The organism is Streptomyces sp. NBC_00080, assembly GCF_045041255.1.
Classification (GTDB): domain Bacteria; phylum Actinomycetota; class Actinomycetes; order Streptomycetales; family Streptomycetaceae; genus Streptomyces; species Streptomyces coriariae.
Genome location: NZ_CP108235.1, coordinates 115,344 through 227,500, shown reverse-complemented (window position 1 = coordinate 227,500; position 112,157 = coordinate 115,344). Strand labels below are relative to the sequence as shown.

107 protein-coding genes and 7 pseudogenes (2 of these 114 cut by a window edge) are annotated in these 112,157 nt (G+C 70.7%); 65 read left to right on the top strand and 49 right to left on the bottom strand.

What is annotated here, in order from left to right:
• Positions 1-458: the 3' portion of an alpha/beta fold hydrolase gene (locus OHU34_RS01085; RefSeq protein WP_405772110.1), read on the top strand. It extends 418 nt beyond the left edge of the window; the window shows 458 of its 876 coding nt (coding positions 419-876); the start codon falls outside the window, past its left edge; the stop codon is at positions 456-458.
• 275 nt (positions 459-733) lie between these two features.
• On the opposite strand, the gene OHU34_RS01080 is transcribed toward OHU34_RS01085, so the two are convergent.
• The gene (locus OHU34_RS01080; protein WP_142270849.1) at positions 734-1,072 is read right to left on the bottom strand and encodes a helix-turn-helix domain-containing protein; all 339 of its coding nucleotides are present in this window, start codon (positions 1,070-1,072) and stop codon (positions 734-736) included.
• A gap of 63 nt (positions 1,073-1,135) precedes the next feature.
• Between OHU34_RS01080 and OHU34_RS01075 the strand changes: the two genes are divergently transcribed.
• The gene (locus OHU34_RS01075; protein ID WP_142270848.1) at positions 1,136-2,002 is read left to right on the top strand and encodes an SDR family oxidoreductase; all 867 of its coding nucleotides are present in this window, start codon (positions 1,136-1,138) and stop codon (positions 2,000-2,002) included.
• Positions 2,003-2,171: 169 nt separating this feature from the next.
• Here the strand turns inward: OHU34_RS01075 and OHU34_RS01070 are convergent, their stop codons facing one another.
• Positions 2,172-2,480 (bottom strand): hypothetical protein, encoded by a 309-nt coding sequence (locus OHU34_RS01070; RefSeq protein ID WP_405764120.1) that lies wholly within the window; start codon positions 2,478-2,480, stop codon positions 2,172-2,174.
• A gap of 539 nt (positions 2,481-3,019) precedes the next feature.
• Between OHU34_RS01070 and OHU34_RS01065 the strand changes: the two are divergent.
• Positions 3,020-3,268: pseudogene (locus OHU34_RS01065) on the top strand (ATP-binding protein); the annotation flags it as partial.
• 87 nt (positions 3,269-3,355) lie between these two features.
• On the opposite strand, the gene OHU34_RS01060 reads toward OHU34_RS01065, so the two are convergent.
• The 4 genes from OHU34_RS01060 to OHU34_RS01045 form a co-directional block, all read right to left on the bottom strand.
• Complete coding sequence (locus OHU34_RS01060; RefSeq protein WP_142270182.1) at positions 3,356-3,994, bottom strand: IS630 family transposase; 639 nt, start codon at positions 3,992-3,994, stop codon at positions 3,356-3,358.
• A complete protein-coding gene (locus tag OHU34_RS01055) occupies positions 3,880-4,434 on the bottom strand; it encodes a helix-turn-helix domain-containing protein (protein WP_235034776.1) in 555 nt (184 codons plus the stop codon). Before OHU34_RS01055 ends, OHU34_RS01060 begins: the two co-directional genes overlap by 115 nt.
• 237 nt (positions 4,435-4,671) lie before the next feature.
• Positions 4,672-5,922: an IS701 family transposase gene (locus OHU34_RS01050; RefSeq protein WP_405772108.1), complete on the bottom strand. Its 1,251-nt coding sequence runs from the start codon at positions 5,920-5,922 to the stop codon at positions 4,672-4,674.
• A gap of 80 nt (positions 5,923-6,002) precedes the next feature.
• A complete protein-coding gene (locus tag OHU34_RS01045) occupies positions 6,003-6,395 on the bottom strand; it encodes a hypothetical protein (RefSeq protein ID WP_405772553.1) in 393 nt (130 codons plus the stop codon).
• Positions 6,396-6,459: 64 nt separating this feature from the next.
• Here OHU34_RS01045 and OHU34_RS01040 point away from each other — a divergent pair, with 64 nt between their 5' ends.
• The 4 genes and pseudogenes from OHU34_RS01040 to OHU34_RS01025 all read left to right on the top strand — a co-directional run bounded on the left by OHU34_RS01040 (position 6,460) and on the right by OHU34_RS01025 (position 9,353).
• Positions 6,460-7,017, top strand: a complete 558-nt coding sequence (locus OHU34_RS01040) for a GNAT family N-acetyltransferase (RefSeq protein ID WP_405764117.1) — start codon at positions 6,460-6,462, stop codon at positions 7,015-7,017.
• An 86-nt stretch (positions 7,018-7,103) separates the two neighbouring features.
• Positions 7,104-7,256, top strand: a pseudogene (locus OHU34_RS01035) (IS5/IS1182 family transposase); the annotation flags it as partial.
• A 61-nt stretch (positions 7,257-7,317) separates the two neighbouring features.
• Entirely contained in the window at positions 7,318-7,803 is a 486-nt protein-coding gene (locus OHU34_RS01030) for a hypothetical protein (protein WP_142270813.1), read from the top strand.
• Positions 7,804-8,435: 632 nt separating this feature from the next.
• A complete protein-coding gene (locus OHU34_RS01025; protein ID WP_405764115.1) occupies positions 8,436-9,353 on the top strand; it encodes a hypothetical protein in 918 nt (305 codons plus the stop codon).
• A gap of 473 nt (positions 9,354-9,826) precedes the next feature.
• Here OHU34_RS01025 and OHU34_RS01020 read toward each other — a convergent pair whose 3' ends face one another.
• Positions 9,827-12,652 (bottom strand): FtsX-like permease family protein, encoded by a 2,826-nt coding sequence (locus tag OHU34_RS01020; RefSeq protein WP_405764113.1) that lies wholly within the window; start codon positions 12,650-12,652, stop codon positions 9,827-9,829.
• A gap of 5 nt (positions 12,653-12,657) precedes the next feature.
• The gene (locus tag OHU34_RS01015; protein WP_230195870.1) at positions 12,658-13,362 is read right to left on the bottom strand and encodes an ABC transporter ATP-binding protein; all 705 of its coding nucleotides are present in this window, start codon (positions 13,360-13,362) and stop codon (positions 12,658-12,660) included.
• An 82-nt stretch (positions 13,363-13,444) separates the two neighbouring features.
• On the opposite strand from OHU34_RS01015, the gene OHU34_RS01010 reads away from it, so the two are divergent.
• Entirely contained in the window at positions 13,445-14,074 is a 630-nt protein-coding gene (locus OHU34_RS01010) for a PadR family transcriptional regulator (RefSeq protein WP_405764111.1), read from the top strand.
• 858 nt (positions 14,075-14,932) lie between these two features.
• Here OHU34_RS01010 and OHU34_RS01005 read toward each other — a convergent pair.
• The 6 genes from OHU34_RS01005 to OHU34_RS00980 form a co-directional block, all read right to left on the bottom strand.
• Positions 14,933-15,991 carry a threonine aldolase family protein gene (locus tag OHU34_RS01005; RefSeq protein WP_405764109.1) on the bottom strand — a complete coding sequence of 353 codons (1,059 nt, stop codon included), beginning with the start codon at positions 15,989-15,991 and terminating at the stop codon, positions 14,933-14,935.
• Positions 15,992-16,007: 16 nt separating this feature from the next.
• Positions 16,008-16,583: a helix-turn-helix domain-containing protein gene (locus OHU34_RS01000; RefSeq protein WP_142270807.1), complete on the bottom strand. Its 576-nt coding sequence runs from the start codon at positions 16,581-16,583 to the stop codon at positions 16,008-16,010.
• Entirely contained in the window at positions 16,583-17,308 is a 726-nt protein-coding gene (locus tag OHU34_RS00995; RefSeq protein WP_235034851.1) for a metal-dependent hydrolase, read from the bottom strand. The genes OHU34_RS01000 and OHU34_RS00995 overlap by 1 nt, the downstream gene beginning before the upstream one ends.
• A gap of 94 nt (positions 17,309-17,402) precedes the next feature.
• Entirely contained in the window at positions 17,403-18,020 is a 618-nt protein-coding gene (locus OHU34_RS00990) for a DNA polymerase thumb domain-containing protein (protein WP_405764106.1), read from the bottom strand.
• Between the two features lie 28 nt (positions 18,021-18,048).
• On the bottom strand, positions 18,049-18,312 hold the full coding sequence (locus OHU34_RS00985) for an SHOCT domain-containing protein (protein WP_200840151.1): 264 nt from the start codon (positions 18,310-18,312) through the stop codon (positions 18,049-18,051).
• Positions 18,313-18,378: 66 nt separating this feature from the next.
• Positions 18,379-18,897, bottom strand: a complete 519-nt coding sequence (locus tag OHU34_RS00980) for a potassium channel family protein (RefSeq protein ID WP_405772105.1) — start codon at positions 18,895-18,897, stop codon at positions 18,379-18,381.
• Positions 18,898-20,156: 1,259 nt separating this feature from the next.
• Between OHU34_RS00980 and OHU34_RS00975 the strand changes: the two genes are divergently transcribed.
• A complete protein-coding gene (locus tag OHU34_RS00975) occupies positions 20,157-21,386 on the top strand; it encodes an FAD-dependent oxidoreductase (RefSeq protein WP_405764104.1) in 1,230 nt (409 codons plus the stop codon).
• 57 nt (positions 21,387-21,443) lie between these two features.
• Positions 21,444-21,641 carry a hypothetical protein gene (locus OHU34_RS00970; RefSeq protein ID WP_142270803.1) on the top strand — a complete coding sequence of 66 codons (198 nt, stop codon included), beginning with the start codon at positions 21,444-21,446 and terminating at the stop codon, positions 21,639-21,641.
• 136 nt (positions 21,642-21,777) lie between these two features.
• Here OHU34_RS00970 and OHU34_RS00965 read toward each other — a convergent pair whose 3' ends face one another.
• Genes OHU34_RS00965 through OHU34_RS00955 form a run of 3 tightly spaced genes read right to left on the bottom strand, consistent with a single transcriptional unit; the run spans position 21,778 to position 23,877 of the window.
• Positions 21,778-22,251, bottom strand: coding sequence for a DsrE/DsrF/DrsH-like family protein (locus OHU34_RS00965; RefSeq protein ID WP_142270802.1), 474 nt, complete (start codon positions 22,249-22,251; stop codon positions 21,778-21,780).
• Positions 22,252-22,291: 40 nt separating this feature from the next.
• Positions 22,292-22,609 (bottom strand): TusE/DsrC/DsvC family sulfur relay protein, encoded by a 318-nt coding sequence (locus tag OHU34_RS00960; protein ID WP_142270801.1) that lies wholly within the window; start codon positions 22,607-22,609, stop codon positions 22,292-22,294.
• 26 nt (positions 22,610-22,635) lie between these two features.
• Complete coding sequence (locus OHU34_RS00955) at positions 22,636-23,877, bottom strand: NAD(P)/FAD-dependent oxidoreductase (protein WP_142270800.1); 1,242 nt, start codon at positions 23,875-23,877, stop codon at positions 22,636-22,638.
• 277 nt (positions 23,878-24,154) lie between these two features.
• On the opposite strand from OHU34_RS00955, the gene OHU34_RS00950 reads away from it, so the two are divergent.
• Positions 24,155-24,607: an OsmC family protein gene (locus OHU34_RS00950; protein ID WP_142270799.1), complete on the top strand. Its 453-nt coding sequence runs from the start codon at positions 24,155-24,157 to the stop codon at positions 24,605-24,607.
• Between the two features lie 495 nt (positions 24,608-25,102).
• Positions 25,103-27,544 carry a SpoIIE family protein phosphatase gene (locus OHU34_RS00945; protein WP_405764102.1) on the top strand — a complete coding sequence of 814 codons (2,442 nt, stop codon included), beginning with the start codon at positions 25,103-25,105 and terminating at the stop codon, positions 27,542-27,544.
• Positions 27,545-27,776: 232 nt separating this feature from the next.
• Here OHU34_RS00945 and OHU34_RS00940 read toward each other — a convergent pair whose 3' ends face one another.
• On the bottom strand, positions 27,777-28,442 hold the full coding sequence (locus OHU34_RS00940) for a metalloregulator ArsR/SmtB family transcription factor (RefSeq protein WP_230195878.1): 666 nt from the start codon (positions 28,440-28,442) through the stop codon (positions 27,777-27,779).
• Positions 28,443-28,489: 47 nt separating this feature from the next.
• Between OHU34_RS00940 and OHU34_RS00935 the strand changes: the two genes are divergently transcribed.
• From OHU34_RS00935 to OHU34_RS00875, 13 genes are all read left to right on the top strand, one after another.
• The gene (locus OHU34_RS00935) at positions 28,490-28,747 is read left to right on the top strand and encodes a hypothetical protein (protein ID WP_230195879.1); all 258 of its coding nucleotides are present in this window, start codon (positions 28,490-28,492) and stop codon (positions 28,745-28,747) included.
• Positions 28,744-30,147: an MFS transporter gene (locus tag OHU34_RS00930; protein ID WP_405764099.1), complete on the top strand. Its 1,404-nt coding sequence runs from the start codon at positions 28,744-28,746 to the stop codon at positions 30,145-30,147. Before OHU34_RS00935 ends, OHU34_RS00930 begins: the two co-directional genes overlap by 4 nt.
• Positions 30,148-30,393: 246 nt before the next feature.
• Complete coding sequence (gene trxA / locus OHU34_RS00925; protein ID WP_405764097.1) at positions 30,394-30,762, top strand: thioredoxin; 369 nt, start codon at positions 30,394-30,396, stop codon at positions 30,760-30,762.
• A gap of 259 nt (positions 30,763-31,021) precedes the next feature.
• Entirely contained in the window at positions 31,022-31,309 is a 288-nt protein-coding gene (locus OHU34_RS00920) for a metal-sensitive transcriptional regulator (RefSeq protein WP_142270793.1), read from the top strand.
• 541 nt (positions 31,310-31,850) lie between these two features.
• A complete protein-coding gene (locus OHU34_RS00915; RefSeq protein WP_142270792.1) occupies positions 31,851-32,255 on the top strand; it encodes a DUF302 domain-containing protein in 405 nt (134 codons plus the stop codon).
• A gap of 345 nt (positions 32,256-32,600) precedes the next feature.
• Positions 32,601-33,491: a prolipoprotein diacylglyceryl transferase gene (gene lgt, locus OHU34_RS00910; RefSeq protein WP_405764095.1), complete on the top strand. Its 891-nt coding sequence runs from the start codon at positions 32,601-32,603 to the stop codon at positions 33,489-33,491.
• 1,315 nt (positions 33,492-34,806) lie between these two features.
• Positions 34,807-36,168 carry a rhodanese-like domain-containing protein gene (locus OHU34_RS00905; RefSeq protein WP_405764093.1) on the top strand — a complete coding sequence of 454 codons (1,362 nt, stop codon included), beginning with the start codon at positions 34,807-34,809 and terminating at the stop codon, positions 36,166-36,168.
• A gap of 48 nt (positions 36,169-36,216) precedes the next feature.
• Positions 36,217-36,582, top strand: a complete 366-nt coding sequence (locus tag OHU34_RS00900) for a rhodanese-like domain-containing protein (RefSeq protein ID WP_200840149.1) — start codon at positions 36,217-36,219, stop codon at positions 36,580-36,582.
• Positions 36,579-37,322: a sulfite exporter TauE/SafE family protein gene (locus OHU34_RS00895; protein ID WP_142270788.1), complete on the top strand. Its 744-nt coding sequence runs from the start codon at positions 36,579-36,581 to the stop codon at positions 37,320-37,322. The genes OHU34_RS00900 and OHU34_RS00895 overlap by 4 nt, the downstream gene beginning before the upstream one ends.
• A gap of 105 nt (positions 37,323-37,427) precedes the next feature.
• On the top strand, positions 37,428-38,003 hold the full coding sequence (locus tag OHU34_RS00890) for a rhodanese-like domain-containing protein (RefSeq protein WP_405764091.1): 576 nt from the start codon (positions 37,428-37,430) through the stop codon (positions 38,001-38,003).
• A 1,157-nt stretch (positions 38,004-39,160) separates the two neighbouring features.
• Complete coding sequence (locus OHU34_RS00885) at positions 39,161-39,487, top strand: rhodanese-like domain-containing protein (RefSeq protein ID WP_142270786.1); 327 nt, start codon at positions 39,161-39,163, stop codon at positions 39,485-39,487.
• A 99-nt stretch (positions 39,488-39,586) separates the two neighbouring features.
• Entirely contained in the window at positions 39,587-40,975 is a 1,389-nt protein-coding gene (locus OHU34_RS00880; protein ID WP_142270785.1) for an MBL fold metallo-hydrolase, read from the top strand.
• Between the two features lie 177 nt (positions 40,976-41,152).
• The gene (locus tag OHU34_RS00875) at positions 41,153-41,737 is read left to right on the top strand and encodes a rhodanese-like domain-containing protein (protein WP_142270784.1); all 585 of its coding nucleotides are present in this window, start codon (positions 41,153-41,155) and stop codon (positions 41,735-41,737) included.
• A 186-nt stretch (positions 41,738-41,923) separates the two neighbouring features.
• On the opposite strand, the gene OHU34_RS00870 is transcribed toward OHU34_RS00875, so the two are convergent.
• The 8 genes and pseudogenes from OHU34_RS00870 to OHU34_RS00835 form a co-directional block, all read right to left on the bottom strand.
• The gene (locus OHU34_RS00870; protein ID WP_142270783.1) at positions 41,924-42,391 is read right to left on the bottom strand and encodes a cupin domain-containing protein; all 468 of its coding nucleotides are present in this window, start codon (positions 42,389-42,391) and stop codon (positions 41,924-41,926) included.
• A 356-nt stretch (positions 42,392-42,747) separates the two neighbouring features.
• Positions 42,748-43,662, bottom strand: a complete 915-nt coding sequence (locus tag OHU34_RS00865; protein ID WP_405764088.1) for an NADP-dependent oxidoreductase — start codon at positions 43,660-43,662, stop codon at positions 42,748-42,750.
• 474 nt (positions 43,663-44,136) lie between these two features.
• Entirely contained in the window at positions 44,137-45,102 is a 966-nt protein-coding gene (locus OHU34_RS00860; protein WP_405764086.1) for an SRPBCC family protein, read from the bottom strand.
• Positions 45,050-45,304, bottom strand: a pseudogene (locus OHU34_RS00855) (hypothetical protein); the annotation flags it as partial. The pseudogene OHU34_RS00855 and the gene OHU34_RS00860, both read right to left, overlap by 53 nt.
• A 57-nt stretch (positions 45,305-45,361) precedes the next feature.
• A complete protein-coding gene (locus tag OHU34_RS00850) occupies positions 45,362-46,312 on the bottom strand; it encodes an alpha/beta hydrolase (protein WP_405764084.1) in 951 nt (316 codons plus the stop codon).
• Positions 46,313-46,465: 153 nt separating this feature from the next.
• Positions 46,466-47,407: an NADP-dependent oxidoreductase gene (locus OHU34_RS00845; protein WP_405764083.1), complete on the bottom strand. Its 942-nt coding sequence runs from the start codon at positions 47,405-47,407 to the stop codon at positions 46,466-46,468.
• Between the two features lie 113 nt (positions 47,408-47,520).
• Positions 47,521-48,342 carry a helix-turn-helix transcriptional regulator gene (locus tag OHU34_RS00840; RefSeq protein WP_142270779.1) on the bottom strand — a complete coding sequence of 274 codons (822 nt, stop codon included), beginning with the start codon at positions 48,340-48,342 and terminating at the stop codon, positions 47,521-47,523.
• 108 nt (positions 48,343-48,450) lie between these two features.
• Positions 48,451-48,699 (bottom strand): annotated as a pseudogene (locus OHU34_RS00835) (transposase family protein); the annotation flags it as partial.
• Between the two features lie 259 nt (positions 48,700-48,958).
• Here OHU34_RS00835 and OHU34_RS00830 point away from each other — a divergent pair.
• Complete coding sequence (locus OHU34_RS00830) at positions 48,959-49,240, top strand: DUF6417 family protein (RefSeq protein WP_405764082.1); 282 nt, start codon at positions 48,959-48,961, stop codon at positions 49,238-49,240.
• Here OHU34_RS00830 and OHU34_RS00825 read toward each other — a convergent pair.
• A complete protein-coding gene (locus OHU34_RS00825; RefSeq protein WP_142270778.1) occupies positions 49,186-49,680 on the bottom strand; it encodes a DUF1877 family protein in 495 nt (164 codons plus the stop codon). The genes OHU34_RS00830 and OHU34_RS00825 overlap by 55 nt on opposite strands.
• Before the next feature lie 336 nt (positions 49,681-50,016).
• Between OHU34_RS00825 and OHU34_RS00820 the strand changes: the two genes are divergently transcribed.
• Positions 50,017-50,649: an RNA polymerase sigma factor gene (locus tag OHU34_RS00820; protein ID WP_372481756.1), complete on the top strand. Its 633-nt coding sequence runs from the start codon at positions 50,017-50,019 to the stop codon at positions 50,647-50,649.
• A gap of 360 nt (positions 50,650-51,009) precedes the next feature.
• Positions 51,010-51,498, top strand: coding sequence for a hypothetical protein (locus OHU34_RS00815; RefSeq protein ID WP_405764080.1), 489 nt, complete (start codon positions 51,010-51,012; stop codon positions 51,496-51,498).
• An 812-nt stretch (positions 51,499-52,310) separates the two neighbouring features.
• Here the strand turns inward: OHU34_RS00815 and OHU34_RS00810 are convergent.
• The gene (locus OHU34_RS00810; protein ID WP_405764079.1) at positions 52,311-54,071 is read right to left on the bottom strand and encodes a S8 family peptidase; all 1,761 of its coding nucleotides are present in this window, start codon (positions 54,069-54,071) and stop codon (positions 52,311-52,313) included.
• Positions 54,072-54,548: 477 nt separating this feature from the next.
• Between OHU34_RS00810 and OHU34_RS00805 the strand changes: the two are divergent.
• From OHU34_RS00805 to OHU34_RS00770, 8 genes and pseudogenes are all read left to right on the top strand, one after another.
• A pseudogene (locus tag OHU34_RS00805) lies at positions 54,549-54,885 on the top strand (AAA family ATPase); the annotation flags it as partial.
• The gene (locus OHU34_RS00800; protein WP_405772102.1) at positions 54,859-55,827 is read left to right on the top strand and encodes a hypothetical protein; all 969 of its coding nucleotides are present in this window, start codon (positions 54,859-54,861) and stop codon (positions 55,825-55,827) included. The pseudogene OHU34_RS00805 and the gene OHU34_RS00800, both read left to right, overlap by 27 nt.
• 39 nt (positions 55,828-55,866) lie before the next feature.
• Entirely contained in the window at positions 55,867-56,742 is an 876-nt protein-coding gene (locus OHU34_RS00795) for a CBS domain-containing protein (RefSeq protein ID WP_405764077.1), read from the top strand.
• 239 nt (positions 56,743-56,981) lie between these two features.
• Positions 56,982-57,542 carry a hypothetical protein gene (locus tag OHU34_RS00790; RefSeq protein WP_405764075.1) on the top strand — a complete coding sequence of 187 codons (561 nt, stop codon included), beginning with the start codon at positions 56,982-56,984 and terminating at the stop codon, positions 57,540-57,542.
• 65 nt (positions 57,543-57,607) lie between these two features.
• Positions 57,608-58,492: a universal stress protein gene (locus OHU34_RS00785; protein ID WP_405764074.1), complete on the top strand. Its 885-nt coding sequence runs from the start codon at positions 57,608-57,610 to the stop codon at positions 58,490-58,492.
• Between the two features lie 285 nt (positions 58,493-58,777).
• On the top strand, positions 58,778-58,939 hold the full coding sequence (locus OHU34_RS00780) for a hypothetical protein (RefSeq protein WP_160160094.1): 162 nt from the start codon (positions 58,778-58,780) through the stop codon (positions 58,937-58,939).
• A gap of 536 nt (positions 58,940-59,475) precedes the next feature.
• The gene (locus OHU34_RS00775) at positions 59,476-60,297 is read left to right on the top strand and encodes a universal stress protein (RefSeq protein ID WP_160160093.1); all 822 of its coding nucleotides are present in this window, start codon (positions 59,476-59,478) and stop codon (positions 60,295-60,297) included.
• 318 nt (positions 60,298-60,615) lie between these two features.
• Entirely contained in the window at positions 60,616-61,518 is a 903-nt protein-coding gene (locus tag OHU34_RS00770) for a universal stress protein (RefSeq protein WP_405764073.1), read from the top strand.
• A 271-nt stretch (positions 61,519-61,789) separates the two neighbouring features.
• Here OHU34_RS00770 and OHU34_RS00765 read toward each other — a convergent pair whose 3' ends face one another.
• The gene (locus OHU34_RS00765; protein WP_327488718.1) at positions 61,790-61,951 is read right to left on the bottom strand and encodes a CBS domain-containing protein; all 162 of its coding nucleotides are present in this window, start codon (positions 61,949-61,951) and stop codon (positions 61,790-61,792) included.
• A gap of 143 nt (positions 61,952-62,094) precedes the next feature.
• On the opposite strand from OHU34_RS00765, the gene OHU34_RS00760 reads away from it, so the two are divergent.
• Entirely contained in the window at positions 62,095-63,423 is a 1,329-nt protein-coding gene (locus OHU34_RS00760) for a phosphoribosyltransferase family protein (RefSeq protein WP_405764072.1), read from the top strand.
• Positions 63,424-63,815: 392 nt separating this feature from the next.
• Here OHU34_RS00760 and OHU34_RS00755 read toward each other — a convergent pair whose 3' ends face one another.
• The 5 genes and pseudogenes from OHU34_RS00755 to OHU34_RS00735 all read right to left on the bottom strand — a co-directional run bounded on the left by OHU34_RS00755 (position 63,816) and on the right by OHU34_RS00735 (position 66,813).
• Positions 63,816-64,025, bottom strand: coding sequence for a hypothetical protein (locus tag OHU34_RS00755; RefSeq protein ID WP_142270768.1), 210 nt, complete (start codon positions 64,023-64,025; stop codon positions 63,816-63,818).
• Positions 64,026-64,932: 907 nt separating this feature from the next.
• The gene (locus tag OHU34_RS00750; protein WP_230195897.1) at positions 64,933-65,166 is read right to left on the bottom strand and encodes a hypothetical protein; all 234 of its coding nucleotides are present in this window, start codon (positions 65,164-65,166) and stop codon (positions 64,933-64,935) included.
• A gap of 69 nt (positions 65,167-65,235) precedes the next feature.
• Positions 65,236-65,316 (bottom strand): annotated as a pseudogene (locus tag OHU34_RS00745) (AAA family ATPase); the annotation flags it as partial.
• A 66-nt stretch (positions 65,317-65,382) separates the two neighbouring features.
• On the bottom strand, positions 65,383-66,252 hold the full coding sequence (locus tag OHU34_RS00740) for an endonuclease/exonuclease/phosphatase family protein (protein ID WP_405764069.1): 870 nt from the start codon (positions 66,250-66,252) through the stop codon (positions 65,383-65,385).
• Positions 66,253-66,684: 432 nt separating this feature from the next.
• Entirely contained in the window at positions 66,685-66,813 is a 129-nt protein-coding gene (locus OHU34_RS00735; protein ID WP_405764067.1) for a hypothetical protein, read from the bottom strand.
• A gap of 726 nt (positions 66,814-67,539) precedes the next feature.
• Between OHU34_RS00735 and OHU34_RS00730 the strand changes: the two genes are divergently transcribed.
• Entirely contained in the window at positions 67,540-67,890 is a 351-nt protein-coding gene (locus OHU34_RS00730; protein ID WP_405764066.1) for an ANTAR domain-containing protein, read from the top strand.
• A gap of 16 nt (positions 67,891-67,906) precedes the next feature.
• On the opposite strand, the gene OHU34_RS00725 is transcribed toward OHU34_RS00730, so the two are convergent.
• The 3 genes from OHU34_RS00725 to OHU34_RS00715 all read right to left on the bottom strand — a co-directional run bounded on the left by OHU34_RS00725 (position 67,907) and on the right by OHU34_RS00715 (position 70,852).
• Positions 67,907-68,800, bottom strand: coding sequence for an RNA polymerase sigma-70 factor (locus OHU34_RS00725; RefSeq protein WP_230195900.1), 894 nt, complete (start codon positions 68,798-68,800; stop codon positions 67,907-67,909).
• Between the two features lie 71 nt (positions 68,801-68,871).
• Positions 68,872-70,050, bottom strand: a complete 1,179-nt coding sequence (locus OHU34_RS00720; RefSeq protein WP_405764064.1) for an NAD(P)/FAD-dependent oxidoreductase — start codon at positions 70,048-70,050, stop codon at positions 68,872-68,874.
• Positions 70,051-70,483: 433 nt separating this feature from the next.
• Complete coding sequence (locus tag OHU34_RS00715) at positions 70,484-70,852, bottom strand: VOC family protein (RefSeq protein ID WP_405764062.1); 369 nt, start codon at positions 70,850-70,852, stop codon at positions 70,484-70,486.
• Positions 70,853-70,915: 63 nt separating this feature from the next.
• On the opposite strand from OHU34_RS00715, the gene OHU34_RS00710 reads away from it, so the two are divergent.
• On the top strand, positions 70,916-71,368 hold the full coding sequence (locus OHU34_RS00710; RefSeq protein WP_230195902.1) for a MarR family winged helix-turn-helix transcriptional regulator: 453 nt from the start codon (positions 70,916-70,918) through the stop codon (positions 71,366-71,368).
• A gap of 370 nt (positions 71,369-71,738) precedes the next feature.
• Complete coding sequence (locus OHU34_RS00705) at positions 71,739-72,137, top strand: hypothetical protein (RefSeq protein ID WP_142270760.1); 399 nt, start codon at positions 71,739-71,741, stop codon at positions 72,135-72,137.
• 197 nt (positions 72,138-72,334) lie between these two features.
• On the opposite strand, the gene OHU34_RS00700 is transcribed toward OHU34_RS00705, so the two are convergent.
• The gene (locus OHU34_RS00700; protein ID WP_028807025.1) at positions 72,335-72,775 is read right to left on the bottom strand and encodes a hypothetical protein; all 441 of its coding nucleotides are present in this window, start codon (positions 72,773-72,775) and stop codon (positions 72,335-72,337) included.
• Positions 72,776-72,959: 184 nt separating this feature from the next.
• Positions 72,960-73,355, bottom strand: a complete 396-nt coding sequence (locus OHU34_RS00695; protein WP_142270758.1) for a helix-turn-helix domain-containing protein — start codon at positions 73,353-73,355, stop codon at positions 72,960-72,962.
• A 157-nt stretch (positions 73,356-73,512) separates the two neighbouring features.
• On the opposite strand from OHU34_RS00695, the gene OHU34_RS00690 reads away from it, so the two are divergent.
• The 5 genes from OHU34_RS00690 to OHU34_RS00670 all read left to right on the top strand — a co-directional run bounded on the left by OHU34_RS00690 (position 73,513) and on the right by OHU34_RS00670 (position 78,810).
• The gene (locus OHU34_RS00690; RefSeq protein WP_230195903.1) at positions 73,513-74,244 is read left to right on the top strand and encodes an alpha/beta fold hydrolase; all 732 of its coding nucleotides are present in this window, start codon (positions 73,513-73,515) and stop codon (positions 74,242-74,244) included.
• 291 nt (positions 74,245-74,535) lie between these two features.
• Entirely contained in the window at positions 74,536-75,351 is an 816-nt protein-coding gene (locus tag OHU34_RS00685) for an oxidoreductase (RefSeq protein WP_142270756.1), read from the top strand.
• A gap of 130 nt (positions 75,352-75,481) precedes the next feature.
• Positions 75,482-76,069 carry a TetR/AcrR family transcriptional regulator gene (locus tag OHU34_RS00680; protein WP_142270755.1) on the top strand — a complete coding sequence of 196 codons (588 nt, stop codon included), beginning with the start codon at positions 75,482-75,484 and terminating at the stop codon, positions 76,067-76,069.
• A gap of 150 nt (positions 76,070-76,219) precedes the next feature.
• Positions 76,220-76,438 carry a hypothetical protein gene (locus OHU34_RS00675; protein ID WP_230195905.1) on the top strand — a complete coding sequence of 73 codons (219 nt, stop codon included), beginning with the start codon at positions 76,220-76,222 and terminating at the stop codon, positions 76,436-76,438.
• 452 nt (positions 76,439-76,890) lie between these two features.
• The gene (locus tag OHU34_RS00670; protein WP_405764059.1) at positions 76,891-78,810 is read left to right on the top strand and encodes a hypothetical protein; all 1,920 of its coding nucleotides are present in this window, start codon (positions 76,891-76,893) and stop codon (positions 78,808-78,810) included.
• A 100-nt stretch (positions 78,811-78,910) separates the two neighbouring features.
• On the opposite strand, the gene OHU34_RS00665 is transcribed toward OHU34_RS00670, so the two are convergent.
• From OHU34_RS00665 to OHU34_RS00645, 5 genes are all read right to left on the bottom strand, one after another.
• A complete protein-coding gene (locus tag OHU34_RS00665) occupies positions 78,911-79,468 on the bottom strand; it encodes a DUF3291 domain-containing protein (RefSeq protein WP_405764057.1) in 558 nt (185 codons plus the stop codon).
• 805 nt (positions 79,469-80,273) lie between these two features.
• Positions 80,274-80,612, bottom strand: coding sequence for a nuclear transport factor 2 family protein (locus OHU34_RS00660; protein WP_142270751.1), 339 nt, complete (start codon positions 80,610-80,612; stop codon positions 80,274-80,276).
• Between the two features lie 607 nt (positions 80,613-81,219).
• On the bottom strand, positions 81,220-81,660 hold the full coding sequence (locus OHU34_RS00655) for a nuclear transport factor 2 family protein (RefSeq protein WP_405764055.1): 441 nt from the start codon (positions 81,658-81,660) through the stop codon (positions 81,220-81,222).
• Positions 81,651-82,457, bottom strand: a complete 807-nt coding sequence (locus OHU34_RS00650; RefSeq protein WP_405764054.1) for an MBL fold metallo-hydrolase — start codon at positions 82,455-82,457, stop codon at positions 81,651-81,653. Before OHU34_RS00650 ends, OHU34_RS00655 begins: the two co-directional genes overlap by 10 nt.
• A 630-nt stretch (positions 82,458-83,087) precedes the next feature.
• Positions 83,088-83,582 (bottom strand): MarR family winged helix-turn-helix transcriptional regulator, encoded by a 495-nt coding sequence (locus tag OHU34_RS00645; protein ID WP_405764052.1) that lies wholly within the window; start codon positions 83,580-83,582, stop codon positions 83,088-83,090.
• A 244-nt stretch (positions 83,583-83,826) separates the two neighbouring features.
• Between OHU34_RS00645 and OHU34_RS00640 the strand changes: the two genes are divergently transcribed.
• The 3 genes from OHU34_RS00640 to OHU34_RS00630 all read left to right on the top strand — a co-directional run bounded on the left by OHU34_RS00640 (position 83,827) and on the right by OHU34_RS00630 (position 86,519).
• Positions 83,827-85,272: a hypothetical protein gene (locus OHU34_RS00640; RefSeq protein ID WP_405764050.1), complete on the top strand. Its 1,446-nt coding sequence runs from the start codon at positions 83,827-83,829 to the stop codon at positions 85,270-85,272.
• The gene (locus OHU34_RS00635) at positions 85,241-85,369 is read left to right on the top strand and encodes a hypothetical protein (RefSeq protein ID WP_268267500.1); all 129 of its coding nucleotides are present in this window, start codon (positions 85,241-85,243) and stop codon (positions 85,367-85,369) included. The genes OHU34_RS00640 and OHU34_RS00635 overlap by 32 nt, the downstream gene beginning before the upstream one ends.
• A 253-nt stretch (positions 85,370-85,622) precedes the next feature.
• Entirely contained in the window at positions 85,623-86,519 is an 897-nt protein-coding gene (locus OHU34_RS00630) for an SCO6745 family protein (RefSeq protein WP_405764048.1), read from the top strand.
• Positions 86,520-86,572: 53 nt separating this feature from the next.
• On the opposite strand, the pseudogene OHU34_RS00625 reads toward OHU34_RS00630, so the two are convergent.
• A pseudogene (locus tag OHU34_RS00625) lies at positions 86,573-86,752 on the bottom strand (ABC transporter substrate-binding protein); the annotation flags it as partial.
• A gap of 107 nt (positions 86,753-86,859) precedes the next feature.
• Positions 86,860-87,216 carry a CAP domain-containing protein gene (locus OHU34_RS00620; RefSeq protein WP_308285924.1) on the bottom strand — a complete coding sequence of 119 codons (357 nt, stop codon included), beginning with the start codon at positions 87,214-87,216 and terminating at the stop codon, positions 86,860-86,862.
• Position 87,217: 1 nt separating this feature from the next.
• Between OHU34_RS00620 and OHU34_RS00615 the strand changes: the two genes are divergently transcribed.
• From OHU34_RS00615 to OHU34_RS00605, 3 genes are all read left to right on the top strand, one after another.
• On the top strand, positions 87,218-87,694 hold the full coding sequence (locus OHU34_RS00615; protein WP_405764046.1) for a hypothetical protein: 477 nt from the start codon (positions 87,218-87,220) through the stop codon (positions 87,692-87,694).
• Between the two features lie 409 nt (positions 87,695-88,103).
• Entirely contained in the window at positions 88,104-88,892 is a 789-nt protein-coding gene (locus OHU34_RS00610; protein ID WP_405772099.1) for an FAD-dependent monooxygenase, read from the top strand.
• A complete protein-coding gene (locus OHU34_RS00605) occupies positions 88,889-90,490 on the top strand; it encodes an FAD-dependent monooxygenase (protein WP_405772096.1) in 1,602 nt (533 codons plus the stop codon). The genes OHU34_RS00610 and OHU34_RS00605 overlap by 4 nt, the downstream gene beginning before the upstream one ends.
• A 481-nt stretch (positions 90,491-90,971) precedes the next feature.
• Here the strand turns inward: OHU34_RS00605 and OHU34_RS00600 are convergent, their stop codons facing one another.
• The gene (locus OHU34_RS00600; RefSeq protein ID WP_037736916.1) at positions 90,972-91,640 is read right to left on the bottom strand and encodes a ScbR family autoregulator-binding transcription factor; all 669 of its coding nucleotides are present in this window, start codon (positions 91,638-91,640) and stop codon (positions 90,972-90,974) included.
• A 225-nt stretch (positions 91,641-91,865) separates the two neighbouring features.
• Here OHU34_RS00600 and OHU34_RS00595 point away from each other — a divergent pair, with 225 nt between their 5' ends.
• On the top strand, positions 91,866-92,828 hold the full coding sequence (locus OHU34_RS00595; RefSeq protein WP_405764044.1) for an NAD(P)H-binding protein: 963 nt from the start codon (positions 91,866-91,868) through the stop codon (positions 92,826-92,828).
• Positions 92,829-93,101: 273 nt separating this feature from the next.
• On the top strand, positions 93,102-94,316 hold the full coding sequence (locus tag OHU34_RS00590; RefSeq protein ID WP_405764042.1) for an RNA-guided endonuclease InsQ/TnpB family protein: 1,215 nt from the start codon (positions 93,102-93,104) through the stop codon (positions 94,314-94,316).
• A 12-nt stretch (positions 94,317-94,328) separates the two neighbouring features.
• Here the strand turns inward: OHU34_RS00590 and OHU34_RS00585 are convergent, their stop codons facing one another.
• Positions 94,329-95,327: a ScbA/BarX family gamma-butyrolactone biosynthesis protein gene (locus OHU34_RS00585; RefSeq protein ID WP_142270728.1), complete on the bottom strand. Its 999-nt coding sequence runs from the start codon at positions 95,325-95,327 to the stop codon at positions 94,329-94,331.
• A 525-nt stretch (positions 95,328-95,852) separates the two neighbouring features.
• On the opposite strand from OHU34_RS00585, the gene OHU34_RS00580 reads away from it, so the two are divergent.
• Complete coding sequence (locus OHU34_RS00580; protein ID WP_327488668.1) at positions 95,853-96,323, top strand: carboxymuconolactone decarboxylase family protein; 471 nt, start codon at positions 95,853-95,855, stop codon at positions 96,321-96,323.
• Positions 96,324-97,208: 885 nt separating this feature from the next.
• On the opposite strand, the gene OHU34_RS00575 is transcribed toward OHU34_RS00580, so the two are convergent.
• Positions 97,209-98,687, bottom strand: a complete 1,479-nt coding sequence (locus OHU34_RS00575; protein ID WP_142270727.1) for an FAD-dependent monooxygenase — start codon at positions 98,685-98,687, stop codon at positions 97,209-97,211.
• Positions 98,688-99,368: 681 nt separating this feature from the next.
• Here OHU34_RS00575 and OHU34_RS00570 point away from each other — a divergent pair.
• From OHU34_RS00570 to OHU34_RS00520, 11 genes are all read left to right on the top strand, one after another.
• The gene (locus tag OHU34_RS00570) at positions 99,369-100,202 is read left to right on the top strand and encodes an AfsR/SARP family transcriptional regulator (RefSeq protein WP_142270749.1); all 834 of its coding nucleotides are present in this window, start codon (positions 99,369-99,371) and stop codon (positions 100,200-100,202) included.
• Positions 100,203-100,734: 532 nt separating this feature from the next.
• Entirely contained in the window at positions 100,735-101,727 is a 993-nt protein-coding gene (locus tag OHU34_RS00565) for a BTAD domain-containing putative transcriptional regulator (protein WP_142270726.1), read from the top strand.
• A 402-nt stretch (positions 101,728-102,129) separates the two neighbouring features.
• Positions 102,130-103,554, top strand: a complete 1,425-nt coding sequence (locus OHU34_RS00560; RefSeq protein WP_142270725.1) for a condensation domain-containing protein — start codon at positions 102,130-102,132, stop codon at positions 103,552-103,554.
• A gap of 886 nt (positions 103,555-104,440) precedes the next feature.
• Complete coding sequence (locus tag OHU34_RS00555; protein WP_160160091.1) at positions 104,441-105,460, top strand: type III polyketide synthase; 1,020 nt, start codon at positions 104,441-104,443, stop codon at positions 105,458-105,460.
• Between the two features lie 36 nt (positions 105,461-105,496).
• Positions 105,497-106,063: a cupin domain-containing protein gene (locus OHU34_RS00550; protein WP_142270723.1), complete on the top strand. Its 567-nt coding sequence runs from the start codon at positions 105,497-105,499 to the stop codon at positions 106,061-106,063.
• Between the two features lie 16 nt (positions 106,064-106,079).
• A complete protein-coding gene (locus tag OHU34_RS00545) occupies positions 106,080-107,237 on the top strand; it encodes a DegT/DnrJ/EryC1/StrS aminotransferase family protein (RefSeq protein WP_142270722.1) in 1,158 nt (385 codons plus the stop codon).
• Positions 107,234-108,229, top strand: a complete 996-nt coding sequence (locus OHU34_RS00540) for a class I SAM-dependent methyltransferase (RefSeq protein WP_142270721.1) — start codon at positions 107,234-107,236, stop codon at positions 108,227-108,229. The genes OHU34_RS00545 and OHU34_RS00540 overlap by 4 nt, the downstream gene beginning before the upstream one ends.
• A 121-nt stretch (positions 108,230-108,350) precedes the next feature.
• Positions 108,351-109,253 carry an aromatic prenyltransferase gene (locus OHU34_RS00535; RefSeq protein WP_142270720.1) on the top strand — a complete coding sequence of 301 codons (903 nt, stop codon included), beginning with the start codon at positions 108,351-108,353 and terminating at the stop codon, positions 109,251-109,253.
• Positions 109,254-109,290: 37 nt separating this feature from the next.
• Positions 109,291-109,905: an NAD(P)H:quinone oxidoreductase gene (wrbA, locus tag OHU34_RS00530; RefSeq protein WP_200840146.1), complete on the top strand. Its 615-nt coding sequence runs from the start codon at positions 109,291-109,293 to the stop codon at positions 109,903-109,905.
• Between the two features lie 577 nt (positions 109,906-110,482).
• Entirely contained in the window at positions 110,483-112,069 is a 1,587-nt protein-coding gene (locus OHU34_RS00525; protein ID WP_142270718.1) for a class I adenylate-forming enzyme family protein, read from the top strand.
• Positions 112,070-112,128: 59 nt separating this feature from the next.
• Positions 112,129-112,157, top strand: partial view of a methyltransferase gene (locus OHU34_RS00520; protein WP_235034845.1) — the start only. It continues 1,045 nt past the right edge of the window; only the first 29 of its 1,074 coding nucleotides appear in the window; the start codon lies at positions 112,129-112,131; its stop codon lies beyond the right edge, outside the window.

Below are 112,157 nucleotides of genomic sequence, written 5' to 3'. Positions count from 1 at the left end.
CGTACGACTTCCGCGGCGGGATCGCCCGCTCCAGCTTCCTCGCCCGCGTGGTGATCAGCGGCGTCCTCGCGCCCGGCGTGGGCCCGGTGATCGCCGGGGTGGAGCCCAAGTCTGCCCTCAGCAAGATCCTTCAGGGCGGCCTCGGCGACAAGAGCGCGCTGCGCGAGGACTACGTGGACGAGCTGCTCCAGGTGGGCGGTCGCCCCGGCTACCCCACCGTCGCCCGGGGCGTGTACCAGGCCCTGCCCAGTCTCATCGCGGCCCGCTCGCGCTACCCCGAGGTCAAGGCCCCCGTCCACCTCGTCTACGGCGAGAAGGACTGGTCCCGGTACTCGGACCGGGAGGCCAACAAGCAACTGCTGCCGGCCGCCGGCTTCACGCAGGTGCCGAAGGCCGGCCACTTCATCGCCCTGGAACGGCCCGACGTGGTGGCGGACCTGCTGAACGCGGTGGCGTAAGCGTCCCGAGACGGCCGTGGTCCCTCCTGATCGGGGGCGTCGCGCGGGTGGAGATCCGATCAACCATGTCTCGCGAAGGCGTCGTGGCAGGCAAAGGAGCAGCACCTGACGGAGACCCAGATCGAGTTCGACGTACCCACGGAGATGTGTGACGGCACGGTGCTGCGCGCGGACGTCTGCCAAGCACCTCGTGGAGCCTGGTCGGCCAGCATCGCCTTCCGGGCCGGGCACGGCATCTCTCTCGGGTCCTCGATCCGGCAGCGCCGCTTCGACGGTCAGGCGGTGACTGTGGGCTCGCCGTCGGGGACTGTCACGGCCCAGGCGGCCATGGTGTCGAGGACGGCGCGTAGTCCTTCGCCGAGGGGCGTGAGCCGGTACTCGACCCGCGGAGGGATCTCCGCGTAGGCGGTGCGGGTGACGATGCCGTGCCTCTCGAACTGGCGGAGCCGGCTGGTCAGGGTGTGCGGGCTGATGCCGGGAAGGGCGTCGCGCAGCTGTGTGAAGCGGTGGGGCCCGTGCAGGAGTTCGCGCACGATGAGGGTGGCCCACGGCCCGTCGAGCAGCGTGATGAACCGGGCGACGCCGCACTCGGGGAGGCTGGATTCGGCGGACATTTTTCGATGGTAGCCCATTAGTGCAGTTGATGTAACCGGTGCAACATATGCACTAATGGCTCCATGACCTACATGATTCATGGCGCCACCGGCGCCCAGGGAGCCCCTGTCGTCGCAGCCCTCACCGCCGCGGGCAAGCCGGTGACCGCACTGACCCGTAATGCGGGCACTGTCGTGGACGGTGCGCGCGTGCTGGCCGTCGACTACTCCTCCACCGCGGACCTGACCGGTGCCTACCGTGGCGCCGAGGGGGTGTTCGTCCATCTGCCGGTAGCCCCGGAGGAGGAGCGCCTGGCCTTCGCGCGCAACATCGTGGCCGCCGTCCGCGAGGCCCGTCCCGCCCGCGTGGTGGCCTCCACCAGCGGCGGCCTCGTGAGCACCGACGGCGACAAGGGGCGGGGCGACTCGACCGAGAGCGCCGTCTCGGTGCTTGCCGCCGGGCTGGCGGACAGCGGTGTCTCCCACGCGGTGATAGAGCCCCGGTTCTACTTGGAGAACCTGCTGCTGCCGAACGTGATCGCGAGTGTCCGCGAGGAGGGCGTGCTGCGCTACTCGCTGCCCAGCGGCTTCCGCGCCTCGTGGGCCTCACACCTGGACATCGCCGACGCCGTCACAGTGTTGTTCGAACGCAGGAATGTCACCGGTGCGGTCTCCGTCGGGCAGTACCCGGCGATCAGCGGAGAGGATCTGGCCGAGGCGTTCAGCACCCGGCTCGGACGGACCGTGACCTACGAAGCGACCGACCCCCACATCTTCTTCGCGCCGCTCGCACCCATGCTGGGCGAGGAGGCCACCACCGCCATCGCCGACATGTACCGGGCGGTCGGCACGCAGCCGGACCACTCGATCACAGCCGAGCGCTCAGCCCAGAAGCTCCTCGGCATGACTCCCCGGACGGCGAGCCAGTGGCTGGCCGGCCTCGATCTCTGACGACCTCCTGCTGGAGGGGCTCAGCGCCGGGCACAGCGCATCCGGACAAGAAGAGGTGCGCCTCCCGGGCTCGTCTCCGACCGGGCGCCCGATCCTCACCCGGACGACGTCGGCAGGATCACGCGGGACACCGCGCCGCTGTCGTGGCGGACGGTGTGCAGGCAAGGCCTCAACTCGTTTCCGGTACCGGGTAGTTCACTGGTCCCTCGTTGCATGCGTACCGCGGATGACAGGCGTCGGCGATCAGCAGACGCATCTGGTGTCCGGCCTTGACCTCGTGCGCGCAGGAGTTCAGCCGCACGCGAGCGGCGGCGGCCGCCGAAGCCCCGGAGCGCCTGAGGCCGCCGAGGCCGGCGCCGCGCGGACTGCACCGGACCGAGGCACCGGGCAGTCCGGCGAGCGGCTCACCGGGCTCGGCGATCACCACCGCAGCGGTGTCACCGCCGCGCGGCCCCGGCAGCACTACGGCACGGAGCACGTCGACCAGGCGCCGCAGGCACCCCGGCCGGCGTCGGAGCCGGGAACATCGTGAGGCATGCGCTCACACTAGGCGCAGCCGCCAGCGGCGGAAGTCCGCAGCCCGGCCCGGCCCGACGAGGCGACCGACGCGGACACCCCGCCTCACCTCGCGCCTGCCGGCCGCTGACCGCCGGCCGGACACCCGCGCGCAGGCATGCCCGCGCGCGGCCTGCATCAATGGGTCGATCTGTGCGGGGGAGATATGCCGGCCCCACTGCCCACCGGGGGGATGGGGGGTGGGGCCGGCGTGCGCTCGAACGGCCGGGGGACGGCGCAGCGTCGAACTCTGATTTGCCTGCTGCCCCCGGTCGGGAGGTGTATGCACGCTTACGGCGCTTCTTGTGCGGCGGCGCCCGGATGGCCAGGCCGGCGCAGTTGGTTCATGCGGTGTGCAGGAGCCAGCGTTGAAGCGTGGCGTTGATGGCGGCGGGCAAGGCGCTGAGTTCGTCGATGGCGTCGCGGTCCTCGGGGCGTGGCGGGATGCCGGCTGTGGTCAGCGCTGCGTGGCACACCCTGGCCACCTGCGATTGGGTCAAGAAGGGCCTGCCACTCTGCCTGATCGGCGACTCCGGCACCGGCAAGGCCCACCTGCTGATCGCGCTCGGCACCGAGGCCGCCATGGCCGGCTTCCGGGTCCGCTACATACTCGCCACCAAGCTGGTCGAGGCGGCGGACGAGAAGGTCCTGACCAAGACCATCGCCCGCTACGGACGCGCCGATCTCCTCTGCATAGACGAACTCGGCTACGCGAGGACCTCTCCATCGCGCAGGAGCCGGTCGGCAAACGCATCACGGTCCGCATCGCCCTGACCGACACACCTAGTGCTGGATTCCTCATTGGATGTACACATACCGGCGCCGAAATAGGCGAGTGGGTGGTGCCGGTCTGCCCCATACCCAGGGCTGGGCTCGGGTGTTGAGCTGGGATGTTGCGAGGAGGGTGGCGTGTTCGATCTCGGCTGGTCTCGCGAAGGACTGGCCTGCGAGGGCGGCCTTGCGGAAGATGCGCCACCAGCCCTCCTGGAGGTTGAGCCAGCAGGCGCCGACGGGGATGAAGACGTGCCGGATTCTGGGGTGGTCCTCCAGCCAGGTCCGAGTGGAAAGGCTGTTGTGCGAGGACAGGTTGTCGGTGACGACGTAGATGTCCCCGGTGGGATTGGCTGCCTCGACCATCTGAAGAAACTGCTGGTAGTAGGCACTGTTGCGGGATGGTGCGGTCATGGTGATCTCGTGTCCGTCCCGTACTCGCAGTGCGCCGTAGACCCAGGTCTTCTCTGGTCCGCGACCGTAATCGACTTCGGACTTGATGCGGTGGCCGTCCGGCGACCAGCCCGGCGCCGGGGGGAACGTGCGGGGGATCACCGGTCCAAGCTCGTCGGCGCAGACGACCGTCGCGCCCTCGGGCGGGCAGGTGTAGAGCTCGATGATCCTGGTCCTTTTCCCTCGAAGTCCGCGTCTCTCGAGCGGGTCCATGACCGGGTGCGGCGCCAGCGCACCCCCTCGGCCAGCAGGATCCGTCGGACCTGACTGCGGCCGACCCCAATGCCCAGCCTCCTGGCCTCGGCGGCCAGCGCGTCCAGGGTCCACTCCGGCGGTCCGGACTCATCCTCCGCAGCCAGCTCGCCGTCGGCCTGCACAGTCAGCCGGCCCGGCGCCGGCTGCTTGACCAGGCCGATGATCCTGGAGCGTTCCGACTCGGTGATCCGCCGCTTGCGGCCCTGCCCGCCCAGATCCTCCAGCCCGTCCAGACCCAAGCGGTTGAAGCGGTGCAACCAGCGGCGGACCGTCTTGGGACTGCACCCCAACTCGTCCGCGATGGCCGGCACCCGCGGCCCGGCCCAGCTCAACTCGACCATCCGCGCCCGCAGCACCAGATCACGCGGCGCCTTACGCGCTCGCGACAGCCGACGCACGGCCCGTTGCTCGTTCTCGTCACGGCTCGGCCGTGCCCGTAACACCACCGTCCAGCACCCGCCCCGAGTACTCGACTTACCCCGCCACCAGGACTTGTACCCAGGGAATGAGGAATCCAGCACTAGTAGGGCTTGGTCAGGTCCGTATCGGTGTGGGTATGTCGCGGTGGCAGGTGGGGCAGGCGCCAGCCCAGGCGGCGAGAAGTGTCTGGAGTTCTCGGACGACTTGGTAGAGGCTCAGACCTGCGCCGCGTCTTTTGGGTCTCGTGCCAGTCGTTGCAGGGTGCAGAAGGCGTGGGCGGCCGAGACGAGGGTGACGTGGTGGTGCCAGCCGCCCCAGGTGCGGCCTTCGAAGTGGGCCAGGCCCAGGGCCTGTTTCATCTCGCGGTAGTCGTGTTCGATGCGCCAGCGGAGCTTGACCAGCCGGACCAGGGTCGCCAGCGGCATGCCGGAGGGCAGGCTGGAGAGCCAGAACTGCACGGGTTCGGGTTCGGTGGCCGGCCATTCGGCCAGCAGCCAGCGTTCGGGCAGTTCAGGACCGTCGGCGGCCTGGCGGACGCCGCGTCCGGCCGGGCGGATGCGCAGAGCCACGAACCGCGAGTGCATGCGTTTGACGCCGCTGATTCCTCTGCCCGGGCGGGAGCCTTCTCGCCAGGACACCGGCCTCGCGGCCGTCCTCCCGGCCGCGACGACCAGGTCTTTCACGGTCTGTGCAGGCTCGGGATACTGCATTCGCGGTGGCCGGCCGGTGCCCGCATAGGCGGGCTGGACCGGCCGGGCGTCGGCCGGATGGGCGGTGTGGCGGGAGGAAATGCCCACCGCATAGGGCAGGTCGCGTTCTTCCAGACCGTGGCGGAAGGCGGCGGCGTCCCCGTATCCGGCGTCCGCGACGACCAGGGGGATGTCGATGCCCCACGAGCGGGTCTCGTCGATCATGTCCAGGGCCAGCTGCCACTTCTCGACGTGGCCCACCCGGTCGGGGATGCCGCAGCGACTGCGGCGGGCGACCTTGTCCGCATCCGCTTCCGCAGAGACCGGATCCCAGGACGCGGGCATGAACAGCCGCCAGTTCACCGCCGCCGAGGCATGATCCCGGGCCAGGTGCAGCGACACCCCCACCTGGCATTTGGTGACCTTGCCCGCGGTGCCGGTGTACTGCCGCGACACACACGCCGAGGCGTCCCCGTCCTTCAAGAAGCCGGTGTCGTCGACGATCAATGCCTCCGCCCCGATCGCCTCGTGCATCCGCCAGGCCAGCCGGGCCCGCACATGCGCCGGATCCCACGGGCTGGAGGTGATGAAGTGCGCCAGCGCCTGACGGTTACCGTCCTCACCCAGTCGGGCCGCCATCGGCTCCACCGACTTGCGCCGCCCGTCCAAAAGCAATCCGCGCACATACGCCTGCCCCCACCGCCGCTGATCCGCACGGAAGAACCCGTCGAACAACTCCGCCGCGAACGCCTCCAGGTCCTCCCGGACCCCGGCCATCTCCTCAGGTGTCACACCACCTCAACGACCCTCACGGACCAGCGGACACGCCACCCACGAGTGAAGCTGACCAAGCCCTACTAGTGCAGCCGTCGCGAACTGTAGGAGCTGAACTTCTCCAGGCTTGCCATGGCGCCGATCTCCGGAGGTATCCGGACCAGGTTGCTTCCGTACAGCACAAGGGTCCGCACCGCCGTCAGCCGCTCTGTCGACGACGGCAGCGTCACGATCTGCCGCCGCTCCTCAGGGCTCAGCTCCGCCGGTGGGCGGAACTCCTCCCGCCCGTCGGCCGCCGCCTCTTCGATCAGTTCCATCAGCCGGACCCAGCCCGGAGTCCTGGTGTCCTGGATCTCGGCGTGGAAGGGCGTCGCCGCGCCGGACGGACTCACCCGGACCTGGCTGAAGCAGAACTGGGAGATTCTCCGCGACTGCCGACTCAAGGGAGACTGCGTCCACCACTCAGTACTCGTCATCGCCCCGACTCCACAATCTCGCTCTCACGGCTTCCGCGCAGGACGGCCCCGGCAGGCGCGGTAAATGGAGAAGCAGCTACTGGAGGCCGTGGGCTACGGTGCCGTGATGTGGCGAGTCCAGGAGATGACCGAGGCCGACATCGACGCGGTCTCCGCGCTACGGGTGCGAGGCTGGCAAGCCGCGTACGCCGGTATCGTCCCGCAACCGTACTTGGACGGCATGACCGTCGAGGACGATGCCCGTGAACGCAGAGCCTGGTTCCAGCGATCGCCAGGCGGGGTGCTGAACCTGGTCGCCATCGACGACCACGAGGGCACAGTGGGCTGGGCGTGTCTGGGACCCTGCCGAGACGACCTACCTCCGGGAACCGGCGAGGTGTACGCCCTCTACATCCGACCCGATCTCACCGGCAACGGCATCGGCACCCTCATGATCAACGCGCTGCACTCCCACGCCACCGACCAACGGTTCAACACAGTGATGCTCTGGGTACTCCAGGACAACCTACGCGCCCGCCGCTTCTACGAATCACTCGGCTACACCACGGACGGAGCCACCCAAAGCGACACCTACGGCGACACGGTGCTCTCCGAACTGCGTTACCAACGAAACCTGCTCTGAGACTGCGTTTGAGATCCACGTCGATCGTGGGTGGAGAGATGTTCTGGCCTCTCCTGGTGAGCGATGCGCGGGTCCCCTTTGTCGGCGACGCCGAGGCGTACAAGCAGCGCAACGCAGTCGAGCGATGCATCAGCCGGCTCAAGCAGTGGCGGGGTCTGGCCATGCGAACGGACAAGCTCGCCATTGTCTACCGGGCAGCGCTCCACTTCGCTGCCATCCTCATCTGGGCCCGGGCGTAGGGGCGTCGGGCCGCATATTTTGGAGGGGCACCTCCTCAGTGCAGCGTGGCAGCATGCGGCAATGGTCTTTCGACACTCCGGCGGCGACTTTGCGATCACTGTGATGTACTCAGTGCCCGATGACGCCTGGTATCTGGAACTGGATCTCGTGGCCGGGCAACGGGCTCTCGTGACCGCAATCGTTCCTGACGAGGATCCGGCACGGGAACCGACGGTGTGTTTCAATCCGCACGCAGGGCACGCTGACGTCCCGTACGAGGTCATGCGCTGGTTCATGCACCAGGTCGATGAAGAGATCCGTACCTCCCGTGCCTGGATGCGGCTGAGACCGGAGCTCGTCGAGATCATCTACCAACTCCGTCAGGAGCACATGGGCGTCATCGACGATGACGACTTCCCCCAGGTTCTGGCGGACGTGCGCACCACGGTCCTTGAGGAAGACCTCCCCGTCGTTCTAGAGGCCGCCTTCGGGCGAAACCCTGACGGCACCACCATGGACCACCCGCAAACGCGCCAGCCTGTAGACGGTCAAGGAGACAGGGCCTAGGCCGCGTACGCCGCAACCACGGACTCAATGGGACCATCCCCGCGCGTGCGGGGAGCACTTCTCGAGCATCAGGTGAAGGTTGCGGAGCGGGGGGTCATCCCCGCGGGTACGGGGAGCAGCCTGCGGTCCCTTCGCTATGGTCATGTCTGCGGGACCATCCCCGGTAGGACCTGTCCGGCCGATCATGTTCGAAGGCAACTGCGGTGGCTGGGCCGAGGTATACGTAGCCGGGTTTGTCGTATCGAGCCGAGCAGGTTGCAGGTGTGCCCCGCCGCCCCGCGCGCTCAGTCTTTCGGCGGCCAGCATTCGAGGTCGACCGTGAGAGGCCCGATGTACGCGTGCAGTCCAGCGCGATTGGCCGGCAGTCCGTACGTGGTGAGCTTCTCGCCGATGTCGCCCGTCGTGTTCCACCATCCTTTGCCGAGGGCCGCGAGGACATGCAGAAGCTGCTGCTGAGGGCCGGTGAGGCTCGCGTACGGGGGACGGGGTCAGGCAGGGGACTGGGGAGCAGATCCGGCAGAACCGCCATTAGCCTGGACGCCCTTTGCGACCTGCCGACGGACGGCAGGCAGGCGGCGGCTGTCGGCGCGTGAGGTGAGGGAGGGTTGAAGGGCGAGCAGGACGTCAGTGGTATGGCCGTGGAAGTCGCCCAGGTTGTAGTCGGCCGCGGGTACACAGGCGCCGGGGCCGCAGCCGCGGCAGTGAGTTCGGCAACGGCTCGGTCGAGGAGCGGGCTGTCGAGTTCCGCGGCGGCGCTTCGCGCTGTCTGGGCGATAGCCGTGGCGGCAGCCCAGCGTACGAGGCTGTCCTCGTCGTCCAGACAGGCGACGAGAATCCTCGGGACCGCAGTCATGCCGAGGATGCCGACCGCTGCCAAGGAGGTGGCCTTCGTAACGGCATCATCCTCGTACGCAGCGAGACCGAGCAGGAGAGGTAGGGAAGTGCCTGCCAGCTCGGGGAGACCAGGCCAGCAGGTAGGCAGTTCTGGTTCGGACCCGGGGGTTCTCATCGTTCAAGAGGCCCTGCAGGGCGGGAAGCTCGACAAGGACGGCGTTGTACGAACGCATCGAAGCGTCACGGGCATCAACCGGATTACCGGCCGCCACCCGGTCCCGGATGTCTTGCAAGTTCCGGCGTCGCTGCTCGTCCTGCTCGGTGGCCAGAGCCTCCTCGTACAGCGGGAGGAGTTTGGCGGAGGAGTTGTCGGCAGCCTCAGCACGCCAAGCGGCGATGCCGGCGCCGTCGATGATCTCGCACTCCTCCTCACAGTTGACCGCGAGGCCGGTCAGGAGCTCCAACGCGAGCTCACGCGCCGGACCAGGGCCGGCGAGAGCGATCCGGGCAAGGAACGGCACCGCGTACGGAGATGCCTGAGAGCGGGTGCCCTGGTGCGCGAGATGATTGAACAGGCTGCTGACGGCCTGCTGTCGTGCCTGCTCGTCGTCCAGGGCGCGCAGTTGGCCGGGGACATCGGCGGCCTTCCCATAGGCGTGGTTCAGGTTCGTGCGGTTAGCAGAGCTTGGGGGTCGGTGACCGTGAGGAGGCCTTGATCTCTGCTCGGGCGAGGGCGAGTCCGTCGCGGGCGGTGCTTCGCAGGCTGCCGGGCATTTTGACGCTGAGGGTTTCCGGGTCGGCCGTTGCTCCGAGACGGGGCACCCCGGTGAGGGAGACGGCCGGTTCGCGGTTCTGGCCACTCGGCCTACGCACGCCGCCGTTTCGCTGCGGCCGGCAGGAGATACCGCCTGCGTACCGACCGCAATCGATCAGGGCTCCCGCACGGCCGCCACGAACGCCCTGCCTGTCCCCTTCCACCTGGCGGAACAGCTCGGCGAGCCGACCGGCAGGTGTCCGGATCCTGGGGTTCAACGCCGCCCCGCATCCGGCGATGTGAGCGGATACGAAGGGCTGTCGCTGACAGGGGAGGGGCACGACCGCGGACTTCCGTCTACTGCTGAGACCCCGGCCCGTGAACACGGCCGGGGTCTTCCGCTGTGCGAAGCCGCCGGCGGTGGCGGCGGTCGGCTCAGTCGGCGGCGAGCAGGTGGGCGGGGGCGATCCGGGACAGCCCCCGGATCGGCACCGTCAGAGCTGCCACCACCAGGGCGGTCGCCGCGAGCGTGGCCAGCAGCGCGGCGCCGACGACCGTGAACAGGTGTCCGTGCAGCACGCCCCGGCCGAGGGTCAGCACCCCGGCCAGGCCGGCCACCGCACCGGACAGGCCGCCCAGCAGAGCCAGTCCGATTCCCTCGTAGAGGGTCAGCTTCGCCAGCTCGCGGTTGGTCCAGCCGGTCGCCCGCAGCACCGCGAGATCGGCGGCACGTTCGCGCTGCGAGATGACCAGGACGTCGATGGCGCCGGCGGCGCCCAGCAGCAAGGACAGGGCGACGCTGAGATAGTCGGCCTCGCGCGCCTGCGCCACCACGGCGCTGCCGAGCAGCGACCCGGCCACCTCGCCCCGGAAGGCCAGCGTGAGGGCGAGCAGCACCGTGAAGGCGGCCACTCCCAGTGCCAGTCCTGCCGCACCCAGCAGCGTGCGGCCCCGCACCCGCAGCAGGTTGAGCATGGCCAGGCCGGCCACCGAACGCACCGGGCGTGCGCGGAGGGCCGCCGTCACCGGGGGTCGGACGGCTTCCATCGGTCCCAGCCGGGTGGCGAGCCAGGCGGGGATCAGTCCCGCCGCCGTGGCCAGGAGGAGCGCCACCGGGAGCACGAGGAGTGACTTGGAGCCGGCTTCGGACTGGCCCAGCACCCGGCCCAGCACGTATGCGAGTACGGTGCCCGCGGCTCCGGCGGCGAGGCCGATCACCGCCAGTTCGCCGAGGACCAGGCGGAGCACTTCGCCACCGCTCCAGCCCAGGCAGCGCAGCGTGCCGATCTCGATGCGCCGTGAGCGCACCGAGGCAAGCGCAGCCTGGCCGAGGAAGAGCGCGCACACGACGAGGACCAGCACGAAGAGCATCGCGCTCTTGGTGTCCACCGCCTTGAGAATGCGCAGTGCCACGCCCTTGGCGACCCAGCGCTCCGTCACCTGTGCCGAGGCACTCAGCGTCACCGTCTGCGGCGCGGGCGAGCTGCCGACGGTGACGTCGACCTGGAGCCGGGGGTAGGCGGCCCGGATCGCCCCGGCCACGGCGTTGACCCGAGCCCGGGAGGCGGTGTCGACGCCGGTCACTCCGGCCACCCGGATCCTGATCGCGCTGACCGGCGCCTTGTCCTGGAGGCTCGGGACCCGGCGGCTCTTGGTGAGCGCGGTGATGGAATCCATCGTCGTCAGCATGGTGGGCGGCGGGCTGACGTAGCCGCCCAGGTTGCGGTCGGGCTGCAGCGGCTTGCCGTGGAGCTTCGCTCGGGTCGCGCTGTCCGCGCCGGTGACCTGCGGCGCCTGGTAGGTCTCCAACGGGGTGTCGGACAGGGGTGAGAAGCCGGGCAGTTCGCCGGTGTCGTAGCGGCCGACCAGGCGGACGAAGGGATTGGGCAGGCGTCCGGAGTCCACGCCGTCGCAGGTACCCAGCCCGATGCAGTTCGTGGCGGCGTGACTGGTCACCTCCCGGTACTGGGTGCCCTGGTGGTTCTCCTCGGGGACGTTGGTGAACGGCTGCTGGTTGAAGTTGGTGATCCACAGGCTGGGCTTCTGCGGCGGCTTCGGCTGCGCGGCGAGGCCGCCGTCGGAGGTCCGGCGGTAGGTGACCGGGCCGACCGTCCAGTAGGTCCCGGTGTCGAACGAGTTCTCGGTCAGTGCCTTCCGGTAGCCCTGGCTCAGGTCGACGCGGGTCCTGCCCACCGTGGTGCCGTGCAGGCCTCGGACGAAGCTGCCGGCTGTCGGGTTGCCCAGTTTCGAGGGCAGCTCTGCCGGGTCGCCGACGTCCAGCCGCTCTACGGTGGCGTCGAGCGTGCCGGTGGTCAGCGGGTTGTCGCTGAGCAGCGCCGGGATGTAGGAGTCGTGCTGTCCGTGGACGCTCTTGGCGGACGACACCGTCCACGGCCTGTCCCGCTCGGTGAGCATCCGGCCCGAGGCGATGGTGTCGCCCAGGCCCACCAGCCGGTCCTCGGCCACCGGGTCGATGGCGGACAGCAGCACGGGGTAGCTGACCGGAACGTCGATGGTGGCCTTGTCCTGGCCGGACTGGCAGTTCATCCGCGAACTCAGGTCCGGGTCGAACGGCGACTTGTCCCTGAGGTCCTCGGCGATGATGTTCGGCTTCAACGGCAGATTCAGGTTGAACTCGGTCTGTTCTGTCTTGTCCCAGTTGAAGTAGAAGCAGACGTCGTACTTCCCCTTGATCCGATACCGCTGGGTGCTCTTGTCGGCCTCGCCCGTTTCCAGGGTGTCGGACTCGAAGAGGCCGTCCGACTCCGACGCCGACGTCAGGGGGGAGCGGGTGAGGTAGACGTACTCGTCGGAGGTGCGGTAGGTGCCCAGTCCGGAGGTGAGCGTCGGGCTGATGCGCAGGATCTGCCGGGACGCCTCGCCGTCCAAGAAGCGGGACACGTCCACGGTGACGGTGCTCGCCACCATGAGGTAGCCGATGTTGGCGACCGGCGCGGCCACGTCGACCCCGGCCATGCCGCGGATGCGCCGGTACTGGTCCATGGTGATGCCACCGAACGTGCCGGACAGGAAGTTCGGCGAGACCAGACCGCTCTGCCGCTCCACGTCCGTCTGCGAGTCGGGCGGGCGTACCAGGACGTCGTACGCGGACCTTGCGTTCTTCCGTACCGTGCCCACGGTGGTGGCCTGGCTCGTGCTCACCGTCGCGGTCAGCAGGGTGAAACTGGTCGCCGCCACCAGGATTCCGGCGGCCAGGGCCAGCGCGCGCCCGCGCCGCCGCCGGAGTTGATCGAGGATCATCGCTATCACGGGCGCAGGCCCCCCAGCCGGTCCAGCACGTCGCCGGACGGTGTGACCCGCTGGTCCGAGGTGATCCTGCCGTCCTGCAGGCGCACCACCCGGTCGCCGTTGGCGGCGACTTCCGCATCGTGGGATGCGATCAGCATCGTCATCCCGTAGCGCTCGCGCAGCGACATCAGCAGGTCGATGATCTCCCGCCCGATGACGCTGTCCAGGTTGCCCGTGGGCTCGTCGGCCAGTAACAGTCCCGGCCGGTTGATCAACGCGCGTGCGACGGCGACGCGTTGCTGCTGTCCGCCCGACAACTGCGAGGGCAGGGCGTCGGCGCGCTGGTCCAGGCCGACGGCTTCGAGCAGCTCCATGCCGCGCGCACGCCGGTCGAAGTCCACTCTGCGCGGCAGGACGGGGGCGAGCACGTTGTCCAGCACGGTCAGCGCGGACAGCAGGTGGAAGCGTTGGAAGACGAAGCCGATACGCCGCCGGTGACGGTCCAGGTCCCGGGGCGCCAGCTGTATGCCGTCGATCTCGACGTGCCCCTCGTCTGGCTGGTCCATGCCGCCCGTCACATGCAGGACGGTGGATTTGCCGGCGCCGGACGGCCCGGTCAGCATCACCACCTCGCCGGCCGCGACCTCCAGGTCGACCTCGTCCAGAGCGGTCAGCCCGGGATACCGGCGGCTCACCCCGCGCAGCGCCACGCTCACAGCCATTGATGCAGCCTCGCCCTCGTACATTGCGCACCTACATTGCGGCAATTCAGGGGTATGTTGTCACAATGTAGAAGGGACGTATATGCCGCTCCACCACGCCGTGCTCGCGCTGCTGACCCGGCGACCGAATCACGGATACGAACTCAAGGCCCGGTTCGAGGAGACCGTCGGTCCGCAGTGGGGTGGCCTGAACATCGGTCACCTCTACCAGATCCTCGAACGGCTGGTCCGTGACGGCTATGTCTCGCGCTCGCAGGTCACGCAGACCGACCGGCCCGACAAGAACCTCTACACGCTCACCGAGGCGGGCGAGGCCGAGCTGCGCTCGTGGGCGACCACCGCCTGGGTGCGCGTCGGCGGCTTCCGCGACGAGCTGTTCCTGAAGCTCCTCGGCGCTGTCGCGCTGGGCCCGCAGGCCCTGACCACGCTGATCGATTCGCAGCGGCAGACGTACCTGTCCGAGCTCGCGGGCCTGGCACAGCAGCGCCGCGCCCACGCCGACGAGCCGCTGGTCGCCGTCCTGATCGACGCCGCCATCGCGCACACCAAGGCCGACCTCGGACTGCTGGACAGCGCCGCACAGCATCTGGGCCCGCTCGCCACGGCACAGAGCGCGCAGGCGCCGGAGCGCTCACACGCACAGGCGCAGGGCGACACCGACGAGGCCGGCGATCTTGGCGGGATGAGAGGGGACCGTTCAGAGTCCGCTTAGGGGCAATGCCGGGACTCTGTTGGTGATGTCGGCGGGGTGCTGACGTGCGGGCTGCTGGCGTGCCTGGCTGTTTGAGAGCGGGGCGGTGTCGGCGGTGGGGGCGGTCGCGGTGTCGCTGTGGTCGGAGGGTCGTCAGCGGATCCCGGTCAGACGGTGCGGACAGTGCGGGCTGCGTGTCCTGCGATCTCACGGTCGCTGGGAGCGAAGCGTCGAGCGGTCCGATGCGCCCATCGTGAAAGATGTTTTCGCCCAGGCCAAAGCCAAGCTGCAGCGAGGCTGGCGATCGCCTGAAGATCACTGCAGCCCCTGGCAGGCGGGGTAGCTCGCGCCTGGCGACACCCGGCGGGGCGCTGGTTGGTGATTGACATGATGGGCGGCGGCAAGATTTCAGCTGTCTCCAGGGGGCGACTATGACGTTCTGGGTTGAAGCCGATTCCGGAGTCGCCGATCGGGACGAGTGGTCCTATGCACCGGCTGTCGGCGTCGGACCACTCCGGTTCGGCATGACCGTCGACGAAGTGGTCGAGGCAGCTCAGGTTCTCGGCCAGACGCAGGTGCGCCGCGGGCGAAGAGGTCCTCGAGTCTCGCGCGGCGCTCGCGGTACGGCCGTGCGATGAGTTCGGTGCCGGCGGCTTCCAAGACGTCGAACACCGAAGCGGGCGGGTTCTCAATTTCTGGGTGGTTTCCCGCGGCGAACCCGCACGCCGACGGCCGCATATCGCTGGTTCAGCGGCTGGTTGATACGGCAGGCGCTCGGCGATCGCGTCCGCCTTCGACTTCGGACGGGGCAATGCCGGCCGTCATCGCCTTATACGCCCCGGGCATGGTGACCCGGGGCCTTCACCCTGTTGAGGGCCATCAGGTGGCGAGGCGACGTACAGCCTCCAGGAGAGCGTCGACGTCGTGCTCAGTGGTGGAGAAAGAGGTGACGAAGCGGCAGACACCCGGCTCCCAGCGGTCGTGGTAGAAGGTGAATCCTTCGGCCAGAAGCTGGTCGATGACCGGCTGGGGAAGGCGGCAGAAGAGGATGTTGGCCTCCACCGCATGCAGCAGGTCGGCGCCGGGGATGGCCTTCAGCCCGTTGCCCAGGCGTTCGGCCATCGTGTTGGCGTGGTCGGCGTTGCGCAGCCACAGGCCGTCGGTGAGGTAGGCGTCGAGCTGGGCGGACTGGAAGCGCATCTTGGAGGTGAGCTGGCCGGCGCGCTTGGCCCTGAAGGACAGTTCCGGGGTGAGGGCGCGGTCGAAGACGACTATGGCATCAGCGGTCATGGCGCCGTTCTTGGTGGCCCCGAAGGACAGGACGTCGATGCCTGCCTGCCAGGTCAGCTCGGCCGGGGTGCAGCCCAGGGCGACGACGGCGTTGGCGAAGCGGGCTCCGTCCATGTGGACGCGCAGGCCGGCGTCCTTGGCGATGCGGGCCAGATCGCGGATCTCGTGGAGGGTGTAGAGGGCGCCGGTCTCGGTGGCCTGGGTGATGCTGAGCACGGAAGGCTGCACGCTGTGCACGTCGCCGATCTTCCGCGTCGCGGCCGCACGCAGATGGGCGGGGTCGATCCGGGCGTCGTCGCCGGACAGGGGAACAAGCTTGGCCCCGCCTGTGAAGAACTCCGGCGCGCCGCACTCGTCCGTGTTGATGTGGCTGTCGCGGTGGCACAGCACGCTGCCCCAGGACGGGGTGAGGGCGGCCAGGCTGAGGGCGTTGGCTGCGGACCCGGTGGAAACGGGCAGGATGTCGACATCCCGGTCGAAGATCTCGGCGAAGCGTGCGCGGGCGCTGGCGGTGAACCGGTCGGCGCCGTAGGGCAGGTCCTGGCCGGCGGCCGCGGCGGTGACGGCTTGGACGATCTCCGGGCAGGCGCCGGCGGTGTTGTCGCTCGTGAATATCCGCTGGGGCGTGGTGGAGGCGAGGACGTTCATGTGCAGGGGGTGTCTTTCAGGTGATGATGGGGGAGGCGATGACGACGGTGACGTCGGCCGCCTCGGGGCCGGTGCGGTAGACGTGCGGGGCATCCCCCGCGAAGGCGAGCAGGTCGCCAGGGTGCAGGTCGGTGGGGGCGTCGGCGGGTCCGGCAGTGAGGTGACCGGAGGAGACGAGCAGATGCTCGATGGTGCCGGTCGCGTGCGGCACGCCGTCCAGGTGTGTGCCGGGGGGCATGCGCAGCCGCCAGATCTCCAGGCTGTTGCCACTGCTGATACGGCGCAGCAGTTCGCGTCCCACTTCGCCGTCGGCCAGGTCGGTGCCGGGTACGAACACCGGCCCCGGGTCGGTGTCGCGGGCCAGGAGGTCGGTCAATGGGATACGCAAGGCGATCGCAAGCGCGTCGAGGGTTTCGATCGTCGGGTTTCCCCGCCCGGCCTCCAGTTTCGACAGCGTCGCCTTGCCCAGGCCCGCCCTGCGGGCCAGCTCGGCACTGCTCATGCCGCGCTGCTCGCGGCGCTGGCGGATCTGCGCGCCGACCGCGATGGCGGTGCTGCTGGCGGGTCGGCGTTCTCCCGGTGGCGGCGTCATCACCGCTCCCGGTGGGTGGCGCTGTATGAGACGCGGATGCGGCCCTTTTTGACCTTCAGTGTCGGCAGTACGACGTCGGCGAGGTTGCCGAGGCTGCGCACGTGGGTTCCCCCGCACGGAGCCGAGTGCAGGTGGGCCAGGTGCACGATGCGACGTCCCTCGGAGTCGTTCTCCCAGGTCACGGGCAGGTCCTCGGCTATGGCCCCGGAGACTTCCGTCCGCAGGGCTTCGGTGGCCTCCTCCCTGCCGTCCGGGGTGTCCAGGCGGGCGTCTGGCGTCGGCGCGGTGAACTCGATCCGGGCTTGGCCGGGGAAGTGGTTGTTGGCAGCCAGCACCCAGCCCTGTGCTCGTCCGGCCGCCTCGATCAGGTGGCCGGCGGTGTGCAGGGCGGCATGCGCGAGACGCGTCGGAAGGTCGATGCGCACGTCGACCGGCTGCCCGACCGAGAAGACCGGCAGCGTTGTCTCGCCGCAGGCCACGGCCACGACCAGTCCGGAGTTGGGATCCCGTACGGGAACGATCTCGTGGCCGTCCACCCAACCGCGGTCGGCCGGCTGCCCGCCGCCCTGGGGGTGGAGCAAACAGTGCTCGACCGCCACCCACGGTGTGCCGTCTTGCTCGCCTATGGCAGCGACCTGGGTCTGGGCCTGCTCCTCGTACGTGTCCGCGTAGTAGGCGGGGACCTGCATGACACCCTCGCTGATTTCGATGAACCTTACGTTCACTATAACGAACGATGTGAGCTACATCCAGACGGCCGGCATCCAACCCTGAGGAGGACCGAGACCACGTGGTTCGAGGGTTGTGAAGGGTGCAGTGTCATGGCTCCATCAGCGGATGGAGGGCAGGGCGGCGGGTGGAGCTGTGGTCGGCGTAGCGCACGGTGCAGGTCAGCCCGGCGGCGATCTGGCCGGAGTGGCGCAGGCGGGCGCCGAGATGGTCAGCGAGAGGGAGCAGGGTGTTCCGGTGCTGGGCGGGATCGAGTTCGTCGCGGGCGAAGCGGTGCTCGGCACTGATACTCGCCGACGCCGGGGCGGGATCGACGACCGTGGCGTCGCGGCCGCGAGCGCGCTCGTGCAGGGCACGCTCCGCCCGGGCCCCAAGAAGGCGCTGAAGAGTGAGCTGAGGGACGTCGGCGACTTCGCCGACGGTGTGCAGGCCGTACTCGGTGAGAGTGGCCGCCGCTTTCGCGCCCACGCCGGGCAGTTCCCGGACCGGACGGGGACGCAGGAAGGCACTGATCGCCTCGGGGGAGTCGTCGATGACGGTGCGCCGACCGGGCCCGGTGAGCGCGCAGGCCATCGCGGCGAGCATCCGGTTCGGCGCCACGCCCGCCGAGCTGCGCAGGCCCAAGAAGGCGAGCGCACGCAGCTGGACCAGTTCGGTCACGCTGCGGGCGTCACGCTTCCAGTAGGGGAGTGCGCGAGCCGAGGGCATGGGCCGCAACCGGTAGCGTCAGTCGGCTTCAGGGTTTGGTGAGAGGTCCGGCGTGCAGTGCGTTCAGGCGGCGCTGGTAGTCGTCCTCGTCGATCTCCCCGCGGGCCAGCCGCTCGCTGAGGATGTCCTCGGCGGAGGGCCTGGCCGGGGCGTGGGTGTGCTCTTGGGGCCGGTTGAGGGTGCGGAAGAGCAGCACGGCGACTGTGATGATCAGCGCCCAGAAGAGGATCATGCCGGTCGACATCGCGAACCAGCCCCAGCCGCTGACGTCGTGGTCGTACCAGAACATCATCGCCACTCACCTGCTTCGGCCTTGTTCCGTGGCCGGATGCGGAGGGCACCCAGCGGCTTCTTGCCTTCACCTGCATTGTTCCGCTGTCGGGCGTGGCGGTCTGGGGCCGAACGGCCCAGGACCAGCGGGCCATTGCGCCCCTACGAGGCAGGGGTAGCCGGTGCAGGCTGGAAAGCGAACCGAAAAGGGAGGCGAGCAGCCCATGGGGGCCCCGAAATCGTCGTCGTCCTGGTCTCGGGCGCCCTGATCGCGGCGTTGGGCTGGTACTTCTTCGGCCCGCGCCGCGCCGGTGCCGCCCGGCTGGAGGACGGGGTGCGGCGGGTGGAGGTGACGGTGCGTGGCGGCTACAGCCCCGACCTGATCAAGGTCCGCCAGGGCATGCCGGTAGAGGTGGTCTTCGACCGGCAGGAGGCCGGCGAGTGCACGTCCCGTGTGGTCTTCCCCGATGCGCAGCCAGTCGGCGGAGGGGGCGATGTCGCCGAGGCCGAGCGTGGCGACAGTCACCAGTGAGAGGTACAGGGCGTCCACCGGTCCCGAGTGCTCGGACGGCTTCAACGTGCCGGAGAAGGAGAACGCTTCCGGCATGTGCGGCCAGTACACCAGGGCCCAGCCCACGGCCACGGCGCCGGCCCACGTGGCCAGCACCGTCACCATGCCGACAGGCCCGGCCGGCCCCGCGGTCCTGCTGTTCCTGCGGCCCCGGGTCGACAGCCGCCACAACAGCGACATGACGACCCTGCTCAGGCCCCCGTGCCGGGTGGGATGCCACAAGGTGTGGAACACATCCCGCGGGATGATCACCAGGGCCGCACCGACCGGCGTGACCAGCCGTTCCATGGAACCTCCCGGGCTCATCCGCATCGGGCCAGCATGGAGCCCTCCCCACGCGGACAGGATCACGCGCCGCGCTCGGTCTGTCGTCTGGGTGGGTGAACGACCCGGCTCGCTGGCATACCCGCCCGGTAAGAGAGCGCCGGCCCGCCGGCACAGCTCCGAGTCGTTCAAGTTCGAGTCAGCAGACCGGCCGCCCGTCTGCGACCCGTCCGGGGAGGGCTGTACGACGACGTTGGCCCGCGTCGAAGCAATTTGCCTCCTGTACCGGGCGGCGGAACCCAGCTCGGCCTTCGGCGTGGCGGTTGGGCGGCGTGGTCGACAGCGGCGACCTTGACCCATGGCGAGGCCGGTGTGCGCGACGACCAGTGCCGGTGCGTCATTGACACCATCCACGAGACCAGCACCCTGCACCCGCGCTCTCCAGCTCCCCGACCGCACCCGCCATGTCCAGGGGTAGCAGCCCGGCCGTACGTTCTCGATGCTGAGGTCGGCGCGCAGCACTCCGGGCCCCTGCGGCGCGCGCAGCGCCGGAAGTTACCTCCCGGACAAATACCCCTAGGGGTATTTGACGCCTCTCTCGAAGCCGCCGTACGCTCGACAGCAGTAAACCCCCGGGGGTATTTGAGGAGGCAACGAAATGGCTCAGGAAGTGACGCAGGAGACGTTCGCTGCGGCCCCCGGGCGATGGCGGTCAGTGGCCAGCGCGGGGGAGGCAGACCAGTACGCGTCCGGACACGCATCGGGCGCCGACAGATGCCGCTGCGCACCGCGCCCGCCCGGTGCGGTGGACCGACTGCCGGTCGACCGGCATACGCGATCTGCGCGAGCGGCAACCGCGGCAGGACCGCCGCCGACTGGATGAACTCCCGCGGCATCGACGCACTCCGTGGCCGACGGGACCTCCGCCTGGGTACTTGGCGGGCGTCCGGTCACGACAGGGTCCGTCGAGCACGCGGCCTGATTTCACACCGCCACCCGACACCCCTCTCCAGAAGAGAAGGAGCTCCGCCTTGACCGCCACCCCCTCACCCGTCGGCGAGCCGATCTCCGGCCGTCACCGCGTCGCCGTCATCGGCGGCGGCAGCGCAGGCATCAGCGTCGCCGCCCGTCTGCGCCGAGCCGGCGTCACCGACATCACCCTGATCGAACCGTCCGATACTCACTGGTACCAGCCGCTGTGGACCCTCGTCGGCGGCGGTCAAGCCCCCCTGATCGGCACCCGCCGCCCCGAAGGATCCGTCATCCCCGACGGTGTGCGCTGGATCCGTCGGCGCGCCCTGGCCGTCGATCCCGACGCCCGTACCGTGACCCTGTCCGGCGGCGCCGAACTCACCTACGAGTACCTGGTGCTGGCACCTGGGCTCCAGCTCGACTGGAACGGCGTGCCCGGCCTCGCCGAAGCCATCGGCCATGACAGGGTGAGCAGCAACTACGCACCCGAGTACGCCCCGCGCACCTGGGAGCTGATCAAGCGGATGCGCTCCGGTACAGCGGTCTTCACGCACCCGGCCAGTCCGCTGAAGTGCGGCGGCGCCCCGCAGAAGATCGCCTACCTGGCCGCGGACTACTGGCGCAAGCAGAAAGTGCTTGACCGCATCCGCATCATCCTCGTCATCCCGGATCCGGCGATGTTCAAGGTGCCCGCCTGGTCGCAGGTTCTGGAGAAGGTGGCTGCCCGGTACGGCATCGAGGTGCGGCTGCGCTCGGAGATGACCGGCGTCGACGGCGACAGCCGCGAGGTCACCATCACGGACCACGCGAACGGCACGAAGGAGACCATCGGCTACGACCTGCTGCACGCCGTACCACCGCAGAGCGCACCGGAATGGATCAAGAGGGGCCCGCTGGCCGACCCGGCAAGCCCCCAGGGGTTCGTCACCGCGGACAAGCACACGCTCCAACACCCTTCCTACGAGAACGTCTTCGCGCTTGGAGACGTGGCGAACCTGCCCACCTCGAAGACCGGCGCGGCGGTGCGCAAGCAGGCACCCGTCGTGGCAGGCAACCTGCTCGACGTGATGAACGGCCGGGCCCCGTCGCACCGGTACGACGGCTACACGTCCTGTCCGCTGGTGACCGCGCGCGACCGGATGCTGCTCGCCGAGTTCGACTACGACCTGAACCCTGCCCCCACGTTCCCGCTGATCGACCCCTTCAAGGAGCGGCGCACGATGTGGGTGTTCAAGCGGTACGGCCTGCCGCCGGTGTACTGGCACGGCATGCTCACCGGCCGCCTCTGACCGGCCGGCCCGGGACATCCCCCGCCCGGGCCGGTCACCCAGACCGTCGACGGCCCGGTGGTGATCGGCCGCTTCAGCTCGAACCCCGCCGCGCCCACGACCTACGACACCGTCGTCGACAACCCCACCCGCAGCACCTACAACGTGGCGCTGCCGCCGGGAACCTGGACGAAGGTGCTCGACACCACCGGCGCCGTCGCCGCGAGCGACAACGCCTGCACGAGCCTGGCGGTCACGGTCTTCAAGAAGAACTGACAACGGCGGGCAGGGCGACGCCGTCGGACAGCAGGGCCAGGAGGCCGCCCGGCCCGAGCGACTCGTCCTCGGGTGGGCGACCGTCGCCGGGACGTGCCGTACTCCGTCCGGCGGGCCGGGGAGGGTGCCGTTCGTCTCAGGTGTAGATGATCTGGCCGCCGGCCGCGTGCTCGTAGAACTCGCCGACCGTGATGATGCCCTGGACCTGTTCGACGAGGTCGTCCTTGTCGAGTTCGAAGAGGTCCACCGACGCTTTGCAGGCGTAGATGCCCGCGCCGGTGTCGGAGATCATCTCGATGAACTCGGGGATGGGCGGGATGTCGAGCTTGTCCATCTTGCGTTCCATGTAACGGGTGACCAGGTCGGGCACCCCCGGCATGCCGCCCAGGAGGGTGGGCAGGTGCAGGCCCGGGTTGCCGACGGTGGCCAGCTTGATGTGCTCCCAGCGCTTCTTCGTGATGGCGTCGAGGCCGAAGAAGGTGAAGAACAGATCGGCCTCGATGCCTTCGGCGCGGGCGCCGTTGGCCATGATGAGGGCCGGATAGATCCCTTCCAGGGATCCCTTGGAGACGATGATCGAGACCTTCTCGATCGTGGCGGTTACGGCCATGACGGCACGCTCCTCGATGGCAGGGACGATGGCTGGGATCTCAGATGCAGCCGCGCGGCTTGGGGATGCCGGCGATCTTCGCGGCGATCTTCGCCGGGCCCTTGGGGAAGAGCTGGTAGAGCTCCTTGACGCTCACGCCGGAGGTCTTGCCGAGGACGCGCACGGTGGGTCCGGTGCCCTTTTCCGCGTACTGGGCGCGCATGAAGCGGATGACCGACCAGTGCCGGTCGGTCAGCGTCTCGATGCCGGACTCGCGGGCGATCTGTTCGGCCATGGGTTCGGTCCACTGCGAGGGGTCGGTGAAGAAGCCCTCGTCGTCGACGGGGACGGCTGTCTCGCCGTAGGTGGCGGTGGGCATGGCTGCGTTCTCCTTCGTTGAGACGTTCAGGAGTGGACGTGGTGCTTGCCGCGCTCGGGCATCGCCGAGTCGATGCCGGGCAGTTCCCGGCCGGGCAGGAGGCTGTGCCAGTACAGCCACTCGAAGGCGAGTTTGCCGAGGTGGTTGGCGTGCGACTCCTTCAGCAGCGGCAGTCCGACCTCTGCCGGGAAGTGACCGGGCAGTGGTTCGGTGTCGTAGTTGAAGTCGATCAGCAGCGCCTTGTGGAAGCCGGTCTCGACGAAACAGTTGGTGTGCCCGTCGAAGGTCGCGTCCAGCGGCTGCCCGGCCAGGAAGCGGCCGATGTTGTGGGTGAGCGTCTCCCCGGCGAAGTGCGCCACCGAGCCGGCCTTGGACGTCGGCAGCCCGGCCGCGTCGCCGATCGCGAACACCTCGGGGCGGTCGGGGTGTTGGAGGGTGTGCTGGTCGACGGGGATGAAGCCCAGCTCGTCGCCGAGACCCGGGGAGCGGCCGATGTACGACGCGCCGCCGTGCAGCGGTACGACCACTGCCAGGTCGAACGGCACTTCACGCTCGTCGTACGAGACCAGTCGGCCGCCTCGGCCGTCGACCTTCGCAAGCGTGAACTCGGTGACCAGTTCGATGTCCTTCCGCTCCAGCAGCCCGCTGAGCGCCTTCTCCGCGACCGGCTTGGTGAAGGCGCCGTCCAGCGGGGTCACGTAGGTGAGCTCGACCCGGTCACGGATGCCGAGCCGCCGGAAGTGCCAGTCGGCCAGGAAGGCGAACTCCAGCGGCGCAACCGGGCATTTGACAGGCAGATCGGCCACGTTCACCACCACACGGCCTCGCTCGAAGCGCTCGAGGGCATGGCGCAGTGCGACGGCTCCGGGCAGGTCGTAGAAGGTGAAGACCTTCTCGCACCAGCCGGGGCCGGTCAGCCCCTCGGTCTCCTCGGGGAGGAGCGCGGCTCCGGTGGCGACGACGAGGACGTCGTAGGTCAGTCGTATGCCGGCGCCCAGGTGCACCGTCCTCGCGTCCAGGTCGACCCGCTCGATCTTCGCCTGCTTGTAGTCGACGGCGGGGTGCAGTTGCCGCGGGCGGGAGCGGACAAGGTGGTGCGGCTCGGCCATGCCGAAGGGGACGAACAGCAGGCCGGGCTGGTAGACGTGGTCGTCGTCCTGGTCGACGACGGTGATCCGGCATTCGCGCTCGTCGTGCACGCGGCGCAGCCGGTTGGCGGCCGACGTGCCCGCGGTGCCGCCTCCGAGTATCACGATGTGTGTGCCCATGTCCCCACTGTCGTAGGGGAGATGAGGACCGGGCAGGGGCCGCTGGTCCCGGGCCGGTACCCACTCGGGTATGTCTTCGCTCCGCTTCTCCGGATCGCACACCGCACCGCTTGACGGGTATGCCCAGGAAAAATACCCTCCAGAGTATATCTTCGAGGCGGCCGGCGCGAGGGCCGAACGGGCCCCGTCCCACCCCGACGGCCTCTCGATCAGCAGTGCGGTCAGCGATCGACTGGAACATGGCAGCAGTCAACGCCGAAGAGGAAGGGGCCCGGCCATGACCGGCACCGCACCCCAGGTCACCACCACAAGCCGACCGCCGCAGGTGGAGACGCACCGCTTCGAGGTCACTCACGTCGACCGCGACATCTACACCGTGGACGTCCGCGGCCATCATTTCCGGGTGGACCAGCCTCTCGAGGCCGGCGGCTCGGACACCGCGCCGACTCCCACCGAGCTGTTCGCCGCCTCCCTGGCCACCTGCGTCGCCTTCTACGCGGGCCGTTTCCTCCACCGCCACAGCCTGGACCAGGCCGGACTGCGTGTCCGTACGGAATTCACGATGGCCACCGACCGCCCGGCCCGGGTGGCCTCCGTGCACGTCACGATCATCCCGCCGCCCGGACTGACCGAGCAGCGCCGCGCGGCCCTGCTCGCCGTCGCCTCGCGCTGCACGGTCCACAACACTCTGCACCAGCCGCCCGAGATCGACATCAAGCTGGGGTCATGAGCACGCCAATCGCGGAACCTGTGACACCGCTCGTGGACCGCATCCGCCGCGGCCTCATCGGCGATGACGAAGTACTGGAAGGGCCCACGGGCCGCGTCGCCTCGTCCACGCCGACTACACCTCGGTGTCCTCGCCGTACGCCGTGAGCTGGTCCCTAACCCGGTACCTACCGCGCCCGGCGGCGGCACCGTCGCGTTCGTCGGCCCTCTCGGCCACCGCTATCTCGACGACCCGGTCGCCCGCGAGGAGGGTGGCGCCCCGGTGATCGCTCCTACCCTCACCACAACTACGGTCCCATCAGCCAGATGTTCTGTGGCAGCAGGGGCAGCAGCTCCGGTACGGCGTCTCCCCGCGTGTTCTCGCCGATCTGCGTTCGTCGCCGAGGAGAGATACAAGTGAGAAGAGAGTCGACGCGACGAAATGACACGTAGGCCGCGCCGCGGCTCTGCTGTGCCTCTGCGGGACCGGAGAGCCCGGGGGCAGGATGGGCGATGAATGGACATGGAGAACGCCGACCCCCTCGAGAACGGCCGTCTTCCGGATCCGGTCACCGCGGCCACGGCGGTCGTGGACGCGCGCGGCATTGTGACGGGGTGGAGCACCGGCGCTCAGCGGTTGCTCGGCTACCCGTCCGAGGACGTCGTCGGGCGTCCGGCAGCCGGCCTGCTCGGCCGGAATGCCGACGCCCCGGTGGATTTCTCGTCAGCCGACGGAGGATGGCGGGGGACGCCCCTTCTGCGGCACCGGGACGGCCATGACGTGGCAGCCGAGCTTCGGGCCTACGCGTCACTCGACCGCGATGGCAGCACACAGTGGCTCATCGTAGCCACCCCGTCGCTGCGGCCGTATCCGCGTCTGGCGCCACCTCCGTATGAGGCCGAGGCGACGACAGAGGAAGCCTTCGCGCAGTGCCACTTGCCTGTGATGATCTACGACGCCGAGTTGCGGGCGCTGCGCGGAAGTGCCGGAGCGGTCCGCGCGCTGGGCCTTTCGGAGCGGCAGATGCGCGGCCGCCGTGTGACCGACATCCTTCCGCCGCACATCTGCACCACAGTCGAAGAGGGCATGCACAGGGTGTTCGAGACGGGAAATCCGGAGCTGTTTCATGTGCACGGCCGTCCACGTCCCGAAGCCCGCGGACGCCACTGGGCCGTCACCGTGTCCCCTGTCAGGAACCCGGCCGGCGAGATACGCCACGTTCAGCTCATCGCTCTCGACGTCACCGAACGGCACCAAGCCCGAGAGCGGCTGGCCCTGCTGAACGACATCAGCACACAGGTAGGCAGCACTCTGGACGTGACGCGTACAGCACAGGAGATGGCCGACATTGCGGTGGGCCGACTCGCCGACTTCATCAGCATCGACCTACTGGACTCATTGCTACGCGGCTTCGAACCCAGGCCCTCCGAGGAAGGTTCGATCGGTCTGCGCCGCGTCGCGCAGCAGTCCGTCCTGCCCGGTGTACCCGAGTCGGTGATCCAGACAGGGAACGTCGACTACTACCCGGATTCCTCACCCCCCGCCCGCTGCCTGCTCACTGGCCGTTCCTCTCTGCACCGCACCCTGGACGAAGCTGTCGGCATATGGCAGACGTCCGACCCCGAGCGCGCCGAGAAGGTCCGGGCTTTCGGGATGCACTCGGTCATAGTGGTCCCGCTGCGCGCTCGAGGCATCACGCTCGGAGTGGCCGTACTCGTGCGCCATCGGCGCAGGCACCCCTTCGACGACGACGACCTGCTTCTCGCGGAGGAGATCGCCGCTCGCACGGCCGTCGCCGTGGACAACGCCCGCCGCTTCACCCGCGAGCGGACCACTGCTCTGACCCTGCAGCAGAGTCTGCTTCCTCAGCGGGTCGCCGCCCAGGACGCCGTGGAGGTCGCTCACCGCTATCTGCCGGCTCGCTCACAGGCCGGGCTGGGCGGCGACTGGTTCGACGTCATCCCTCTGTCAGGCGCCCGCGTCGCCCTCGTCGTCGGTGACGTCGTCGGCCACGGTCTGCGCGCCTCAGCCACCATGGGACGGCTGCGGACCGCAGTGCGCACGCTGGCCGACGTCGACCTGCCCCCTGAGGAACTCCTCGTCCACCTCGATGACCTGGTCACTCATCTCAGGGCGGAGGAGGGCACGGCATCCGATACGGACCTCGACATGGTCACCGATCTCATCGCCACCTGTCTGTACGTGGTCTACGACCCGGTCTCCCGCCGCTGCACGGCCGCCGCGGCGGGCCATCCCCCACCCGCCATGATGACGCCCGACGGCACAGCCGAGTTCATCGAGCTGTCTGCCGGACCACCGCTGGGGGTGGGCGGGCTCCCCTTCGAGGCCATCGAATGGGAAGTACCCCAAGGCAGCCTCCTGGCGCTGTACACAGACGGCCTCATCGAAGTCCCGGAACACGACCTCGACAAGGGCATGGCATGGTTGCTCCAACGCCTGGAACAGCCCGCGCGTTCACTGGATGCCACCTGCGACGACCTGATCCAGACCATGCGCCCCGCGCGGCCGTCGGACGACGTCGCTCTCCTGCTGGCACGTACCCGGTCCCTCGACTCGGGCCAGGTCGCCACCTGGGACCTGCCCTCCGATCCGGCAGCAGTGGCGGGTGTCCGGCGCGAGGTCTCCCAGCGCCTGACGGACTGGGGACTGGCAGAGGTCACCTTCACGACCGAGTTGATCGTGAGCGAATTGGTCACCAACGCGATCCGCTACGGAAGCCTTCCCATCCAGCTGCGCCTGATCCGCGGCGCTGCGCTCATCTGCGAGGTGTCCGACAGCAGCAGCACCGCCCCGCACATGCGCCGGGCCCGCATGTTCGACGAAGGCGGGCGCGGTCTGATGATGGTCGCCCAACTGGCCGAGCGCTGGGGGACGCGCCACCTGCCCGGAGGAAAGACGATCTGGGCTGAGATCGGGATACCGAACGAGCAGCGCTGAGGGAAACCACTCGAGTCACCGGCAACGTGACGGGAGACCGTCCCTTCCGGTGTGGTGTGTGACGCGACCCGTTCTGCCTGTCTTCGCTCTACCGAGCGATCGTTCGCAGTGCCTGATCAGCAGTCCGGAAGAGGTGACGGGGCCAGGGGTCGGCGGTCTGAGCCATCGAGGGCAGTCGGCATGAGCCATCCCGCCCCACTCGCGCAGTCCAAGATCGCGAAGCCGGTCTCGCTCATGCGGCGCCGACCTCGACGGGCAGGGCGGCCAAGCGCCATTCGAGCATGCCGTCGGCGAGCCGGAGGGCACGGTGTCCGCAGCCGGTGAGCAGGCGGACGGCGTCGTGCGAGAGCACGCAGTTGGTGCCGCGGCAGTAGGCGACGACCTCGACGTCGTCGGGCAGCTCGGCGAGCCGGGCTTCCAGCTGGTCCAGCGGAACGGAAAGGGCGCCGGGGATGTGGCCGGCGGCGTACTCCGCGGAGGGACGGACATCAACGAGGGTGGCGGTGCCGGCCCTGACGCGCTCCAGCAGCTGCTCGCGGGTCAGCTGCTCGGTGTTCTCGGGGCCGAGGTAGGCGGTGCGTGCCTGCTCGGTGGCGGCCCGGTGGGTACGGGCGACCTGCTGCAGCAGCGCGTACAGGGCGGCGACGTCCTCCCCGGCCAGGCGGTAGTGGATACGCACCCCGCTGCGGCGGGTCGTCACCAGTCCGGCCTGCTTCAGCGCCTGTAGGTGGGCGGAGGTCGTGGTCAGGCCGAGTCCGGCGGCCTTGGCCAGGGCATCGACGCTGCGCTCGCCCTGGGCGAGCAGGTCGAGCAGTTCCAGGCGCTTGCCGTTGGACAGGGCCTTGCCGGTCTGGGCGAGGGCGTCGAACAGCTCTGCCTTGCGGGTGGGGTCTCCCATGACATCCTCCATAAATCCATGGAATATTGTATGAATATCGGAATGGAATGGCCACCCCTCCGACCCCCATCCCTGTCCGTCTGGAGAACGCCGTGGGTTTCACCGCCGAGCACCTGATACCCCTGGTCGACGACGGGCTGGGCAACAGCGTCTACCTGGTCGACCTCGGTGACGGCCGCGCCCTGGCCGTGGACGCCTCCCGGGACCTGCGCGCGCGAAGTATGGCGGCCGACCGGCGATTCTTGACCGGCGGCGCCGAGGGCTGGGCGAAGGTCACCGGCCGGAACCTGGAGGACGGCGCATGACCAGGCCCGTTCCCGCCACCACCCCGGCAGCCCCGGGCGCCATACGCCTCGGACTGCGCGCCAACCTCGCCCAGTTCACCCTGCTCGTCGCGGTCAACGCCCTGGTCGGCGGCATGCTCGGCCAGGAGCGCACGGTGCTGCCCCTGCTCGCCGACCAGACCTTCCACCTGTCCGCGTACACCGCCGCCCTGACGTACATCGTGGCGTTCGGCGCGACCAAGGCCGTCACCAACTTCTTCGCCGGAACGTGGTCCGACCGGTACGGCCGCAAACCGGTCCTGGTCGCGGGCTGGCTGATCGCCCAGCCGGTACCGCTGCTGCTGATCTGGGCGCCGTCCTGGGGCTGGGTCGTCTTCGCCAACGTCCTGCTCGGCGTCAACCAGGGCCTGACCTGGTCCACCACCGTCATCATGAAGATCGACCTGGCCGGCCCCGCCCGGCGCGGCCTCGCAATGGGTCTCAACGAGGCCGCTGGCTACGGGGCGCTGGCCGCCACCGCCATGGCCACCGGCGCCATCGCCGCCCACTGGAGCCTTCGGCCCCAGCCGTTCTTCCTCGGTATCGCCTACGCCGCCCTCGGGCTGGGCCTGTCCGTGCTCGCGGCGAAGGAGACCCGCGAGCACGCCCGCGCCGAGGCAACCCGCCGTCCCGCACCGGCGAACCCCGACCACCACGGCGAACTGACCACCGGACAGATCGCACGCCTCACCAGCCTCCAGGACAAGTCGCTGTCCTCCGCCAGCTGGGCAGGCATGGTCAACAACCTCAACGATGCCCTCGCCTGGGGAATCTTCCCGCTCCTGTACGTCGCGCACGGCCTGTCCATCGCTCAGGTCGGCCTCCTCGCCGCTCTCTACCCCGCCGTGTGGGGCCTGGGCCAGATCCTCACCGGCTGGTGGTCCGACCGGATCGGCCGCAAGCACCTCATCACCGCTGGGATGTTGCTGCAGGCTGCCGCCATCGGCCTGGTCGCCGTCGGCGCCACGTTCCCCGTCTGGGCCGTCGCCCAGGTCCTGCTCGGCGCCGGCACGGCCATGGTCTACCCGACCCTGCTGGCCGTCGTCGGCGACGTCGCCCACCCCGCCTGGCGGGCCCGCGCGGTCGGCGTCTACCGGCTCTGGCGCGACGGCGGCTTCGCCGTCGGCGCCGTCCTCGCCGGCGTCCTCGCCGACGCCTTCGGCCTGACCGCCGCCATCTGGGCCGTCGCCGCCCTCACCGCCGCCGGACTTGTCGTCGCTGTACGCATGTACGAAACCCACACCCGCCCCAACGCGGGACAGCCCGGAGAACGGACGGCCGGCCGAACGACCCTGCCACCCGCCCGCAGTCGCCGTGGAGCGCCGATCCTGGCACGGCCACGACAGACCCCTGGGTCGGTACGGCCGCCGCACGGAGGATGAGACATACACGCTCGCAATCTGCAACGACCCGCGGTACGGCACTGAACGGTCCTGGAAGGCCATTCGCGCCCTGCGGGCTCACTGAGCCGCCTGCGTGGAGGCCGAGGCGCGTTTGAACGCGTGTCACGCCTTCCTTCGGCTTGGAGGTATTTCATTCCGCTCCTCTGGGGTCCTGCCTGGAACAAATCCGGACCGGCATCGGTTGTAAGAGATACCCCACCGGGTATACGAGAGGGGGCCGGCCCCATGCCGACCGTTGAACTGACCAAGGACAACTTCGAGGAGACCGTCACCGGTTCGAAGATCGTGTTGATCGATTTCTGGGCGGCTTGGTGTGGCCCGTGCCGGAGGTTCGGCCCCATCTACGAGAAGGCGGCCGAGCGCCACTCGGACATCGTGTTCGGCAAGGTCGACACCGAGACGCAGCCCGAACTGGCAGCGGCCTTCCAGATCACTTCCATCCCCACACTGATGGCCGTCCGTGAGCGGACCGTGCTGTACTCCCAGCCGGGCGCGCTGCCGCCACAGGCCCTGGAGGAGCTCATCGGCGGGATTCGGGCCGTGGACATGAAGGACGTGCGCCGACAGGCCTCGGACTCGGCAGTGGCGAACTGACACCCAGGACACCCGTGCCGCCTCCGCGGGCGGCCTGAAGCGTCGGGCTCAGCCGTTACGCAGAGTGGCGAACTGCGGTGTCCCAGGCGCCGGGGCTTGCAGGGTGACGAGAACGGGGCGTGCTTGCCAGTCGGTCGCGACCTCGGCAGGGCGCGGCAAAGGCGACAGGGCCGACCTCGGCCCGTGTGATTCTTGATGGTCGACGCCGTCCCGAAACGGGACGTACAGTACCCCTAGGGGTATTTTTCGAGGAGTGATCGTGGAACTGGAACTCGCGGGTGCGGACCTGAAGGCCGTACTGAACCGGCTGCGCCGCGCACAGGGGCAGATCTCCGGCGTGATCCGGATGATCGAAGAGGGGCGCGACTGCGAGGAGGTCGTCACACAGCTCGCCGCCGCCTCCCGCGCACTGGACCGGGCAGGATTCGCGATCATCGCTACCGGCCTGCAGCAGTGTGTGGCAGACCTCGACTCCGGTCGGCAGAGCGGTGAGGACACGGACGTCATGCGCGCGCGACTGGAGAAGCTGTTCCTGTCGCTGGCGTAAGGGCTCATGCCCCTGCCGCCGTCACAGGACGGCGTCGACCAACATGAACCCGGTGACCGTCGGCAGCCTCGGCGCGAAGACCCGCTGAAGCTTCGGTCCGGAGGTCTTCACGGACGAACACCGGACGTTCCACCGGCCGAGGATCGCGTCCGTCACGAGCGGGCGGAGAACCGCCCGCCGCGAGTTTCGATCATGCCGACGCGCATCAACGGCGCGTGGTTCGCGATTTGAGCGCGATGACCCGCAGACGGATCGATGCGGACCATCATCCGTAGCCGCCCGCCAGGGACGTCACCAACGTCGGAGCGGCGAGCAGACCGGGGGAGCGTTGACCGCGCCGACCCCACCACCGGGGCCCACGCATCACGGCACGGGCTCCTCTCGAAGAACTATCTCGGGACATATGGCTGTGACACCAATCCACGCACCCCGGAAGATGCCCACAAGGGGCCGGTAAAGTCCTGAAAAAGCACCTTACGTGCACCTTGCTGATGAAGGGCTGTCGTCCCCGCCCTGCGAGCCGAAGAGAAGGACCGCCGCCATGCGCTACGACCGCACAGTGCACCTCGACACCGACTTCGCCACGACCGTCGCCCGCACCCGCGACGCCCTCGCGGAGCAGGGATTCGGAATCCTCACCGAGATCGACGTCACCGCGACCCTCAAGGCAAAGCTCGACCAGGACATGGAGGACTACGTCATCCTCGGCGCCTGCAACCCACCCCTCGCGCATCGAGCCCTGGAGGCCGACCGCTCGATCGGCCTTCTGCTCCCGTGCAACGTGGTCGTTCGCAGGGACGGCGACCGGACGGCTGTCCAGGCCCTCGACCCGAACACCATGGTCGCCCTCAGCGAACTCGAGACTCTGCGCCCCGTCGCCGAGGAGGCCGCCCGGCGCCTCGATGCCGCCCTTGCCTCACTTACTGCAGCCGATACCGACAGCTGAGATCCCCGGACCCAAGGGACCCCGCTTTCCGAAACCAGCTCTGCTACCGGGTGAACCGACGATGAACCTGACGCATTTGGGTGCCGGTCCATCTGACAGCGTCGGTGAGCAGGCGGGCGTCCGGTACCGCGCCGATGGGCCGGGGGCGGGGAGACCTCGGAGCGGGGCTGCACGGACATGCGGCGAGCGTAGCCGGGTCGGACACGGGTGCCGTCGCTCGTGCGCCGTAGGGAGTAGCGGCGGCCCGGTCGCAGCCGATTCCAGATGGTTCGGTGTCCGATGTATTGTCGGGCGAGCTGTCGCGGCCCACTGGTCGGCCCCGTGCACGTGAGAACGGTCGAGTCCATGAACCTGGCATACCTGCCCAGTCCCTCGCAGGGGGTGTGGCACCTCGGGCCGCTACCGCTCCGCGCCTACGCGCTGTGCATCCTGGCCGGCATCTTCACCGCCGTGTGGCTGACCGGACGCCGCTGGGCAGCGAGGGGCGGGCGTCGGGAGGACATCGCCGATATCGCGATCTGGGCCGTGCCGTTCGGCATACTCGGCGGCCGTCTGTATCACGTCGTCACCGATCCGGAGCTGTACTTCGCCGCGGGTCGACAGCCGCTGCACGCCCTGTATATCTGGGACGGCGGTCTGGGCATTCCCGGTGCGGTGGCGCTCGGCGCAGTCGGCGCCTTTCTCGGCTGCCGACGCCGGGGCATCAGGCTGTCCGACTTCGCGGATGCCGCCGCACCGGGACTGGTGCTGGCGCAGGCGATCGGCCGCTGGGGCAACTACTTCAACCAGGAACTCTTCGGCCGTCCCACCGACCTGCCCTGGGCCCTGTACATCGACCCGGCACACCGCCCCGCCGACAGCGCCTCGGTCGCGCTCTACCACCCGACGTTCCTGTACGAGTCGCTGTGGGACCTCGGCATCGTGGCACTCCTGCTCTGGCTGGACGGCCGATACCACCGACGGCTCCGCCGGGGACGGCTTTTCGCCTGCTACGTACTGGCCTACACCGCCGGCAGGGCCTGGATCGAGGCGCTGCGCATCGACCACGCCAACCACTTCCTGGGTCTGCGCCTGAACGACTACGTCTCCCTCCTGCTGTTCACCGGGGCGCTGGTGTACCTGATCGCCACCCGCCGCCCGCGTCCGAGCGACAACGCCCCGTACCCCGGCGCCGAGGGTGGCGACGAAGCAACGCCACCGGTCGCGACCGGCGTTTCCGGCCGCGAGAGAACCTGACCGCGGCTCCGGACACCGAGATATCCAAGTTCCCGCCAGCGACTCTTCCCGAAACCGGCGCCTCGACCCGCTGCCGCCTGCCCCGCAGAGTCTCGTGGACAGCCCCGGGCCGTCGGCGGAGCCGGCCTGCACCGGCCCGCTGGCTGGGCCCACACCCTCACCCGTAACGCGGCGCCCGCCAACCGCGCCGCCGCCTTGCGCCGTGCATACGTCATCTGGCAACCCGAGCAGGCACCTGGTCCTCCACCGTGCTTGGGGGTCCTGGGCCTTCGGTTATGTGGCCTCGTTTGCCTGTTTCTCCACCCTGTGGCGCGTGGGCGTTCATGAGGACTGCCTTGTGGACGTCGTGGACGAGGTGTTCTTGTGCCTTGGTACAACTGCAGGGGGCGGGGCTCTCGGAGCCGGCTCCGCTCGGGTCGCCGCCGATAACCAGGTTGCCGCGTATGAAGCTGGTCGGGCCCTCTCGGCGCAGACACGAGACAGCTGGCGACGGGGTTGGGCGGCGAGGTGCTGGCGGGGCCGGGGTCATCGATGATGTGGCCGTGCAGACCGTGACCGCCCCAGCCTGCGCGATGGATCGTGAAAGTGGCGGTGGCGCCGCGACCGGATCCGGCCTCCGTGTCCGTTGACCCCGGGATGCCATCTGACCCCGGGAAGCCGTCGCAAAACTGCAGTCGGTCATCGCAGCGGATGAACACGTAGGTGCTGGGCACCGGAATGCCTGGCTTCACGTCGATGGGCATGATCCGTGAGCGGCAGGCACCGCGCCCGAAGCCAGGCAGGAGGAGGCAGGGGAAGCGAGCCTGCCTGTCCACTGACTGGCTGCTTCGATCCTCCGCCCTTCCCATGCCGGGAGCCACCCCGCCGAGGGCTCCGCGCACTGCCCGAGGATCACTTCCGCGGTGGTTCCTCGGTCCGGCGAGGGCGACTTCCACGCGTGACCGATCCGGTGAGTGCCTGATGGGTGCCACCGGCCGGCTTGGAGGCGTCCCAGCCCCAGGCGGACCAAGGTCGCAACCAGTACCGGCAAGGCGATCGTCAGGCGGACGGTGAACGGCGGCGTGACCGCGTTGGCGAATACGCCTCCCGGGCTTCGGAGGGCCCGCGGTCGGGCCAGGGAATGCGGCAGCGGCCGGTCTCGGACCACGAAATCGGCGGACAGCACGGCTGGATCTGCAACGCCAACCACGCAGGCAGCGGCCCGCAGCCGACGGCCGGACCGGGGCCGAAACCCCGACCGGAATACCCCCGGGGGTACCAATGTTAGAGTGCATATACCCCGGGGGGTACATTCAACGGGAAGGGAAGCATCTCCGTGTTCTTCATCGACACCATTGAGCTCGAGGGCCTGGGCAACCGCAGCTACCTGGCCGGTGGCAGGCAGACGGCCGTGGCCGTGGACCCGCCGCGCGATGTCGACCAGGTACTGGCGGCCGCCGCGCGCCGGGGGGTACGGATCTCGCACGTGGTGGAGACACACATCCACAACGACTACGTCACCGGCGGTCTGGAGCTGGCCCGGATCACGGGCGCCTCCTACCTGGTGCCGTCCGGGGCGCGCGTGTCGTTCGCACGGGTCCCGGTGTCCGACGGCGACACCGTCACCGTCGACGGCGGGCTGGAGCTTCGGGCGGTCGCCACGCCGGGCCACACTCCGCACCACACCTCCTACGTCCTGCTGGACCAGGGGCAGCCGGTGGCCGCCTTCACGGGCGGCTCCCTGCTCATCGGCACGGTGGGCCGTCCTGACCTCGTCGAGCCGCGTCTGACCGAAGACCTGGCCCGCGCTCAGCACGCCTCCGCGCGCCGCCTGGCGGCCGAACTGCCGGACGAGACGTCCGTGCTGCCCACGCACGGCTTCGGCAGCTTCTGCTCCTCGGCGCAGGCCGAGGGGGATGCCACCACGATCGGCAAGGAGAAGGGGGTCAACGCGGCTCTGACGACCGACGTGGAGTCGTTCGTCGCCCAGCTCCTCGCGGACCTCGACGCCGTCCCCGCCTACTACTCCCACATGGGGCCGGCCAACGCCGCCGGTCCCGCGCCCGTGGACCTGACCCCCCCGGCCGTCGCGGACGCCGACGAGATCGCCGCGCGGCTCGCGGCCGGTGAGTGGGTCGTCGACCTGCGCAACCGGGTCGCGTTCGCGGAGGGCCACGTCGCCGGGTCGTTCAACTTCGAGGCGGACGGCAAGATCGCCACGTATCTGGCCTGGATGATCCCGTGGGGCAAGTCGGTGACGCTCCTGGCCGAGTCTGCGGAACAACTGGCCGCCGCTCAGCGGGAACTGGTCCGGGTCGGCATCGACCGCCCCGCGGCCGCCGCCACCGGCACCCCGCAGGAGTGGACGGCCGGGGGCGACGCACTTGCTTCCTTCCCCCGCTCCACGTTCGCCGGTCTGGCAGCCCAGCGGGCTTCGGACGACATCGTCGTCCTGGACGTGCGGCGCGACTCCGAACGAGCCGCGGGACACATCGAGGGCTCCGTGCACATTCCGATCCACCAGTTGCACAAGAGGCTCGGCGAGGTGCCGGACGGCACCGTCTGGGTCCACTGCGCCGGCGGCATGCGCGCCGCCATCGCCGCCTCGCTGCTGGACGCGTCCGGCCGCGATGTGGTGGCGGTCGACGAGGGCTTCGACGTCGCCGAGGCAGCCGGACTGACCGTCGCCACCGGCTGACCACAGCGGACCGACCTGTACCCCGAGAACTCTTCGAGAGGTTCTGTGATGTCACTTTTCCGTCGCCGCGCGCATCGCGTCAGCGCGGACGAGGCCCACTGGCGCACCCAGGGGGCCGACGCCCCGGCCGTCCTGCTGGACGTGCGCGAGCGGACCGAGTGGAACGTCGGGCACGCGCCCGGCGCCGTCCTCGCGCCGCTGTCCCGCCTGGCCGCGGGAGCCGCCGTGCCGAGCGTGGCACAGGCCATGCCGCTGGTGGTGATCTGCCGCAGTGGGCACCGCTCACAGCAGGCCGCCGAACTGCTGACCCAGCGCGGCCACGACGCCGTCGACGTCAAGGGCGGCATGCAGGCGTGGGCCGCCGCCGGTCTCCCGGTCGTCGACGAACGCGGGAACGACGGCTCGATAGCATGACGGCTCTGATCCTCGCGCTCGTAGCCGGTGGCGTCATCGGCCTGGCGCTGGGCGGACTCGGCGGAGGCGGCAGCGTCCTCGCCGTCCCCGCCCTGATCTACCTGGTCCACTTCACCCCGGCGCAGGCGACGACGGCCAGCCTGATCATCGTCACCCTCACGTCCGTCACAGCACTGGCCGGGCACGCCCGGGACGGCAACGTGGCCTGGCGCACGGGGCTGCTCTTCGCCGCTGCGGGCATCGTGCCCGCGGTGATCGCCGGAGCCGCCGCCGGCCATCTGCCCAACGCCGTGCTGACCCTCGCCTTCGCCGTCATCGCGGCACTCGCCGCCGTGCGGATGTTGCGCCCCGCGCGTACCGAGCCGTCAGGCCCGGTGAATCCCCGCAAGGCCGGGGCAGCCGGCGCCGGGCTCGGCGCGGTGACCGGATTCCTGGGGGTGGGCGGCGGCTTCCTGGCAGTACCGGCGCTGGTCGGCGTGCTCGGACTGACCATGCGCCGGGCGGTCGGCACCAGCCTCCTGGTCATCACGATCAACTCGATGGCAGCGCTCACCGCGCGGGCCGGTTCCGGCGCGCATCTGGACTGGGTCGTCATCGCACCGTTCACCGCGGCGGCCATCCTGGGCGCTTGGGACGGCAAACGCCTCTCGAAAAAGCTCAATGGCCAGACACTTCAGCGGCTCTTCGCCTACGTGCTCCTCGCGGTCGCCGTCTTCATGCTGGTCGACGTGCTCCTCTGACCCGCTCAGGGTGACCGAGTTCCACGGCCACCACGTCCTCAACCCACCCCATCGGCACGAGAACCCGTCCGTCCGAGACCCCGACGCACAAGGATGACAACAACCATGACCACCCCCACCACCCTCGACCCCCGCCAGGCCCGCGCCCGCCTGCACGAACTCACCATCGTCGACGTCCGCACCCCCGGCGAGTACGCCGAGGGCCACATCTCCGGCGCCCTGAACATCCCCCTGGACCAGCTCGACCAGGCACTGCCCGACCTCCGCACCGCCGCACAGCGTGGTGAGGTCCTCGTCGTCTGCGCCTCCGGCGCCCGCTCCGAGAACGCCTGCCGAATGCTCACGGAGAACGGCATCCACACCGCCACCCTCACCGGCGGCACCGGCGCATGGGCCGCCCAGGGCCACGACCTGCACCGCCCCGAGAGCACCCAGAAAGCGACCTGGGGCATGGAGCGCCAGGTCCGCCTCACCGCCGGCTCCGTCGTCCTGCTCGGCCTGGCACTGGGCGAAGTGGTCCACCCAGCCTTCCGGCTGCTGTCAGCAGGCATCGCCGGTGGTCTGGTCTTCTCCGCCGTGACCAACAGCTGTGGCATGGCCGCAATGCTTGCCAAGCTTCCCTACAACCGGCCCCGCAAGGCCGATCTCGACGCGACGCTGGCCCGCCTGCGCAACAGCTGACGCGTTGCCGGCTGCGACCGCTCCCGGACGTGTTCGTGCCGACCCCGGTACGGATCGCAGCCGCCCAGACCACGCTGTTCAAGGAGGCGGTCACGGTGATCGCGGTCGCCGGGCTCGGGGAGCGAGAGCCTCTCAACCACCTTTCAGCAGCTACAAGTTCAGCGACCTCACACCCACGTTCATGGGCCGCCGGACGGGCTCCGTCCGGCGTGGTGGGGCGATCACCGTAGTGGGCGAAGCCCGCCCGAAATCGGGCGGGCTTCGCCCACCCTCGTAGCCAGCTTTCCGACCCCCTCGCCAGTCCTGCTACGGCGACGCACCGGCACTGTGCACCAAAGTCGCCCCCACCAGCGCGACCCCTGACGTCGTACGACCCGACCCGGTCGAGGGTCTGCGCCGGCTTGACCGCCCGGCGCACCTCGTGGGCGTCCTCGTCCATCACCAGGTCGCCCACGGTCAGCAGTGGGGCCTCCACCGACCGCCGTGCCATGGTGCTCGGCGCAGCAGCCCGCGCACCCGAGCGCCGACCTCCTCCGGGCTGACGGTTGCTGACGTAGTCGTCGCCGGCCGTGATACCCGCGGTGCGGTCCTCCACCGCGTCCCGGGCGGGGAGGGCGAGGTCGCAGGCGTCGGGTCGCACGGCGCGCAGGACGGCCAGCCATCGGTGATGCCGGACGCCGTCGTCCTCCCGGACAGCTCCCGGGCCGCGGCAGCGCAGGGGCCCCGTCATCGGCCCGGCGGGTCTGCCGGCCCTCGTAGCGCAGTGCCCGGGACAGCGCCTCGGCGCCATCGGGGTCGATGAGGAGAACGCGCGGTGGTTTGCCGTCGGGGCGGGTGAGGGCGGGCGGCGTGTGTGGTGTTCATGGCGTCTTGAGGATCACCCCTTACGACGGTGTCAGGCGCACCCGAAAGACCTGCGTTTCCTCTGAGGCGTCGACAAGAGGGGCCTCAAGTCTCAGGGGAGGCCGTATCGCCTCTCCTGACGTCACCGTCGGAGGCGTGCAGAAGGGGTCCGTCGATGTCGTTGGCGCTGTGTGGCCGCACGGCAGTCGCGTGATCGCGAATGGATACCCCTGGGGGTATTTGACAGCGTGGACGGGAGTCCTTTACCTTCGTTGAGGTAATACCCAGGGGGGTATCTGGAGGTGAACGCGCTCATGGCTCGTGAAGTCGACCTGGAAACCTTCACCGCCGCCTGGAGGGCCGGCGCCGTCATCCTTGACGTGCGGGAGCCGGAGGAGTATCAGGCGGGACATGTACCCGGCGCACGGCTTGCTCCGCTGTCCGCACTGGCCGCCGTGTTGCCCCATCTGCCCAGGGAGCGTCAGGTGTACGTGATCTGCGCGAGCGGCAACCGCAGCCAGTGGGCCGCGGACCGGCTCACCGCCGCCGGTATGGACACCCTTTCCGTCGCCGGCGGGACCCGGGGCTGGGTCGGTGCCGGCCGCCCGATCGTCACAGGGGCCACCCCGGGGGCGGCCTGACCTTCCCCTGCTCACGCGCCTGCCCCTTCGGGGAGCGGGCCACCTTTTGACCTCTCGGATACCCCATAGGGTATCCGAGTCGACACTTAGGAGGTTTCCATGTTCTTCGCCCAGTACTACCTCGACTGCCTCTCGCAGGCGTCGTACATGATCGCCGACGAGGCCACCGGCCAGGCCGTGGTCGTCGACCCTCGCCGGGACGTCTCGGAGTACCTGGCGGACGCCGAGGCCCGAGGTTTCACCGTGGTCGGTGTCATCAACACGCACTTCCACGCGGACTTCGTCGCCGGGCACCTGGAGATGGCGGCCCGTACCGGCGCGTGGATCGGCTACGGCCGGCACGCCGAGACGGAGTATCCGATCCGCAAGCTGGCCGACGGCGAGACGATCAGCCTCGGTGACGTCACCCTGGAGATCATGGAGACGCCGGGTCACACCCCGGAGTCGATCAGCGTGCTGATCTACGAGCGAGGTGAGCACACCGTCCCGTACGGTGTGCTCACCGGCGACGCGCTCTTCATCGGCGACGTGGGCCGCCCCGACCTGCTCGCCTCCATCGGCGTCACCGCCGATGAACTCGGCGCCATGCTGTACGACAGCGTCCAGAACAAACTGATGGGCCTGCCGGACGAGGTACGGGTCTTCCCCGCGCACGGCGCCGGGTCCGCCTGCGGCAAGAACCTCTCGACCGAGAAGCAGTCCACCATCGGCGAGCAGCGCGCCACCAACTACGCGTGCGCACCGATGAGTGAGGGCGAGTTCGTGGCCATCGTGACCGCCGGTCAAGCCGCCGCTCCCGGCTACTTCGTCTACGACGCGATTCTCAACCGCAGTGAGCGCCCGCTGTTCGACCCGGCCACCGCCCCCCGGCCGCTGGACGTCGAGGGCTTCACCGGCCTCCGTGCCTCCGGCGCCGTCGTCGTCGACGCCCGCGATCCGCAGGAGTTCGCCGCTGGGCACCTGCGTGGGTCGGTGAACGTGCCTGCCGACGGCCGGTTCGCCGAACAGGCCGGAACCGTCCTGCCCACCGACGCCGACCTGCTGGTCGTCGCCCCGCAGAACCGCGAGGAGGAGATCGTCACCCGTCTGGCCCGGATCGGCTTCGACCGCGTGGCCGGCTATCTGCGCTCCCCGGACGACGCGCTGACCGCGCTGGCCGAGGAGGTGACCCCGGCCAGCCGCCTCACCGCCGCCCAGGTCCGTGCCGCCCTGGAGAGCGACAACCCGCCGGTCGTCATCGACGTCCGCAACTGCGGTGAACGCGGCGAGCACGGCTTCATCGACGGAGCCCTTCACGTCGCGCTCGGCGAGCTGCCCCGCCGCCTGGACGAGATCCCGCGCGAGAAGCCCCTGGTCCTGCACTGCGCGGGCGGCCACCGCTCCTCGATCGCCGCGAGCCTACTGCGCCACCACGGATTCACCGACGTCTCCGACATCCTCGGCGGCTACGCCGCCTGGGCCCTGCTCAACACCCCCGCCGCGGTCTGATCCGGCGGCCCAACCCCAGGGCGGCGGGCCCACGGCCCGGCCGCGAAGGCCGCTTGCGCACCCGCGCGGGGCCCTCAATCCCTGACCGGCCCCGCGCGGGTGCGCCAGCCCCACCTGTCCCCGCGTGTACCCCTCCCCGTACTTCCATGCGGGTCACCTCACCACGACGGAGTTTTCATGACCATCGACGCCTCCCGCGCCGCAGGCCTCACCCCCGCCGCCCTTCAGCAGTTGATCAAGGACGGACGCGGACCGCGCGTGCTGGACGTGCGCACCCCGGGCGAGTTCCGGACGGTCCACATCCCCGGCTCCTACAACGTCCCGCTGGACACCCTCCGCGAGCACCGTGCCGAACTCCTCGCCCACCTCGACGAGGGCGTGGTCCTGGTCTGCCGTTCCGGCGCCCGCGCCGCCCAGGCCGAGCAGGCCCTCGCCGAGGCCGGTCTGCCCAACCTGCGCGTGCTGGACGGCGGCATGATGGCCTGGGAAGTCGCCGGCGCTCCCGTCAACCGAGGCGAAGCGCGGTGGGACCTCGAACGCCAGGTCCGCCTGATCGCGGGATCCGTCGTGCTGGTCACCGGCCTCGTCGGCCTGTTCGTGCCGGGAGCGCACCTGATCGGCACCGCGATCGGCGCCGGGCTGACGTTCGCCGCGCTGAGCAACACCTGTGCCATGGGCATGCTGCTGTCCAAGCTGCCCTACAACCGCGGCCCGCGCACCGATATCCGCACCGTCATCGCCTCCCTGCGGGACCGATCGTGATCACGCTCGTCTCGCGGTATCGGTCCTGATCGGATCAGTCACGTTCGCCGTCCGGACGGGCAGGGGCCGACCGTGCGGCCCGAGAACCGGACCGGGACGAACGGCGCCCGGCGCCTTACGTGACTTGAGCAGGCGGCAGCCGGAGCGGCGGCCGTCCCGGCACGGGTGCGAGCGTCCGTGAGCGGTTTAGCGCGGCGGGCCGAGGATGACGCCGCCGTAGAGCTCGGATGCTTCTGCCAGGAGGGACTTGGGGATCTCGAAGCCGTCGGGGCGCGGGGTGGTGAGGTCGCGTCCGGCGTGGCGGAACATGCCCTCGATGCCGCCGGGTGTGGCGATCATCAGAAGGTCGGCGCGGCGGGAGGTGATGCGGTAGCCGTGCGGGACGTTGCGGGGCAGGTAGACGATCCCGCCTTCGCTCAGTTCGTGTTCCTCCTCCCCGGACCACACCAGGGCCGTGCCCTTGATGAGCATGAACACCTCGTCCTCGCGGGTGTGCAGGTGGAACGGCGGGGCTTCGCCCTTGGCGACGTCGAAGCGGCCCACGGTCAGCTTGCCCTCGGTAGCTTCCTTGTCGAGCAGCACGGAGAACGTTCCCCCGTCGAGCCATTCCAGCTTCTGCTGCTGTTCGGGCTGCGCCAGATAGGCCATGGTCATTCGGGGACCTCCAGGGAAACTCCGGCCGTCAGGCCGGGGCGGAATCGGACTCCTGCGGAGCGGGGTAAGGGGTCGGGATTCGCCTCCAAGAGCGAATCCCGATGCTCTGACTCGCAGGCCTGAACGTGACTGGTGGTGCGGTGAGTTTGTGAGTGCGACCGCACACCGTGTGAAGCGGGTGTTCACCTCCGGTGGGGGAGGGACACAGAGAGGGCCTGGGCGGTGCTGGGAACGGTGTGGGCCGCACACGGCGTATCCGCATGTCGCGTGGATGCGGACCGACGGGAGATGCCGGCTGGTTGCAGGCGGCTGTGCAGGGTCGGCCCCGCAGGTGCGGGGCCGGTCTGCGGGAGGAGTCAGCCGACGGTGAGGACGAGCTTCCCGCGGCCGTGGCCGGCATCGCTGGCCTGCTGGGCCTTGGCCGCGTCGGTAAGCGGGTAGGTCGCGCCGACCGTGATGGCCAGTGTGCCGTCGGCGGCCTGCCGGGCGAGTTCGGCCAGCCGGGCGGCCGAGCGCCGCGCCGGGCCCTCGGCGAAGACGACGCCGAGCTCGCGGGCGCGGAAGTCGGCGGTGGTGACGATCCGGTCGGTGCCGCCGCGCAGGGTGATGGAGTCCTCCAGCGCACCCTTGCCCGCGGCGTCGAGCACCGCGTCGACGCCGCTGGGGGCGAGTGCGCGCACCCGCTCGACCAGACCCTCGCCGTAGACCAGCGCGGTGGCACCGAGCGAGGTCACGTATTCCTGGTTGGCCGGGCCGGCGGTGCCGATGACGCGGGCGCCGCGGGCGACGGCGAGCTGGACGGCGATGGTGCCGAGCGCGCCGGACGCCCCGTGGATCAGCAGGGTCTCCTCGGCGGCAACGTCGAGCAGGTCCAGGACCCGGTCGGCGCCGTCGCTCGCCACCGGCAGGGCGGCTGCGTGCGTCCAGCCCAGGTCGGCCGGCTTGAGGGCGAGGACGGTCGCGGTGGCGAGCGCGTACTGGGCGTAGGCGCCCGTGTCGGACCAGCCCAGCACCTCGTCGCCCGCCCTCAGATGGTCGACGCCCTCGCCGACGGCGTCGACGACCCCGGCGATCTCACCACCGGGGATGGCGGGCAGGGTGGTGGGGAAGACGGCTTCCATGGTCCCGGAGCGGATCTTGCCGTCCACCGGGTTGACGCCGGCAGCCTGCACACGCACGCGGACCTGGCCGGGGCCGGGCTCGGGGACCTCGGTCTGCGCCTCGTGCAGGACCTCAGTGCCGCCGAACGTGTCGAAAACGATGGCTTTCATAGTTGTGTCTCCTTCGATGAGTTGATCCGGCGAAACCAATGAGGTGGCCAGATACCAAAAACGTGCCGCCAGTCATATGGCTGGCCACATATCTGTTGGATGGGCTCGTTCGCTGGCTGGAGCCGTGGCACTTCGGGCCGCCTGCCCGCGCTCCCAGGGCTTCAGCAGCTTTCGGGCCTGAGCAGGGTCCGTCAGTTGCTGTCGGTGCAGCTCCAGCACGCCCGCCTGGGGACGCCGGCAGTGCTTGGAGGCGATGGGTGTGTCCGCCTCGTGCATCCGCCGGGTCAGGGCGGCCATCGGTGCTGTGGTCTTTCCGGCGCTGCCGCGGGTGCCGTGCAGTGGTTCTCGGGATCGGTCCGAACTGATCGTCCTCGGGGCCGGAGTTCGTGGGAGGCCGACTCGAAGAGGGGTTCCTACGGGGTCAGCTCGATCGGAGCGACCGGGGCAAAACTCTGGTGCCGCTGCTTCGGGCCGTCACCTGGCCCGGTGCGGCGTCTGGGTGCTGTTGTCCTTTGTTTCGATGACGTGGACGCACCGGTCGAGGGCGGCCACCATGTAGCGGCGCCAGAGCGGGGTGAAGGGGCCGGCGAGGATCCAGCGGCGGCCGGGCAGCGGCTTGAACTCGTAGGTCCAGCGGATGAGTGTGCCGTCGCCATCGGGGTTGACGTTGAACTCGCCCCGGATGCCGGCCGCGAGGTGGGAGAGGACGTTGGTGAAGCCGGTCAGCTGGTAGGCGAAGCTGGAGCCCGGTACGTACTCGGTGAGTTCTTCGTCGGCCTGGGAGCCGTCGTCGAACTGCGGGTTTCGTCGCGGGCCCGCGTGGTCCCAGGCCTCGGTCTGGTTCCGCACGCTGCTGATGCCGGGGAACGGGGCCACCCGGCGGAAGACGGTGGGGAGGTCGATGGGCGCCAGGATGTGGAAGGCGTCCTGGGGCGCCGTGCGGGTCCTCTGCTGGACGGTGATGCTGACGGTCTTGTCGGCTGGGCCGATGAGGAGTGTGGTCATGGTTCGGCTCTCCGTGGTGGGGAGGGTGGGGTTGTCGGCGTAGCCGCGGTGGTTTCCGCCGTGGAAGGTCGTCGGGTCGGGCTCGTTGAGCGGGGCGCCCGTGCGGACGCGGTGCGGCAGGTCGGGGTAGGCCGGTGCGGTGGCGCCGACCGAGACGGCACTGGTCGGACGAGAGTCGAAGTCGGCGAAGCGGCTACCGCGCGGGGTGCCGCCGCGGTCGACGACCAGTGCCGTGACCCACCGTCGGCGTATGTGCTGCAGGAATTCCTCGTCGGGGCCGCTCTGGATGAGGTGCAGGCAGGCGAGGCCGATCGGGTCGATGACGTCGAGCGGCGCCGGGGTGGACGTCGCGCTGTCGTGCTCGGCGATGCCGGTGTGGGGGTTATGGGGAGGGATGCACAGGCCGGTGCGGTCGGCGCCGATCTCGGCGGGCACAGCGGCATCGCGGTGGTGAGCGGATGCAGTGTGCGACGGAGCCGCCGTAGGGCTCGGTGCGCTCGTTGGCGTTGGAGGAGAGGAACTGGTGGAGGAGGTAGCCGTTGCCTCCGTGGACCTCCACGCCGTCGAACCCAGCAGCGACGGCCGCCGCCGCCGCGCGGCGGAACTCGTCGACCTCACCGGCGATCTCGTCGGCGGAGAGGGCCCGGGGGGCATCTCCTGGAAGCCGGTGGCGATGAACATGACGCCATTGGGGCTAGAGGGAGGCGAGGACGCGGACGCGGTCGGCGATGGCGCGGCGAGCGACGTCGGTGGTGAAGGCGATGGAGTCGAACTCGTGCGGGACGCCCGGGTGCAGGTGGAATTCCACGGGGACGCCGGCCCGGCTGAGCTTGGTCGCGTAGGCGAGGTCCTCGTCGCGGAAGGCGTCGAGCTGGCCGACCTCGATGTAGGCCGGGGGCAGCCCGGTCGCGTCCTGGAGGCGGGCCGGAGCCGCCGTGGCGGGCACGTCCGGCCCGCCCGCCGCATCGCCGAGCAGCGCCGGCCACGCGGTGCGGCTGTCGTCGTAGGACCACAGCAGGTACGGCTCGATGTGCGGGTCGGACGTGGTGGTGCGGTCGTCGAGCATCGGCATGAGCAGGATCTGCCGGGCGATTGCCGGACCGCCGCGCTCCCGGGTGAGAATCGACAGAGCCGCCGCCAGTCCGCCCCCGGCGCTGTCGCCCATCACTGCGATCCGGGCCCGGTCGACGCCTAGTTCGCCCGCGTGTTCGTGCAGCCAGCACAGGGCGGCGTAGGCGTCCTCCAGCGGCGTCGGGAACGGATGCTCGGGGGCCCGGCGGTATTCGACCGACAGCATCGGTACCCCGCTGGCGGAGACGTAGCGCGAGACCGGTCCGTCGAACAGGTCGATGTGGCCGAAGATGTAGCCGCCGCCGTGGAAGAACAGCACCGCCGGCCCCGCTGCGGCGCCGGTCTTGGCGTACCAGCGCATGGTGATCTGTGTGCCGTCTTCGGCGGTTGCGTGGTGCTCGGCGGTCGTGACGTCGGTCGGGATCGGCTGGGCCGTCGAGGCGGCCCGGATGATCGGCTCCCATATGGCGCGGCGTGCGGGCACGTTGCCGACCGCCGGGGGTGTGGCGTGCGCCATGGCCTCGGCCATGGGGGCGAAAACCTGGGCGAACTCGGGGTCGAAACCGAGTGACATGGCTGTCCTGTCTTTTTGGCTCGTGGGTCTGAGCGGGTGTGATGCGTAGCAGCGGTGGAGCCCCGGCAGGATTCGGCTGTCGCCGGCATGAATGGCGTGGGCTCGACCGCTTGCAGGGAGACGCGACGCGATCGCCGTGCCGGAGAAGGTCGCCTAGGTGAGAGAGGCGGCGGAGGGAAGGACGAGGACCTTGCCGGAGAGCGCGCCTTCTGCGGCCTCCGCATGCAGCGCCGGCAGCTCGGCCAGCGGCACCCGTCGGGCGATGTCGACGTGCAGCGCTCCGGAGTCGACCAGCGTCACCAGCCTCGCCAGCTGCGCGGCGTCGCTGTTGACGAAGAGGTTGACGCCGCGTACGCCCCGTTCCTCGTCGGAAGGCGCGGGCATCCACACCGTCGTGTTCACGACGATGCCGCCGTCGCGCACCACGGAGGTCAGCGCGGCCAATTGCATCGGATCGACCGGCGCGAGGTTGAGCACGACGTCGACCAGGGCGGACAGCTCGGGGACCCCGTGGCCGAACACCTCATCGGCACCCGCCGTCCTGACGCGTTCGCTGCTGCGCGGCCCGGCCGTGGCGATCACGTGTGCGCCGGCGTGCTTGGCCAGCTGGACGGCGTAGCCGCCGACCGCACCGCCCGCACCGTTGATCAGCACCCGCTGGCCGGCAGTGAGCTTGGCGTGGTCGAAGAGGGCCTGCCAGGCGGTGAGCCCGACCAGCGGCAGCCCGCCCGCATCGGCCAGCGGGATGCTCGCGGGCGCCGCCGTCAGCAGGCCGACCGGTGCGAGTACGTACTCCGCCGCCGCGCCGGCGCCGGTCATCGGCAGGAAGCCGACAACCTGGTCACCCGCCCGGACCCTGTCCGCGCCATCACCCAGCGCGTCGACCGTGCCCGCGACGTCGGTGCCGGGAGTGTGCGGCAGGGCCACCGGGATGGGTCCCTGCATGAAGCCCGCGCGGATGTTGCCGTCTACCGGGTTGAACGACGTCGCGGCCACCCGGATCCGGACCTCCCCGGCCGCCGGGACCGGCTGTTCCACGTCCTCGTAACGCAAGACGTCCGGAGTGCCGTACTCATGGAAACGTACTGCTTTCATGACAAATGCCACCTTTCATGACAGTGAAGGTGCTTCGAATCTGAAGCATTGTGAGACCGGGGCACGCCTCGGCTTCGAGGCAGTGCCTTCAGGTGTGTGCGGGACGACAGCCGCTAGAGGGCGGTCAGGAGCTGAAGCTTGCCGTGGCTCGGGGAACCGGGCACGGCGGTGAACACCAGCAGCGTCTGACACTGCTCCGGGTCCAACAGCATCTCGGCGTACAGCTCCAGCTCCCCCAACTCGGGGTGCCGGTAGCGCTTGAGGTCGTGATGATGGGTCACTCCCACCTCGTGCAACCGCCAGATGTTCGCGAACTCGGAACTGACCTGCAGCAGCGCCGCTACGATCTCGCCGGCCCTCCCGGTGGGATCCGCCGTGTACGCGTCCCGGATCTCCGCGGCAAAGACCCTGCCTCGTATCGGATGATCCTCGACCGGGTACAGGCCACGGACCCGCGGATCACCGGTGAACCAGCGGTAGACCAGGTAACGGGACATGCCTGAGTACTGGGTGTAGTCACCGAGCAGTGCGACCGCCGGGCGAGTCTGCAGCAACGCCTCGCCGAGCCGTGACAGCACGATGGCGGGCACGTCCGAGAGGCCGGCGACGATCCGTGTCATCGTGGGACCGATGTAGTCGTCCCGCAGGATCCGCCGCGGCGCCGGGTTCCCTCCCAGGATGAAGAGGTGGTCTTGCTCGCTCTGGTTGAGACGCAGCGCCCGGGCGAGCGCGACGAGCATCCGCTCCGACGGCGCCGGACCCCGCTGCTGCTCGATCCGGCTGTAGTAGTCGGCCGACATCCCGGCCAGCACCGCCACCTCCTCGCGCCGCAGCCCGCCGGTGCGGCGCCGCTGCCCGCGGGGAAGCCCGACATCCTCCGGCTGCAACGCCTCACGACGCGCTCGGAGAAAATCTGCCAGCAACGCCCGGTCCATCGTCCGACCTCCTCTGTTCGACAGGACAATCTTGACGCGAACCCGGAACCGGATGAAGGGCAGTTCTAACCCCGGACAAGTTGTCCCTGGCTAAGGGCTCGCAGAGAATCAACATGTTGGTTTGATCTTCGTGGGGCTGCTGTTGGCGAGGAACTCGGTGACGTCAGCAGGTGTCCGGAACCTGGTTGTCGAGGGTGGAATGGTGTAGCCGTGCTCGGCCAGGAGGGGCTGGACTTGGTGAACGGCCCTGGTGAGGGTGCTGGTGTTGACTCCGAAGAGTTGGGCGAGGAGATCGCGGGTGCCGAGTTTGCGCAGGTAGAGCACGGTGGCCAAGACCCTGTCGGCGGTGGTCAGCTTGGTCGCCGGACATGTGCGGGCGGGCGGGCTGGGTGTGCTCGGCGCCTGCGACATCGCGCTCGCGGCCGGCACGGCGAGACGGCACACGCGAACCGGGCGTTCAGGGAGGGGAGCGGCCCCAGGAGCAGCACGGTGTGCAGGAACGCCGGGCCCTTCACGACCACGCACTTCCTCTGCGGCCCCGGGCCGGCATTCTCGCCGGCCCGGGGCCGCACACCTATCCCGTGACCTGTCGCCGACCGCTGACGTTGCCCTGGTCATGGACGGCTACGACCACCTTGACCTCGACGAGATCGACTTCGCGCCGGTGGAGCACGACACCGAGCGGCTGCGCCTGCTGACCCCCAGGACAACTGTGGTGTCTGGGACGGTCCGGGCTGCCGGAGAGCGGGGTAGGGGGAGGGCCGGGGAAGGCCGTCGTGCCGGTGCCGGTGCCGGTGCGGGCGGGGGTCGTACGGCGCCTGTCGCGGAAACCTTCGCTGCGCCTCAGGTCGGCAGCCACTTCACCACCGCGTCCCCGCACTCGGCCGTCTGCGCGTAGAACGCCCTCAGCTCCTGGTGCGCCGCCGCGAACGCCTGCCACGTCTCGGGCTCCGCGGTCACGCCGCCGTAGTGCGGCAGCAGTTCGGCGCGGGCGAAATCCCACAGTACGTCGAAGTCGGCCATCGCCAGAAAGCCGGCCACCTGGCGGGCCTGAGCCGACGTCAGCACCAGGAACGGCGGCTTGTGCCGGTCGGCGCGGAACACCGGCCGACCACCGAGCACCACCTGGGCCTGGGGCCCGTCCTCGACACGATGCGGGGGAGCGGCGGCGTAGATGCGTTGCTGGTCCAGATAGCGCTTGTCCAGTGACTCTTCACGGTGCTGGCCGACCCGCTGCCGGACGGTCTCCGAGTCGTCCTCGAAGAGTCGTTCAAGCCAGGTCGTGCTGTTGCGCAGTGCGGGGGGCGGCACCGCTCGCAGACGGAGGTACGTACTCATGCCAGAGGGAGCGCGCGGGGGCGCCGAAGCATTACGCGGCCGACGGACCCCGTTCGAGGAAGGACACCTCGACCGTCGTGCGCGCGGGGTGGGGCGGTACCGCGCCGCTTGTCGGGAAGGGCGGACGGCGACCACTGGATCCCTCTCCGTGCCACTCACGCGGGGCCGCGCGTCCTCGTCGGCTGGGGGCGAGCACCGGCGACGACGTGAGGGGGTGCTCGGAGCGTTGTGACACTTCTGCAAGGACGGACGCTGGTAACCATGGGGCCGTCGATGCGACCGGAGCACGGCGGACGGCATGAAATCGCCATGAACCCGGTACGAACGAGGACAGTCTTGGGCCAGGTACGGCAACCCCGGCGTGTACACGAATGCAATGGGGAATTGGGCGCGGCGGTCGCGCGGGCCCAGGACGGCGACGAGGCCGCTTTCGCGGTCGCGTACCGGATCGTGCAGCCGGGCCTGCTCGGCTATCTGCGCGGCCTGGTCGGCGACGACGCGGAGGACGTGGCCTCCGACGCCTGGCTGGAGATCGCCCGTGACCTCGGCCGTTTCAAGGGGGACGGCTCCGGGTTCCGCGGCTGGACCTCGACCATCGCCCGGCACCGGGCGCTGGACCATCTGCGCCGACAGCGGGTACGGCCCCGGGCAGGAGGAAGCGAACAGGACGTACTGGACCTGCCCAGCCAGTACAGCACCCACGACCAAGCCCTGGAGTCCTTGTCCACCGAGCGGGCGCTGGAACTGGTCCGTCGACTGCCGCGGGACCAGGCCGAGGCCGTACTTCTGCGGGTTGTCGTCGGCCTGGACGGTCCCGCCGCTGCACGCGTCCTCGGCAAGCGTCCGGGAGCGGTGCGAACTGCCGCCCACCGGGGCCTGAAACGCCTCGCCCGTCACCTGGGCGTCGACGCTGAAGCGGACCAGGGTGTGACGAATGAGGCCTCCGCGACGCTGGGTGAGTCGAAATGAACGACGTCGGCAACAGTTACCGACGGACAGGCATCAGACCCGGAACGCCGAACGAATCGAACCGGTCGAACAGGAACGGAAGCGGACATGGGTGAACGGCTGGGCGGTGACGGAGTTCCGGGCCGTCGACGTGCGCACCCTGGCGGCGCCGTGTCCGACCCGTGGGAGGTGGGTGGCGCCGCCAGGCTGGAAACGGAGTTGGGCGCCGTTCTACGCGAAAGCCATAGCGACCCCGAGGCCGAGCAGCGGGCCCTGACCGCCTTCCGGGCTGCCCATGAGGAAGGCGCGCACCAAGCGCGTACCCGGCGCAGGGACGATTGGCGGTTGCCGGCGGAGCGCCGTGCCAGGCGTCCTGTGAAGATGACGCTCGGCGTGGTGTTCGCCAGCCTCACGCTGGGTGGAGTCGCGGTCGCGGCCATCGGTTCCGTCGGCTCGCCCATGGACGGTGACGGCGCCGCGCGGGGGACCGCGCACCCGTCGGCCGCCGCCCCGGACGAGCCGTCCGGTGAGGCCCCTTCGGCGTCCTCCGGCGTTCCCGGACCGACGGACGGCCCGGCCACCGCCCAGGACACCGAAGCCCATTGCCGCGCCTACGAGCAGGTCAAGGATCGCGGCAAAGCGCTCGAGGGAACGGCCTGGCAGCGCCTCGTCACGGCCGCCGGCGGGACGGACAAGGTCGCCGCATACTGTTCCGAGCAGTTGGCGCGGGCGACCGCCGCACCGAGCAGGCCCGCCGGCAACGGCAAGGCGGGAAGCGCTGGCGACTCCGGCAACGACGTCGGCGGCACGGGCAACGCGGCCGGAAACGGCCAGGCAAGCGTCGCGCCGGGCGGCGGCAAGCGGAAGTAGCCCCCGCCGTGCCCGATCCGTGCCCGTGAGGAGCTGTGTCCCATCCTCTTTTCGCAGGTCACGGCGGTGTGAAGGATGATGGTGATCCCGCTTGCCGTTCGGTTGGGCGTCGATGGTCGCTGTTCCGAACGGCAGCGGGGGCGTGCTGGTCTTTCAGCCGGCTGCGAGGGTGGCCGTCGACGCCTCGGTCAGGTGGTGGAGTCGCGCCAGGCGGCGGGACATGAGCGTGATGAACGCCCGCTGAATGTGGACTTCGGCGTGGGACATCAGTGGCTGCCTGCGCCAGTGCCGGGGTGAAGGTGGGCTCGCGGTCGTCGAAGTGGTCGCGCCCGCCCCGACGGCCTTTCGTGAGCCCGGCCGGGGCGGCACCGGCGGGTCGGCGTTCGGCGGAAGCCGCGGCTGCACCGGCGCCCCGGCGGATGTCGCCGCGGACCGCCCGCCCGGCGGAGCGCCGGGCGCGCGAGTCCGTGGTCAAGCTCAAGGAGACCGTCTCGAACCGGCCGCCACCCCTCAGTGCCGCGGCGCGCGCGGCCGGGTCCGCGCTGACCGTACGGTCAGCGCGGACCCGGCCCTGCGGCTCCTCCGGGAGGCGCACGGTGAGCCGGGCACCGGCCACAGGCCGTTCGCGGCCTTCCCGGACGCCTCCGGCATGGCGGCCCCGGCCGCGGCGTTCACCGCCGCCGAGGCGCCTGTGCCCTCTGCCGCGCAGCGGTTCCAGCCCTGGCCGACCGCAGCCCGCCTCGTCCGCGGCCGCGGACAGGGAGCTGCCGTCGGCTGACAGCGTGCCGACGTGGGCGTTGCCGGGCCCTGCGTCAGAAGGTCAGGTTCCAGGCGTCGATCTTGCCGGTGTCGGAGGCGGCGTTGTCGTTGACGCGCAGTTTCCAGGTGCCGTTCGCGACCTCCGAGGAGGCGTTCACGGTGTAGGTCTGGGCGATGTTGTCGGCGCTGCCGCCGGCGTGGTTGTGCAGCGTGTAGACGGTGCCGTCCGGCGCCACCAGGTCGACCTTCAGGTCGCCGATGTAGGTGTGCTTGATGTCCACACCCACCTTGAGGGTGGCCGGGGCGTTGCCGGTCACGCCGGTCACGGCGATCGGGCTCTCCACGGTTGCGTTGTCGTTGACGGCGAAGTCCGCGAGGTTCTCGAAGTACTTGCCGGGCGGCGGGGTGGTCCCGACGGCCTTGAGGGCGTCGACCTGTCCTTCGCCGAAGAACGAGTTGCTGGCCGTCGTGCCCGTGCAGCGGCTGTCCGAGGGACAGGCGATGTCGTTGGCCTGGGCGGCCAGCTTGACGCGGATCTGCGCCGGGGTGATGCCCGGGTCGGCGCTGGCGATGAGTGCCGCCACGCCGACCACGTGCGGAGTGGCCATCGAGGTGCCGCTCTTGCTGCCGTAGCCGCCGCCGGGGACGGTGGAGTAGACGTTGCTGCCCGGCGCCGCGACGTCGATGACGCCCTGCCCGTAGTTGGAGAACGAGGCCTTGGTGACGCCCGTGCCGTTGGCCGCGACCGTGACCACGCCCGGCAGCTCGGTCGGGATGTCGAGGCATGCGTTGGTGATGGTGCGGGTCACCGGCGTCGAGTCGTTCGGGCTCGCGGAGTCGGTCGTCTTGTGGGCGAGGTCGTAGTTCTCGTTGCCCGCCGCGGCGATCTGGAGGGAGCCCTTGCCCTCGGCGTACTCCTGGGCGCGCTTGACGCCCTCGATGATGGCGGCCTGGTCGACGTTGTCCGGGCAGTTGAACTGCCACGGGTCCGTGTAGTAGCTGTTGTTGGTGACCTTGAAGCCGTGGTCACCGGCCCAGACGAAGCCGCAGATGGTGTTCTCGGCGAAGAAGAAGGAGTTGCCCGGCTCGGCGACCCGGACCGCGGAGATCCTCACCCCGGGGGCCACGCCGACGACGCCCTTGCCGTTCTTGGCCGCGGCGATGGTGCCCGCTACGTGGGTGCCGTGCGTGTCGACGTCCCGCCAGGCGCCGGCACGGGTGTCGGGCTTGCCGTAGGCGCAGGAGACCGAGTCGGCCGCGTCGAAGTTGGGCGCCAGGTCCTGGTGCCGGTCGTCCACACCGGTGTCCAGGATGCCGACCTTGACGGAGGCGGAGCCCGGGTTCACGGCCCAGGCCTGGTCGGCCTTGATCTGGCTCATGTCGGCCCGGACCGGTTCTCCGGCCGGGGTCGAGGCCTGGGCCGGATCGGCCGGGAGCGCCGGGTTGTAGGCGTCGGCCGGGACGTCCGAGGTGCGCGTGGCGCCGACCTGCTGCACGCCGGCGACGCCGCGCATGGTGGCGGCGAACCCGCTGGCCGCCGAGTGGGCCACGATCACGCCGATGGCGTCGAAGGTCGAGAAGACGGTGCCGCCGTTGGCCGCGATCGCGGAACGGACCGCCGAGCTGTCCCCGGGGGCGGTGATCACGAGGTAGGCACGCGTGCCGGCCACCCAGGTCGCACTCCGGGAAGCCGACACCGCGGCCGGAGCGTGGGCCTTGGCGGCCGTCGCGGTGGAGGGGGCGACGGGGAGCGTGCCCGCGAGGGCGCCCGGGGCGCCGAACGCGAGGACGGCGCCGAGCGTGGCCGCCAGCACCAGCGTGCGTCTAGGTCGGCCGGATATGGGGGGTATCAATGCGTCCTCCGGAGACGGCCCGGCCGGGCTGAGGGCACCGGGCGGGGCGGTACGAAACGAATGGTCGATGCAAGATGTCAGGTGCATGCCTCTATGCGGAAGTACTTTTCCGCGCAGGGACGTCATAGGGGCATGGCTGAAAAGAGACGCACCCCGGGCATCGAGGGGTCGAGACCCCTCGGGAGCTCGGCGACGCCGACCACGCCCTGGCATACGCCGCCGACCTGGCGCCGGCCGTGCCGCCTGCACCAGAGCCGGACCCGACCCGAGGCGCTCCCCGGCCATCGCCGCCTCGAGGCCGTTCTGTACGAAGGGCCTGCGGCCGGCATCCACATCACCCGCCGGCTATGAGGGCGGCAAGCAGGAGATCAGCGAGACCGTGGATTTCCTGCGCAGTCCCGAGCACTATGCGATCGCGGGGGCCAAGGGCCCCGTGGAGTGATCACGGTGGGGCCGCCGGGCACCGGGAAGACCCTCATCGCCCGCGCGGTGGCGGGCGAGACGAAGGTGCCGTTCCTGTCGGTGACCGGCTCGGCGTTCGTGGAGATGTTCGTCGGCGTCGGTGCCTCACGGGTGCGCGACCTCTTCGAGGAGGCACGCAACCGGGCCCCTTCGATCATCTTCATCGACGCCGTCGGCAGCCGTCGCGGCGGGGCTGCCCGGACGGGCGGGAACGACGAACGCGAGCAGACCCTCAACCAGCTCCTTGCCGAGACGGACGGTTTCGACCAGTCCCAGCGGCATCGTGGTGCCGGCCGCGACCAACCGGCCCGAGACGCTCGACCCGGCTCTGCTGCGCCCGTGCCGCTTCGACCGGCACGTGACGGTGCCGCTGCCCGACCAGGCCGAGCGGGCGGCGATCCTGGTCGTCCACGCACTCGGCAAGACCCTGGCACCGGGCGTCGAGTGGGATGCCGTCGCTCGGGCCACGCCGGGCTTCTCCGGCGCCGACCTGGCCAACCTGGTCAACGAGGCGGCCATCAACGCCGTCCGCGGCGGCGGCGCCGTCATCGACGCCAAGGACCTCGACGGCGCCCGCGACCGGCTCCTGCTCGGACGGCGGGAGTCAACCGACGCCCTGCTCCCGGCGGAACGGCACTCCGTCGCCACCCACGAATCCGGACACGCGCTCATCGCGGCCCTGTGCGAGCACGCCGACCCGGTCGTCAAGGTCACCATCCTGCCCGCCGGGCCTTCGCTGGGTGCCACCGAGCAACTCCCTGAGGCCGAACGGCACTTGTACAGCGAGAGCTACCTGACCGACCTGCTCACTGTCCGGCTCGCCGGCCGGGCAGCCGAGTTGGTCGTCTTCGGCGAGGGCTCGACCGGCGCGGCCGACGATCTGGCCGGCGCCACCCGGATCGCGGCCCGCATGGTCCGCGAGTTCGGCCTGTCCTCGGCCCTCGGCCCTGTCGGATACGGCTCCGGCGCCCCCCACCGCCTTGGCGGCGAGAGCACTGAGGACACGCTGCGGCGGCCCTACTCCGACCAGACCCAGCGCATCGTCGACGAGGAGGCAGGCCTCCTGGTGCGGCAAGCCGAGAACCGCGCGGTGGACCTGCTGAGTGACCACCGGGCCGCGCTGGACACCCTGGCCGACCCGCTCACCGCCCGCGAGACCATCGACGGGTCCGTCGTCCTCGACGTACTCCAACGGCAACAGCGTCAGGACGGCCACCACCCCGCTGCGACAGGGAAACCGACGCCCTCCCCGTGACGCCGCGGCGACGCCCGCAAACAAGGAAAAGTGGCAGCCATGGAACAGCAGCCGGGGGCGGCCCACGGGCTGGGGCTTGTGGTGTTCATGAGGGGCGGCGGGCTCTGGCTGGCCCTGATCGGCTGGTTCCTCATCGCGGCCGCCACCGCTGAGGGACGGCAGGCGCAGCTGCGCGGTGTGCTTGCCGGTGTTCCCGTACGTGACGCCATGACAAGCGATCCGCTCACGGTGCCCGCAACCCTGGCGGTTGCGGACCTACTGGCCGACCCGCTGTATCGGTACAGGCACTCGGCGTTCCCTGTGACCGGTGGGGACGGCTCCCCGGTCGGGCTGGTGACCCTGGACGGCGCAAGGCAGGTGCCGCTTGAGAAGAGCGGGGCGGTGACGGTGGACGAGGTGATGGTGCCGCTGTCGCGGACCATCGTCGCGGGTCCGCACGACTCACTGGCGGATCTGCTGCCCCGCATGGAGCCCGGCGCCGAGCACCGCGTCCTGGTGATGGACGAGGGCACTCTCGTCGGCATCCTGTCACTGTCGGACATCAGCCGTACGGTGACCTGGCTGATGAACACTGCCCCGAGGCGGTATGAAGCTGATTGCGGGCCGCCCGGTCAACGGCTTTTCGGTCGCGCGCGTTGGCGTCGTAAGGGCTGCTCGGCCACGTCCAGGAGGGCGCCGACCCGAGATGCCCTGGCTCTGTCGCGGTGCCGACCCGCGGTGCGGACCCGGCTGTGCCCGGAACGGACATCGGGGTGCGCGACCAGACGAGCACCGGTCCGCCAGGATCCCGCGACGAAGTCTGCCGGGCCCTGCGCCCCCGCGAGTCGGCGGGGCATTGTCCTGCGCGCAAACTCGGTGGGCGGGAGGTCTACTGGAAGAGCGGAGGCGGGTGGGGGCATCACCGGCAAGCGGTGACCGGGTGGCTGGGAGGAGAGGTTCGGGATGGATCGAACCGGCCACGGTGACAACGGGCCACCGTGATGAGGAGCGACCGTGGCGCCTACTTTTCTCGACCCCGTGTACGCGCGACCGGGACCGTATGCCCTACCTGGACACCTCGCGTGACGTCCACGACCCGGAGGCGGCGATCAGGTTGCGACGGCGCCGGCATCTGAGTGAGGACCTGGCCATGCAGGGCGCCGACAAAGCCACCGTTGGCCGTCGTCGCCGACATCGCGGGCACGGACCGGGAGGTTTCCGGGCGGCACGGGCAGGCGATCTTTGCGAGCCGCGGTGGTCTGGCCCTGGTGGAGGAGCTGCCCGATCCGCCGGCGCACGACGCGACCGGGTTCAGCCCGTTGCCCGACGTGCTGCCGCTCGCGGTCCAGCGCGCGCCGGACATCCCGTACACCGCCGCCACTGTGCACCGCGCCGCGCACCCGGAGACCGGCGCGCCGGAGGAGATGGAGGTGGGCTTCCTGGAAGGCGAGGACGCCGAAGGACTCCGGGTCTGCGGCCGACAGGGCGATCTGTGTCGGCTCCGAGCCGGCCCACAACCTCATGGTCAGGTCGACTGGCGTGTTGAGCAGCAGCGCGCCTGCCTGAACGCGCTGCAACGCGGCCGCAACCGCTGCCAGGAACCGTCCGGCGCGGCCTTGATCCGCGCGCTGGTCCGCACCGGCGCCGAGCTGGTGGTCGTACCGCGGGAGGAACTGCCTCTGGAGGACGCGGTGGGCGTGCTGCTGCGGTACCCCGACCCGGGTGTGCCGTTGTGATCCCCGTGGCCCAGCCGGGGCTGGGATGGCGGGTTCTGCTCGGCGCCGGGAGGAGCTGGTGAGGTATGTCTGAGGGGCCGGTGGTGGTAGGGACGGACGGTTCGGCCGGAGCGGCACACGCGGTGCTGTGGGCGGCGCAGGAGGCCGCCCTCCGGCACCAGCCCCTGCACATCGTGTGCGCCGTCGATCTCGAATTGTCGGAACGCCTGTCCGCCGACACCGCGCGGCGGGTTGGCGAGGCGGCCCGGTCCTTGCTGGGCGAGGCCGCCGCAGCAGCCTCCGACAGGGCGCCCGGCCTGGCGGTCTCCACGGAGGTCGGCCGGGAGCCCGCGGCCGACAGCCTGTTGAGGGCGGCCGCCTCGACGGCTCCGCAAGCCGAGGATGTCGAGGCTCCCGCGGTGACGATCGTCGTAGGTTCGCGGGGGCTGGGTGGTTTCTCCACACTGCTGCTGGGCTCGGTCGGGCTGACGGTGGCCGGACAGGCGACGTGCCCTGTGGTCGTCGTGCGTGGTACGGAGCGGCCGCCGGGCGGGGTGGTCGTCGTGGGCGTACGGGACGAAGAGGACCTGGAGGCGGTGCGCTTTGCCGGGGAGACGGCCAGGCGGCGTAAGGCGTCGCTACGTCTGTTGAGTACGTGGACCTACCTCCAGTACGTCGGGAGTATGGCGCCGATGGCCGACGTGGTGCGGGTGGCCGTGGAGGCGGAGGCCGCTGCGAGTACGCGCATGCTCGGCTCCGTACGGGAGGAGTTCCCGGACATCAAGGTGACCGAAGAGGTGGTGAGGGTCCCCTCGCCAGCTGGTGAACTGGTCGCGGCGTCCCTGCACGCGGACCTCGTCGTCGTGGGCGCACGCAGGCCCGCCCACCACCTAGGCCGTGCGCTGGGCCGGGTCACACACGCCGTTCTGCAGCACGCGCACTGCCCGGTCGCCGTCGTCCCACGCGGATGACTCCTGCTGCTCGCTGACGACCGGGAACCGCCCGGTTGCCGTTGTTCCGCAGCCGGATCAGGACGCGGGGTCTGACCGCTTCTGCCGGGCGCCGAGATTGCGAGCACCGGGTCGACGAACCGGTGCTTGGAACCTTGCTGGAACGCCATGACGTGCCACGGGTGACTTGGATGGGCGCCCAGCGGACGGGGATTTGCGGCAGGGCACGGCCAGGGTGAGGCTGGGATGGTGACTCGACATGCACCTGTGGTCGTGCATCCGCCAGGGTCGGATACCGGGAGGCGGGTGACGATTCGTGGCGAGCACGTGGGTACGGCCTATCACCTGCTCGATGTTGTGGAGTTTCTGCGTCGTTCTGGCCTGCCGGAAGCGCACATGGGGATCGATGATCCGGATCTGGTCGAGTGGCGTGGCGGCGATTCAAGAATGTGGAGTGAGAAGCCGTAGGAGCAGTTGTTCGTACCCGTCTGTCGTCTTACCGGGCGCCCCCTCCAGGTCGCGCAGTTTCCCCGCCCTGAAGGCGTCGGCCAAGCTCGCTCACCCGAGGAGATGTGCAGACCCTCCCAGAGGACCGTCGCCTTCTTGAGGCCGGGGGCGGGGATGGTGATGAGCTGCCGTACCCCTGCGGGGATCCGGGCCCGTCTCTCCTCGATCACCGTGACATGGCCGGTGCGAAAGTACTCGATGACCTTCTCGGCGATCGACTTGCCCACGCCCGGGACCCCTTTCAGACCTACTGGAAATCAGGGGGCTCCGCGCAGCGAGAGGTGTAAGGCAATGCGGTCCGGGATTGCTTCACTCGGCCCCGGGATGCCCGCGCAGTGCGTATGCGGGACGGTGGAAGGGAGAGGAAGGGAGCCTGCTCCACGGCGGGCCGCACGCGGCAGCCGGAAGAGGGCATCACCAGGATCCGCCGCGATCCCGGCCAACTGGACAGGTCCGGCAGCGCCCAAAGAATTCGGCATGTATCCCCGGGAGAGGCAATGACTGATCCGATCGTGGTCGGGGTCGACGGCTCCGGGCGCAGCCTGCGGGCTCTGTTGTGGGCTGCGCAAGGGGCATCACTGCACCATTGCCCACTGCGCATTGTCCACGTGCTGTCCCTCGAGCTCGGTCCTGTACCGGATTCCCGGATCGTGAGTGAGGCCACCGCAATTGCCAAGCAGGCCCACCCCGAGCTGGAGGTGATCCCTGCCGAGGTCGACGGCACGCCGGCGGCCGCATTCCTCTCCGAGTCCGAGCGTGCGCACACCGTGGTTCTGGGTGCCAAGGGCAGAGGAGGCTTCGGGACCGTGATGCTCGGTTCGGTCGCCCTGCAGGTCGTCGGACATGCCGCGAGCCCGGTGGTCGTCGTCAACCACGTTGCTCTCGGCCAGGGCCGCGTCACCGTCGGTGCCGACGGTTCGGCTCACTCTCAGGTCGCTCTGGAGTACGCCTTCAAGGAGGCATCCTTGCGTGGTGCACAGCTTCAGGCACTGTACGCCTGGAGTCCCCCCGGAGGGCCCGCGCCGGTCAGCCCTGCCCAGGACGAGGCGGACGCGGGACACCGGCGTGCACTGCAGGAGTGGCTTGCTCCGCTGCGCCAGGAGTATCCGGATGTGGAGGTCGTGGAGGAGTTGGCACACGAATCCCCGGTTCTCGCCCTGGCCCGTGCCTCCGACCGGTCCGACCTTCTGGTCGTCGGCTCCCGAGGTCGCGGCGGCTTCCGCGGGCTGGCCCTCGGCTCGGTCAGCCACGCCCTTCTGCAGTACTCCATGTGTCCCATGGCGGTCATTCGTCCGCGCACGCAACCGGCCCCGTCGTGACCCGCCCGCCTCGGGCGCGCAAGGCGGCATGGCGGTGGCGCTGAACGACAGCCCCGCCCAAGGCGTCCTACGGGCCGCTGCGGGCGCCGGACTGCCGGGCGGCGGCGTGCCCGCTCCGGTCTGCAGCAGTCCGTCGAGGACGTCCCGTCGCCGATCGGACAAGAGGTGTTCCCAGCCGACAGGACCCGGACGCTCCAGGGCGGCTGGTCGCCGTCCAGGACGCGCGCCGTCCGCTGCGGGTGTCGCAACTTCAGGATGCCTGACCACGTGGACGGATCCCTGAACGGCAGTGCATGAGCTGAGACAAGGAGCGGAAGCATGAGCACGTCGCGTGCGCGGGGGGCGGTTGTCGTCGGGGTGGATGCCACGCCGGGCGCCGGGCTGGCCCTGGCCTGGGCGGCGGACGAGGCGGCGCTTCGTCGTCTGCCGCTGCACGTGGTGCTCGCCGCTGACGTGCCAGGGCTGGAGGGAGGCTCTGCCGAGCTGACGTCGTTGTGGACGTCGTGGGGCCCGGCGGTCCGTACCGTCTACGCGACGGTGCTGGAGGAGGCGCGGGACTTTGCCGTGGGACGGCATCCAGGGCTCACCGTGGTCGCCGAGCTTGCCGACGGTTCTCCGGCGGACGTCCTGCGGGCCCGGGCACCGGGCAGCGCCATGGTGGTGATCGGCTCGCGCCACCGCGGCATCGTGCGGGATCTCTTCAGCCGCGAGTCGGTGGGGGAGCCGCTGGTCTCGCACGCACCGTGCCCGGTCGTCGTGGTCCGCGAGCCGGAACTCGTGTCGCACGCTCCGCCCCAGGTCGTGGTGGGGGTGGACGGTTCGGCCGTGTCGATGGAGGCAGTGCGGTTCGCCTTCGAGGAGGCTGCCTTCCGCGAAGCCCGCGTGATCGCGGTCTCGGCCTGGCAGCCGCCCCACCCCCGCGACTTGGCTTTGGAGGACGCGGAGGACGCGGAGGACGAGGTGCGGCGGATACTGGCGGAGTCCACGGCAGGCTGGCAGGAGAAGTACCCCCAGGTCGACATCCGCCACGCGGTGGTCCGCGGCCACCCGGTACGGGTGCTCAGCGACGCGGCCCAGTGGGCGGTGCTGCTGGTGGCGGGCAGCCGCGGGCTGGGCGGATTCTCCGGACTGCTGCTCGGCTCGGTCAGCCAGGGCCTCATGCACCACGCACCCTGCCCGGTCGTCATCGTGCCGCACCCTGCCAGGAACGGGGACGCCTGACCACCCGCGACGGTAGAACCCATCGGTGCCGAGCGCACGGCAGCCCTCCGGACAGAGGAGGTGGCCCCCGCGGAGGCTAGAGGACGCCAACACCGGCGTCGGCGAGACTGGCGTGCCAGGTGCCGTCGTCGACCGCACAGTCACGCGGCACCTCGTCGGTACTTCTCCGGGGGCATGTCCACCCCCGCAGCGCGTGCGGGCCGTCCGTACGATCGATGCACGCGCCGCGGACCGTCTGTCCTTCGTCGGGACGTCCTCCGGCAGTGGCCGGTCAGACGCTGCGTGCCACCACGGCCTCGACGAATCGGCCCACCTCCTTGTCGGGGACCAACTGCTTGTCCTCGCCGACGATGGGCAGTCGGCGGATCTGGTGCTCCTCCATCGTCTCCAGGACGTGTTTGATGTCCGTGTCGCGCCCTGAGCCGCACTCCATCCTCACGCGGTCGTTCCACCCCACATCCGAGGCGAGGCCGGTGCGCGTCGCGCTGCCGTGCGCATCTGTTCCCTGTGGGGGCGAGGATGGAGATATGGGGCGGGTGCCGCCCGCCGTGTTCCTCGGGGCGAGGAGGTCGGGTCGTGTTCTTCAGGGATCGTCGTGATGCCGGCCGGCAGTTGGCCGCCCGGCTGAGGCATCTGAAGGGGACCGAGGTGGTGGTGCTGGGCCTGCCCCGTGGAGGGGTGCCCGTCGCCGCGGAGGTCGCGGAGGCGCTCGCCGCGCCGCTCGATGTCTGCCTGGTGCGCAAACTGGGCGTGCCCGTCCAGCCGGAGCTGGGGATGGGAGCGATCGGCGAGGGCGGCGTGCGTGTGATCAACGATGACGTGATGCGCACCGCGCGCGTCACCCCCGACGAGCTGGCCCGGGTCGAGGCGCGTGAGCGGGAAGTGCTGGAGAGCCGTGCCCGGCGCTACCGAGCGGGGCGGGAACCGGTCGGCACGCAGGGCCGCACGGTGGTGGTGGTCGACGACGGGGTGGCCACGGGGTCCACGGCGCGGGCGGCCTGCCGGATCGCCCGTGCCGGGGGAGCGGCACGCATCGTGCTCGCCGTCCCCGTCGCGCCGCAGGACTGGACCGCACGGCTCGGCGAGGACGCCGACGAACTGGTGTGCCCGCACACCCCGTGGGACTTCTCTGCGATCGGGCAGTTCTACGACGACTTCTCGCAGACCGCGGACGATGAGGTCGTTGCCTGTCTGGAAGAAGCCGTTGCCCGTCGGCTGAGCACCCCCCGGACCGAGCCGCGTCGCGCGGGGCCGCAGGACCCGGAGGTGGAGGTGCAGGCCGGGGCGACGGTGCTGCGCGGGCAGTTGACGGTGCCCGCGGGCGCGACCGGGTTGGTGCTGTTCGCGCACGGCAGCGGAAGCAGTCGGCACAGCCCGCGCAACCGGTTCGTCGCGCTCGGGCTGAACCGGGCCGGGCTCGGCACTCTCCTGTTCGACCTGCTCACCGAGGAGGAAGAGGCGGACAGGGCCAACGTGTTCGACACCGGGCTGCTGGCCCGGCGGCTGGCGGACGCCACCGCCTGGTTGCGCGGTCGGCCGGAGATCCAGGGGCTGGCCGTCGGCTACTTCGGTGCGAGCACCGGCGCGGCTGCCGCGTTGTGGGCGGCCACCGAACCCGGTGCGCGGATCGCCGCGGTCGTCTCCAGGGGCGGCAGGGCCGACCTGGCGGGCCCACGGCTGCCGGCTGTGAACGCGCCCACGCTGCTGATCGTCGGGGGCCACGACGAGTTGGTGCTCGACCTCAACCGCGAGGCACAGGCCCGGCTGCGCTGCGAGAACCGGCTCGCGGTCGTCCCCGGCGCGACCCACCTCTTCGAGGAACCCGGTGCCCTGGAGAAGGTCACCGATCTGGCCCGTGACTGGTTCACCGACCACATGGCCCCGGTCCCTCATGCGGCGGCCTGAGGATGGACCCGTGCTCCGGTCACGGGCGGGTGCTCAGGTGGAGCGGCACGGTCCTGTGCCTCCCCGGTACTTCGTGCCGGAGGGTCTTTGGTGTCCAGCGCCAGGATCCGTATGCCGGTCCCGGTGAGCACGCACCACCGCGCGAACCAATGGAACGGCCGAGGGGTCACCGAACCATCCGCGTCATGGCGGCGGTAGGACGCCGACACTCCCTCGACCTCGCGGCCGAAGACGTCGAAGAGATTGGGCTGACGCTGCTGCGCAGGCCCGACGGACGCCTGGCCGAGGGGATCGAGCGGGGCCTGGCCCTTGGGCCGACGCGTCCCCGGTGCCGGCCGGTGCTGGTGTCGGCCACCGTGCCCGACTCCGTCTCTTCCGACGCTGTGGTGTGTCTACAGGCCCTGCGAGAGCAGGAGTTCGTGGGCGAGTCGTGCGCCGCGTGCCACTTCCTCGGGCGGATTGTCCTGCGACGGGATGCTCTCCAGGCCATGGGCGAGTGCCCGGACGGCCTCGGCCAGAGTCGAGACCTGTTCTTCCAACTGGCTCAACCGGGCTTCAGGCCCGGGCGCGGCATCGGGTTGAGGGGACTGGCTCTGCGTCATGTCGTGCTCCCTTGCGAGGCGGTGACGGGCCGGGCCGTCACTCAACAGGGGCGATCCGGCAGTGGTGCATCTGCCGCTATGCCAGGTGGGCCGTGCGTTTGTTCTTCAACTGGACCCTCCTCGTGCGGGAAAGTTCGCGGCCGTTCTCCTTGCTGTGTGGCGCAGGTGGGCCCATCCGGATGATCAGTCGCGCGTGCCCGTGCTCGCGCAGGTGTCGGGTTTGCTGCGGGTGGAAGCCGAGTACCTGACCGTAGAAGGGGAGTTCCGCCTCCAGAAACCAGCGCCTTTCCGCAACCCGATGGCATCGAGATCGGCGACCAGCATCTTCGCCGCCTCGGCTCCGCGGCCGCCTCTCATCACGCTGGCGCGTCCGCCCTGTGAGGGGTGGACCACCGCTCCGCTGTCCTCGGCCGCGACGGTACGCAGACGAGGAACCCGCGCCACATCGTGGCGGTCAGCGAAGACCGCCACGTTCCGAAAGGAGCCTGATCAGCATAGGCAAAGCACCACCGCTCGGGTCGGTCCCGGCAGAGTTGCCCTGCCGGCCATCGTTCATAGCCAGTAAACAACGATCGACCGGTGCCCGCGCGCGAGGGCCTGGTCACCCCCTCTTCCTCTGTGGTGACGTGACACTGGGCCGGGGCGGCGATCAGTGGAGTCTTTCTCGCCACAGAGCTGCTCAAGGCGCGATGCACCCAGAAGTCCCACCCGCAGGCGGTCAGTGATGCCCACGATCCTGGCGGGTTCTGGCGGGGCGAGGAGGCAGTGATGAGTGCGGGTGTTGATGCGGCATGCCGGTGGAGATGCTGACAGCGGTGCCGGCCATCGCTGCCGCGCTTGCCGAGGAGACACCCGGTACGGCTGTGGTGGTGTCGCCCGACCTCGGTGCGGTCAGATTGGCCGAGCGCTACGCCGACCTGCTGCGGCGCAGGAAGGTCGCCCAGGCGCTCACCCCGTCGTGGCACTGCAGAGACTCAGCCAGGTCACCAGGGAGCGGGGTGCCGAGAAGCCGCTCTGCCTGCTGGATCTCGTCCCGTGTCGCAGGTGGATTGAGCAGTGCGAAATCGGATGCCGCGTGGGTCGCCAGCCAGGCGTCGATCCGGCGCCAGGAGTCCGACGGGGGCAAGATCTGCTGTGCCATGGCGCCATCGTGGCCCACGCCTGTGAGGAGACGGATCGGGGCCCTGTGCCCGCCGAAGCGAGATCGGTCGGCGGCCTGCTGTTCGGCGCGGGCGCGGGTGGTGGCGAGGCGGTGGGATTCGGTGCCGGTTTCGATGATGTCGCCGCCGAAGCCGACTGCACCGATCGGACCATGATCCTTGTTGGCGTCAACGGCCGTACCGATGTTTCCCGGGCTTCAGCGCAGTGTGATCCGAGCGGAGACCGGCAGGTGGTCGCTGGCGGTGGGCGACAGGGTGCGGATCTGGCGGACGGTTGCTGAGCGGGCCATGACCTGGTCGATACGGGCCACGGGGAAGGCGGCGGGGAAGCTGAAGGCGAACCCTCGCTCCGCTGTGTTCATCCGTGAGGTCAGCGGGGCCAGGCCACGGTCGTCGACGGTGCCGTTGAGATCGCCGAGCAGGAGGACCGTTTTGAGCTTCTCGGCGGCAATGGCCTCGCCGAGCAGGACGGCGCTTTCGTCCCGCTGGGAGGACGCGAGGCCGCTCGCCCGGACACGGACCGAGGGTAGATGCGCGACGTACGCCACGATATTGCCGTGCGGCGTGTGGACCACGGTCCGCAGCCCGCGACTCCATGGCTCTGTGATCCCCTGGGGTTTGATGTCCACCAGCCGGGCACCGGTCAGTGGATGCTTCGACCAGAGTCCGACGGTGCCCCGGACGGCGTGGTACGGGTAGTCCGAGGCGAGAGTCTGCGCGTACACCCCCAGCGTCGGGGGCACCAGCTCCTCCAACGCGATGAGATCGGGGTCGGCCCCAGCAAGCGCGCGAACCGTGCCCGCCGGGTCGGTGTTCTCGTCGCTGACGTTGTGTTGCACCACGACCAGATCGTGCGGGTCAGGCTCCGCCCCGGGCAGGAGCAGCCCGCCGAAGGGGTGCGTCCAGGCCGCCACCGGCAGCAGCAGCGCGGTCAGCGCGGTTGCCGAACGGCGAACCAGGGCCAGGACGAGCAGCAGCACAACCACCAGGCCGAGCCACGGAAGAAACGCTTCCACCAGACTGCCCAGGTGGCCCACGGAGTTGGGCACCGCCCGGTGGAAGGTCATGAGCCCGGCTGTCAGTATCCCGAGCACGGCGAGCACCCGCTCCCGTCTCCAGTCCGGCCGGCATCGTGGACCCCGCTTCGTACTCGCGCGCGCGGCACACGGCCCGGATCGGCGCCCCGTCCGTCGGGTCGTTGCCGCTTCCCGCTCCGCCATGATTTCCCATCTGTTCGACCTTGCAGTTCAAGACGGAGCATCAGGTGAAACGGTTTCGACAGCATCGTTCCCGCCGCGCCGTCACCTTGCCCGGGCACGCGGAGCAGATGGTTGGGGACGTCCTGGGGGCCGCTGCCTCGAACCCGTGGAGTTTCCCGCGCGGGACGAGGCCGAGGACGATGGAGCGGTGAGGGTCGACGTTGCCTGAAATCGACGCCCCTGCTCGTTCTCCTCGCTTGGTTGTGGATCAGGACCTCGGCTGCGACCCCTGGTGGGCGTCTACCGTTTCACCCGGCCGCGGATGGCAAGGACGGCGAGGCCGAGCAGGACCGGCTCCGCCAGGCGGGAGGCCATCTCGGTGTAGGTGCCGACGGTGGTCAAGTCCTGGCTGGAGGAGCGGAAGATCACCGTAATTGATGACGACCCGCAGGGACTTCTCGCACCGCGCGGTCGACAGACGCTCCCCGTAGGGCCCGTCGGGGTTGATCGGATCGGGCGCGTCGGTCGTCATCGTGATGCTGCGGCCGTCGAGGGAACCAGCTGCCGGTACACCGGCGCCAGCGCGGCCGGCTCCAGCACCACCTCCCCCTCCGGCGGAGGCGTCCAGCCGTCTGCGGCGGTGCCGCGTGCGGCGCGCCAGTGCTGCTCTTCGGCCAGCGTCCGGCGTGGAGTCCAGCGCACCGGCAGCCGGCCGCATCAGGCGTCTCGCCGGCCCCACGGCCACGTTTCAACAGCTCGGCGAATCCTGTCGGTTCTGCTGGGAAACAAGAGCAGATCCGGGGAACGGCTTGTGGGTGAGGTGACGCGTGGCTTGCCTGTGCAGTGACCTATGGGCGCTGCGCAGTCGACGGGTTGAGCAACGTGGGCGGGCGCCGCCAGTGCCCGGCTGTCGCCCCGACCCCTCCTGGCGACGGCGCAGACTTCCTCGGGGGCCTGACGGGGTAGCTCTCGAACATGCTGGGCGGGGTGCCGCCGTGGATTCCCAGGGTGAGCGGCGGTTGCGCGGTGCGCTTCCCCGTGACGGTGTCAGCGTTCGCTTTGATTTTCGTGTGATCTTCAAACCGTCTTCCGGGTGTCTTACGGGCGTGCTCGGGGGCAGGCGTACTCGGTACCCCCCCTGTATGGAGACCAGCGATGACGACTTCCCGCGACCAGCGGTTCCTGCCCGACGGCGACGGCACGTGGGGGGCCACAGTGGAACACCTGCAACAGGAGAATGCTCAGCTGCGGCAGGCGGTCGATTCCCATGCGGTGGTCGACCAGGCCATCGGTGTCCTCGTCGTGGTTCACCGGATCCCGCCGGGGGCCGGGTTCGAGGTGCTGCGGGAGGTCTCTCAGCACGCCAACATCAAACTGCACACAGTCGCTGAGATGGTGATCGACTGGGCGCTGGGGCAGCCCCTGTCGGGGACGGTGGAGCGGGAGCTGGGCCAGGCCGTGCAGCGCACCTCGGATCAGGGTCCCGCCGGTCATGCTTCGGGCTGAATGCTTGAGGACCGAATCAGGGTGTCGCCAAGCTGTTGGCGGGAGTCAGGCCGCTGAGCTTGTCGGGGTTGACCTGGAAACGCAGGTACTGGATGCGGTCGTCGACGAGGTCGAACGAGAAGGCGCCGACCGTTTGTCCGTCGAGGGTGGTCAGGACACCGAGCTCGCCGTTGATGACGGCCGGCTCCATCGTCAGGGCGGCCAGTGCGGGCTTGGCCAGGAAGCCCACGATCCAGCGCGCGACGTGGTCGGTGCCGTGGAGGGGGCGGCGGGCGGCGGTGACCTTGCCGCCGCCGTCGGACCAAGCGGTGACCTCGGGGGCGAGCAGCTCCATGACGGCGTTCAGGTCGCCGCCCGCGCAGGCCGCCATGAAGCGGGCGGTGATTTGCCGGCGCCGGGTCCGGTCGGCGTCGAAGCGGGGGCGGCGGGCCTGGACATGCTCGCGTGCGCGGTGGGCGATCTGGCGGACCGTCGGCTCGGGACGTTCGAGCGTCTCGGCGATCTCGGCGTGCGAGTAGCCGAAGACCTCGCGAAGCAGGAAGACGGCGCGTTCGACGGGACTGAGGGTTTCCAGGACGACCAGCATCGCGGTGGAGACGCTGTCCGCCAGCTCGGTCTCCGCGGCGATGTCGGGGGAGGTCAGCAGGGGCTCGGGCAGCCACGGGCCGACGTAGGTCTCGCGGGTGGCCCGAGCGGAGGTGAGGCGGTTCAACGAGAGGTTGGTGACGGTGCGCACCAGATAGGCCTTGGGGTGGCGGATCGCGTCGCGGTCCGCGGTGCTCCAGCTCAGCCAGGTGTCCTGGAGGACGTCCTCGGCGTCGGTGACGCTGCCGAGCATGCGGTAGGCGGTGGCGAACAGGAGCCTGCGGTGTTCGATGTACGGGTCCTGTGCGTCCCTGGAGTCGACCATCGGCTCATGCTGGCAGGGCCGTACCAGGGCGGCAAGGCCCGAGATCATGGTGCTGGGAGCCTGTGCCGCCGTCATCGCGCGGGCTTGCGGGTGGCGCGGCCGCCTTTGGAGACGATGGTGGTGACGTTCATGCGCTTGCTGAGTCGGTAGGTCGTGAGCGGGCTGCCGCTGACCATCTCCTTGTACGCGACGGCGCTCCGGCCGGTGAGGTGCATACGGCGAGGGGTTTCGTCGGCCTTGGTGAACTGGACGACGGCGTCACGGCGGCCGAGGCTGACCGGCTGGTGGAAGTAGCCGAAGCGGAACGGCTTGACGGCCTTGCCGCGCACGAGCTTCGCGATGGTGTCGGCGGTGTACTGGGCGGTGGGCAGGCCGCTCTGGCAGGTGCCGTGGATCTGTCCCCAGGCCAGACGGACGGCGGCGGCGTCGCCGATGGCGTGGATCTCCGGGTGGGAAACCGAACGCAGGGTGGCGTCGACCAGGATGAGGCCGTGGTCGTCGGTGGCGATCCCGGCGTCGGCGGCGAGCGGCGACACCTTGACGCCGGTGGTCCACAGGCAGGCGTCCGAGGGGACGAGCCGGCCGTCGGCCAGTTCGACGGCGTCGGGCAGCACCTTCGTGACGCGGGCGCCGGTCTCAAGAGCGACGCCGAGGCGGTCCAGCGCGCCGTGGAGGTAGGAGCGGGCCTTGGGGCCCAGCATGCCGCCGGGCTCGTCCAGGCTGATCAGCGTGACGTTCAGGCCGGGGTGGCTGTCGGTGATCTCGGTGGCCGCCTCGATGCCGGTCAGGCCGCCGCCGCAGACGGTGACCGTGCCGCCGGACGCGGCGACCTCGGTGAGGCGCGTGGCAAACCGGCCGGCGATCTCCGGGTTGTTGAGGGTGAACGCGTGGACGTCGGCACCGGGGACCTTGCCGGTCTCGGTCGAGCTGCCCAGTGCGTACACGAGCGTGTCGTAGCCGAGGGTCTTGGCGCCGTCGAGGGTGATCCGCCGGGTCTCGGGCTCGATGGCGGTGGCGGTGCCCTGGACGAACGTGACGCCGGTCCCGGCGAGCAGGTCGGGGATCTGATGGTCGGCCGGCTCCTGGCCGGTAGCGATCTGGTGCATCCGCAGCCGCTCGACGAACCGGCTCGACGGGTTGACCAGGGTGATCTTCACGTCGGTCCGGCGGGTGCGGTGGGCCAGCCGGATGGCGCTGAACAAGCCCGTGTAGCCGGCGCCGAGGACGACGATGTGGTGGTCGTTGTTCATCGGATCTCCCAAGGTCGGGCACCGGCATCGGTGCCGGTGACGCCCATGGGACAAGCAACCCGCACCGGACGTGACAGGCCGCAGGTGTGGTTCACGTCACACCATGCACATCGTTGGTGTGCTGCCCCCGAGGGAGCCGGACTCCGCCGGCGGCTCCGGCGCCAGGTCCTCGACGGCGGAGGCGCCACCATCGGACGTCTGTGTGTCTCCGGCTGGACGCCGGGCCGGGGTCCGCGCGGCTGTCGCCATCGCCGCGCGGCTCGCTGACGATGGGCCGGAGTGAGGGCTCGAACTCCGGGCGCCAGAGTGCTGGACCTGGGCAGATCTCCCGACGCGGCCCCGGTTCAGCAGTGCCGAAGGTGGCATCACGCACGGGCCCGGGGCGCAACCGCAGTCTTCGGGGATCGTCGGTCGTCCGGTGGGGTTTCGCCGATCAGGTGCGGTCGTGGAGAGTGACCTGGTAGCCGTCGGGGTCGGCGAAGGTGAATGTCCGGCCGAAGGGGCCGTCGATCGGTGCGGAGACGATGGTGTGGCCGTCGGCAACGAGAGAATCGTGAATGGCCTGGACGTCTGTGGCGTGGAGCCAGATCGCGGCACCGATGCCGGGCTGGGCAACGGATGCGAGGTCGGTGCCGGGAAGGGCGTCGCGGAGTGCGAACGCGATCGGCTTCGTCTCGAAGACGACGGCGTGCGGGGGTCCGGCCTGTGAGCGGACGAGGCCCAGGTACTGCTCGTAGAACGCCTGCGAGGCGTCGAGGTCGCGCGCTTGGAGCGAGATGAAGTCGGGGCCGGTGGCGGGCATGAGGATGCTCCTTCTCTTCGTGTCAGCTTTCTGACACAGGTCAGTCTATGTCAGAATGCTGACATGAATCAAGACGGCATCGACCTGCGGACTTCACTCGGCTACCTGCTGAAAGAGGCGTCGAGCGCCCTGCGCACAGCCATGGAGGAGGTGCTGCGGCCGCTCGGGATGAACGTGACGCGTTACTCCTGCCTCGAGCTGCTGGCTCAACGACCGGGCTTGTCGAACTCCGAGCTCGCGCGGGGCGCGTTCGTGACACGGCAGTCGATGAACGTGCTGCTCCAGGCCCTGGAACGAGAGGGTTACGTGACCAGGCCCGCGGAGGCACCCGTCGGGAAGGTTCTTCCCACGCGGCTCACGCCTCTCGGCCGACAGAGCCTGGAGAAGGCGACCGTAGCGGTCCGGTCCGTCGAGGTCAGAATGCTGGCCGGCATGACCGAGGCCGAGCAGTCAGGCGCGTTCCGGATCCTGCAGAGCATGATCCGTTCCCTGCGCGACGGCAACGACGCCGCATAGCTCGTTTCCCGGCACACGTCTCGTCGCGCCCGGATGAGGTGCAGCCGACCATGAGAGCCCGTGCCCGGAAGGGTCCAGCCACCTCTCCGTCACCTGCGCGAGCCGGTCAGCGGCCAGTTTCGCCCCGCATCCCATAAGAATCATGATCCCCGCACCGAGCTTCACAGAGTGCTCGGCCGACATCGAGCCCGTGCACCGCGGTGTGCGGGCGATGGTAGACGAGGGCTCGCGCCGGCCATCCATCAGCCCGTGCCACATGGTCTTCGATCGTGTCGGGACCGGAGGCGAGGGTGGGATGATCCTGTCCTCTCCGGTACGCCTGGCGGCGCCATGTGTACCGGATCGCACCGACGAGGAAGACGAAGGATCGATGACGCTGAACGTGGGCCAACGGGTGCGGCTGGCGGCGGAACTCCGGTTGGCCGGATCGGTGACCCCGGCCGAGGAGCCCCCGGAGGAGACGGGTGCCTTCGCCGCCGCCTCTGTGGCCCTGGCGGCAGGTATCGAGGGCACTGTCGAGCGTGTGGACGAGCATCACCGGCAGCAGAGCCACGAGGTACGTGAGTATCTGCGCCTCAAGTCGCTCCTCGACGACTTCGGCCACCAGATGCCGCCGGAGAGCAGAAAGCAACTGGAGGGGCAGGTGGGGGCCTTGGAGGAGCAGTGGGCCGCCTACCAGCGAAGGATGCTCCGCGTCACGGTCCGCGTCCGGCTCGACAACGGATTCGTCCTCGACCACGCCCCCGAGGAGGTTTTCGCCTCTGCCTGACCAGGCGTCGCAGCGCTCGCCTTCCGTGCGCGGGTCTGTCGAACGAGCGTGTATCCGGGGTGGTCGGTGCCCGTCCGCACCGCCGCCTCGTCACGTTGTGCACACGCTGAAGCGACCGCAACGACATCCCCAGCACGTGATTCCGGCGGATCGCGGCGTACAACTCGACCTTCGCCGGCTTGTACGGTGATCCCCGGTCAGCGTCGGCCGGTTGCCAGGATGAGGAGGAACTGGCCGCCGCCCGCCTCGATGCCGGCGGTCACCGGCAGTCCCGGTACCAGTCGGGAGAAGCGGTCCACCAGCCAATCCGCCGCTTCCTGGGCGTCCTTCCTGGTCGGACAACGGCCCACCATCTCGCGGCCACCCTTGCGCTCCAGCCTCGCGGCAACAGTGATCAGCGGCGCGGGTTCGACCACGTACAGGCGGTCGGGCCAGGCGATGACCGCCTTGACCGCGCCCTTGCGGGTGTTGCACCCGCGGTGCGCGAGCCGCTCGGCGACCTTGGCCTTCCGGTCGGCGGTCCGGCTGTCGACGCTGGGCCCCTGCGGGTCGTTCACCGACTTGTCGGGGTCGACCGGTTCGTCGCACACCCAGCAGCGCCAGCCGTCGCGCTCAGCTACATCATCAAGGAGACTCACCCGAGCAAACTAGCCTGCCCGGCTGCCACCCCGCGCACCAGGGCCTCGGCAGTCAGGTGAGCCGTGGGCCCTGTCCGTGGCGGACGCCCCGCCCGACGTGCGCCTCAGCCTCGCGACGGTCGGAAGCGGCCGGGGGAGCCTGTCGAGCCGTACGTGCAGATGGGGGAGTGCGGCCGGGCGGAGGTCAGGCGGGCGAGGTGTCGGGGCGGGCGTCGTACACGGCGCGGGCGGCGTCGATGTGCGTCAGGTGCGTGATGCTCCACTCCAGCAGGGGAGCGGTGGCTTCGCGGAGGGTCCTGCCCATCGGAGTGAGTTCGTAACTGACGTGTGGCGGCATGACGTTGCGGACGGTTCGGGTGAGGATCCCGTCGCGTTCCAGACCGCGCAGGGTGACGGTGAGCATGCGCTGGCTGATCCCGTCGACGGCCCGCTTGAGTTCGGTGAAGCGGCGCGGCCCCTGGCTGAGGTTGCGCACGATCAGCAGCGACCACTTGTCGCCGACGATGCCGAGCACTTCACGGGCCTGGCACGGGTCCTCCGGCCGTGCCGGCCGCGACTCGCCGCCCACTGTGCCGCTCATGGTTACCTCCAGAGAACCGGGGCACCGAAATGTGCCTTATTGATCGGGGTGTGGCAGGTGCAGCACGATGATTTCGGTTCCCGAAGAGTACCGAGGCACCGACAGGAACCGTAATGCTCTCGCGCCTCCACGTCCCGAAGAGGAAAAAGTTCCCCTCATGTCAACTTTTCTGCTGGTGCACGGCGCTTGGCACAACGGCCAGTGCTGGGAGCGGGTGGTCCCGCTGCTGGAATCGGCCGGACACCGCGTGTTCGCGCCCTCGCTGACGGGCTACGGCGACAAGGCGCACCTGCTCGGTCCCGAGGTGGGGCTCGACACGCACGTCGCAGACGTCGTCGAGCTGATCCACGAGGAGGATCTGACCGAGGTGGTGCTCGTGGGTCACAGCTACGCGGGGCTCGTCGTCTCGTCCGTGGCCAACGAGGTACCGGAACGAATCGCGCACCTGGTGTACCTCGACGCGATGGTCCCGGAGCACGGCGAGACCGCCGTCGACGTGCAGCCCATGACCCAGCACCTGATCGACCTGGCGGCCGAGTCCGACAACGGCTGGCGCATCCCGCCGCTGCCCGAGATGCCTCCGCCCCTCGGCCTGTTCGGAGTCACCGACCCGGCGGACGTCGCATGGCTGCGTGCGACGCTCTCCGACCAGCCGGTGCGCTGTCTGCGGCAACCGGTTCGGCTGGACAACCCTGCCGTGGACTCCATTCCGCGCACGCACATCCACTGCGTCGGCGCAGAGCCGGAGGGCATCGTGCGGCGGCCCGTCCCCGCGACCCAGCCCAACGGCTCCCCAGCACGGATACGGGAGCTGCCGACCGGGCACGATTGCATGATCACCATGCCGGCGGACCTGAGCGAACTGCTGCTTGCAACCACCCGTCGGTAGCGTCCGAACCTCAACTGCGGCTGCGGCTGCGGCGGCGCGGACTCCGGTCGGTGATCCCACAGCCGGCCGACCGGGCCGCGAAGCTTAATCGGCTCGGTCGGCGCGGCGCCGTCCGCCGGCCACAGACCCCGCGCGGTCATCGTCCGCGCGTGCCCTTTCCCGTGCCGCACCCCCGCTTCCCGGGTCTTTCCCGGATCGCCGGACGTGACCTCTTGCCAGCGGTGAACGATGCGCCTATGGTCGTACGAACGTAAGGCAAACGAACGTAATGCAAAGGCATGGGAGATCGTGATGGCGACGACTCGGCAGGTGGCGCTTGTGACAGGTGCTTCATCGGGGATCGGCAAGGAGACGGCCCGCGCCTTGGTCGCGGCGGGTTTCGAGGTGATCGGAACAGGCCGCAAGACCTCCGGACTCACCCCGCCCGCCGGTGTGACGTACCTCGATCTCGATGTGGGTAGCGACGACTCGGCCACCGCCGCGGTCGCAGAGGTGATCGACCGGTTCGGACGCATCGACGTCCTGGTCAACAACGCGGGTGTCGGCTCGGCGGGTGCCGTCGAGGAGAACTCCGTAGCCCAGGCCCAGAACGTGCTGAACATCAACGTCCTCGGTGTCATCCGTATGACGAAGGCCGTCCTGCCGCACATGCGCGCCCAGGGCGGCGGACGCGTCATCAACATCTCGTCGGTCCTCGGGGTCGCCCCCCAGCCCTTCATGGCCCTCTACGTCGCGTCGAAGCACGCCGTCGAGGGCTACTCCGAGTCGCTGGATCACGAGGTCCGCGAGCACGGCGTCCGGGTCCTGATCGTCCAGCCCGCCTACACCAGGACCAGCTTCGACACCAACGCCGCCCAGCCCGACACCCCGCTGCCGCTCTACGCGGAGCGACGGCGCATCTTCGACGAGGTGATCGCGGATGCGATGAAGGACGGCGACGACCCCGCCGTCGTTGCCGAGGTGATCGTCACCGCGGCCACCGACAAGAAGCCGAAGCTGCGCTACACCGCCGGGCCGCTGGCCTCACGCGTCACCACGGCGCGCCGCCTCGTCCCCGCGGGAGTGTTCGACAAGCAGATCCGGAAGAACAACCGCCTGCCCACCTGACATCCCGGCCCGGCATCGAGGGACCCGACCATCCCGGTCCGGCTTCAACGGTGCCGATGCCGCCCGAACCGGCTGTACATCACCGACGGCGGGGTCCCCGAGCCGCACGAGCCGGACGGAGGAACTCGCGGTGCGGTACACGAAAGAACACAAGCAGGAGACAAGGCAGCGGATCATCGCGACGGCCGGTCGCCGGCTCAAGCGGGACGGCATCGACGGCTCCGGAGTCACAACGCTCATGAAGGACGCGGGCCTGACCAACGGCACCCTCTACGCCCACTTCGCGTCCAAGGACGAACTCGTCGCCGCTGCGATCGCCGACCAGATGCGCGCACAGCACGCGAACATCGTCGCGCAGGCGGCCCCCGGCCGCGCCGGCCTCGAACAGGTGATCCGCTGGTACTTCTCCACCGAGCAGCGCGACAGCATCGAGGACAGCTGCCCCAACGCCGCCCTGCTCGACGAGATCGGACGCTCCACGGATCTCACCAGGCAGGCATACACCGACGGCGCGCTGGTCCTCATCGACGGCTTCGCGGTCCGCATGGCCCCCCACGACCCACCCTCGGCGCGCCTGAAGGCACTCGGCCTCCTTGGCATGCTGGCGGGGACGCTGCAGCTCTCCCGTGCCCTGACCGACCGACAGCTCGCCGACGAACTCCTCGAACAGGGCATCCGCAACGCCCTCGCACTGCTCGACGCCGAGCACCACGAGTGAGCGCCCTCCGCGTACCGATCACGGGGCTGGTCCGGTCGGACAAGGTCGACGGCTCGCTCGACCGCCGCATCCGCTTCGCCGTCGAGCTCACTGCCGCCATGGGGCCGCACCGACCCGTACCGCCGGTACTGCACGGTCTGCGACGCTCAGATGGTCCCGCTGCTGACCATCGCCTCCTTCGAATGGGACGGTGGTCTGCGGCGCGGCTGGGCGCCCTACGAAGACCGAGCCGCCGCCTTCGCCGCAAGTCATCGCGCCGGCCGGGATCCGGCGCAGCCGACCGCGGTCGAAGTAGGCAGCACGGACAACATGCAGCTCTACGTATGCCCCCTCTCTCCCGAGCATCCACACACCGACCTGATCCAATGAACCGTCGGGCCTGTCACACACCCTGACTCGGCAGCACTTCCGTCACCGGCTGCGAGAAGTCTTTCCCGGCCTTCAACGCCAGGGACCCCGAGGGCGAGGGCGTTCGCTCCGCCTCCGTAGGACTGCTCACCGCCGCCTACCGGATCGACCGCGCGGCCGGACGCCTCTACGTCGTGGACATCGTCCGGCTCGGATGACGAATCCACACGGTGGAAGGGACGAGCGGCCTGTCCCGTCGCCGTGAACCACTGAGATCGTGGTGGCCGGATGTCCGGCTCACACACGGCCGCCCGGGACGCCTGCGAAAGCCGCCGCGGCTCCAGCGGGCCGACTCGAGCCGCCCGGGTGGGGCCGCCGAACGGCCTCGCCGCCTACGACGTGTGTGCGGGTGAGGGGCTTGCGCTCGGGCTGAGGGCCTTGTCCTACCGTGCGCCGGCGGGAATCATGACCGCGTGCAGCACCGACAGGAACTCCGCGACATGCTCGTACGCGCCGGGCTCACGGTCGTCGAGGACGTGCGCCCGGGCAGCCTGTTCCCGCCGGAGGCCGGCTGGCGGATCGCGCGGGGAATCGGGGCGCCGGACGGTGCGGTCCGGGAGGCGCTCGACGCCGCGTGGTGGCGCCGCCTTCGCGATGTCGACGGCGAGTTCCTGGTGGTTGTCCTCGGGCATCGGATCGGAGGCAACGACTCCTGGTGGACCCGGGTCCGGTATGTCGGCGGCGGTGTGCCGGGGCTGACCGGCGCGCCCGGGTTCGTGGCGCTCTCTCTCGACGGGCAAGTGCTGCTGGCGGAGGTGCCCGGCGGGGGCGGGCCTCGGGTGACGGCCCTCGACCGACTGCCGGAGCGGTTGGAGGAGGCGGCCGCGGTCGCCGCGCGCGAGACCGAGGCCGAGCGCGCCGAGGTGTGGGCGGCGGTACCCGGCCGGCCGGCGTGGCCCTTGCACTGGGCGGAGGGGATCGGGTCCAATCCGGCCGCGCCGGACGAGCTGCTGATCCGGCTGCTGGATGTGGCGGAGGGATTCCTGCACGACTGCGACCGGCCCGCCGTACTCGACGCGGCCGTGGCGCACCCCGATCCACGGGTGCGCTCGAAGCCCGCCGACACCTTCCGGCCCAGGCTCACGTCCGATCAATGGGTACGACTGGTCCGCGCCGAACCGTCGCCGAGCCGGCGGGTGCTCTGGACCGAGCATGCCGGCGCCTGGGGCGTCGAACTCCCCGGGGACCTGTACGACGACCTCCTCGCCGGCCCGTCCCGCGCCGAGGCCGCCGAACTCCCGAGGCTCCCCGCACACCACCTCCCCAGCCTCGCAGCCGACGCCGATCCCCGGGTACGGACCGCTGCCTGCGCCCGGTGGGAAGACCTCGCCGCGCCACTGCGGGAGCGGCTGCTGGCCGACACCGACGACGTGGTGCGCACCGCGGCGCTGCTTGCCCACCACACCGGCATCCCGATGCCCCGCAAGGTCTTCGCCGCGCTGCCCGCGCCTCGGCGCGCGCTCGAACAGTGCTGCCTCGAGCCCGAGTTGGAGTCGGAGTTGGTCGGGGACGCGGACGCGGAAGTGCGCCGGGCGCTGGCCGCCAACCCGGGTCTGGGCTCGCACGCGGTCGCCGTCCTGGCGAAGGACCCACTGGACGACGTTCGCTCCGCGGTGGCGCTGCGCCCCGACCTCACCGAGGAGCAGCGCGCCGTGGTGAGCCACGACTTCGACCCGACGTTGATGTCACGCACTCTGCCCTGGGTCACGAACCTGCACGGTGACACCGACGCGATGCGCCGGCTGGCCGCCTCGACTCATCCGCTCATCCGCCGCAGTGTGGCCCGTGCCCGGCAACTCCCACCGGACGTCGTGGAGCGTCTGGCGCGGGACGAGGACCGGGTGGTCCGCCTGTTTCTCGCCGAATCGTGCGACAGCGCGCCGGCCGACCTGCTGTTGGAGGTCTGGCGCTGGTGGGACGGCAGCTTCAGCCACCCCGACCGCCCCCGCAGCCACCCCAACTTCCCCCGTACGGGCCTGCTGCGCTACGCCGACGACTCCAGCGGGCGGATGCGCCGCTTGGTCCTGGACGATCCGGAGTCCACGTCGGCCGACGTCGCACACCTGGCCCGCGACCCCGAGGCCGAGGTGCGCCGCCGTGCGGCCGAGGACCCCCGGCTGCCACCGGCCGACGCGGTGCGGCTGCTGGACGACCCGGCGGACCACGTCCGCCGGACCGCGATGCGCAATCCGCGGCTGCCGGCCCGCATCCTGGCCGGGCTGCTGCACGACCGCGACACGTCGAGCGTGGCGGTCACCAACCCGGCGATCCCGGTCCCCGTCCTGCACCGGATTCTGGCAGCGGCAGCGGCAGCCGTGTCATCCCGGCGCTGATTCCCGGCAGGCGTTGCCGGTCACCCCTACGCCAACCTCGCGAGCACCGGTTGACCACTTGAGGCGTTTGTCAGCGAACCCAGTCGTTCAGGCCTCCTTGTCAGCGAACCCGGTCGTTCTTCGGCCCGAGGCCTTTGATCCTGGTCGGAGTTCCGTCCGGGGCGAATGAGTGGTGGAAGGTGAAGGCGTGCGGCGCGGAGCCGTGCTCGTGGAGGTGTTCCAGCCTGGAAACCCCGTCCTGCCAGGTGGGTATCACGCCGTCGAAAACCCACCAGCACACGTAGTTCGGGTGTCCTGTCCTCTCGAACCAGTCGTAACGCCTGTTCAGCGCCTCACGGTGCAGACCGGTGTAGACGGCGTCGAAGGCGGGGCGCAGGTCGGTCCAGAGTGAGAGTGTCGCGGCCAGGGCGGTGGTTTCCACCGTACGGCCCTTGCCGTACCAGGTCGGTACGGCGAACTCTCCCCATGCACCCCAGTCCGCCCCGAAGAGCATGCCCCGGTCACCGTCTGCCGCTTCAGCACGCGAGAGGTATCCGGGGTGCTGACTGATCTTCCGGTAGACGGCCTCACCAGTGTCGTAGAACTCGCGCGTGAGAGGTGCGGGATCGGCGAGAGGTGACTTCAGGACGCCGAACGTGTACAGAGCAAGATGGGGCATGCGTCTCTCCCTGGTGGGTGCTGCCTGGCGTGGACCCGATTCGGTGGCTTGCGCATGGGGGCGAGGGCTCGTGGGGCATGACCGACTCATCCCGTCGCGAGTGGCTCAGCCTGAAGGAACTCCTGCGCGACCATGGGCGATCGCCGAAGACCAGGTGAAGGTAGCTGCCTCCGCGGTCCATGTCGAAGTTGCGTTTTCCCTGTCCAAGTGGCCTCCTGTACCGGTCATTGCGGGGGTGTTCATCGATTCGTGCGCAGCGGACGGGCGGAGCGGACTCGAACTGCGGCAGGCGTCCGGTCAGGTACGTCTGACCGTGCCCGGGGACACAGTGTCCGGCGGTGGCGCCACACGTTTCCCGGGACGCGTCGCGGCACCGGCGTGGCTGGACGCCGAACGCCTCGATCTGGTGGCGATCCTCGACGCGCTCCCCCCGACGACCGGTCGCTCGACGCCGTATGGCCGGCAGTGGCCCTGCGGGAGTGCCTTCTGACGCAACGTCACTTCAGCGATGCGGTCCGAGTGATGCGGCAGATTGTGTCTTTCGGCCGCGCGGCGGGAGGCGTCGCGGAGGCCATAGCTGTCGATCTCCACGTGCAGGCGCTTGCGCTCACGAGCGACAGGTTGCAACAGGCGACGATCCTCAACAACCTCGGCAGTGCCCTTCTTCGCCCAAGCCATAGACGCGTTCACCGAGGCCACGCGCCTGCATGCGGGTTCGGTTTGCCCCCCGTGACCGTCCCGGCTCCCGCGCTGGTAGTCGCGTCCGGGACGACGGCCACTCCGGCCTGCTGGCCGCGAGGACTCGTCACACTTTGCCGCCGAAGAAGACCTGCACCTCCTGGATGAGCCCGTTCCGGACGGTGATCGCCTCCATGTTGCGGTGCCTGTCGCCCGTTGTGAGCACGTATTCGTAGTGGAGGAAGACCAGTTCTTCGTCTGCGGGGACGACGTGGAGCAGACGCTGCTCCGTCATCCGATCGGCCGTGGGGAAACACCGCTCGAAGAACGCTGCCCTGTCGATGTGATCGTCCTGTGGGCTGGTGAACGAGAATCCGTCGGCGTAGAGAGCGAAGGCGGCGTCGCGGTCCTGCGACCTGTAGTGGTGAAAGGCAGCTTCGGCGACGGCTGCCGGACTGTTGGTCATGCGGGGGCTCCTCGGTCGGACGGCTGGCCCTGCTCGCCACCGTATAACCGCGGTTCGCGCCCTGCGGTGGCGAGACCGCCACGGAATCGGCCCCCCGGCCCCCGGGCTTCTGCTCTCGGCCGCCCGCCAGTGCCCGATTGCTTCAGGTCCCGGGGTTCAGGCCGCCCGCCGCTTTCGTTGTCGGCCCCTGCCGGGAGGAGTACGCCGTCCGGGCGAAGGGCGCTCCCGGCTGGACTACGTTCCGCAGGAGACACGAGCACGCCCGGCACCGGATGGAACGTCAGCCCCGCCCACCGCCGCACCGCGAGCCCGCAGGGGCAGGAACGATGCGTAATCGCACCGTCAGCCTTGCGGACGGAGGCGCTTCGTAACAGGACGTGCCCTGCCGGGGATTGGCGTTCGGGGTAACGGCAGGGCCCCTCACAGGGGTTGGCAGACGAGTGCCAGGGATGCCACCCGGGGGATGCCGGTGCCACCGACACGGGTCGGTCCGCAAAAGCTGATGCCCTCGCGTCGCGGCGTGAGGGCATCAGCTTCCGTGCACGAGGTGCGCCATGGGTCATGGCACGGGAGCTGCGGAACTGCCCAGTCCGTCAACCCTCTGCTGTCAACCCGTCATCGCGTCACGGACGAGTGCGGTGTCGACGAACTGCTCGAAACGGACGATCCTTCCGCCGCGAACGACGAAGTGGTGGGCGACGCGGACGGCGAGCCGTTTTCCGGTCGTCTTGTTGGCGGCCGTGTAGCGGGCGAGGACGACGACGTTCTCGCCGTCGGCCACGTAGGTGTCGTCGTGGGCGATCCACTCGTCCCATTCCAGGGCGAGCCTTCCCATGACACCGGAGGTGACGCCCTCGGGGGTGCGGTACGTACCGGCCAATGGGAAGCCGGCCATCTCGGTCCACTCAACGTCGGGGGAGAGGGTGGCTCGCAGGGCCTCCAGATCGCCTGCCGCCGAGGCCAGGTACTGCCGGCGGACGATGTCGGCGGGGGCGTCGGAGCTCGCGCATTCGGTGTTGCTCGGCGTGGTCATGGCCGTCAGCCCCATGCCATCTCGCCCTTGGCGACCTTCGCACCGATCTGTGCGGCGATCAGCATGCCGTTGTCGGGGTGGCGCCGGACGAGAGCGTCGGTCAGCGCGGCCGCGTCGGCGGCCTTGCCGAACTCCTCTTCGAAGGCGGTCAGATAGTCACGTGTGGCCGTGATGGCGGACACGTCTGCCGGGGTGCCCGGCAGACGGTGACCCGGGACGACCAGCTGCGGATCGAGGGTGGCCATGTCGTCCAGCAGGTTGATCCACGCGGCACGCTGCTCGGGCCTGGCGGTGTCGGCGACCCACACGTGCTCCTGCTGGAACAGCAGGACGCCGCCGAGAAGGGCACGATGCTCGGCCTGCCACAGGTAGTGGCGGTCGGGCAGTTCCGCTCCGCCGCCCCTGAGGTGGAAGCGGTGGCCTTCGAGGGTGATGTCGTCGGTCAGCGGCTCGATGTCGACGAGGCGGGTGGGCAGGTTAGCCCCGAGCGACGCCCATGCCTTGAGCTTGCCTTCGTAGGAGTGCTGGATGTGCTCGATGACGTGGTCGGTGGCGACGAACGAGGCGTCGGGGAAGGCGTCGGCGAGGACCTCGGCACCGAAGTAGAAGTCGGGGTCGCCGTGGCTGATGAAGACGGTGGTCAGGTTCTTGCCTGAGTCGAGTACCTCGGCTGCCAGTCGGTGGCCGTCGGCGCGGGTGAAGCCGGCGTCGACGAGCAGCGCCTCGCTCTCGCCGGTGACGAGGGTGGCGGTCTTGTTCTTGGTGCCGGCGGGGAAGTCAAGGTCGAGGACCTTGAAGGACAGCGTGCTCATGAGTGCTCCTGGGGCGGGATTGCGGGCGGAGATTCAGGACGTGCGAGCGCTGCGTGCGGCGGCGAGGCGGTGGTCGACCTCGTCGGCGGTGGCGTTGCCGCGGGCCGGGGTGACGGTGCGCGAGCCGTCGACGGCGAGCGGTGTGGGGAAGACGGTGACGCCCGGCCCGGCGGTCCGGCGGAAGGAGGCCGCTGCCGCCTCCTGGGCTGCGGCGCTCGGAACGCGGCGGCCACGACGTCGGCGTCCAGTCCGGCCGCCTCGGCGACCTGACGGTAGGTGGCAGCGGCGGAGAGGCCGTGCCCGTCGACGCAGAAGGCGTGTTGCAGTGCCTGGGCGAGTTCCACCGCGCGCGAGGGGGCGCTCTGCCGCAGGGCGGCTGACACCACGGGCGGCAGCTTCGGTAGACCACCCCACGCAACGTTCCGGTGAAACCGTGCGACCGACCACAGCAGGCATCGAAAACGCAGACCAGCTTCATCGACGACCTCGCCAGGGTGTGGCGCCCACCTCATGCGGGCGATTCACCTGAGGGAACAGTAACTGACACGTCAGGTATTTCCATGCGGCTGTGACCTGCGCCACATGGGCAGGCTTGATTTCATGCGCCCAGCGCTGAACCCTCGGCGCAGGTCAGGGCAGGCGGGGCAACACGTCCCGGGCCGAGTGGCTGAGGAGGCGAAGGTCTTCGGCGAACCGCCGACGGTCCTCGGCCGGAAGCGGATCCACGAAATACCGCTCGATGTTCTGCACGTGCACGCGTGAGGCTCGCACCGTCGTCTCCTCGCCCAGCGGGGTGAGCCGCACCAGCTTCGCGCGCCGGTCGTCGGGGGAATCCGCACGTGTGACCAGACCCGCGGCCTCCATGCGGTCCACCAGACGGGTGGCGCCACCCGTCGTCAGGACCTGTTCCTGGGCGATGGCACGCATCGACAGGCCCGGCGTGCCGGCCCGCCCGAGGATCAACAGCACCTCGAACATCAGATGGCTGACACCGCACTCCTCCTCGAGTGCGCGCCCGAGGATGTACTCCAGCCGGTTGGCCGCCCCCTGCAGCCGTCCGAAGGCCAGGATCAACTCGTGGTCCGCGGCCTCCTTCGCCGACCCGATCCTCGCTTGCTCGCTCACGGTCCCGCCGCCCCTCTCGCCGTTCCGGGTATCACCGTACCGATCATGTCCGAGAGCGGCGGGGCGACAGCGGTCGTCTCCCTCGTCGGCTCTGGCCGTCACCGTCCCGCCGAGCCGTCACCTGAGCCGACTTTCTCGGCAGGTCGGAGCTGAGGGTCTCCCGTCAATGGCAAGGGCCGGCAGCTCGACGTCGATGGCGAGTTCGGGCCCGCGACCCATGCGGCGGGTAGCCAAGATCCTTGACATGGCCATGGCCGAGGCCGGCACCGTCGAGGGCAGCGCCCGCAAGTTCGACGCCCTGGGCCGCCCCACCGACACCTGGGATGCCCAGGGCACCCGTACCGGCCACACCGACTACACCCCGGCGGCCGGCGGCCCGCTGACCAAGACGGTCGAGCTCAACGCCCTCGACCACACCACCACCACGGAGTACGCCCCCGACTGGGGCGTGCGCACCGCCACCACCGACCCCAACGGCAACCGCACCGAGCTGTCCTACGACAGCTTCGGCCAGCTGTCCGCCGTATGGCTGGCCGACCGCGCCCGGTCGGCGGACCAGGCGCCGAACTACCGCTACGTGTACAAGGTGCAGAACACGGCCGCTTTCCTGGGTGGCCAGCAAGTCGCTGAACAACGACGGCACGACCTACCGCACCACCTACGAGATCTTCGACGCGCTGCTGCGGTCGCGCCAGACCCAGACGCCTGCCGCGAGCGGCACGGGCCGGATCGTCACCGAGACCAAGTACGACACCCGCGGCCTGATCGTGGAGACGTCGGCCGACTACACCGACACCAAACCGGCCTCCGGCGAGCTGGCCACCCTGCTCACGGCGCCCCCCCCGCGGGCACCGAGACCGTCTACGACGCTGCCGGGCGGGCCACGGTCGAGAAGGTGCTCACCAACGGCAAGGAGTTCTCCCGTACCAAGCACACCTACAGCGGTGACACCACTCTCGTCGAACCGCCCGCCGGTGCCCCGGCCGTCCGCGAGAAGGTGGACGCCCGCGGCCGCACGGTCGAGAAGCTGGAGTACGACGGCAACGCGGTGAGCACGAACTTCACCCGCCTCACCGATGGCTACGACCACGCAGACCGGCTCGCCGAGGTCAAGGACGACGACGGCAACCGCTGGGCGTTCGGCTACGACTTCCTGGGCCACAAGGACAGCACCACGGACCCCGACGCGGGCGCGACCTCGTACGAGTTCGACGACCTCGACCGGCTCGTGTCGACGACCGACGCACGCGGCGTGACCCTCGGCCACACCTACGACCTGCTGGGTCGCCCGACCGGCCGCCTGGACGGCAGGGTGCCCGTCGTCGACGGCAAGCCGGCCCCCGAGGACGCCAGATACCTGGCGCGCTGGACCTACGACACGGTGGCCAAGGGCCGGCTGACCTCCGCGATCCGGTACGTCGGCGGCAAGGCCGGTGACGTGTACGCGAAGACCAACGCCAAATACGACAAGCTCTACCGCGTCCTGAACGAGCAGTGCACGATCAGCAAGAGCGAGGGCGGGCTGGCCGGCGCTTCCGGTGTGTGGACGATCGCCAACGCCTACAACACCGACGGCAGCCTCAAGAAGCGGACCGTCCCCGCAATGGGCGGACTTGACCAGGAGGTGCTGGACTACGGCGACACCGAGCAGGGGATGCGTGCTGGGGCCGCTCGTCGACGAGCTGGGTGACGTCGGCGACGAGGTCTATCTGGCGTCGCCCCGGTGGTCGGCCGTAGTGACGGCCGCCCGGGACGTGCTCGAGGCGATGCGCGCCGACGGCCGCTGAGGGAAATGGTCCCCGGGGTGCGGCGGGCGGGCGGGCCCGGGGCCACCGGCGACGGGTCGGCGCAGCGGTGCGAGCCGGGCGCTTGGTGCGTGGTGATCGTGAACGGGCGCGAGAACCGGTCGCAGGGCAGTAGCCGCCGGAGCCGCTCTCCGATAACTTACCGACCAGACGGTATGCCTTGGTGGGCTCCATGCGCGCCGTCGCGTGCTCGATCAACACAACGTGTCATCCGCCAATGGACGGAGAGCCGCACATGACGCAGGACGTGAACCGCGACGGCGTGGCCCTTGCGCGCAAGACCTGGAGAACACTCGAGCCCTACCACGGGGGTGTCTACTTCTCGCCCGAAGCCGCGGATGAGTACACCGCGTTGGGCGTGGACGCCACGACGGGGTACTTCGCGTCCCGCTCCGCCGCGCTCGGCGCCGCTCCGCCGGATCTGGTCATCGCCACGTTCTACAACTTCAATCCTCAGCTGGTGCGCCGGGCCATACCCGCGGCATGGGAAGCCGCCACGCCGCAGCGGTTCGCCGCCGCCCGGCTCTCCGGGATCGATGCCACGCTCCGCCGCATCCTCGGCGCGGACATCTCCTCACCGGCGCTGGCCCGCGCGGCGGAATTGGCCCGCAGCGCGGCTGAAGCGAGCGTGTGCCACCCGCAGGGCCGCCCCCTCTTCGCCGCGCACGCGGCACTGCCGTGGCCGAGCGCACCCCACCTCGTGCTCTGGCACGCGCAGACGCTGCTGCGGGAGTTCCGCGGCGACGGTCATGTGGCGGCACTGCTGGCTGCCGGACTGAGCGGGATCGAGGCCCTCGTCACGCACGCCGCCACAGGGGAGATCGACGCAGGGGTGCTGCGCGCCTCACGGGCATGGACGCCTGAGCACTGGGAACAAGCCGTGCAGAACCTGCGTGAGCGTGGCTGGCTCGACGACGGACCCCACCTGGCTCTGACCGAGGACGGTGCGCGGCGCAGGGCGGAGATCGAGCACACCACCGACAGGCTGGCCGCCCTTCCCTACATCACGCTCGGTCCTGCCGCGGCTGCGGAACTCCGTTCGCTGGCAAGGCCGTTCAGCCTTGCGGTCGCCCAAGAGCTCCTGCCGTGGGCGGTGGACCGCCTCAAGGCAGACAGAACAGACTGGTCGTAGGCGAGGTCCTTGGACAGGTCGGTGTAGCAGGGGGTGGTGCGGGACAGGACGCTTGCGGCGGGCCGGGTGCCGCCGGGGAAGACGGCCGACGCGATCTCCGCCCGGTTGATCGCGGCCTGCGCCGCCTGCCGCACGCGGACATCCCGGGTCAACGGCCGTGCGTTGTTGAAGCCGAGGTTGAACACGACGCCGGGGTTCGCCCGCCGCCCCACCCGGGCGACGCCGCGCCGCATCGGCGAGGGCACGGCCGATGCCGTCCGTCCCGCGGTGACGACCACGGTCCTCGCACGTCCCGTCGGGGGCGCGGAGCACAGGGTCCGCGCTGTTGCCCTGGTGGCGTCTACGGTGTGGTTGCGAAGTCCTGGGTCCAGTAGCTGCCGGGTTGTGCCAGGCCGACGCCGATCTCCTTGAAGGCGCAGTTGAGGATGTTGGCCTTGTGGCCGGGGCTGGACATCCAGCCCGACATGACCTGCTCAGGTGTCGTGTAGCCGTAGGCGACGTTCTCGCCGTAGGTGCTCCAGGCGTAGCCGGCGCGGGTGATCCGGTCGCCGGGGGCGGAGCCGTCGGACCCGGTGTGTGACATGTTCTGGTGGGTCGCCATGTCCTCGCTGTGTGCCTGGGCGGCCTTGGTCAGGACCGCGTTCAGCGTCACGGGCGAGCAACCGACCTTGCTGCGCTCGGTGTTGACGAGTTGCACGATGCGAGCACTGGTTCCGGATGCGGGGGCGGCTGCCTTCGAGGGGCTGGGGGACGTGGGGGTCGCGGAGGCGGAGGCGGTGGCCTTCGAAGTGGTCGAAGGCGTGGTGGACTGCGGTCTGGAGGCCGTGCTCTTTGCAGTGCTCGAAGGTCTCGTGGGCGTGGGCGTGGGCGTGTGCTTCGGCTTCGGCGCGGTGGGCTTCTTCGGCGTGGTGGGCTTGGCAGTGCCCGCGGGGCCGGTCGGCGCCTGTGATGCTGCCGGACCGGGCTCGCTGCGCCCGCTGCCGTTCCAGCCGTGGGCCCGGTCGCTGTGCTCGGTGCGATTCCGGACGGCGTCGTTCCTCCCGTCCTCGGCGGCGGTGTTCTCGGCGCTGTCGAGCCGGTATCCGCCGCTGTCCTGCCAGTCGCTGCAGGCCAGTGCGACGGATGGCACGCCCAGGGTGGTCATGGTGACGGCAGCGATGACTATTCGCCGGTAATGCTCTTTTTTGCGGTGCTTACCCATGTGTGACCTCGCTCGGTAATCGCCGAGCGCCCCTGGTGTGGCTGGCTCTGCACGGATTTCGGCTCCTGAACTGCGGAGACGCCCGGCGGGTCGTCATTCTCAGGACGGCTTCATGCAGAGAGCAATGGCCCTTCGTACTACGTTGCTTCGTAGACTTGCGCTGCCCTTGCAATGGGCGTGGCGGCGTGCTGCTCCGGCCTCTGCGATTCCTCAGGAGTTCTGTCGATTCGTCAGGAACGGTCGGCCTTCAAGCGGGGGAGCGCGGCGCCGAGCGGGCGGGTGCGTATCACGTCAGGTGCGATGTACGCGTATGCCAAGTCAGACAAATCCCATATGTCGCCGTAATGGCATCTACTATCGAGGCCGCTTAGTACTTGCGGTCGATGTGGCGGATGTCACGGAATGGTGAGCGCTGCTTCTGGCCCGTCCTTGGGTGTCGTGTTTGGCGGTGCCGTTGGTCTGCGGTCTGCGGTCTGCGGTCTGCGGCCTGTGGGGGTGGGGTGTTGTTGGGTTGGGGGTGGTTGGTGGTGGGGTGTGGTGGGGAACCGTCTGGCCGGTATATTTTTGGGTTGTTGGTGTGGGCTTCCGGGTTTTCCGGTGTGGTGGGGGGGTTGGTGGTGGGGGTGGTGGGTGCTGAGGTGGTGGTGGTGGGTGGGGGGCCGGTGGGGTTGTTGGTGGCGTGTGAGTTGGCGGGGTTCGGGGTGGATGTGGTGGTGGTGGAGGTGCGGGGTGGGGTGAGTGGGCGGCCGAAGGCGACGACGTTGCATGCGCGGACGGTGCAGGTGTTGGCGCGGCGTGGGTATCTCGGTGTGGTGGAGGGTGCGGGTCCGGGTGTGCGTGCGGGGTCGGGTCCGGGTGTGCGTGCGGGGTCGGGTCCGGGTGTGCGTGCGGGGTCGGGGCCGGGTGTGGGGTCGGGTCCGGGGTCGGGTGTGGGTGTAGGTCCGGTTGGGGTTGGGGGTCCGGCTGGGGGTCCGGGTGTGGGTGTGGGTTCGGGGTCGGGTCCGGGTGGGGGTTCGGGGTCGGGTCCGGGTGGGGGTTCGGGGTCGGGTCCGGGTGGGGGTTCGGGGTCGGGGTTGGGTGGGGGTTCGGGGTCGGGGTTGGGTGGGGGTTCGGGTGGGGGTGTGGGTGTGGGGGGAGTGTTTTTCATTTTGGGGGGTTGGGGGGGTTGGTGATTGGGGTGCCGGTGGGGGAGCCGGGGGCGGTGGTGAAGTGTGTGCAGGGGGAGTTGGAGGGGTTGTTGGAGGAGCGGGCGAGGGGTTTGGGGGTGCGGGTGTGGCGGGGGTTTCGGGTGTGTGGGGTGTCGCAGGGGGCTGGTGGGGTGCGGGTGGAGGCGGTGGGGCCGTGTGGGGAGGTGGTTTTCGAGGGGGGGTTTGTGGTGGGGGCGGATGGTGCGCGCAGTGTGGTGCGTGGGTTGGGGGGTTTTGGTTCGCGGGTGTATCCGGCGTCGGTGTCGGCGATGGCGGGGGATGTGTGGTTGGAGCGGGGGGATGTGCTGGGGGAGGGGTGGCATCGTACGGAGCGGGGCTGGATTTTGGTGCGGGATGTGGGTGGGGGTGTGATGCGGGTGCGGACGTTGAATTGTTCGGGTGTGGTGGCGGACCGGCATGCGCCGTTGGGTGTGGAGGAGTTGCGGCGGGAGGTGTCGTTCATCGTGGGGCGTGATGTGGCGGTGGGCGGGGGGCGGTGGCTGAGCCGGTTCAGTGATTTCTCGCGGTTGGTGTCGTCGTATCGGCGGGGGCGGATCGTGTTGGCGGGGGATGCGGCGCATGTGCATTTCCCGATCGGGGGGCAGGGGTTGAGTACGGGGCTGCTGGATGCGCTGGGGCTGGGGTGGAAGCTGGCGTTGGAGGTGCGTGGCAGGGCGGGTGTGGGTCTGCTGGACACTTATGGTGCGGAGCGGCGGCCTGCTGCGCAGCGGGTGATCGATCACACGCGGGCTCAGTTGGTGTTGATGCGGCCGGATCCGGGGCTTGATCCGTTGCGTGCGCTGTTCGGTGAGTTGTTGGCGGGTGGGGGGTCGGAGGGTTCGGTGCTGGCGGCGATGGTCAGTGGTCAGGACACGGTGCTGCCGGCGCGTGGGGCGGGTGCGTCGCCGTGGGAGGGGCGTTTCGTGCCCAATGTGGTGCTGTGTACGGGGGAGGGGCGGGTGGAGTTGACGCGGCTGCTGGGTGCGGGGCGGCCGTTGCTGCTGCTGTTCGGTGAGGGGGCCGGGCGTTTCGCGCGGCAGGCGCGGCCGTGGGCGGGGCTGGTGCGGGTGGTGCGGGCGGCTGCGGTGGCGGAGGTGGACTGTGAGGCGCTGCTGGTGCGTCCGGACGGGTATGCGGGGTGGGCGGCGGGGGGCGGTGAGCTGGAGGACGCTCTGCGGGCGTACTTCGGTCCCGGCGCCCGGGCGCCCTGGCCGCAGTCCGGGGACGCGGCGCCCGCGCAGTCCGGGGATCTGGTGTCCGCGCAGTCCGGGGATCTGGTGTCCGGTGCGGTGTCCGGTGATGCGGCGTCAGTGGATGCGGCGTCGGTGGATGCGGCAGCCGGGGACACGGTGGCCGGTGTGCGGCCCGGCGGGGTGATCTCGGGGGACGTGTCCTCGGGGGGCGTGGTGTCCGGCGGGCGGGCCGGGGGTACGGCGTCGGGCGTGGGGGCGGGAGGCGTGGTGGTCGGGCCGCAGGCCGGGGACGTGGCGTCCGGGGCGGGGGCCGGAGGTGTGGCCTCGGGGGACGTGGCGTCCGGTGCACAGTCCGGGGACACGGCGTCCGGGGATGCCGCGGGGCACTGAGCGCAGCCCGGAGACCCGGCATCCGGGGGCAAGGTGTCCGGGGGCGCGGCGGCTGGCGCGCGGTCAGGAGCATGGTGTCCGGGGGCACGTGGCTGGCGTGCAGCCCGGGGGTATGGCGGCCGGCGTGCGGTCCGGGGGCATGGTGTCCGGGGACACGGCGGCTGGTGTGCGGCCCGGAGGTGGGGCATCCCGGGGCATGGCGTCCGGGGGCGCGGCGGCTGGCGGGCGGGCCAGCGTGGTGTCCGGGGGTATGGCGGCCGGTGGGCGGTCCGGGGGCGTGGCAGTCGGCGTGGGGGCCGGGGATGTGTGTGTGGGGGGGCAGTGTGCAGAGACGGCGTCGGGGAACGCGGTGGTGGCCGGCGCGCAGTCGGGAGGTGTGGTGTCCGGGGGTATGGGTGTCCGGCGGGCGGTCCGGGAACGCGAGGGTGGCCGGCGTGGTGTTGGGTGGGTGGGTTTGTGGTGGGGCGGGGTGTGGGTGGGGTCAGCTGACGGGGGTGGGGTGGGGGTGGGTGCGGAGGTTTTCGAGTTCGGTGTGGACGAGGGCTCCGCGGGCTTCGGTGATGTCGACGGCGGCGAGTACGGAGGGTACGACGACGCTGGGCAGGACGTGGCGGAGCAGGGCGGTGACGCGGTGGGGGAGGTCTTGGTAGGCGGACATGGCCTGGGACATGGCCTGGACGCCGGCGAATGCTCCTACCAGGACGTCGGCGGTCTCGGCGGGGATGATGTGGGGCATCAGTTCGCCCTGGGCCTGGGCTTGTTGGAGCAGGGCGATGCCGACGTCGCTCCAGCGCAGGAAGGGGCCGCTGCGGTCCAGTCCCTGGGCCTGCTGGTCGAGTGCGAGGCGGACGCCGGCTCTGACCAGGGGGTCGGTGCGCAGGCGGTAGGCGTGCAGGACGACGGTGTCGACGAGTTGCTGGACCTTGCAGGCGCGCAGCGGGATGGGCAGGTCGTGGTCCTGTTCGTGGATCACGCCTTCGGCGAGGTCTTCCTTGGAGGGGAAGTGGAAGTACAGGGCGCCTTTGGTGACGCCGGCGGTGAGGAGGATCTCGCTGATCGTGGCGGCCTGGTAGCCGCGTTCCTCGAAGACCTTGGCCGCTGCCGTGAGGATCGTCTGCCGGGTGCGGATCGCCCGGTCCTGCTTCACCAATGCCCGGCCTCCTTGTCGTCGGTGAGCCCGGAGACCCAGTAAAAAAACCGTCCAGTTCGTACATTACAGGGGGTGTGTTTCGCACAGCACCCCTGGATGTACTGGATTCAATGGAACCGTGCGCAGGGCGCGGCGGGAGCGGGGAGGGACGGGCGTGCACGACGACGGGGCACAGGCGCGGCGGGCTGCGGGGGCGGTCCGGGCTGCGGGGGCAAGGTGGCGGGGGTGATTCTGGTGACGGGTGCCACCGGGACGGTGGGCGGGGAAGTGGTGCGCCGGCTTCCGGCGGGTGTGCGGGTGCGGATCATGGCGAGGGATCCGGGGAGGGTCACGGGTGCGCCGGCGGGGGCGCAGACGGTGGCGGGTGACCATGAGGATCCCGGTTCGCTGGCCCGGGCGCTGGCGGGGGTGGGGACCGCGTTCCTGGTGACGACCCGGGTCGGGGGCGGTGACGATGCGGCGTTCGTGGCCGCGGCGCGGCGGGCCGGGGTGCGGCGGGTGGTGAAACTGTCCGCGGCGGCGGTCCTGGATCCGGGGGCGGGCGATGTGATCACCTGCTGGCAGCGGGCGGCGGAGGAGGAGGTGCGCGGCTGCGGCCTGGAGTGGACGTTGCTGCGTCCGCGCGCGTTCATGTCGAACTCCCTGGCCTGGGCGGCCTCCGTGCGCGGCGAGCGCACCGTGCGCGCGCTTTACGGGACCTCGCCCCATGCCTGTGTGGATCCCCGTGACGTGGCGGAGGTGGCGGTGCGGGTCCTGACCGAGGAGGGGCACGCCGGGCGCGCCTACACCCTGACCGGGCCGCAGGCGGTCACCGCGGTCGGGCAGAGCGAGGTGCTCGGGCGGCTGCTGGGGGTTCCTTTGCGGTTTGTGGAACTGAGTCCGGATCAGGCCCGTGCCGCCTGGGCGCGACGTTATCCGCAGCCGGTCGCCGAGGCGCTGCTGGAGAGTGCCGGGCGTCAGCGGGCGGGTGCCAAGGCCCGGGTGGAGGACACCGTCCGTGAGGTGACGGGCCGCCGGGCGCGTTCCTTCGCGCAGTGGGCCGCGGACCATCTCGAGGCCTTCGCCCCGCCCGCCCCGCCCGCGGGGCCTGCCGCGGCTGCGGCACCCGCCCCGCCCGGTGGGCCTGCCGCGCCCGCTGGACCTGCGGTGCCGGGGGAGGGTGGTCCCGTGCGGTCTCAGGGGCGGTGACGGCCGCCGCCGGCGGGGTGTGGCACGGTGCCGGCGGCGGCCGGGGCGGGCGGGGCGCGGCATGGCGCCGGCGTGTCCGGCACGCCGTGCGCGGCCGGGGCCGGCGGGGGTGTTTCAGGGGGGGCGCCATCCGTGATCTTGCGTGGGTATCTCCGGCTTCAGCCGGGGAGGGAAACGCATGGTCGGCCCGGAGGCGCGAAGCGCCGGAGTTCACTGCGGTGTCAGTGGCCACCGCTAGGTTGATCACACATTGAGTGAAGGGGGGTGGGCTGGATGATCCGTGCGTACAAGTTCCTCATGCGGCCCACCACGGGCCAGCAAGGTGCGCTCGCGGCGATGCTGGCCGATCACTGCCCGCTCTGCAACGGCGCGTTGCAGGAACGCCGCGACGCCTGGCGGCACACGTCGAAGACCAGCGTCAAGTACGGCGGCCAGTCGGCGCAGCTCAAGGACATCCGGGCCTTCGACCCGGAGCGTCAGGGCCGCTGGTCGTTCTCCTCGCAGCAGGCCACGCTGCGCCGTCTGGACAAGGCGTTCGCCGCGTTCTTCCGCCGGGCCAAGGCCGGTGAGGTGCCCGGCTGTCCGCGTTTTCGGGGGGTGAACTGGTTCGACACGGTGGACTTCCCCAGGGACGGGGACGGCTGCCGCTGGGACTCCACCCCGCACCACCCGGTCGCCCGTGTCCGCTTCCAGGGCGTCGGGCACGTCAGGGTCAACCGGCACCGGCCGGTGGCCGGCCGGGTCAAGACGGTGTCCGTCAAGCGGGAGGGCCGGCGGTGGTTCGTCGTGCTCACCGTCGAACAGGGCCGGCCCGAGCCGCTGCCCGAGACGGGCAGCGTGGTCGGCATCGATCTGGGCATCGCCAGCTTCCTCGCCGACTCGGACGGCACCTTCGTACCCGACCCGCGCCACGACCGCAAGGCCGCCGCGAGGCTGAAAGCTGCGCAGCAGGGCCTCGCCCGGTTTCCGCGCCGCAGGGCCAGGGACCGCACCGCCAACCACCAGCGGGCCGTGGACAAGGTTGCCCGGCTCCACGGCAAGGTACGGCGCCAGCGTCTCGACCACGCCCACAAGACCGCCCTGGGCCTGGTCCGCGCACACGACGTCATCGCGCACGAAGACCTCAAGATCCGCGACATGAGCCGGGCCCCCGCATCGAAGCCGGACCCCGAGATGCCGGGCGGCTTCCTGCCCGACGGGGCAGCGGCGAAGGCCGGGCTGAACCAGTCGATCAACGATGCCGGTCGGGGGGTGTTCCTGACGATCCTGCACGCCAAGGCTGAAAGCGCCGGACGGGAAGTGATCGCCGTTAACCCCCGCAACACCTCCCGCACCTGCCCCCAATGCGGGCACATCGCAGCGGAGAACCGGCCCACCCGGGAAGAGTTCCACTGCGTCGCCTGCGGCCACACCGCACACGCCGACACCGTGGCAGCCACCAACGTTCTACGGGCCGGGCTGGCCCGTCACCACGCCAACCCGGCATAGCGAGAAGCCCCCTCATTCACGAGGGGGAGGAGTCACGGTCACGGTGGAGCGGAACACGGTTGTTCCGTCCTGGTGGGCGCTGACCTGGACGCTCTCCTCGCGGTCGGGGCGCGGGGGTGCGGTGCGGTGCGCCTCGATGGTGCAGGGTGTGTCGAGTTCGACGTAGCGCAGGAACTCGCTGGTGAGGGCGAGCGGCAGGCAGGCGCGTCCCAGGGTGGCGGCGGTGGCCTGGCGGGCGGCTTCGAGGAGGACCATGCCGGGCACGTGGTCGACGGGGTGGTCGAAGAGCACGGGGTGGCGGGTGTCGGCCCGCAGCTGCCAGTGGCCGGGCGGGCCGGCGGGGGAGGGGGACAGGACGACGTCCGCCGGTGATGTCCGGCCGACGCGGTGCGGGGGCAGTGCGGCGTTCAGGGCGGGGGTGCGGTGGCGGCCGTCCGCCGTCCGGCCGGCGCGCAGCCGCGCGTAGACGGCCGGGGCGACGCAGGTGAACGAGCCGCCGCCGGTCGCGGCGAGGCGGCCCTCGCGGTAGATGTCCACTTCGATGCGGCAGCCGTTCAGGGCGCCGCCGCGGCGCCGTCTGATCTGCGAGCAGCGCACGTCGATGTCGAGCGAGGCCGGGGCCAGGCCGACCTGGACGTGCGCGGGCCGCACCTGTACGTCCAGGTCCTCCACCAGCAGGTGATGGCCCAGCGGCACGCCGAACTCGGCGTGTGCCAGCAGGATCCCGGTCTGCCGGATCGTCTCGGCGGCGATCAGCGGATCGTGGCAGCCGTCCACGGCGACGAAGAAGCTGTGCCCGCGGGGCCACTGGGCGGCGACGGTGAAGCGGGACTCCTCCACCCGCGCCCAGTCGGTGAGCAGGACCTCGGCGACACTGGCGCGGTGGACGAACTCCTTGGGCACGGTGGTGGTCAGGGACGGCGGCGCAAGCCCCTCACCGGCCCCGGCCGGCACGGCCACGCCGACCTGTGTGTGTGCTGCGCCGGATATGGCGCGGTGTATGCGGAACACGCTCGCAGACATAGCTCCCCCTGAGCCGCCTCGGCCGTGAAATGTCCCAGGGGGCATCCCCCTCGGAAACCCGAAGATACATACCAGCCGGTTTACTTTCCACCGGGAAGGCGCAGCTCCGCTCGCACGATAAATGGAGTGGCGTGTTCCCGGATTTTCAAGTGATCATCTGCCTGGCCGCGAGAGTCTGTCAGCTGCGGGTCTTGCAAGCTGTGTTCCCCTGCCCGCGCGGCCCGGCCGCCGACGGCCGGGCGGGCTGCTGTGTCCGGCAACTCGAGCGACTCCTAAGCCGTTCTCGAGTCTCGCACCCGGGCCGGCCCGGGGGGGAAGGAAAAGGGAGGGGACGTTGGACACCGGCCCGCGTCCCGAACTCTCCCGCCCGTGGCGGGGAGTTCAGGATTCCGTATTCCGGGTGAGGTATTTCGCCCCGGGTGGTCACAAAGGGGGCCGTGATTCGTCAGGGAGGTGAGGACAGCTCAAGGACACACCGATGAGCGGATCACGCTCCGCCCCGAGGAGGAAACCGTGGGATCACGGATGCCCAACCCTGTCACCCTCGTCCCCGAACTGGCCGAGGTGGCAGGCGCGTTGCGCCGGGCCGGTGCGAACGGCTCGGTGCCGCAGGCCACGATCGGCCTGGTCCGCCTGCGTACCGGCCAGCTCATCGGCAACACCTGTACGGCGCTGCGCGACGCGGCCGCGCTGCGCGAGGCGGGGGAGTCGCCCGAGCGGATCGCGGCCGTGGCCACCTGGTGGGACGCCCCTTATTACACCGACGCCGAGCGGGCCGCGCTGGAACTGGCGGAGGCCGTGCTCCAGCCGAGCACCTGGGGCGAGCGCGTCTCGGACGAGCTGTACACGGAAGTCGCCCGGCACTACGACGACAAGGCGATCGCCACCCTGGTCCTCGTCATCGGACAGGCCGGTTTTTGGGGGGCGTTCGCCCTCGTCGGCAAACCGGTACCTGGCGTGGAACCGGACGAACAGTGGACCTGAGACCCGCCTGCCCGCCCCTCCCCCGGCCCGGCCCGGCCCCGGACGGTGCCCCGCCCTGGACGGCGCCCCTGGACGGCGCCCTGAACCCCGGGCGGCGCCCTGGCTCTGGACGGCAGTCTGCGCCCTGGACGGCGTCCTGCGCCCGGGCAGGGGGCAGGGGTGCCACCCGGCCCGCGCCGGGGCCGGTGCGGCGCGCTGCGCGCACCGGCGGCGTGGGGGCGTCCCGGGGCCGGGCACTTTGTCCGCAGGGCCCGCGGCGCGTACTTCGCCGCTCCGGGTGCCGGGGGAGGGCGAGAGCTCCCGTCCCCGGCACCCGGGCGCAGCCCGCTCGTTCCGGGCTCCGTTCGGCACGCGCCGTCCCGGGGCGGCACGCGGTGCTCAACTGGGCTTGTTGCGACGTGCGTTGCGGGCGGGCAGGCGATCCCTCCCGGGCGCGGGGCACCCCGGAGAGGTCCCGCTTCCGGCAGCCTGGTGCAGCCCGCCCGCCGGGCTCTGGTGGGCGGACGCCGTCCCGGCCGGCGCCCGCTGCCCCTGGCCGGCATGCAGCGCGCAACCGCGCCTGTGCCGTGCGCTCCGGGCAGGCAGGCGGCCCCCCCCGGCGGTCGCGGCCCCCCGGCGGTCGCGGCGCTCCGGGGGGTGCGGGGTGCCCGTGTGCGCGGCGCGTCCGGTGGCGGGCGGCCGTCACCGGCGGCGGATGCCCGGCCGCGGCCGGGAGCCGGGAGCCGGGGGGCCGAGGGCCGGGCGGGAGGGTCCCGGCGCTGGCGGTGACGGCCGCCGGGCCGGGACTCGTCGGCCGGGCCGGGGCCCGGTGGCGGGTGCGGTGGTGGTGCGGGTGCCGGGGGAGAGGGGTGCGGGTGCCGGGCCGGCCGGGGTGGCGGGGCTGGGTCAGGCGGGGTCGGGGGAGCCGAACCAGCGGTGCAGGGCCGCGGTGAGGGTGTCCGGGTCGTCGCCGGCCCAGGCGATGTAGCCGTCGGGGCGCACCAGCAGTGCCGCGGTCCCGCCGAAGGTCTCGGGGGCGGCCGGGGTGCCGGTGACGGAGGCGACCCGGTCCTTCCAGCCGGCCGCGGCCGCCCGCAGGGCGGGTGTGTCGCCCAGGTCGAGCAGGACACCGAGTGCGGGGTGCAGCAGTTCGGGGGTGCGTACGGGGCCGTCCGCGGTGTCCAGGGTGCGCGGCGCGAGCCGGCGGCCGGCGAGGGGGTGGGCGTCCTCGCCGAGGTCGTAGCGGATGTCGATGTGGCTGACCGCGCCCGCCAGATGCCGCTGGACCTCTTCCAGGGCGAGGAGTTCGGCATACAGGTCGCGCAGGGCCTGGGACTCCTCGCCGCCGAAGATGGCCATTCCCTGGGCGCGGGTGTTGGCCAGCAGCCGGGCGCCCACCGCGTGGCGTTCGCCGTGGTAGGTGTCCAGCAGGTCGCCGGGCGCGGTGCCGCGGACGGTGGCGGCGAGTTTCCAGCCCAGGTTGACCGCGTCCTGCACGCCGGTGCTCATGCCCTGGCCGCCCACCGGCAGGTGGATGTGTGCGGCGTCCCCGGCGAGCAGGACCCGTCCCTGCCGGTAGCGGGCGGCCTGGCGGGTGGCGTCGGTGAAGGAGCTGACCCACAGGGCTTCGCCGCCCGAGATGTCCTCGCCGGTCACCCGCTGCCACGCGGCGGCGACCTCGGGGAACCCGGGGGCCCCGCCGTGGGCGTCCAGCTGCGCGCCGTACTCGGACAGGATGATGCGGGCCACCCCCTCGGCCATCGGGAAGACCTGCACCAGGCCGCCCGGCAGCCGCTCGCCGAACGGGCGCGGGCGCACCCCGGAGCCGGCCACGTCGGCCAGGTGCATCAGCTGGCTGCCCGTGGTGCCGGGGAAGTCGATCCCGGCGGCCCCGCGCACCGCGCTGCGGGCGCCGTCGGCGCCCACCAGGAACGCCCCGCGCAGCCGGTGCTGTTCGCCGGAGGGGGTGGCCACGGTGACGGTGACACCGTCCGCGTCCTGTTCCAGGGCGAGGAACTCCAGGCCACGGCGGATGTCGGCGCCCAGCTCGCGGGCCCACTCCTCCAGCACCGCCTCGGTCTGGGACTGCGGGATGCCGCGGGCCCCGAAGTCGGCGTCCTCAAGGACGGTGTAGTCGAAGGGGATCCCGCCGAAGTGCCCCATCGGGCTGGTCTCCAGGCCGCCGAAGCGCGGCACGAGACCGCGCTGGTCGAACGACTCCAGCGCCCGGGTGGTGAAGCCCAGGGCCCGTGACTGGCCGGTGGGCTGCTCCAGGGCCTCGGCGACGATGACGCCCGCCCCGCCCAGGCGCAGTTCCCCGGCCAGCATCAGACCGGTGGGACCGCCTCCGACGACGATGACGTCCGCGTCGAGCTTCCTGTCCATGTGAGTCCTCTCCTCGTGCGCAGCGGCACGGCGTTGTCACGTCAGTTGGTCGGATGTCGTCTTCGGATGGCCGGCAGCGGGGGTTGTCTCCCCCCGGGAGACGGGGCGGGCCGCGGTGTGGCGGACACGGGCGCCCGGGACCGGGCCGGGGAAGAAGGCCTGCGGCGGCCGCGGTCCCGCCACACCCTGCCCCATGATCCGCCCCGGGGCTCGAAAAGGGCTCCAGTCCCCCTGGAGACGGGCGCGGCGGGCACGGCCCCGTATATCGCGCCTGGGGCGGGGCCGTGCCCTGGCGCGTGCGAGCCGGATCCGACCTGCCGGCGCGCACGGCAGGCCTGCGCAGCGGATCCCGGGCGGGATGGAAAACGCATGTTTCCAGCCGCACCGTTTTGGACTTCCGGTGGCGCCTTGTTTTCGCTGCTGAGTGCACCGCACAAGCGGAACTAGAGCCTCACCCTGCGGTTTCTCCTGGCGGGGGCAAGGTGGGGCGAACGCCCGTTTGATATGCGGCTGGCTGGATAGCGTCGCCACAGGGGGGCGGCAGTCATATCGCATTGACAAACCGACTGTGCTGTTTTCTTATCTGGGGGTTCGAGTGGCATGCAGAGCACCGGGTCTTCGGGTGGCGGGTTGTGAGCCGGCCGCGGACGGCGGTGCGGGCCTGGACTCATGGGGGAGACCGTGGACATCGAAGTACTGGGTGCATTGTCGGTGCAGGAGAACGGGGTGTCGGTCGTGCCGACGGCGCCCAAACCGAGACAGGTCCTGGCGCTACTGGCTCTGAACGCCGATCAGGTGGTCCCGGTGTCGGCCCTGGTCGAGGAGTTGTGGGGTGTGCTTCCGCCGCGCAGCGCGCGCACGACGCTGCAAACGTATGTCTTGCAGCTGCGCGAGCTGATCGGGGCGGCGCTGGCCCGCGGCGGGGACGAACGGTGTTCCGCCAAGGACGTTCTGGTGACGGTGCCCGGCGGGTACCGGCTGGTGACCCGGTCGGGCCGGGTGGACTTCCGGGAGTTCGAACGGCGCGCGGGTGCAGGGTACCGGGCGATGGACGGTGAGGACTACCGGGCCGGGGCGCGGTTGCTGGCGGAGGCGCTGTCGCTGTTCCGCGGGTCCGCGCTGGCGGACGTGCAGGCCGGCGCGCGCACCGAGATGGAGGGGCGGCGGCTGGAGGAGGCGCGGCTGTGCGCGCTGGACCAGCGGATCGAGGCGGATCTGCGGCTGGGCCGCCATCGTGAACTGCTGCCGGAACTGACGGTGATGGTCAATCAGTACCGGATGCACGAGAGCGTGCACGGCCAGTTCATGCTGGCGCTGCACCGCTCGGGCCGGCGCAGCGAGGCGCTGGACGTCTATCAGCGGCTGCGGGCGACGCTGGTGTCCGAACTGGGCCTGGAGCCGTCGGCGGCACTCAGCCGTCTGCAACGTTCGATCCTCATGGCACGGGCCGAGAACCCCGCGCCGGCGGGGGCGGCGGAGACCCCGGAGCGCTGGCTGGTCACCCGCTCCCACTGACCCGCGCCACGGCCGGCCCGGGCCCCGCCCGGCCCGGCCGGGCACCGGGACCCACCCGCGGCCGCACGCCCGGCACCGCACACCCGCCGCACACGGCACCGCCTCCCGTACACCGCGTGGCGCGGCTGCCGGGCGCCGGCCCGGACCGTGCGGGCGGCAGTCCGGCACCCGGCGCGTGGCGCCGCTGCCGGGAACACCCCGCACGAGCCCGGCGCGCGCGGGAACGCGGCCGCCCGCCGCGGCGGCACCGGCACGCCCCCGGCCACGCGTCACGCACGCCCCGGCCATGTGCCACACGCCGTGCACACGCCACGCACGTGCCATGCGCCACGCGTTACGGCGATGAAGCCCCGCCACACCCCGCCCGGCGCGGCTGGGGGGCTGGCCCAACCGGCCGACGGGCAGCCGGAGTCGAGGCTTCCTGGAGGAACGGTCCACGCGGGGCCCGCCGTCCGCCGTCCGCTCCTGTATTCGCCCGGCGCGCCGACTACCCTGCCGGGAATCTCGTCGGACGTTGCGGTGCGAGGACGGCATGGAGTTTGGGATTCTGGGTTCCGTGCAGGTCTGCGACGACCGCACCGGCCAGAGGGTCGTGCCCGTGGGCGCCAAGCAACGCGCCCTGCTCGGCGCGCTGGTGGCCAAGGCCGGCCAGGTCGTGCCCTGTGACCGCCTCGTCGACGAGCTGTGGGGCGAGCACCCGCCGGCGAACGCGGCCAACGCCCTGCACGCCCATGTGGCCCGGCTGCGCCGGCTGCTGCCGGCCCCCGCGCCCGGCCCGGACACGCGGGGCCAGGAGGGGCTGGTGACCCGCCCCACCGGATACGTCCTGCGGCTGGGCGGCACCGACACCGACGCGCGCCGCTTCACCCGCCTGGCCGCCGAAGGCCGTGTGCTGCTCGCCGCCGACCCCGCCCGCTCGGCCCGCCTGCTGCGCGAGGCCCTCGTCCTGTGGCGGGGCCCGGCCCTGCAGGGCAGCGGCCGCGGCGCCATCTGCTCGGCGGAAGCCGCCCTGCTGGAGGAGAGCAGACTCGTCGCCCTGGAAGCCCTGTACGACGCGTGCCTGCGCACGGGGCGCGGACGCGAGATCACCGGCGAGCTGGAGGAACTGACGATCGCCCACCCGCTGCGCGAGCGGTTCTACGAGCTGCTGATGAGTGCGCTGCAAGGGTGCGGCCGACAGGCGGAGGCACTGCTCACCTACGAACGGGCGCGCCGCACGCTCGTCCACGACCTGGGCATCCAGCCGGGACCCGCACTGCACCACCGGATGCAGGCCATCCTGCACCATCCCGGCCCCGACACCGCCGGCAGCACCGGCGCCGACCTGCCGGTGCGGCCGGAGCCGGCGACCGGCCCCGCCGACGGCGTGCCGGGCCGCGCCCCGGACGACGACAGCGACATGACGCTGCTGCGGGAGGAGGTCGCCTGGCTGCGCCGGCGCGTCGAGCGGCTCGCCCGGGAGCAGCAGGACCTGCTCGGCCGCCTCGAACGCCTCACGCAGCGCGAGACGTCCGGCCTGCCCTGACCCTTCACCACGGCACCGGCCCGGCCGGCCGGACGCGCGGCGCTGCGGGCAGGCCTCCCCCCGCGCCCGTCCCGCGCCCCTACCCCGCGCCGCCGCCTCCGGGCCCGTCCTGCCTCCGCGCCCCTCCCGGATCCGGGCCCGTCCCACGCCGCGCCTCCCTGCACCCCGCCTGTCCGCCCGCCGGACGCCCTCCCCTCGCCCTGGCGGGAGCCGTCCGGCTCCAGCCGTCCCCCAGGCGTTCGCGAGGGGTTCTCGAGCCGTGTCGCCGTTCCGTCAGGGCGGTGACGGGGGAGTCCTGCATGATGCGCCCGGGAGTGCCACACCCGGGTATGCCGCTTTCCGGGAATCCTGTGACCTGCGGTCCCGGCCCGGGCGCGGCAGTGACTGCGAGGAGAACGAGACATGGCGAGGTCGAGCCGCCGGCGCCGTGCGTGGATCCGTACCGACCGCCGCCCCACAGCGCCCGCCCGCACGGCACGGCCGCCCGTGCCCGCGGCCCGGCACCGCTGCGAGGCGCTGCTGGACTCCGTCGTGAACCGGCACACCGGCCGGCACGTGGAACAGGCCTGGTGGCGCTGGTACGGGCCGCTGGACACCGAGCGGTTCACGGCTGCCTGGCAGTCCGTCATGGACAGAGAAACGATTCTCCGTGCCGCCTTCGAATGCGCCCCCCAGCCCCGCCTCGTCTTCCACCTGCACGCACGCGCCGAGGTCGTACGCCACCGCGCGGGCACCGTCGACTGGAACGAACTGCTGGAGCAGGACCGGCTGCACGGCTTCGACCTGAGCCGCCCCGGCCCCCTGCGCGTCACCCTCGTCGACACCGGCGCCCCCGGCGTCACCCGGGTCCTGCTCACCTTCCACGACGGGCTGCTGGACGCCCTGAGCGTGTCCGTCCTGCGGAACGAGTTCAGTCGCGCCTACCTCGGAGGCGGCGTGCTGCCCGGCGGTGAACGCCGCCCCGACGTCCGCGACTGGACGCACTGGCTGGAGTGCCAGGACGCCACCGCGGCACGGGACTTCTTCCGCCGGGCCCTGCCCGCGGACCCGCCCGCCGTGCTGCCCGCGCTGCCCGGCCCGCCCACCCGCCAGCACGGCCACGGCCGCGCCGAGGCCCGGCTGTCCACCGCCGAGGCGGCCCGGCTGCACCGGTGGGCGGCCGGCCGGGGCCTGCCGGACTCCAGCGTGCTGCACGCCGCGTGGGCACTGCTGCTGTACCGCGCGGCGCAGGCGAGCGGACCCGTCCCGGTGGGCTTCGGCGTCACCGTCTCCGGGCGCGGCATCCCCCTGGACTGCGCCGAGCGGCTGGTGGGACCGATGCGCGGCTGCCTGCCGATGACCGTCCAGGTCGAGGCCGGCCAGCCGGTCGGCGCGCTGCTGGCGGCCCTGCGCGACCGGGCGCTGGACATGGCGGCCTACGAATGGGTGTGCGCCGGGCAGATCCAGGAGTGGACCGGCCGCCCGGACCGCCCCCTGGAGAGCCTGGTCTGCCTGGAACCCGCCCCGCGCCCGCTGCCCGCCCTGCAAGCCCGGCTCGCCGACGCCGGCATCCGCTACGGGCACTGCCACGCCCGCGGCTCGCACTCCCTGCTGCCCCTCGCCCTGCTCGTGCGGGACGGCGCCGACGGCTCACGGCTTCTCACCGTCGTCCACGACCGGGCCCGTATCCGCGACGCCGACGCGGCCCTGCTGGCCGGCCAGTGCGCCCGGCTGCTGCGCCGTCTGTCCGCCTTCGACGGCGCCGAGACCGTCGCCGAGGTGCTGGAACTGCTCGGCGGGGACGAACTGCCCCGGGCCGCCCCGGACCGCCCTGGCGCCGGGCACTGACGGACCCCGCGTACGGACCACCGCCCGCGCACCCGCCCCGGCGGGAGTCACCGCACCCGGGCCGGGGACGCCGTGCTCCTGCCCGGGGCGCTGCGTCCCCGGGCACCGGGCGGGGCGTTTCGCCGTGTCCGGCGGCGGAAAGTCCCTCTGACATGTGACCCGCGTCACTGGCGATGTTCCTGGCGTGGGGGCTTCACCCCGTGTCACGATTTCCGCACGCCTTTCCTGCCCGAAAACAGTCGCACGGCCGGGAGTCGGGCGTCCTCTCCGCCCCGCCCGTACATGCGGGGCGAACTTCTTTCCCGGCCCGCGGCCGCCGGCGGCATCCCCGGCGGGCGGCGCCTCCTTCCGCACGACCGGGCCGTGCGGGGCGGTAGCCTCCCGCGGCCGGGTGTCCGCCCCCGCCGGTGCGGACACCGTCCGCCGGCCGCCCCCTGCCGCGCACGCCCTCCAACAACGCCCCCACACCTGTCCGGCGGCCGACTGCTCATCCCGCATCCGCGGACGGCCCCGGCGGCGAGCCGCGCACGGCACACCGGTCCGCCGCTGCCTGCCGTCTGCGGCCCGCCCGCCTGCCGTGTGCCCGGCCGGCCCGCGGCAGCGGCCGCCTGCTGTCCGCCCTGACGGGGCCCTGGAAGGAGCGTCCTTGTCGCTGGGCCCCGTGGGCCCGGCGCACCCGCGGCGTGACGCGACGGCCCGCCCCCCTCGACCGGAGGGGACACCGCGGGCGTACCGCCCGACCCGTCGGCGGCCACCCGCCGGCTGACGGGCCGGGGCCCAGCTCAACGTCCTCCTGCCCCTGCTGCCGAGACTCCGAAAGAAGTGGATTCCAGATATGCCGAGGCTATGCAAACCGGCGATGAGCGCGCCGGAACATGTCATCACAATGGAAGAGACTCTGGAGTTTGCCGAAAAGGCGCATGTCGGCAAGCCGCAGCTGCCCTTGGCACTGCGCCTGATCCGCAACACGGGCGTGAAGAAGCGGCACATCGTCCAGCCCATCGAGCAGACCCTGCACCACCCCGGCTTCGAAGAACGCAACCGCATCTACGAGCTCGAGTCGAAGAAGCGCTGCCCCGAGGTCATCGAACAGGCCCTGGCCAACGCCGAACTGACCGCCCGTGACATCGACGCCATCATCTACGTCTCGTGCACCGGCTTCCTGATGCCGTCGCTGACGGCCTGGCTGATCAACAAGATGGGCCTGCGTTTCGACACCCGGCAGATCCCCATCTCCCAGCTCGGCTGCGCGGCCGGCGGAGCGGCCATCAACCGCGCCCACGACTTCTGCCTGGCCCACCCCGGCAGCAACGTCCTGATCGTCTCCTGCGAACTGTGCTCGCTGTGCTACCAGCCCACCGCCGACGACATCGGATCCCTGCTGTCCGACGGCCTGTTCGGCGACGCGGTCGCCGCCGCCGTCGTACGGGGCCTGGGCGGCACAGGCATCGAACTGGAACGCAACGCCTCCTACCTCATCCCCAACACCGAGGACTGGATCTCCTACGCGGTGCGCGACACCGGCTTCCACTTCCAGCTGGACCGCCGAGTGCCCGGCACGATGGAACCCCTCGCCCCGGTCCTGCGCGAGCTGGCCAAGGACCACAGCTGGGACGCCGGCAAGCTCGACTTCTACATCATCCACGCCGGCGGACCGCGCATCCTCGACGACCTCGCCAAGTTCCTCGAAGTCGACCGCGACGTGTTCCGCCACAGCTGGTCGACCCTGAGCGAGTACGGCAACATCGCCAGCGCCGTCGTACTCGAAGCCGCCCGCCGGCTGTTCGAGGAGGACACCCCCGCTCCCGGCGCGACCGGTCTGATCGCGGGATTCGGCCCCGGCATCACCGCCGAGATGGCACTGGGCACCTGGGCCGACGGCGACAGCCCGCGCAGCATCGGCTGACCTCCCCGGCACGCACCGTTGAAGGAAGCGAAGCGTATGACCGACCTCATCCTCCCCCCGGGCACGGGGCGCAAGCTGATCACCCCGGCGCAGGAAGTCACCTTCAAGGCCACCGAGGCCCAGGGCTCCTCCATATCGATCTTCGAGGTGGTCGTGCCGCCCGGATTCGACGTCGGGGCGCACGTGCACAGCCACTCCCAGGAGTTCTTCTACGTCCTGGAGGGCGAACTGGACCTGCTGGCCTTCGAACCGGCCCGGCGCAGCCAGGACACCTGGCACGACTGGGAGTCCCCCGGCGGCGACCGCGTCGTGCGCGCCGGTGAGGGCGCCTGCATGTTCGTGCCCCCCGGCACCCCGCACGCCTTCCGTAACGCCACGGACAAACCCGCCCGGATGCTCTTCCAGAGCTACCCCTCACCCGACCACGAGCTCTACTTCGAGGAGATCGCCGAGATCTGGTCCCGCGGCACCTCGGTGGACCCCGCCGCCGTCGAGGAGATGCGCAAACGCTACGACGTCAGCCAGATCACCCCGCTGCGCTACACACCCCCCGCAGCCGCACCCGCACCTTCCACGCTGCCGGCCGCCGGGCCCGGCGCCTGACGGGAGACGACAGACGATGGAATCGATCCCCCTGGTCCACGCCAGCCTGGGAGAACAGGAACTGGCCGCCGTCGCCGAGGTGTTCGCCTCCGGCTGGCCGGCCGGCCAGGGCCCCCGGGGCAAGGCCCTGGAAGCCCAGCTCGCCGACAAGTACGGCGTCGCCGACGCCGTCGCGGTCAGCAACTGCGGCGCCGCACTGCACCTGTCGCTGCTCGCCCTCGGCGTCAAGCCCGGCGACGAGGTGATCGTCGCCGACTACACCTTCCCCGCCCCCGCCCACGCCGTGCGCTACCTCGACGCGGTCCCCGTCTTCGCCGACGTCCGCCCCGACACCGGCACCGTCGACCCGCAGGCGGTCGCCGACCTGGTCACCGCCCGCACCGTCGGCGTGATCGCCGTCGACACCGTCGGCCTGCCCGCCGACTACGCGCCGCTCCAGCAGATCGCCGACCGCCACGGCCTGTTCCTCGTCGAGGACGCCGCCTGCGCGGTCGGTGCCACCTACCAGGGCCGCGAGGCCGGCGCCCTCGCCGAGGTGGGCTGCCTGTCCTTCCACGGCCGCAAGGGCGCCACCAGCGGCGAGGGCGGCGCCCTGCTCGCCGCCGACCCGAAGATCGCCGCCGACGCCCGGCTGCGCTCCTCCTTCGGCATCGGCAGCATCTTCGACATCGCGAACGTCGTCGGCCTGCCCATCCCCGAATTCACCGAGATCGGCTACAACTTCAAACTCTCCGACATCGCCGCCGCGATCCTCCAGGTCCAGCTGGGCCGGATCGGCGAACTCCTCGACCGCCGCGCCGCCGTCGCCGCCCGCTACGGCGAACTCCTCGTCGGCGAAGACCTGCTGACGGTGCCCCACGTGCCCGAGGACCGTACCCATGCCTGGCAGTCCTACATGGTCACCCTGGACGCGCGCGTGGACCGCGCGGCGGTCGCCGCCGAACTGCGCGCCCAGGGCATCGGCTGCGGACACGGCACCTGGGCCACCCACGTGCAGCCCGTCTTCGAGTCGAAGCAGACCTGCCCCGTCTCGGCGGACCTCTTCCGCCGCAACCTCGCCATACCCATGCACGCGGAACTCGGCGCGGACCAGGTTGAACAGGTCGTCCGCGCCCTGCGCAGCGCCGTGCGCACCCACGCGACGGCCACCCGGGCTCCAGGAGGGGCAGCATGACCGACAACCAGCCGACACCGGACAGCGTCCTGCGGCTCATCAACGGATACTGGGCCACCGGCGTCCTGGGCGCCGCGGCCGCCCACTCGCTCTTCACCCACCTCGACGACGGCGCTGACACGGCCGCCCTGCTGGCCGCCCGCGCCGACATCTCCGAACGGGGCGCGCAGACCCTCCTCGACGGGCTCGTCGGTGTGGGCCTGGTCGAACTGCACGCGGGCCGCTACCGCAACACCCCCGAGGCGTCCGCCTACCTCGTCGAGGGCAAACCCGCCTCGCTGAGCAGCTTCGCCCAGCTCAAGCTGAAGCACATGGGCAGCCTGGTCCACCTGGCCGACGTGGTCCGCGCCGGGGGACCGGTCAGCGACCCGGCCACCGAGGTGGCCGACAACCCGCACTGGGAAGAGGTCGTCCCGGCCATCGCCGCCCAGTCGGTGCCCGCCGCCACCGTCGCCGCCGAGGTGCTCGGGCTCGCCGGGGCCGGCGAGATCTCCATCCTCGACGTGGGCGGAGGATCGGGCATCTACTCGGGCGTCTGGCTCCAGGCCAACCCGGCCGCCCGCTCGACCCAGCTCGACTGGGAACCGATCAACGCCATCGCCCGCCGGCTGCTGGCCGAACGCGGCGTGGCCGACCGGTTCACCTGCATCGACGGCGACTTCCACACCACCGACTTCGGCACCGCCGCCTACGACATCGCGCTCTACTCCCACATCGCCCACCAGGAAAGCCCCGAGGACAACATCGCGGTCTTCGCCCGGCTGCGGCAGGCCCTGCGGCCCGGCGGCGCCCTGGTGGTCTGCGACTACGTCGTCGACGACGACCGCGGCGGCCCCGCCTTCCCGCTGATCTTCGCCTCGGAGATGCTCCTCAAGAGCAAGCAGGGAGGCACCTGGCGGCAGGCCGACTACCGCGACTGGCTCATCAAGGCCGGCTTCACGGACGTCTCGTTCCACTCCGCGCCGCCCGCCACCCTGGTCGTCGCCCGGTAACAGCGAGCCGGCTCTGCCCACCCGCCAGGACCGCCACGGCCCGCGAGCCACGCGCTCAGATCCTGAACGCCTCACCGCGCGCCCCGATGCACACCGTGCCCGTAACCGAATGTGGGGATGTATGTCGGAAAACACCGAGCTGGAAGGTCTCTACGCCGTCATCGAGGAATCGTCCCGGCTGGCGGGCGTCACCTGCTCGCGAGAGACGGTCTGGCCGATCCTGACCGCGTACGGAGACACCCTCGCCCAGGCCGTCGTGGCCTTCAGAGTGGCGACGGGGGAGCGCAACGCAGGAGACTTCGACTGCCGCTTCACCATGCTCCCCAAGGACCTCGACCCCTACGCGGCCGCCCTGTCGAACGGCCTGACCCCCAAGACGGCCCACCCCGTCGGGAACCTGCTGGAAGAACTGCACCGCGCGTTCCCCGTCCAGAGCAGCGGCATCGACTTCGGCGTCGTCGGCGGCTTCAAGAAGACCTGGTCGTTCTTCCCGACCGACGACCTGCAATCGCTGTCCCGGCTGGCCGAACTGCCCTCGCTGCCCGACAGCGTGGCCGCCAACCTCGACTTCTTCACCCGCTACGCACTGGCCGACCGGGTGAGCCTGGTCGGCATCGACTACCCCAACCGGTCACTGAACCTGTACTTCGGCGCGGCACCCGCCGACGTCTTCCGGGCCGAGGGAATCACCTCCATCCTGCGCGACGCGGGCCTGGCCGAACCCAGCGAGCGGCTCCTGCGGCTCGGCACGCGGGCCTTCGGCATCTACGCCACCCTGAGCTGGGAATCGCCGAAGGTCGAGCGGATCACCATCGCGGCCATGACACCGGACCCCACGACCCTGCCGGTGCGCATCGAGCCGAAGATTGAGCACTTCGTGAAGAACGCGCCCTACAGCACCGACGACCGCCAGTTCGTCTACGCGATCACATCGTCGCCCAAGGGTGAGTACCACAAGCTCCAGTCGTACTACCGGTGGCAGCCCCGGGTCGAGAACATCCTGCTGGTGTCCGACCACCGCTGACGGCCCCCGCCCGGCGGACAGCCGAGAGAAGGAAACGATTGTGGAACCCGTCAACGTCGCCGTCATCTACTACAGCTCCACCGGAACCGTGCACGCCCTGGCGCAGGCCGTCGCCGAGGGCGCGCAGAAGGCCGGCGCCGACGTGCGCCTGCGCAAGGTCCGCGAACTGGCCCCGCCGCAGGCGGTCGAGGCCAACCCCGCCTGGGCCCAGCACCTGCGCGACAGCGCCGACGTCGCCGAGGCCACCCTCGACGACCTGGGCTGGGCGGACGCGGTGCTGTTCGGCACCCCCACCCGCTTCGGCAACGCGGCCAGCCAGCTCAAGGCGTTCATCGACACCGCCGGCCCCCTGTGGCAGCAGGGCAGGCTCGCCGGCAAGGTGTGCTCGGCCTTCACCGCCAGCGGCACCGCCCACGGCGGCCAGGAATCCACCCTGCTGGCGCTGAGCAACACCTTCTACCACTGGGGAGGCATCATCGTGCCGCCCGGCTACACCGACCCGGTCCAGTTCCGCACGGGCAACCCCTACGGCACCTCCCATGTGGCCGGGGCCGGCGCGCCCGGCGACGAGGTGCTTCAGGCCGCCCGTCACCAGGCCCGGCGCGTCGTTGACACCGCGGCGGCGCTCAAGGCCGGCCGCGCGGCCTCCTGACCCGCGGCCACCGCAGCACCGGCCCGCAGCAGGCCCGGCCGCCCGCGCCCGGGCCTTCCGGGAACGGGCCCGGCCCGGCGCCCCGGGCCGCGCCGCACCCCGGCACCGCGACAAGGGCCCCGGCCCCGGCGCGAACGGACCGCCCGCGGCTGGGCCGGCACCGCGAGGGCCGCCGGCACCCCCGAAAACCCCTGCCAGGCCGGGACCGGCCCCACCCGCAGCACTCGACACCCGGCCCGCACCCGGGCCCCCGCGGGCGTGGCGGTGCCGGTCACCGGTCCCTCCCCGGGTGCCGTCACGAGAGCGCGGGCGAGCGCGGTGAACGCCGGCCGCCCGCCGTCACCGCCCGAGGGCCCGGTCCCGCTTCACCCCTGCCGGTTCCCGGATCCGCCACCCCCGGCTCCCGGGCCCGCGTCATCGCCGCTGCCGCGGACCCGGCGACCCGCCGCGCCGGGCCGCCGGGCACCCCGGCCGTGCCGCGCCCGCCGTACGGGCGTTGCCATACGGGCCGGTGCCGCGCGCGCCGAGCCGGGGGCAGTCCGCATGTCCATCGCCCACCGCAAAGGAGACAGTCCCGATGAAGGGCTCTGTGGCCTATCAATCGATACAGAAGCGCGGCCTTCACATCGGCCTGCTGCCGGCGTTGGCCGCGGCCGTCAACGGGTCGACACCGATCACCCTCGACCATGATCTGGACGTCCTGCCCGAGGCGGGCCGCCACCTGACGGTCTCCCGGCTCGCCGACCTGGTGGACGACCTGGCGGCCCGTCTGTGGGCGGCCGGGGTGCGCCCCGACGAGCACATCGTGCTCCACAAGCGGGCCAACGCCGATGTGTGGATGCTGGCCTGTGCCGCGTCCCGGATCGGCGCGGTGCCCGTGATGCTGTCGCCCGGCCTGGACCCTGCGACGGTCGGGGCCCTGATCGAGCGGGTCGAGCGGCCCAGCCTGCTCACCGACGGGCACAAGCTGGACGCGCTGGCCGAGATCCCGCTGGCGGAGCTGACCCGGCGGGTGCTCACCGTCGGCGGCGCGCGGCCCGGGGCGCGGTCGCTGGGCGAGTTCGCCGGAGCGCCGCGGGTCAAGCCGGTGGTGCGGCCGATCGACGAGGCTGCCGTGATCACCCACACCTCCGGCACCACCGGACTGCCCAAGCTGGTCGTGCACACCCCCCGCACCCAGGGCATCCGCCTCAAACCGCAGTGGCAGCTGCTGTCCCTGATGCGCAAGAAGGAGACGGCCGCGATCCACATCTCCTTCGTGCACTCCCGGATGGTCGCGGCGATGGCCCTGGCCCTCCTGCGGGAGATGCCGGTGCTGCTCATGAACGAGTCGGACCCCGCCACCGTCGCCGACCTGTTCCTCACCCACCGGCCCGGACTCATCGAGGCACTGCCCAACTCGCTGATGGACTGGGAGGGCCTGACCGAGGACACCCGCAGGCCCTTCGCCTCGGTGAAGTACTTCAGCAGCACCTTCGACGCCATCCACCCCCGCACGATGAGCCGGCTGCTGAAGTCCTCCGAGCGGCGCGGTGCCCTGTTCTTCCAGATCTACGGGCAGAGCGAGGTCGGGCCCGCCGTCGGCCGCGCCTACTTCCGCGGCTCCGCCCACAAGGTCGACGGGCGCTGCGTCGGCTGGCAGATGCCGTGGGGCGCGGCGAAGGTGCGGGTCGTCAGCCGGGACGGCGCAGCGCCCTCCGAGAAGAACCCCGGCTTCATCGAGGTCGCTTGGCCCGGCCTGGCCAAGACCTACTTCGCCGAGCAGGAGCGCTATGACACCAACCGCGACGGCGACTGGTGGCGCACCGGCGACGTCGGCTACCGCACCAGGTTCGGCTGCCTGCACATGCTCGACCGCGAGGTCGACATGATCGCCGGGGTGCGCAGCTCCCTCGAGGTCGAGGACCTCGTCCTGGGCCGGCTCGACGAACTGAGCGAACTCGTCGTGATCCAGGGCCCCAACGCCGAGCCGGTCCCGGTGATCTGCACCCATGACGACCGGCCCCTGGACCGCGACCGCTGGCGCGCGGCCGTCGCCGCCTTCCCCCAGCTGGCCGACCCGATCCAGATCCCGCAGGACGAACTGCCGCGCACCGCCACGCTGAAGGTGCAGCGGCTCGCACTGGCCAGCCGGCTCCAGGACCGGCTCGAGAACCTGACATGACCCCCGCCCGGCAGACCGCCCCCGCGGTGCAGACAACCAACGCGAAAGAGACGAGTGCAATGACACCGGAAGCCACCCTCGCACGACT

What these genes read in the sequence shown, in the direction of transcription:
- OHU34_RS00690 (WP_230195903.1), top strand. Translation starts at nt 73,513, where the DNA reads ATGTCAACTTTTCTGCTGGTGCACGGCGCTTGGCACAACGGCCAGTGC.
- OHU34_RS00720 (WP_405764064.1), bottom strand. Translation starts at nt 70,050, where the DNA reads ATGAACAACGACCACCACATCGTCGTCCTCGGCGCCGGCTACACGGGC.
- OHU34_RS00815 (WP_405764080.1), top strand. Translation starts at nt 51,010, where the DNA reads ATGACGCTCGGCGTGGTGTTCGCCAGCCTCACGCTGGGTGGAGTCGCG.
- trxA (WP_405764097.1), top strand. Translation starts at nt 30,394, where the DNA reads ATGCCGACCGTTGAACTGACCAAGGACAACTTCGAGGAGACCGTCACC.
- OHU34_RS00710 (WP_230195902.1), top strand. Translation starts at nt 70,916, where the DNA reads ATGAATCAAGACGGCATCGACCTGCGGACTTCACTCGGCTACCTGCTG.
- OHU34_RS01045 (WP_405772553.1), bottom strand. Translation starts at nt 6,395, where the DNA reads ATGACGAGTACTGAGTGGTGGACGCAGTCTCCCTTGAGTCGGCAGTCG.
- OHU34_RS00845 (WP_405764083.1), bottom strand. Translation starts at nt 47,407, where the DNA reads ATGAAAGCAGTACGTTTCCATGAGTACGGCACTCCGGACGTCTTGCGT.
- OHU34_RS00875 (WP_142270784.1), top strand. Translation starts at nt 41,153, where the DNA reads ATGACCATCGACGCCTCCCGCGCCGCAGGCCTCACCCCCGCCGCCCTT.
- lgt (WP_405764095.1), top strand. Translation starts at nt 32,601, where the DNA reads ATGAACCTGGCATACCTGCCCAGTCCCTCGCAGGGGGTGTGGCACCTC.
- OHU34_RS00890 (WP_405764091.1), top strand. Translation starts at nt 37,428, where the DNA reads ATGACCACCCCCACCACCCTCGACCCCCGCCAGGCCCGCGCCCGCCTG.
- OHU34_RS00865 (WP_405764088.1), bottom strand. Translation starts at nt 43,662, where the DNA reads ATGAAAGCCATCGTTTTCGACACGTTCGGCGGCACTGAGGTCCTGCAC.
- OHU34_RS01030 (WP_142270813.1), top strand. Translation starts at nt 7,318, where the DNA reads ATGGTCTTTCGACACTCCGGCGGCGACTTTGCGATCACTGTGATGTAC.
- OHU34_RS00550 (WP_142270723.1), top strand. Translation starts at nt 105,497, where the DNA reads ATGACCGACCTCATCCTCCCCCCGGGCACGGGGCGCAAGCTGATCACC.
- OHU34_RS00725 (WP_230195900.1), bottom strand. Translation starts at nt 68,800, where the DNA reads ATGGTCGACTCCAGGGACGCACAGGACCCGTACATCGAACACCGCAGG.
- OHU34_RS00795 (WP_405764077.1), top strand. Translation starts at nt 55,867, where the DNA reads ATGGAACAGCAGCCGGGGGCGGCCCACGGGCTGGGGCTTGTGGTGTTC.
- OHU34_RS00615 (WP_405764046.1), top strand. Translation starts at nt 87,218, where the DNA reads ATGCGAGCACTGGTTCCGGATGCGGGGGCGGCTGCCTTCGAGGGGCTG.
- OHU34_RS01060 (WP_142270182.1), bottom strand. Translation starts at nt 3,994, where the DNA reads ATGGACCCGCTCGAGAGACGCGGACTTCGAGGGAAAAGGACCAGGATC.
- OHU34_RS00610 (WP_405772099.1), top strand. Translation starts at nt 88,104, where the DNA reads ATGTGGCGGATGTCACGGAATGGTGAGCGCTGCTTCTGGCCCGTCCTT.
- OHU34_RS00850 (WP_405764084.1), bottom strand. Translation starts at nt 46,312, where the DNA reads ATGTCACTCGGTTTCGACCCCGAGTTCGCCCAGGTTTTCGCCCCCATG.
- OHU34_RS00885 (WP_142270786.1), top strand. Translation starts at nt 39,161, where the DNA reads ATGGCTCGTGAAGTCGACCTGGAAACCTTCACCGCCGCCTGGAGGGCC.
- OHU34_RS00630 (WP_405764048.1), top strand. Translation starts at nt 85,623, where the DNA reads ATGACGCAGGACGTGAACCGCGACGGCGTGGCCCTTGCGCGCAAGACC.
- OHU34_RS00915 (WP_142270792.1), top strand. Translation starts at nt 31,851, where the DNA reads ATGCGCTACGACCGCACAGTGCACCTCGACACCGACTTCGCCACGACC.
- OHU34_RS00675 (WP_230195905.1), top strand. Translation starts at nt 76,220, where the DNA reads ATGGTCCCGCTGCTGACCATCGCCTCCTTCGAATGGGACGGTGGTCTG.
- OHU34_RS01010 (WP_405764111.1), top strand. Translation starts at nt 13,445, where the DNA reads ATGCCGCTCCACCACGCCGTGCTCGCGCTGCTGACCCGGCGACCGAAT.
- OHU34_RS00660 (WP_142270751.1), bottom strand. Translation starts at nt 80,612, where the DNA reads ATGACCAACAGTCCGGCAGCCGTCGCCGAAGCTGCCTTTCACCACTAC.
- OHU34_RS00575 (WP_142270727.1), bottom strand. Translation starts at nt 98,687, where the DNA reads ATGGACAGGAAGCTCGACGCGGACGTCATCGTCGTCGGAGGCGGTCCC.
- OHU34_RS00535 (WP_142270720.1), top strand. Translation starts at nt 108,351, where the DNA reads ATGTCGGAAAACACCGAGCTGGAAGGTCTCTACGCCGTCATCGAGGAA.
- OHU34_RS00665 (WP_405764057.1), bottom strand. Translation starts at nt 79,468, where the DNA reads ATGCCCCATCTTGCTCTGTACACGTTCGGCGTCCTGAAGTCACCTCTC.
- OHU34_RS01050 (WP_405772108.1), bottom strand. Translation starts at nt 5,922, where the DNA reads ATGGCCGGGGTCCGGGAGGACCTGGAGGCGTTCGCGGCGGAGTTGTTC.
- OHU34_RS00765 (WP_327488718.1), bottom strand. Translation starts at nt 61,951, where the DNA reads ATGGAGTGCGGCTCAGGGCGCGACACGGACATCAAACACGTCCTGGAG.
- OHU34_RS00980 (WP_405772105.1), bottom strand. Translation starts at nt 18,897, where the DNA reads ATGCCGGAAGCGTTCTCCTTCTCCGGCACGTTGAAGCCGTCCGAGCAC.
- OHU34_RS00825 (WP_142270778.1), bottom strand. Translation starts at nt 49,680, where the DNA reads ATGAGTACGTACCTCCGTCTGCGAGCGGTGCCGCCCCCCGCACTGCGC.
- OHU34_RS00895 (WP_142270788.1), top strand. Translation starts at nt 36,579, where the DNA reads ATGACGGCTCTGATCCTCGCGCTCGTAGCCGGTGGCGTCATCGGCCTG.
- OHU34_RS00650 (WP_405764054.1), bottom strand. Translation starts at nt 82,457, where the DNA reads ATGAGCACGCTGTCCTTCAAGGTCCTCGACCTTGACTTCCCCGCCGGC.
- OHU34_RS01005 (WP_405764109.1), bottom strand. Translation starts at nt 15,991, where the DNA reads ATGAACGTCCTCGCCTCCACCACGCCCCAGCGGATATTCACGAGCGAC.
- OHU34_RS00900 (WP_200840149.1), top strand. Translation starts at nt 36,217, where the DNA reads ATGTCACTTTTCCGTCGCCGCGCGCATCGCGTCAGCGCGGACGAGGCC.
- OHU34_RS00740 (WP_405764069.1), bottom strand. Translation starts at nt 66,252, where the DNA reads ATGACCTTCCACCGGGCGGTGCCCAACTCCGTGGGCCACCTGGGCAGT.
- OHU34_RS00555 (WP_160160091.1), top strand. Translation starts at nt 104,441, where the DNA reads ATGGAAGAGACTCTGGAGTTTGCCGAAAAGGCGCATGTCGGCAAGCCG.
- OHU34_RS00715 (WP_405764062.1), bottom strand. Translation starts at nt 70,852, where the DNA reads ATGCCCGCCACCGGCCCCGACTTCATCTCGCTCCAAGCGCGCGACCTC.
- OHU34_RS00870 (WP_142270783.1), bottom strand. Translation starts at nt 42,391, where the DNA reads ATGACCATGGCCTATCTGGCGCAGCCCGAACAGCAGCAGAAGCTGGAA.
- OHU34_RS00950 (WP_142270799.1), top strand. Translation starts at nt 24,155, where the DNA reads ATGACCGGCACCGCACCCCAGGTCACCACCACAAGCCGACCGCCGCAG.
- OHU34_RS00695 (WP_142270758.1), bottom strand. Translation starts at nt 73,355, where the DNA reads ATGAGCGGCACAGTGGGCGGCGAGTCGCGGCCGGCACGGCCGGAGGAC.
- OHU34_RS01000 (WP_142270807.1), bottom strand. Translation starts at nt 16,583, where the DNA reads ATGACGCCGCCACCGGGAGAACGCCGACCCGCCAGCAGCACCGCCATC.
- OHU34_RS00945 (WP_405764102.1), top strand. Translation starts at nt 25,103, where the DNA reads ATGGACATGGAGAACGCCGACCCCCTCGAGAACGGCCGTCTTCCGGAT.
- OHU34_RS00830 (WP_405764082.1), top strand. Translation starts at nt 48,959, where the DNA reads ATGGACGGCTACGACCACCTTGACCTCGACGAGATCGACTTCGCGCCG.
- OHU34_RS01025 (WP_405764115.1), top strand. Translation starts at nt 8,436, where the DNA reads ATGGCCGTGGAAGTCGCCCAGGTTGTAGTCGGCCGCGGGTACACAGGC.
- OHU34_RS00750 (WP_230195897.1), bottom strand. Translation starts at nt 65,166, where the DNA reads ATGGCACAGCAGATCTTGCCCCCGTCGGACTCCTGGCGCCGGATCGAC.
- OHU34_RS00705 (WP_142270760.1), top strand. Translation starts at nt 71,739, where the DNA reads ATGACGCTGAACGTGGGCCAACGGGTGCGGCTGGCGGCGGAACTCCGG.
- OHU34_RS00640 (WP_405764050.1), top strand. Translation starts at nt 83,827, where the DNA reads ATGGCCATGGCCGAGGCCGGCACCGTCGAGGGCAGCGCCCGCAAGTTC.
- OHU34_RS00655 (WP_405764055.1), bottom strand. Translation starts at nt 81,660, where the DNA reads ATGGGGCTGACGGCCATGACCACGCCGAGCAACACCGAATGCGCGAGC.
- OHU34_RS00785 (WP_405764074.1), top strand. Translation starts at nt 57,608, where the DNA reads ATGTCTGAGGGGCCGGTGGTGGTAGGGACGGACGGTTCGGCCGGAGCG.
- OHU34_RS00840 (WP_142270779.1), bottom strand. Translation starts at nt 48,342, where the DNA reads ATGGACCGGGCGTTGCTGGCAGATTTTCTCCGAGCGCGTCGTGAGGCG.
- OHU34_RS00930 (WP_405764099.1), top strand. Translation starts at nt 28,744, where the DNA reads ATGACCAGGCCCGTTCCCGCCACCACCCCGGCAGCCCCGGGCGCCATA.
- OHU34_RS01080 (WP_142270849.1), bottom strand. Translation starts at nt 1,072, where the DNA reads ATGTCCGCCGAATCCAGCCTCCCCGAGTGCGGCGTCGCCCGGTTCATC.
- OHU34_RS01020 (WP_405764113.1), bottom strand. Translation starts at nt 12,652, where the DNA reads ATGATCCTCGATCAACTCCGGCGGCGGCGCGGGCGCGCGCTGGCCCTG.
- OHU34_RS01040 (WP_405764117.1), top strand. Translation starts at nt 6,460, where the DNA reads ATGGAGAAGCAGCTACTGGAGGCCGTGGGCTACGGTGCCGTGATGTGG.
- OHU34_RS00985 (WP_200840151.1), bottom strand. Translation starts at nt 18,312, where the DNA reads ATGATGTTCTGGTACGACCACGACGTCAGCGGCTGGGGCTGGTTCGCG.
- OHU34_RS00540 (WP_142270721.1), top strand. Translation starts at nt 107,234, where the DNA reads ATGACCGACAACCAGCCGACACCGGACAGCGTCCTGCGGCTCATCAAC.
- OHU34_RS00525 (WP_142270718.1), top strand. Translation starts at nt 110,483, where the DNA reads ATGAAGGGCTCTGTGGCCTATCAATCGATACAGAAGCGCGGCCTTCAC.
- OHU34_RS00775 (WP_160160093.1), top strand. Translation starts at nt 59,476, where the DNA reads ATGACTGATCCGATCGTGGTCGGGGTCGACGGCTCCGGGCGCAGCCTG.
- OHU34_RS00935 (WP_230195879.1), top strand. Translation starts at nt 28,490, where the DNA reads ATGGCCACCCCTCCGACCCCCATCCCTGTCCGTCTGGAGAACGCCGTG.
- OHU34_RS00730 (WP_405764066.1), top strand. Translation starts at nt 67,540, where the DNA reads ATGACGACTTCCCGCGACCAGCGGTTCCTGCCCGACGGCGACGGCACG.
- OHU34_RS00960 (WP_142270801.1), bottom strand. Translation starts at nt 22,609, where the DNA reads ATGCCCACCGCCACCTACGGCGAGACAGCCGTCCCCGTCGACGACGAG.
- OHU34_RS00990 (WP_405764106.1), bottom strand. Translation starts at nt 18,020, where the DNA reads ATGCCCTCGGCTCGCGCACTCCCCTACTGGAAGCGTGACGCCCGCAGC.
- OHU34_RS01075 (WP_142270848.1), top strand. Translation starts at nt 1,136, where the DNA reads ATGACCTACATGATTCATGGCGCCACCGGCGCCCAGGGAGCCCCTGTC.
- OHU34_RS00560 (WP_142270725.1), top strand. Translation starts at nt 102,130, where the DNA reads ATGGCGAGGTCGAGCCGCCGGCGCCGTGCGTGGATCCGTACCGACCGC.
- OHU34_RS00565 (WP_142270726.1), top strand. Translation starts at nt 100,735, where the DNA reads ATGGAGTTTGGGATTCTGGGTTCCGTGCAGGTCTGCGACGACCGCACC.
- OHU34_RS01015 (WP_230195870.1), bottom strand. Translation starts at nt 13,362, where the DNA reads ATGGCTGTGAGCGTGGCGCTGCGCGGGGTGAGCCGCCGGTATCCCGGG.
- OHU34_RS00685 (WP_142270756.1), top strand. Translation starts at nt 74,536, where the DNA reads ATGGCGACGACTCGGCAGGTGGCGCTTGTGACAGGTGCTTCATCGGGG.
- OHU34_RS00545 (WP_142270722.1), top strand. Translation starts at nt 106,080, where the DNA reads ATGGAATCGATCCCCCTGGTCCACGCCAGCCTGGGAGAACAGGAACTG.
- OHU34_RS00755 (WP_142270768.1), bottom strand. Translation starts at nt 64,025, where the DNA reads ATGACGCAGAGCCAGTCCCCTCAACCCGATGCCGCGCCCGGGCCTGAA.
- OHU34_RS00880 (WP_142270785.1), top strand. Translation starts at nt 39,587, where the DNA reads ATGTTCTTCGCCCAGTACTACCTCGACTGCCTCTCGCAGGCGTCGTAC.
- OHU34_RS00955 (WP_142270800.1), bottom strand. Translation starts at nt 23,877, where the DNA reads ATGGGCACACACATCGTGATACTCGGAGGCGGCACCGCGGGCACGTCG.
- OHU34_RS00940 (WP_230195878.1), bottom strand. Translation starts at nt 28,442, where the DNA reads ATGGGAGACCCCACCCGCAAGGCAGAGCTGTTCGACGCCCTCGCCCAG.
- OHU34_RS00590 (WP_405764042.1), top strand. Translation starts at nt 93,102, where the DNA reads ATGATCCGTGCGTACAAGTTCCTCATGCGGCCCACCACGGGCCAGCAA.
- OHU34_RS00770 (WP_405764073.1), top strand. Translation starts at nt 60,616, where the DNA reads ATGAGCACGTCGCGTGCGCGGGGGGCGGTTGTCGTCGGGGTGGATGCC.
- OHU34_RS00965 (WP_142270802.1), bottom strand. Translation starts at nt 22,251, where the DNA reads ATGGCCGTAACCGCCACGATCGAGAAGGTCTCGATCATCGTCTCCAAG.